This window comes from Bacillus marasmi, assembly GCF_902168435.1.
GTDB lineage: Bacteria > Bacillota > Bacilli > Bacillales > Cytobacillaceae > Bacillus_BU > Bacillus_BU marasmi.
In genome coordinates, this window is record NZ_LR656169.1 from 173,015 (window position 1) to 288,357 (window position 115,343).

Consider the following 115,343-nt stretch of genomic DNA (forward strand, 5'->3'; position numbering starts at 1 on the left):
ACTTGCATCGCCTGTGGTGCATGCGGTGCAGCTGCACCAGATATCTATGATTACGATGATGAAGGAATTGCATTCGTAACTCTTGACGATAACCAAGGTATCGTTGAAATTCCTGATGTACTAATCGATGATATGATGGATGCTTTCGAAGGCTGTCCAACAGATTCAATTAAAGTAGCTGACGAACCTTTTGACGGGAACCCTACAAAGTTCGAATAAGAAGCAATAACTCACTTACAAGAAAAACCTCTTCGCTAACAGAAGAGGTTTTTCTGTATTAAACCTCTATTTTATGCAAACAGAGCATTTCAAGAAACGCCTCTTTATCATCTCGACCTGCCTTCAATCGCTAAACAAAGTGATAACTCCAAACCTAACGTTTTATCACTTTACTGCATTAAAATTTTTTGCCGTTTTAAATTGACACCAAATCATTATTCTAGTAAAATAATCAGAAAATTGCTCATATATTAAATGGAAGGTAGTTGAAAAAAATGTACCAAATATTAGTAGCAGATTCTATTAATGAAGTAGGCCTACAACCACTATTGGAAATGACCGATGCAAACATCATCCAAAAGAAAGTAACCGAGCCTGATGTTCAACTGGATCAAATCGATGCATTATTAGTACGAAGTGCAACAAAGGTTACTGAAGATTTAATGGAAAAAATGCCAAACTTAAAAATCGTTGGTCGTGCGGGTGTTGGTGTCGACAAAATTGATATTCAAGCTGCAACAAGACGGGGGATTATGGTCATTAATGCCCCGGATGGAAATACAATTTCAACTGCTGAACATACATTTGCAATGATGGCATCTCTCATGAGAAAAATCCCACAAGCATATGAATCTGTTAAAAAAGCAGAGTGGCGCCGAAATGATTTTGTTGGTACTGAATTAAATGGAAAAACACTAGGAATTATTGGTATGGGGAGAATAGGAACAGAACTTGCAAAACGCGCTAGAGTTTTCGGTATGTCGGTTAATGTATTCGATCCATTTTTAACAAAAGAACGCGCTGGTCAGCTAGGGGTAACATCATGCACCTTGGAAGAGGTATTAGAAAGTGCAGATATCATCACTGTTCATACACCACTAACACCTGAAACAAAAGGGCTATTAAATGAAAAAACATTGGCTAAAACGAAAAAAGGCGTTTACCTACTTAATTGTGCCCGTGGTGGAATCATTGACGAGGAAGCATTGGCTATATATTTAGGTAACGGCCATGTGGCTGGCGCAGCTTTAGATGTTTTCGTAACAGAACCACCAGGTGAACATCCATTATTTAAATTCGACAATATCATTTTCACACCACATTTAGGTGCATCCACTAAGGAAGCTCAGTTAAATGTTGCTATTCAGGTTGCGAAGGAAGTCCGCCTCTTCCTTGAGGATAAACCAGTGGCTAACGCGATTAATCTTCCGTCAATGTCTAAGGATATTTTCCAAAAAATCCAACCATATCATCACTTGTGCAAACAGTTGGGTTCTACTGTTTCACAATGCGTAAAAGAAGGAGTAAATGAAATTTCTGTAACATTCGCAGGAACGGTAAATGAGCTTGAAACTTCGTACTTAACTAAAGCCATTCTTTCTGGCTTCTTTACAAATCGTGTCGACGTGGCTGTAAATGAAATTAACGCTTTATTGATTGCCAAGGAACGCGGAATTACAATTGGAGAAAAAATTGGTACAAATACATTTGGGTACGCAAATAGCATCACTGTTTCTGTAAAAGGAGACCATCAAGATTTTATCGTAAGAGGAACTTACATCGATCACTACGGTCCACGAATTGTTTTCTTAAATGGCTTTAATATTGACTTCTTACCAGAAGGCGATTTACTCATAGTCAAACATATGGACCGTCCTGGTGTTATTGGCCGCGTTGGAAAAATTCTTGGAGACCATGAGGTCAATATTGCAACTATGCAAGTCGGTCGTAAAGAAGCTGGCGGGGAAGCTATCATGGTGCTATCATCCGATAAACCTCTAACTGATGAATTGGTTAATAATCTTCTAGAAAGCGGAGACATCGTCAACGCTAGAAGAGTCATTTTATAAAAAAAACAGTCCTTATCTCTATTTTTGAGTATAAGGACTGTTTTTTGTTATCTTACTATTAGAACCTGTTTAGGTATTATTTTATCTGAGGCAAGGTGATTCCAGCTTTTTAATTCTGCGAGGGGTGTCCTAGTTCTATAGGCAATCGCAGATAATGTATCACCCTCCCTAACAACATAACGATTACTTTGGGCAGGTTTTATCGTTATTTTTTGATTAATAAATATCTTATGTTCATTCATTAAACCATTGATAGATAATAGGTTTCGCACTGATGTCCCATATCTTTGCGCGATAGTGGACAGAGTGTCGCCCTGCTTGACGATATGTACCATAGCCTGGGTTTGCGTCGGTACTGTACTTTGACTATTCTCTTGACCATTGTGTGCCTCGATTTGCGTTCTTCCTGATACCTCCACTACTCTGTTAGTATTGGCAAACACTTTAGCACCTACACCTATGTCTCCAAGTGCTAGAACAGGATTAATAGCATTATGTTTATCATAGGTCCACTCACTTTGATGAACCTCAAAATGCAAATGAACGCCTGAAGAATCTCCCGTATTGCCCATTCGTCCAATGATTTCTCCCTGTTTGACACTTTTACCTTCTGCCACTTCACGAGATTTCAAATGAGCATAGACCGTTTCAAAGTTATTATTGTGCTTAATAAACACAACATTTCCGTACGATTTTGAATAATAGGATTTACTTACAATCCCTTCGTCAACTGCATAAATAGGTGATCCAAAATCTGATGCAATATCAATACCTTTATGTACCCCTCTTCTCGTTCCGAATAAATCGGTAATGACTCCGCTTGATGGCCATATCCAATTTACGGTTTGATCCCGAATTGATGGACCCTGTGCTAATATCGATTTGGTATCGTAGCATATCAAGGCTATCAGTAGTCCTGCAATCCAAGGTATCAAAATCCACTGCTTATCATGTTGCATTTCGTGCCTCCTAACCATTTTCCCCATTGCCTAAAACCATAGTGTTTTGACTATAGTAATCTAGAACACCTTGTTATTATTTGGTGAAATTTCACTTTTTTATGCACCTATTTTTTTATAAAAAAATAGACTGGTCAATGTGACCAGTCTTGGAAATTCTTTAGTTTAGCACAAATTTATTTGGTGCAATTGGAACTTCAATGGGTTGGTTGGTCGGGAATTGCCCGATTGTAGACGTTTTATCATGCTTAAATTCTACAGTTGTATAACCGAATTCCTTTGCAGATAAGAGGATTGCTTCAACGGCAAAGTTAATTATCTCAGTTTGTGGAATCTCGGTTGGATTGCCTAGTTCAACCGTGACATGTTCTTTCATAATGGATACCTTTTCAATAACCAGTTCATTCGGAATAGAAGCCGTAAGACCCAGTTTTGGTTCGTCATCTTTCATAAGGGTTAAGGCATCATCGAACGTCGCAACGATCTCCTGTACTTGTACAAGCATTGGCTGAGATCTATTTTCCACATAGAGCAGCAAATAGGGCTTTCGAACTGCTCTTTTCTCGTTTACGTTAATTTGGTCTATGGTGTTGTTTCCTACCACGATTCCGGGCTTATTGTCGGTTGAAAATGTTATTGTATTCACATCGTCTCGTTGACGAAATGAGGTTATGATAGCATTTTGGAAAATTAACTCAGCAGTTAAGTCCTTTCCATATGAGTGATTGGGCAAAAGATTAATATGAACCTTTTTTTCGACACTATCAAAAGAGAGATTTCCATTTAAAGGATAATATTCACTTAATCCCCAGGCTTCCTCTGTTAATTTTGGCATATTGTCAACAAATTGTTCAAACCATCTATTTGAATCATCTTTATCCACAAGAATACTAATTGGAACAACATTTAATCCATGTCTATCTGGAATCCCGTATGTTAACAATTCTTTACCATTTAATTCTTCCTTATAAACAGATATTCTGGTCGGCTCTGTTTGCATCATTGTATCGAACTGTTCTTGAGAACTGTTTTCATCGACCAATTTATTATTTGCTTGTTCTTCAGTGTTCATATCTTCTCTTTTTGTCTCTTGAAATGAGTCTTGTTTCACCTGATCTTCATATTGGAAAAGATTTGGTATTAAAGAGATAAATAAAATAATTGCAGCTGCACTGGCGAGCGCTGGTATAAATTTACCCACTCGTTTCTTCTTATTTAGCTTCAGAGAAATAGCTTGATAAAGATCCTCGGGATTCTGATTATCGTTGATTTTTGGCATTTCTCGAAGCAAGTCTTCGAGCTGCTTGTCCTTCCAATCCATCTTACTCACGAACGAATCCCTCCTTTTCAGCTACATCAACCATATATTTCTTCAAGGCTTTTAGGGCTCGATGCTGGGTCGTTTTCACTTTACTTTCAGTCCACTGAAGGATCGCTGCTGTTTCAGCAATAGATAAATCTTGAAGGTAACGCATCACTAAAACCAGTCTTTGATCAATTGTGCAATGTTTTAGACACCGATACATTAGCTGAAGCTCTTCCCTATGTAAAGCTATTTCTTCAGGGAGTGGCTCATAATCCTTCACTTGGATGGCTGCACCATCAAAGGATGATAGAATCCATTGCTTCCAGCCTTTTTGTTTTCTGAAATGGTCAATTGCAACATTTTTAGCGATTGAAAACAACCATGTCTTTTCACTGCTCTTTCCTTCAAACCGATGGTAGGATCTTAATACTCTAATATAAACCTCTTGGACGAGGTCCTCTGCTTGCTCTCGATTTCTAACCATATAAAATAAAAATTGGAATACGTCGTGATGGTATTTTGAATATAAATTTTCGAAAACGGAGTCCAATCCATAATCCCCTCCCCGTTTAAATAATTAGTCGCCATAATAAGATAAAAAGTTACACCATTAACTATAGGTTGATTCAAAAAAAAAGGGAAGGTTTTTTGATACATTGTCACTTTTCAAAAACAAAGCGCAAGCGCCTTGCTCAGGGGCGACAGGCACAAGGCGAGCCCCTAGGCGCTGGAGATGGACAAATTTAACGTTGCAAGAGTTATCAACAACGCAAAATTGTATAATTACTTAAACATGAAAAAACCTATCCAAATATGAATAGGTTCTTCAAAAAGCTATAGATTGTTTCCCGTGTATCAAGAACAATCGGCATATTATCACATATTAATCGATATTTCGAGGCAGAAAAATCGAAAACATCGTTCCGTATCCATGTTTGCTTTGCACGGAAATTTGACCCTTATGAGCGCTAATAATATTCTTAGCAATCGCCAAACCTAAGCCCGTTCCAGAACGTCCTCTTGTTCTTGCTTTATCTGCTTTATAAAACCGCTCAAAAACAAATGGTAGGTCTTCGTCAGGTATTCCTGAACCAGTATCACGAACTTCAGCAAAGAAACCTCGCTCATCGCTTTTTTCGATTACCGTAACAGAGCCTCCACTAGGAGTATGTCGAATGGCATTGTCAATTAAATTGGTCAATACTTGTTCGAAACGATCTGCATCAATCTCAACTATTACATCTTCATTTTTCACTTCAACAGTAATGGCAACGTCTTTTTCTTTCGCCAGGCCTTGGAATTTCCGAATAATTCTATCAATATACGGTTTAAATTCAATCGGCTCTACATTGAGTTGTATATGACCGGCTTCCATTCGCGCTAAGTCTAACAATTCATTAACCAGACGCCCCATCCTTAAGGACTCATCATATATAACCTTTGCAAATTCCTTCTTTTCCTCGTCAGAACCCGCAATATCATCTACAATCGCTTCACTATAGCCCTGCATCATTGATATTGGCGTTCGAAGCTCATGTGATACATTGGCAATAAAGTCTTGACGAAGCTTATCGAGACGGCGCTCCTCGGTCATATCTCGAATGACTGCAACTGCACCGCGAATGAATTTATTATTATATAACGGACTGACGATAATTACCCATGATAAGTCTTGAACAGTAACCTCGCCAATTTGTTCTTTCTCCGTATTAACGGCGAGCTGGAACAACTCCATGACTTCTGAAGGTACAGCTTCGATGTTTGAATTTGATTCATTTTGATCATAATACCAATTTTGCAAAAACAGCTCTGCTGGCGGATTCGTGATAAGGATCGTTCCATCACGGTTAAATGTAATTACCCCATCAGCCATAGAGCTTAGAATGCTTGCTAACTGTTCCTTTTCCTGACTGAGGGCATTCATATTGAATTTTAATTGCCTTCCCATTTGGTTAAAGGCTGTTGCCAATTCACCAATTTCATCATGGGATAGGATTGGGATCTTTGTATCAAACTTGCCTCTAGCAACCTCAAAAGCTGCCTCCCGCATTTTTCGTAATTGTGCAGTAATACGTGTTGAAAGGAAAAAGGCAAAAATGGTTGTTAAAATGATTGCTACACCCGCAGCTAGTAGAATAAATTTAGTTGTAGTTTGGGTGGTATCCTGCATAACTTTTAACGGTTGATAAATGAATACGGCTCCATTTTCTCCAGATTGCGTTAAAAATGGTACACCTATTACGAGAATTTGCGATTCATCCTCGGTGCGATCTGGATTTTTTTGTTTTGCGGATATTTGTTTAACAACTTCTTCGTTTTGAAAAACCTTTGAGAAATCTTTATCAGTCATCAGAAAGGATACAGATAGCCGCTCATTCTTCTCCGTATTAGGAGAGAAGTAATAATGATTAGAGTCAAGAATCACCACTGCGCTTGACACCTTATCTACTAACTCCAATGCAATATCCAGTCCGACATCCTGATTAATTTCATCATGATTTTCTAAAATTCTTGCCATTTGTGTTGCGGTGTTCGTCAATCCTTTTTCAGTCTCATTTGTATGATAAAAATCAAAGTACTCAAGTAACATAACTGTTAGTATGAATAGTACAAAGGAAACAAGAAAAAGAATAGTAAACCAAAGTTTTCCTACGACACTACGCCAGAACATCATTCATTGATAACCTCGAATTTGTAGCCGACTCCCCATACTGTTACAATCATTCTTGCTGCCTGTTCAGATACTTTATTTAATTTTTCACGTAAACGCTTTACATGAGTATCAACAGTTCGTAGGTCACCGAAGAACTCATAGTGCCAAACTTCTTTAAGTAATTGTTCACGATCAAATACCTTATCAGGAGATTTTGCAAGGAAATACAGTAATTCATATTCTTTTGGAGTTAAGCTGACTTCCTTTCCATCCGCAGTTACACGATGGGCATCATTATCAATGGTTAAATGAGGAAAAACGATAACATCCTTCGTTGTTGTCTCAGTTTGTAAATAACTAGTCTGAGAAGAACGGCGCAATAACGCTTTTACACGTAATACGACTTCACGAGGGCTAAATGGTTTCACGATGTAATCATCGGTGCCAACTTCGAACCCTTGGACGCGGTTTACCTCTTCACCTTTTGCTGTCAACATAATAACTGGAGTAGATTTTTTGTCTCGTAATTCGCGACATACTTCAATTCCGTCCTTGCCAGGCATCATTAAATCAAGCAAAATGACATCATAGTCATTGGCGATTGCTTTTGCAAGGGCTTCATTTCCGTCCTCTGCTTCATCAATTATGTATTCTTCCCGCTCAAGATACATTTTTAATAAGCGGCGGATTCTTTCTTCATCATCTACTACTAAAATTTTAACGTCTTTGTCCATGTATTAAGTCCCCCTCGCAGATATTTTACAGAATAGGTGTTTAACTTTACTGTGAACTTTCTAACATTATTGTGAACACGGAAATTTCCAGAATATTTAGCATGTAGGTAACACACAATGAATAATATATTTTTTATTGTTTGTCATTCTGGTGAATATTAAACACATTGAAAAAGGTCAGAATCTGCGGACAATATCTCATGATGGACTATTCATTGTTGTCGATATTGTTTATATGCAGGATCTGACCTATAATATTATTCTTTTTTGCTTATTGTGCGTATGAATGTAAACCAGCAATAACAAGATTAACAACAACTAGATTGAACATGATAATGATAAAACCTACTACCGAAAGCCATGCAGATTTTTCACCATGCCACCCTTTTGATAATCGCAAATGTAAAAATGCTGCATAAAATAACCAAGTAATAAGCGCCCAAACCTCTTTAGGGTCCCAGCCCCAAAATCTTGTCCAGGCAATTTGCGCCCAAATCATTGCAAATATTAGCGCACCAAGTGTAAAGACTGGAAATCCGATTAGTACTGAACGGTAGCCAATTTCATCAACCAAATCTAAATTAATATTCTTTGTTAACGGCTGTAATACAGCGGAAATTCTTTTTCTTAAAATCACTCGTAGTACCCCGTATAATACCAGGCCAATTCCAAGTGACCAAATGATGGTGTTTAATTTTTTTGCATTAATAATCGCTGGCACTTCAACGATTGGTTCAAAAACGTCCTTAGTTACTAGTTCTCCTTGGTGAGGACCTATAATTGCTGGAACTCCATAGGTGATTTCAGCTGGATTATCACTTTTGTCAACATAAGTAAAGTTTGCTTCGTAATCCAGAGTAACAAAAGTTGAAGTTACAAGTACGAACGCAAGTGTACTTACCACACCAAACATTACCATTTCTAACCAAAATGTACTTTTACTACTTTTTGTCTGGTCAACTGCCTTGAGTAAATAAATAATCCCCGCGACGAAGCTTATCGCTAATATAGCTTGTCCCATAGCAGCAGTTGTAACATGGATATGAAGCCAATAGCTTTGTAATGAAGGAATTAACGGTGTAATTTCTCGATTAAACATTGCAGCATATGCAATCAATAAAACTGCTACAGGCATCGCGAATAATCCTAATACTGGCGTTTTATAAACAAAATAAATGACGATAAACGCTCCTACTAGTGACATACCAAAGAATGTCGTAAACTCGAATAAGTTACTGACAGGCGCATGTCCTGCTGCTATCCATCGTAAAATAAAATATCCTAGTTGAGCAATAAAACCGGCAATAGTAACAGCAATCCCAATTTTAGCCCAATTATTGATATTCCCTTCGTGGTTTAACCCCTTTTTTTGCTTAATTGAACCGCCAAAAAAAACAATGGCAATAATATAAAGAATAAATGCTGCAAACAGCAAATTTCCACTTGCATTTACCACTTTCGTTCCCCCTTATTCGTTGCTTCCCATCCTTATTTTGCTTGATCTTTTTCAGCCTGATCAAGCGGTTCACGAATTTCTGTATCTTTTATTACATGTTGGATATCTCGCTTTAATCCGAACCAATTTTTATTTGTATGGGCTGCAACCCAAACTTCTCCATTGTTTCGTCGGACCCAGATTCGACGATGTTGCCAATAGGCTCCTTGAGCAACACCTACCATAAAGATGATCCCACCTAAAATAATGATAGGTATAGTTAAATCCTTACGAACCGTTAATGCCGACACATTTTTAGTCTCTATCCCCAAAAATTGCATTTTATATTGATTCTCACCTAATGGTTCAATCGTTTGTCTTATTGCAACAAAACTCGTTTCTCCTTCTGGATTTTCAGGAGTTTTCATTGTAAAAACAAATGCTGGATTGTTTGGTATTCTAGATTTTGTTGATGGTTCACCATTTTCATCAAACTGAAAATCTGGGAAATAGCTAAGAATCTCAACAGAATATCCATTTCCAAGCTCATAGGCTTCCTTTGGATTGTATAAATCGATTGCAACAGTACCAAATTCCTCATTTGAGTCTTTTTTCGTTAGCTGAAAGGTCATTTTATTTAATTCATCTAACTTATAATCCACTTGATATAGAGCAAATGAATCAAACTTTAAAGGATGATTTACGCGAATCTCGTAATCTTTCACCTTTTTTAAGTTATGGCTTTCACCGGCGACACTATCGCCTTCCTTTTGGTAAAGAGTAACGTTTGATTGATAATTTTTTGCCATACCGCCGCCTGTCATATCAATCGCGTTATCAAAGACTTCCTTCTCTTTCCCCTTCTCGTATGTTTCTAATTTGAATTGATTATTTTTGATATAGTACTCACCATTCGTTTCTGGAATTACCTTTGTTTCTCCTTCACGAACCCATAGTACTTTATCAATATACATCCCAGGGACAAATCTCAGCATTCCACCTATTAAGAAAATGATTAGGCCAACATGATTTACATATGGACCCCATCTTGAAAAACGCCCCTTTTCAGCAAGGATATTTCCATTTTCCTCACGTACTTTATAGCGCTTCGCTTTTAGATTTTCCTTGACCTTATCGAGTGCTAAAGCTTCATTTTCAACGATGCTTGTACCAAAAAGACGCTGACGCTTAATAAAGCCCTCATTTCTAGTTACGCGCTGTGCCTTTAATGCACGATACAATGGCACGACACGGTCTAAGCTACAAATGACTAACGATACCCCAATTGAGGCGATTAATATTAAATACCACCACGAGCTATACAAATTATGAAAACCTAATAAATAATACCATTTACCAAGTGTGCCATATTGATCTTGATAATACTCTTCAGCAGGCATCACTGGAGGAATATACATTTCCTGTGGAAAAATAGTTCCTACACCTGAAGCAATCAAAGTGATGACAATAAGCCAAACCCCTACTTTAACTGATGAAAAAAAGTTCCAAATTTTATCAATTATCGTTTTATTATAGGTTTGTGACCGGCGCGCACTACCTTCATAGCGCATATCAACTAAACCTTGTATGTTCTCCTCTTCCACAAGTACCTTCCCACATGCTTCACATAGAACTGTACCGTGCGGATTGACGTGACCACATTCGCACTTTACATCAATCATGTTTCCATACTCCCCGCAATTTATGGCTTAATTTTTTCCATAAAGCTTTTAATCTTTGCCTCCGTTAATTCTCCCGTATACGAATCGATAACATTTCCATTCTTATCTATTAGAAATGTCACCGGCAGTGGATTAACACTATATGCTTGCATAACTTGACTATCTTTATCAATGACTATTGGAAATTCGAGCTTATGACGCTGTGCAAATTTTTGAACAGCTAAATCAGATTCACCAACATTAACAGCAATAACCTGAACACCTTGGTCCTTATATTGCATGAACTGATTATTGATAAACGGCATCTCCTTCTCACATGGCTTACACCAAGTACCCCAGAAATTCAAAAACACCCCTTGACCTTTATAATCGGAAAGTTGATGCTTTTCCCCATTTAAGTCAACAAGCGAAAAATCAGGTGCTTCTTTGCCTTTTTCCACTGTCTTATTTTCGTCTTTCGTAAAGTTTGCATATAATGTATAAGCAATCGCCGCTCCCAAGATGAGCAAGATTACTGTACGCATGACCAACCGCTGCTTTTTCATTCGTACTCCCCTCCATTGTACTAAATTAAAGCAATTTTCATTAAATTATAACACTTTCCAACATTAAGATATTGTTAACACAATGTTCAACTATGACACTTTTATGAACTTTTACTTGTCGCCATCACCCTAATTTGTTTTACTTCATGAGGTGTTAATTCCCTCATATCCCCAGCTGAAAGTCCAGCTAATGTTAAAAAGCCATAACGTTCACGTTTAAGCTTTATGACCGGGCATCCAATCGCCTCAAGCATCCTCCTGACTTGGCGATTTCTGCCTTCATGAATCGAAATTTCAATGACTGCTGTTTGTTTCCGTTTATCAAAAGAAAGCATCTTCACTTTTGCTGGTGCAGTTTTACCATCTTCTAGTTGAATTCCTCTCTGTAACGCCTTAATATTCTCACGCGTTGGAATTCCCTTGGTTTTGGCAACATAAACTTTGTCTATTTCATTACTTGGATGCATAAGCAAATTTGCAAATTCACCATCATTCGTAAGCAATAGCAGACCTGAAGTATCATAATCTAATCTTCCAACAGGGTAGACCCTTTGTTTAATGACTGGGAGAAAATCGGTAACCACCTTTCTGCCCTTTTCATCCTGGACACTCGAGATGACTCCCCGTGGTTTATAAAAAAGAAAGTAAACCGGCTCTTCGCGTTCAAGCGGTATCCCTTCAACTTCTACCCGATCTGAAGGAGATACTTTAATTCCAAGCTCTTTCACGACTTTTCCATTTACGGTCACTTTTCCATCTAGAATGATTTGTTCAGCCTTTCTTCGTGATGCAATTCCTGCATGGGCAATAACTTTTTGCAAGCGTTCCATAAAATGCCACCTCAAATTCTAAGTAAATCGAAGCATAAAAACTCCAATTCTATCCCTTGAATTATGACATAAAATCGTCAAATTTCAAAGTAACCTAGCTTTATTTGTAGAAGAAATACAAAAAAAGAATAATGCTGTCGAATTTTTAAAAGGAAACAAAAATAACCCAGCCTTCATCCAGCTGGGTCATACGATAGAATATTATTTTGTACCAAAAACAAAAGCAACAACGACAATGGAGATAATGATTCCCACTACATCTGCCAACAGTCCGACTTTTAGGGCATCTCCCATTTTCTTTATGCCGACCGCACCAAAGTAAACGGTCAATACATAAAACGTTGTGTCTGTACTTCCCTGCAGGACTGAGGCTAAGCGGCCAACAAACGAATCCGGACCATAGGTAGCTATTAAATCGCTCGTCATTCCTAGTGCTGCTGTACCTGATATCGGTCGTATGATGGATAAAGGAATGATTTCTGATGGTATTCCAAGTGCATTTACCCATGGTCCCATTAGTTTCATAAAATAATCAAGGGCACCTGATGCCCGAAAGACTGTAATAGCCACAAGCATTCCCACTAAATAAGGGATAATTGAAACAGCAATCTTAATTCCTTCCTTTCCACCCTCAACAAAGCTTTCATAGGTTGGAACTTTTTTAATTGTCCCATAAATTAGTATTGAGCCAATTAATATTGGTATTAGCCATAGCGAAATCATCGAAATCATTGCCATATTAGTCTCTTCCTTTACGACTTCTTCGAGAGTGAAAATATCGATCGATGATAATAGCGGCAATTGCCGATAATGTAGTAACAATCAACGTAGGTCCGACTATTTCAGTGGGTGAATCAGAATGGTAATTCATTCTAATCGCAATGACCGTCGTCGGAATAATCGTAATGCTGGCTGTATTAATTGCTAAAAAAGTAATCATCGAACGGCTGGCATAATCTTTATCGCCATTAAGTTTCTTCAACTGTTCCATTGCCTTTATACCTAACGGAGTTGCAGCATTTCCCAATCCAAACATATTCGCTATCATATTGGATAAAATATAGCCCATTGCCGGATGGTTTGCCGGCACTTCAGGAAACAGTCTAACGATTAACGGACGAAATAATCCTGTCAATTTTGCGAGAAGCCCTGAATCATCAGCTATTCGCATTATACCTAACCAAAATACTAGGATGCTGATTAACCCAATACATAACGTTACAGCTTCTTTTGCACCATTAAAAATAGCTTCATTCACTTCTTTTATCGTCCCGTTCACCATTGCAAAAACAAGTCCAATTATGGTCATTCCGACCCAAATATAATTAACCATCTGAGTTCACGCCTGTTATAAGCTGTAAAGCATTTTTGAAATAGTCCCAAACTGATGTTTTTTTCTTTTCAATATGCTTATAATATATCGATACTTGTTCAATTTTCTCATCACCAAAATATACAATGGCTTTCCCAACTACATTGGGGACTTTTTCTTGATCTTTCCAGTCCCGTTTAGGCTTGACCAGTTTATACTCAACCCTAAATTTGTCTTGCTCCTCACTCGTTACTGGATATACTACTCCGGATTTAATATAAATCCGCTTACGATAAAAATCATCCTTGACATCCTTAACGGAACCTGGAGTAATGACCTCAGCCAAATCATATTTATTAAACGCAGATTCATACATAAAAATGTGATCATTCCAATCATCACCGGCATTTAAAGTTACAGCAATTAAATCCAAATCACCTTTTGTAGCCGTCGTCACCAGTGTTCTTTTTGCTAATTTCGTATACCCCGTTTTCCCACCAGTGGTGTATTTATATTTTTCTGTTAGTAGTCTATTTTTGTTCTTCCAAACTCTGTCCCATTTTTCAGTCGGATTTGGCGCTCGGTGGACCTTTGTTCCAGCAATTTTTTGATATGTAGAATTCATCATTGCGTATTTTGTTAAAATCGCCATATCATAGGCTGTTGAATAATGTTCCTTTGAATCATCCAAACCATGCGGATTGGCAAAATGTGATTTTGTCATGCCAATTTCTTCTGCTTTTTGGTTCATTAAATAAACAAACCCTTCCAAGCTTCCGCCAACATGCTCAGCTATCGCCACTGCAGCGTCATTGCCTGAACGTAGCATTAGGCCGTAAACGAGATCCTCTAATTTTACTTTTTCTCCTAATTTCAAATAAATAGATGAACCTTCCGCTCGCACTGCTCGGTTACTTACAGTAACTGTTTCATCTAATTTTCCTGATTCAATGGCTAGTATCGCAGTCATAATTTTTGTAATGCTGGCAATTCTCCGCACTTCAAAGGCATTTTTTTGAAACAATATTCTACCTGAGTTCTGTTCAATTAAAACTGCATTTCTCGCGCTTATTGAACCTTTTGCATGTACAATAGGAGCAATATTTATGACAATGAAGGAAATGATGAAAATTAAGAGCAAAAGCTTAGAAATCTTTTTCATTTAATAAACCTCGTCTCCTTTTGGGGTTTGTACAAGTTTATGCGAGTAAAAAGCCATTATGACAAGAACTGGATGGATGTTACAGGTTGATTTTCGCTTGGAACGCATTAACAATAATAAAAAGAAAGAGGCTTGGACATAAGTATTCAGTTAAAAAAAATCGAACTATGATGCGAAATTCAAACTCTGAATTTCCCAATAGTTCGATTTTTTTATTTTAATTCCTTTTTACAAAAACTCTACCCTGAAATAACTGTGAATTACATTGATGTGCAAATTTTGGCATGTGGGTCTGTTAACCCGAATGTTTATTTCCTTGTGTTTGAAAATAAGCGGAAGAATTCCACTTATTTTAGGAGATGCCCATATTTCCTTAATAATAACAGGAGTTTTTCCGCTTATTTCATAAATATCACTGGATTTTGTCTTTTTGGGAGGTGTTAAGCGGAAATTATACTCTTATTTCACCACAATTAGCCCCCCTTACATACAATAACGGGATTTTCTCCGCTTATTTATTCATATACCTACATAAAAATCATTCGTTTTTAATAGCGGATAATTTAGTTCTGTCCCAGCTTCCGACCTCATGTTTAAAACGGTCGCCATTTTAGTTGACTAGCTTCGTCAAATCTTTTTTCGACATCCTTCCAATTCACTACAGACCACCAGTTTTTCACATATTCCGCGCGATCGTTCTTATACTGTGGATAATAGGCGTGTTCCCAAACATCGAGAACTAGGAGAGGAATCGTATCCCATTGAGTTAAATTATTATGTTTTTCTGTTTGTAGGATTTCAAGATGACGTGCTCGAGGAGACCAAACAAGAAGCGCCCAGCCACTTCCCTCTACTTCCTTTGCAGCCTCGCTAAAGTGCTTTTTAAACGCTTCAAAACTGCCAAAATAGGATTGTATCTTTGAGAGTAATCTCCCAGCTGGCTGTCCGCCACCTTTAGGCTTCATATTGTTCCAAAAAATCGTGTGCAAATAGTGACCTGAACCATGAAAAGAAAGTTCTCTAGACCAATGCTTCACTAAAGAATAATCATGTGATTCACGAGCCTTTTTTAACATTTTTTCAGCTTTGTTTAATCCATCTACGTAAGAGCGATGATGCTTATCATGATGAAGCTGCATGATTTCCTTAGAAATAAAAGGCTCCAATGCATCATAGGCATATGGAAGTGGAGGTAAGGTATGACCCCCAATAGCTACTTCCGGTTCCTTCATCCATACAGTTCCTATATTTTGCCTTTCCGTAAAATAACGTTCTAATTCATCATTTAATGCTTCAACCTGTGACTGGATTGTTGCTAATTGAAGCTGCGAAGGATCAGTCGATACTCCTTCTAGTACTTCACTAAAATGGTCTAGCTTTTTCCATATTTCCTCATTTTTATCAACCTGTTCAGATTCCAAAAATTGTAACAACTCCTGGTTCCATCCCATTACATCCCTCACATAGCCTTCAAAGTTTGCCATCCAAGTTCCTCCCATTTCCTTCGTATCATTTCTAGCCTATGAAAGACGGATGAAGAAATGACTAAGATTTGGAAGGATTCGCCTACCAAATTCGTTTTAAAAAAAATAAAGAGTGACCTGTTACGGCCACTCCCTTTTGTTTAATTTGATTGTATCATTTTTGTACGGTAATCTGTTTCATAGTATTGAAGCTCTTCCCTCACTCTTTGAAACTCACCCTCAAGGCCTGCAAGAAGCTTGGTGATATTCTCTGGAGCCTCTTGGCGAAGCTTGATCGAATTTTTTCCTGTATATGCAGAACGGCTATCCTCGAACCAAGCGTCATTTTTTGGCGAGAAAAATTCCTCGATACATTGGTGGTAGATTCTGTAAAGAGTTTTCTCAGCAGCCGCTTTTGGGAAAGCATCTGTATGTAAAATCACCTTACAAGAATCAAGACATTCATCACAATAAACAAGCAGCTTTCTAATATTTGCTAATAGAAGCTTATAATATTCTTGATTGCCAGGCTTTTTTTCCAAAAGATTTGACAATGTATTTTCATTTAAAAATTCCTCAAATTCAGCAATTGATTTAGCTAAAAAGTACCGAACATCTTCGATTTGGGCTTTGACTATCGTATTTCCCATTATTTTTCCCCCATTTGGTTAAGTTCTATTGAGGTTGAACAATAAATTCAGATAAAGATTGAAGTTCATACCCCTGATTACTGTTAAGTTTTTGGAAAATCTCAGGTAGTTTCGAAAAATCGATCCCTTCAAAATAAGAAGCGAACTCAGCTTGTTTATTTATGTAAATACGCTTCCGATCCCGTAAACCTGGGTTTTTGATTAAGCATACAAGAGCAACAATATCCTTAAACGTTACCTCTCCTGTACCATTCTGAAACACTATCTTATCTGTGTAAGGGGTAAATTCATTGATTTGATCATCAAAGTACCGAACATATAATACATGCAGCGTTTTTTCTTCTCCATTTTCCACATATACTACTTCACTACGATTAAAAAAATCCTCTGAAGTATTGGGCTTTTCTTTTTCTAACTCATAGCCTTTGCATAGTTTTACAAGCAAAACTATTCCCTCCTCCGGACAAATCCAAAACCGCCAATAAAAAAAATGCATAAAAAACCTTTGGTAAGTAAGTTAAAGACAATTTCATTTTACCATATCGCCCTGAAAATGTGTCAGAAAAGTTACGAATCAATCGCCTCTTGAAATTTATCAAAAAATAAATCTGCTTCCTCCTGAACAAATTCCTCATCGACTTTATCTGGTAAAGGTGGGAGCTCGTCTATACTTCGTAATCCGAAATAATCAAGAAACTCTTTTGTTGTACCGTAAAGGATTGCTCGTCCCGTTCCTTCAGCACGTCCTACCTCCTTAATTAACGCTTTCGCTGCGAGGGTATGTATCGGACGTTCTGTCTTCACTCCACGTATTTCCTCAATCTCCACCCGAGTAATAGGTTGCTTATAAGCTATGATTGCTAGTGTTTCAAGCGCTGCTTGCGAAAGATGAGTTGTTCCAGGTGCTTCGACCAGCTTTTTTAAATAATCGGCATTTGCTTTTTTTGTCGCCAATTGATATGTACCCGCTAACTGAACAACAGAAATACCTCTTGACTCATTTTGTGTATATTCTTGTTTCATTTCATTTAACAATTCTTGTGCTCTTTCTCCGGTAATTTCCAGAACCTCTGCCAATTGTTTAACAGTAAGTCCTTCATCACCAGCAGCAAACAGCAAGCTTTCTACTATACCTTTAAGTTGATTCTTTTCCAAACATGGTTCACTCCTTCACAGCGGACACAAAAATATCTGCAAAATTTTGCTCCTGTTCCACGTGAATTTCTTTTCGTTTCATTAATTCTAATATAGCCAAAAATGTTACGACAATATGCCCTCGCTCCGGATAAGGAAATAAATCAAAGAAATTTTTCCTACCAGTCACGGTTTTTAGCTCTACGAGAATTTCTTTCATCCGGGTTTGAATCGGTATTTCTTGCTTAGTAATTTTTGTTGGCAATGGCTTCTGAAGTTTCTTCCTTCTTAATAGCTTTTGAAACGCACCTAACATATCGTACAAAGTGACATTTAATTCGCTTGTATCTTGTTTAACACTTCCAGCTAAATCAGATAGATCACTTGGTGCTTTCGTATAAATCATACTCCGCTCTTCCTCTAACGATTTTAAGTCCTGTGCAGCTTCCTTGTATTTGCGATATTCAATTAGCCTTTCCACCAACTCATCACGTGGGTCCTGTTCTAATTCAATTTCAAAGCCCTCATCATCTAGTTCATCCTCATACTTAGGCAAAAGCATTTTACTCTTAATAGCTAACAATGTCGCAGCCATGACGAGAAATTCACTCGCTACATCCAATTGAAGTTCATTCATCGTATGAATGTACAATAAATATTGTTCCGTTATTTCTGAAACAGGGATATCATAAATATCAATTTCCAATGTATTAATAAGATGAAGGAGCAGATCAAGAGGGCCCTCAAAAGCGTCAATTTTTACACTATATTGCATGTCATTCACCAAAATTCTCTCATATAAGTTTTTCCATATTCATGAAAACACTATTTCTAGTATAGAGGATGCTGGAAATGAATCCAATATAATTTTAAACGTGTAGATTTTTGTTAACAAAATGATGACAAACGCCCAAACCTAAAACCAAATTCCACATATGATGCAATGTAATAAGTTACATCATGAAAGAGGAGGAATGGATATGTCAGGCGGACATAATTATGGCGGTGGCTTTGCATTAATCGTAGTCCTATTCATCTTATTAATCATTGTAGGTGCATCCTGGTTTTAAGAAAAGCGGAAGCGGCTGCCCAGGGGCGACAGGCATAAGACGAGCCGGCATGAAGGTTGTTCTTTAACCTTCTTGACGGATTGGCTTATGACCCCGAGCCCCTAGCCGCTGGAGCTGGACAATAAGAAAAGCGGAAGCGACCGGTTAGCGGCGTATGGACTGGAGCACGTCGACTGAGATAAAGGAAACACGAAGAGCGCAAGCGATTCGATGTTGACTAATCGTAGGGAGATGGGCGAAGTCCACTAGACGCTGGTCGCTGGAGCTGGACAATAAGAAAAGCGGAAGCGACCGGTTAATCAAACATCAATACTGACATAGCCTGGCTTGTGATAGCCGGGCTTTATCATTTTTAATCACCTATTGATTTGTGCTAAACTGATAGTAAAATTTCAGGGAGAACTACGATGTACCCAACAGCCTATATACAATACTTAGTTCACTTTCATGGTGATAGAGATTATTTTGAATGCCATGAAATATTAGAAGAATATTGGAAGGAACTAGAAGTCAAAGACAAACAGTCAATTTGGGTAGGCTTCATTTTGCTCGCTGTTTCAAATTACCATTTTCGCAGGCAAAATAAGAATGGTGCAGTACGAACGTTAGCAAAGGCGTTGACCATTTTTCGTGCTGGCGAAACATCACAGCACCAATTAGGGATAGATATGGCTAAATTATTATTGTTATTAGAACAACGCCTCATCGACATACAAAATGATATTCCTTACAAAAGCTTTAATCTACCTATTATCGACAAATCTCTGCTAAAGCTTTGCCTCGATGCTACGCAAGCTTCAGGCTTCATTTGGGGTCAAGATAGCAATCTCAACCAAGTTGATCTAATTGACCGTCATAAACTGCGGGATCGAAGTGATGTTAATCGAGAGCGTCAACTAGCCATTGCCAAAAGAAAGCAAAAAGAAGACAGGGATGCTGATTAGCCCCTGCCTTCTGTATTTTTACATTGATGACATTTGTCAATAAAAGGTGCAGTGACTTCATTCGGAACAAACCCCTTACCTGGGTACAAATCCCTCAGTGCTGCGACCATTTCTTTCCCAATACCATGATGGCGATGAGAAGGATTCACAGATATATGCTGAACCATTAAACAATCTGGCTCGTTCACAATCCCAATTAAACCGATGATATCTTCTTCTTTCCATAAGAAAAGTTGCCAATGTTCATCTAATTCATACTGTTTCATCGTTTGCTGTAACTTCTTCAAATCTTTTTCGGTTGGCATAAAAGACAACAAGCCCATTGCTATTTTCTCAAAAGTTTTCTTATAACGAATTAACATATCGTATCCCTCATTAATTATATAAACATGTCCAGACCACAGTATACACACTACGACAATTCATGCATTTATTTCACTACGTTGACATTATATGTAATAATTTTCATTTGTTGCAAACGAACATCATTGTTTTCATCATACATGCTTCAAAGATTTTCTTCAATGAAAATTTAATTAAAACTTATTCTACACTATTATTTACCAAAATGAAATGGTTCGAGTACATAACAGCACTTCTCTCTTATAACAACTGGGCAAAAATTAAGATTGATAGCTTGATATACTTTTTAAACTTATTATTAACTAAACAGTTGTTTTTAACTGCTTAACCGATATTATTATTTATTAACGATATGCTCCACTGAATTAATGTAAAAAGTCCACAGAGGCATAAAGCATACCCCTGTGGACATAGTTAAGCAATGTCGCACCAGTTGTCACCTTCCTCTCACGTAACGCTGACGAGGTTAGCTGTCGGATTCGGGCCATTGAGTAGCCCTACCAAGAAAAGCGAAAGCGCCTTGCTCAGGGGTGACAAGCATAAGACGAGCCGGCCTAAAGGTCGTTTTTTGACCTTTTGGACGGATTGACTTATGACCTCGAGCCCCTAGGCGCTGTGTCTAGACATATAAAAATCGTTAGCGTCTAGACACTGTAGCTAGACATCCAATTGCCTAGCGCTTTTATTGGATTCACCCCAAGTAAACTGTTAAGTTTACAAATTGGTTCCCCCGCTCCTATAAAGATTAAGCGATTTAAGAATTTGAAACTGATGATTATCATACCCCCGTACATTTGTTTTGTAAAGAGGAGTTTTCTTGAAAAAAGTAATAAAAAGGTTTATATTTTTACACTTGAGTTTAACGGTAAATCGAGTCTAACAAGATCTTGATAAGATTCCCGCTTAACAACTAAAGTTGCCTCTCCATTTTCGACAAACACAACCGGTGGACGTGGAATCCGATTATAGTTATTAGCCATGGAATACCCATATGCTCCTGTACAGAATACAGCCAATAAATCTTGGTTTGTTGTTTTAGGAAGCGGAAGATCCCAAATCAGCATATCCCCTGATTCACAACATTTACCCGCGATGCTCACAGTCTCTTCTGCTTGCTCCAACGGACGATTCGCCAAAACGGCTTCATATTTAGCCTGGTATAATGAAGGTCGAATATTGTCACTCATTCCGCCGTCAACAGCTAAATAATTTCGCACATTTGGAACTTCTTTTCGTGAACCTATTTTATATAGAGTCGTACCCGCATCACCAACTAGTGATCGGCCTGGTTCAATCCATATTTCTGGCATAGTCATTTTAAAAATATCCGCTTGAGTCTTTACTTCAGCAATGATTTTTTCCACGTATTGATGTGGTTCTAATGGTTCATCTTCATTTGTGTAGCGTATTCCGAAACCGCCGCCTAAGTTTAAAACCTGTGGGTTATACTGATGTTCATCGCGCCATTGAGCTAATTTTTCAAATATCTTTTGCGCCGCCAAAATAAAACCGGTCGTTTCAAATATTTGCGACCCGATATGACAATGGATACCAAGCACATTTAGCCATTCCGATTTCATTCCCTGCTTAAGCGCCGTTTCTGCTTGTCCATTTTGTAAATCAAAACCGAATTTAGAGTCCTCTTGGCCGGTTAAAATATAATCATGTGTGTGTGCTTCGATACCAGGTGTTACTCGGATTAATATATTTGCCTTCACTTTTTTCGCTGCACAAAGTTCTGCAAGCAAATCCAACTCATAAAAATTATCGACAACAAAACAACCAATATTCGCATCGAGCGCCATATTAATCTCCTCAACGCTTTTATTGTTGCCGTGAAAATGGATTTTTTCAGGAGGGAATTCAGCACAGAGCGCTGTGTATAACTCTCCTCCAGATACTACATCAAGGGATAATCCCTCTTCTTTTGCCAGCTGCACCATTGCAACGGTAGAAAAGGCTTTACTCGCATATGCTACTTGTGCTGGAACATTGAGTTTGTCGAATGTTTTTTTAAAACCGCGTGCCCGTTTACGGATTAACTCCACATCATAAACATATAATGGTGTCCCGAATTGTTGGGCTAAGTCAATCGTATCGATGCCGCCAATTTCCAAATGTCCTTTTTCGTTTATTTTCGTTGTTCCATGAAAGTACATCCTTTTCCCTCCAAAACAATCTATAAGCAAATAGACAGTTCTGCTAGAGATACTGTCTATTTTCCTCGAATTTAATTATACCAACTTTATCACAATTATCTGGCATCTGTAAATCTTTTTTCTAGGAGTTGGCTGGCTGCTTTTGACGATTTTTCGGATGGACAATGCTCGGTCGAATTTTGTCACCTGGCACGCTAGTTCGAATTAATATCTGCAAGGCCGCCCTTGGATTAAACGGCAAAAATGGCCATAAATATGGGGTTCTGAGTGAACGAATGCTTGTTAAAAATAGTAGATATACTGTTGTCCCAATAACAAAACCCGGTGCATGGAAAATTGCAACAGCAATTAATAAAAGAAGCCGACCTATCTTATTGGCAATACTCAATTCATAACTTGGTGTCGTAAATGTCCCAATTGTCGCAAGTGCAGCATACAGAATGACTTCTGGAACAAAAAGGCCAACATCAATTGCTATTTGACCGATTAATACCGCCGCTATTAAGCCCATTGCTGTTGAAAGTGGGGTCGGTGTATGGATCGCTGCTAGCCTTAAAAATTCTAGCCCGACATCAGCTAAGAAAAGCTGAACGACGATTGGGATATTCGTTTGTTCATTTGGACCAATAAAAGCTAGTTTATCTGGTAAAAGATGAGGTTCAAGAACAAATAGAAACCACAAAGGTAATAGAAACAAGGAAATAAATACTCCTAAAAATCGAACCCACCGAACAAATGTCCCGACAGCTGGAGATTGACGAAACTCTTCCGCATGCTGCATATGGTGAAAATATGTAGTCGGTGTAATCATCACACTTGGAGAGGTATCCACATATACAAGCACATGTCCTTCTAGTAAATGTGTAGCAGCTACGTCAGCCCGTTCTGTATATCTCACAAGCGGATAAGGGTTATATCCTTGTCTCAGTAAAAACTCCTCCACGGCTTTATCTGCCATCGTGAGTCCATCAATTTTAATGGCTTCGATTTCTTTTTTGATGATCGAGACAAGATCATCGTTTGCCACATCTTTAATATATGCGATGGCAATATCCGTTTTTGAGCGTTCGCCAACCTTAATGATTTCAAAGCGAAGTCGCTCGTCGCGGATTCTTCTTCTCGTTAATGCAGTGTTGACAACAATATTTTCAACGAATCCATCCCGTGACCCGCGGACCACTTTTTCAGTGTCAGGTTCCTGAGGAGTCCGACCTGGATAGCTTCGGACATCTACCACGAGCGCCTTTTGTTCACCTTCAACCGTAACGACCATAAGCCCGCTTAACACTTGGTCCACCAATTCATCTAAAGATTCAATCGGCTTAACCGATTGGTGCACGAGTTGATTCTCAATTGTTTCAAACAAATTGGACGACATCTTCTCGTGCTCATTAATTCGAATCAGTTGTTCCATCAACTCGATAATAAAACCTGTGTCACATAGCCCATTCACGTAGTATAAATGAACTTTCTTTCTGACAAGCTTTAACTTTCGAACACCTAGATCAAAGCTCGTTCCTAAACCAATTCTTTCTTTAAAAAAGCTTTCAAGTTCATCAAGTGATTCGGGAATTGGAATCTTTTGCTTCGATTCGGTTGCCATAAAACCCACTCCTTTCCAAAATAATCTCAACCGCTTTCTTTGTAATTGGTGAGCCTCTTTCAAAATGGTCGTGTTGCGCCATTTTCCCTATATCACCTATTCCGACAATCACAGGAACATCTAACTGATCCAAGCAATAAACGGTGTCACCATTTATTCGTCCCATTTCAAGCTCAGCAATCCCGTATTTATCAACACCATAAGGAGTTAAAACTCCTTCACGGTCAATACATACATCAACTTTAGTCCATTCTGTATCCCTCGTTTTAGCAGCAACGGCTACAACGCCTAACACTTGAATATCAGGATGTGTTGCCACATATTTTAAAGCTTCCTCTCCTGCCCCTTCACCAACGTAACCGCTATCATCGAACATAACAAAAACTGGATCATGAGGGGTTTTCTTAATCATCTTTATTATTTCTGGTCCTTTTATAGTAGACGGATTTCCATGCGACATTGAAATACATCTGCCTCCAATTTCTGCCGCCACCCCTTCTACCGACTTTCTCGCATAGTCATCCCCGTCCGTTATGATGATAACTCGTCGCCGCTGATTTTCCATATTCTAGCCCTTCCTTTTCTAGCTTCAATTAACAAAATATATCCAATGAAACAATGAACCAAAAATTTTCCCAAGAACAATCGCCATCATCAACAGCTCAATTCGATCTTCGATACCGATTCGCTTTGCTAAAATGGGAAATACGTTTAATACTTCCGTTAATCCAGCTGCAAGCATTCCTACAAAGATTCCACCGGCCAAACCAAGTGCAATGATAAACACTGGAGACAGAACAAAGACGGGATCTCTCAGACTGCCAAAAGTTCCAACAACAGCACCGATTACAATGGCCCATTCATAATAACGAATCATTTTCATGGTTTTGGAAAGCTGAGTCAAACGAGGTAAAATGCCTAGTACGGTTAAAAATGCAACGAAACCAGCTCCAACGGCTAAACCTCCAGCAAGACTTAAAAACACGACAAAGATAATTTTAATAATCATCGATATGTTTCATACTTTCCTTGTTTTCATGCATAATGACATATTGGTCTATATCCTGCTGATAATTAAACATTTCCACTTCTAGTGGACTTGGCTCCTCGTTGATTCGTTTTCTAAAGAAATGATTAAAGAATAGGATCATACCAAGCCCTAACCCAATTGAATATGGGATTTGAAACAGGAGCGGCTTGATTTCCTTTTTTCCCGTGACCATTGTGTAAAGCTTTTGTTGTACGATTTGCATGCTGACATCCTCATGGAAATTCATAATTGTTAGCGCTGCTCCAAAGAATAATAAAAACCAAATCAATAAAAAGGCTGGCAATGAAAATTTTTTCTTTTTAAAAATAACCTCAACAATGGTTTGTGATGGTCCAATCATTTGCACCTCACAGCCTGGGTAAACGTTTGTAATCCTTTTAATCACTTTCATACCATCAATAATGACAATGTTACGATCTTCATTTTTCACTTGATATATTTCAAGTGTTTTCAGCTTTTCCAATACTTCATCATCAGCGATAATTAGCGCTATATCCTTTAAATAGACTTTATCTTCCTTTCGAACCTGACTGCGGTTCCGCATGCGAATGTAGATTGTTTGGTCCATCCCATTCACTTCCCAAATTCAATGTTTTCTTAATAAGTAGTATTAGTTTGATAATTTTCTTTCATGAAGCCCAAATAATGGTGCATTTGTAAAAGCTGTGATTTCCGCTTTTTAGCACAAAAAAGACCGTACGGATTATTGATCCATACGGTCCTTCATTTGCTGCAGTATTTTTTTCTCAAGTCGCGAAACTTGGACCTGCGATATTCCAAGACGCACCGCAACTTCTGATTGCGTTTGATCCTTGTAATATCTTAGATACACAATTAATCTTTCCCGCTCATCTAAATCAAGGATGGCCTCTTTTAAGGCAATTTTATCGAACCATTTTTCCTCATTTCCATCATCGATTTGATCTAAAAGCGTAATCGGATCTCCATCATTCTCAAATACCGTTTCATGGATGGAAGTGGGTGTCCGACTAGCTTCTTGAGCCATGATGATATCCTCTGAAGATATCTCTAAAAATTCTGCCAGTTCACTTACTGTTGGAATTCTTCCTAAAATCTTCGATAATTCATCCTTGGCCTTACGAATTTTATTGCCTAACTCCTTCAATGATCTGCTGACCTTTACCGTGCCATCATCACGAATAAACCTTTGGATTTCTCCGATAATCATGGGGACAGCATATGTGGAGAATTTTACGTCATATGATAAATCAAATTTATCAACTGATTTCAATAATCCAATACACCCGATTTGAAACAGATCATCCGGTTCATAGCCGCGATTAAGGAAACGCTGGACGACAGACCATACGAGCCGCAGGTTCTTTTCAACTATTAAATCACGTGCTGCTTGATCTCCCGTTTGGCTTCGTTTTATTAATTCCTTTACTTCATGGTCCTTTAGGTAAATCTGCTTACTATTATTTTTTACCTCCACATCCATAGGCAAGACTCCTTAATTGCATAGCATTTTATTTTGGGATAAATGCTTCTTTAACTTAACAATCGTTCCATTGCCTCTGTGCGAAGAAACCTCTACTTCATCCATGAAGTTTTCCATAATGGTAAAACCCATACCGGACCTTTCAAATTCAGGTTTTGTTGTAAATAGAGGTTGCCTCGCTTCCTCCACATCAGCAATGCCGATTCCCTCATCTTTAATTTTCAATTCAACAAAACCATCGTCTAGTGTGACAGAAATATAAACAATTCCACTTGGATCATTGTTATAGCCATGAATAATCGCATTCGTTACTGCTTCAGAAACGACTGTTTTAATTTCAGTCAATTCATCCATCGTAGGGTCAAGCTGAGCTATGAAAGCTGCCACAGTGACGCGTGCGAATGATTCATTTTGACTTAACGCACTAAATTGAAGCTCCATTTTATTTTTCATATGTCAGGCTACCCCCAATCTTTGTAAAGCAAATTCTTCAGACTGCTCTAGCTTGATGATTTTAAATAAACCTGACATATCAAATAGTCTTTTTATCGCAGGAGAAATTGCGCATACTACCATTTCCCCATGGAGCTGCTTGATTTGTTTATATCTCCCTAAAATAACCCCTAGTCCTGAACTATCCATGAATGTCAGCTGTTCAAGGTTTAACACAATATGACGTATGTTCGATTCTTCAATTGCTTTGGATGCAAGTTGGCGAAGCTCTTCTGCGGTGTGGTGGTCTAACTCCCCATCTAACCGAATGCATAGTACATCATGCTTAATAACCATATCAATGTTTAGACTCACGATCCAATGCCTCCTTAATTGGTATAGTGAGTCAATTCGCTGCGGATAGAACGCTTTCCTTCTTTACGGACAAAACTAGTGAGAATTCGCTAAAACTAGAAGTCATCTATGAGGTTTCGACGTCATTCACTCATTTTTGAAAACATTCCAAAGGAACGTTTATACAATTCCCACCAGGTTGCAGTTTTAATTGTTTCATTGGCAACCAAAGGACTTTCAGTTAACACCTTTCCTTTTGAGACTAGTTGTAAAGTTCCAATTTGATCACCTTTTGCAACTGGGGCTTTGATGTCTTTATTAATAACGATTTGTTTCTTGACATCTTTGATATCTTCGCCTTTTTTAGTTAACACGGAGATTGGCTCGCTTGTCACAACCCCTAATGTCTTTTTATTCCCTTTACTTACCTTTGCCAAGGCAACAGCCATATTACGTTTGTAGATAGGATGTGTCTTATATTGGGCAAAGGCAAAATCTAGCATTTTGGAAACTTGGGCGTTACGGTCTTTTGAGGTCGGTGCTCCAAACACAACGGCTATGACGCGCATACCGTCCTTTTGTGCAGTCGCAGTGAGACAGTATTTTGCCTCCCCTGTGAATCCTGTTTTCAAGCCATCAACGCCCGGATAAAAACGAACGAGCTTATTGGTATTAACTAACCAGAATTTTTTATCGCTATCCTCACGTAAATAAGCTTCGTAAGTACCGGTGAATTTTGTGATGTCCTGATATTTCAGCAGTTCTTTTGCCATCATCGACATATCATGAGCTGTACTATAATGGTCCTCAGCTGGCAATCCAGTAGTATTTTTGAAGTGAGTATTTTTCAAGCCAAGTTCTTTCGCCTTTTCATTCATCATGTCAACAAAGCCTGATTCTGAACCAGCAATTCGTTCAGCCATCGCAACGCTAGCATCATTACCGGAACCAATTGCGATTCCTTTAAGCATTTGTTCTGTTGTCATTTCTTCGCCAGGCTCTAAGAAAATTTGCGAGCCTCCCATTGAAGCTGCATATTCACTAGTACGAATTTTCTCCTTCCAATCAAGCTTACCTTGGTCAATCGCTTCCATGATTAGCAGCATCGTCATGATTTTTGTCATGCTGGCTGGAGGCAATTTTTCGTTACCATTCTTTTCGTATAAAATTGTTCCTGTATCTCTTTCAATTAAAATGGCAGATCTTGCATTATCCACAAGTTCTGAGCTTTTCTGCTGTTGTTCTTGTGCAGAAACTGAAGGTATTACTACTGTTAAACTAAGTAATATCGCTATTACTATTGATAAGTTGCGTTTCATCATCATAAACCTCCCATTCTTGATAGATTTCATTTTTTACCAATATAGGAGTTTTTATACTAAAATTTACATTGTGTGGAAATATTTTCTTGCGGAATTTATTTGGAGATGGCTGAGTAGTATTTTTATAAAAAAAAAAAAACGCCAAGCATCTCGTTATGAAATACTTGGCGCATCTATGTATATCCATTAATCTTTTATTTGCTCATATATAAGTGCCGGGGCTTTGACTCCGTGTTCGGAAAGCTTAATGTTTTCGTAAAGCATTTCCTTTACCTTATCTACATTTTCGCTATTGCTGTATATCGTCACTAATGATTCGCCCTGCTCAACTTTGTCACCGATTTTCTTCCTCAGTACAAGTCCAACTGCTAAATCAATTACTGACTCCTTTGTTGCCCGACCAGCACCAAGAAGCATTGCTGCCGTACCAACTGCATCAGCCACGATTTCCTCTACATATCCTGATTCTTTAGCAGGCAATTCTATTTGATAAGCCGCCTGTGGGAGCTTAGTCGGATCGTCCACAACCGAACCGTCTCCACCTTGTGAATCAAGGAACTGCTTAAATTTAGCCAACGCCGAGCCATTCTGAATGACTTCGGTTAATTTTTCACGGGCCTCTTCAAGTGATCCTGCCTTTTCTGCAAGATAGACCATATAGCTACCCAGCGTTAAACAAAGCTCCGTTAAATCTTCAGGTCCCTCACCGCGAAGAGTATCAATTGCTTCCTTCACCTCAAGCGCATTGCCAATCGCAAAGCCTAATGGTTGACTCATGTCAGAAATAATTGCCATCGTTTTGCGACCAACATCATTTCCGATACCAACCATCGCATGTGCGAGCTTACGAGCATCATCAAGTGTCTTCATAAATGCCCCCGCTCCCGTTTTCACATCGAGAACAATTGCATCAGCACCTGCGGCAATTTTTTTACTCATGATTGAACTGGCGATAAGCGGGATGCTATTGACAGTTGCCGTCACATCACGAAGCGCATATAGCTTTTTATCAGCGGGGGTTAAGTTTCCGCTTTGGCCGATAACTGCCAATTGGTTTTTATTAACCAACTCAATAAATTTTTCATTGTCAATTTCGACATGGAAACCGCTAACCGCCTCCAGCTTATCAATCGTGCCACCCGTATGCCCTAAGCCTCTCCCGCTCATCTTCGCAACTGGAACTCCAACTGCCGCAACTAGCGGCCCAAGCACTAAAGTAGTCGTATCGCCCACACCGCCGGTTGAATGCTTATCAACCTTAATACCTTGTATAGCAGAAAGGTCAATTTGGTCACCGGATTGGACCATTGCCAACGTTAAATTAGCTCGCTCGGTATCTGACATGCCTTGAAAAAAAATCGCCATTGTCAATGCGCTCATTTGATAATCTGGAATCGCCCCATTCGTATATCCATCAATAATAAACTGAATTTCCTCATTTGTAAGTTCAAAGCCATCTCGTTTTTTTTCAATTAAGTCAACCATTCTCATTTATCGAACACCACGTTTCTCAATATTAACCTAGAGCTTCTCAATTAATAAGAAGCGATGATTGCTTTGATAAATTTGATAAAATTAGCCTTTACTTTTTCGGTTGTTTCGATGACTTCATCATGGGTAAGTGGCTGGTCTAAAATTCCGGCAGCCATATTAGATATGCAAGAAATGCCTAACACATTTAATCCAGCATGCCTGGCCACGATGACTTCTGGTACTGTGGACATGCCAACCGCATCTCCTCCTAAAATTCGAAGCATCCTAACTTCCGCAGGCGTTTCGTAGGAAGGGCCCGTATTGCCAACGTACACTCCTTCTTTGATTGATATATTCAACTGTTGAGCAATTTCCTTCGCTTTATCGCGCAATTGTCGACTGTACGATTCGGATAAATCAGGAAATCGCGGTCCAAGCTGTGCATCATTTTGGCCGATCAGTGGGTTAGAGCCCATATTATTTATATGATCGGAAATTAGCATTAAATCTCCAGGTTCAAAATTCTCATTAATACCACCAGCTGCATTGGTTACAATTAAACTTTCCACACCTAGGTGTTTCATCACTCGAACAGGAAAGGTAACCTTATCAAAGCTATAGCCTTCGTAATAATGAAAACGCCCCTGCATTGCCACAACCTCAACACCATTTAACTTTCCGAAGACAAGTTGGCCTGCATGCCCTTCAACTGTAGAAACTGGAAAATCAGGAATGGAATGGTATGGAATTTTAACAGCTGCTTCGATTTCATCCGCAAGTACACCTAATCCGGATCCCAATATTAAGCCAATTTTCGGCGCGTGTTGATATTTCTCTTGTAAAAATTGTGCCGCATTTTTGATTTGATCAAAATTCATCGTCGCCACCCTATCTTAAGTTAATTCATGCAAAAAGCTTTTTCCAAATTCAGGAGCTTTCACTTTAAAATTCTCCGCAACCGTTGCCCCAATATCAGCGAAAGTTTGACGAACTGGCAGCTCCTTGCCTTGTACCATTTGCTTTGAATAAACAATTAGCGGAACATATTCTCGCGTATGGTCTGTACCATGATGTACGGGATCATTTCCATGATCTGCGGTAATGATCAATAAATCGTCATCCTGCATTTTTGCAAATACCTCAGGAAGTCGAGCATCATACTCCTCTAACGCCTTCCCATAGCCAATTGGATCACGGCGATGACCGTACAATGCGTCAAAGTCCACTAAATTTACAAAACTCAAGCCAGTGAATTCCATATCAAAGGAGTGTAATAATTTATCCATTCCATCCATATTAGAGATGGTTCTTAATGAAGCCGTTACACCCTCGCCATCATAAATATCAGCGATTTTTCCGATGGCTATCACATCGAATCCGGAATCGGCTAACTCATTCATAACCGTTCGCCCGAAAGGCTTTAAGGCGTAATCATGACGATTTGTTGTTCTTTTAAAGCTGCCTGGTTGGCCAACGAAAGGACGCGCGATTACTCGCCCGACCATATATTTTTCATCTAATGTTAATTCACGAGCAATTTTACAAATACGATATTGCTCGTCGATTGGAATAATCTCCTCATGTGCTGCAATTTGTAAAACAGAATCTGCAGATGTATATACGATTAAAGCACCTGTTTTCATATGCTCTTCACCGAGCTCATCAAGAATTTCCGTTCCGCTTGCAGGCTTATTTCCAATAATCTTTCTTCCAGTTTTCGCTGTAAGTTCCTGCAGTAATTCATCTGGAAATCCATCAGGGAAAACCTTAAATGGCGTCTCGATATGAAGGCCCATAATTTCCCAATGACCTGTCATTGTATCTTTACCATTGGAAGCTTCCTGCATTTTTGTGAAATAACCAAGCGGTTTACTTGCTTTTTCAATTCCGTTAATTTCATCAATATTGCTTAGTCCAAGCTGACCCATATTAGGCATATGTAATCCATTCATTTTTTCTGCAATATGCCTTAATGTATGAGCTCCTTTATCGCCAAACTTTTCCGCATCAGGTGCTTCACCGATTCCGACTGAATCCATGACAATCAAAAAAATTCGCTTGTATGTGTTCATCTCAGCTTCATCCTCCTTCGGTTGAATCTGTACCAATTTAACAATAGATTTCCCTTTCTTTTTTCCGTAATACTTGCAATGATTCGTCAGATGTCTGACATCAATATTGTACTCTTTATATCGAAATAGAAACAAGAAAAAGCTGCGATTTTTCGACAGCTTTTACATTCCGTTCACAATATTGGCTTTGTACACAGATTGCTTAATTTTCCTATTAATCTCTTAAGCTCTCGGGTGGAATTGGCTGTAAACATCCTTTAATCTTGTTTTCGTTACATGGGTATAGATTTGCGTTGTTGAAATATCAGCATGTCCCAGCATTTCTTGAACCGCCCGCAAATCCGCACCATTTTCCAATAAATGAGTAGCAAATGAATGTCTTAATGTGTGTGGTGTTAGTTCTTTTGTAATTCCAGCTTCTTTAGTTAACTTTTTTAAAATCTTCCAAAAACCTTGACGTGTTAATCGTTTGCCAAGATGATTTAAAAACAGTGCATCATCTTTTTGTTTTTTTATAAAGTGAATTCGGCCATTGTCTAAATAATCTTGAAGTGCCAACGATGCTGTTTTTCCAATCGGGATAATTCGCTCCTTGCTACCCTTTCCGAAACAGCGCACAAAGCCCATCGTTAAATGAACATCTCCTAAGTTCAAACCGATTAACTCACTGACACGGATTCCTGTGGCATAAAGAAGCTCAATCATTGCCTTGTCACGTTTGCCAAAATGGTCGTTTGCTTTAGGCGATTCCAACAGTTTCTCGACCTCTTGGATGCTGAGTACCTTCGGCAAGGAGCGTTCCTTTTGCGGTGATTCAATATGTACTGTCGGGTCACGTTCAACTACCTTTTCTCTTAACAAGAACTGATGAAACGCCCGAATTGAGGCGATATGACGCGCAAGTGTTTTGGACGATTTTCCTTGGTCTTTTAATTGTGCTAGAAAACGTATGATTTGGAGACGTTGCACTTCGTTTAAATCTGTAAGTAATTCTACTGTCTTCAAATACTTAAGATAACTGCGAAGGTCCCGTTCATACGATACTAGTGTATTTTTGGCCAATCCCTTTTCAACCATTAAGAAATGTATAAAATCTCGAAGCTGATCTTCCATTTATCATTACTCCCCATTTAAATAAAACAAGAATAAGCGATCAAGCCATGGCAGACTTTCGCCTTCCACAGGTCCAGATACCTTTAGTGCCGATCCTTGTGGTTCATCATAGCGATGGTAATTTTGATATTCTTCATTTACCCACATGATGCCAAAATAAAAAAGGACGGTACATCCAGTAAATAACAAAAATACCTGAATTGATTTTATGAAAAGCTTAAACCATTCTTTCATTCTTTTTCCTCCAGCTCCTTCTACTAGTACAAGGTATGCCAAACATAGGCTGAAATATACCTAAAGCACCCATTTAAAGGAAGCTGGCCTACTAAAATAAAAAAGGATGACTCATTTTTCATCGTGCCTTTCGCTACGCAAGCTAGGGAACAAAAAAGAAGTCAACCTCTTTTCTTATTCAACACTTTGGTCTGTTTCTTTTTCCTGACAGCGATGACAAATTCCATGGAAGGTTAAACGATGGTCTTTAATTTTAAAATTCCACTTTTGTTCCACTTTGACCTCGACATCATCAAGGAGATCCTCTTGAATTTCATCAACTGCACCACATTCTATACATACTAAATGATGATGGAAATGTGCCGCGCCTTCTTGACGCAGATCATAGCGTGATACTCCATCACCGAAATTTATTTTATCAACAATTTTTAATTCAGTTAATAGCTCTAATGTTCGATATACAGTAGCTAGTCCGATTTCCGGAGATTTTTCTTTAACGAGGAGGTATACATCTTCTGCACTTAAATGATCCTCTTCATGTTCTAGCAGCACCCGAACCGTAGCCTCGCGCTGGGGTGTTAATTTGTAGCTCGATGAATGTAGCTGTTTTTTTATTCGTTCTATTCTTGTTTCCATTGTGACAGTCCCTCCCTCGCACTTTCCATTCTCATTATAACAGAAGGACGGGCAGTTTCAAAAACAATTATTCTAAACTAGAAAAAATATTTATTTTCAAATAATAATAATTTTAATCAGTTTATTCCCCCAATTACAGCTTTCATTAAAGCAGGCGATATATATGCTTCAATTGCCGCTGCACATGTTAAGACAATAACCGCTCCGACTAAGACAAGAAAATATCGTGAAAGCATCGGCATAAACGGACTGCTGATTTTTTTCATAAACTGTCTCTTTATCATTTGCAGAGAAAAGGTTATGGTCATCACAGACATGATAATAAATATCGGAATGATGATAAAATTTTGCGGAAGAACCGATACAAAGGAAAGTAAAAAGCCATCCCAGCCCATTTGGTTAACGAGGAAACCAACAGTAAAGCCGACGACCATTCCTTTAATAAATAACAGAATGAGAATCACTGGCAAACCAATAATTGATACTCCGAGTAGCCACATAAGACCGATGTATTTACTATTATGCAACAGACTCTGCATAAACAAATCCTTTGCAGAAGCTTCTTTTCCACCAGTAAGCTGTCCAAAAAACTGAGATAAATAATAGAACAAATCCTCTTTTTGTGAAAAGCTCAAACTATTTACGACAACGGCCCCAAAAATCACACCCATCAAAAATAGCACAATCACGAAAATGTAAACTGAGGAATATTCACGAAAATGTTCGACTGCGAAGTTCTGGTATAATCTCTTCTTCATTGGTCTTCCTCCTAAAATTGATTACTACATTCTATGCCGTTCTATTAATTCTATGACAGTGAATCTAGTAATTTTTAGGAGATACAAAATAAGGGCTACACGCTCTGTGCAACCCTTATGATGGAGGATTTTATTTGCCAAATTTGATGGTTTATTTGCCGATTCGAACGGCGTATTTGCCGAATTTCGATTTTATTTTCCAATTCGAACGGCTTATTTGCCGATGCCACAATTCCGTCACAACTAATCAGCTATCTTCCCGTATTTTCCTCCACCACCGGCAAAGAGATTTAATTCTCCATTACGCGCTTTGTATATTAATGTTGCGATTTTCTTCGGTACTACTTCCTCCAATGCTTGAAGCGGCACCTCGTGAAGAATTGCCATTTCAGTACCGAAATGGTCTAATAGTTTTCTTAACAGTTTTGGTCCCAATCCGGGAATAAAATCAAGCGGAACCTGATGTATATAAGGCGGTCGATCGTCAGGAGAACTCTCTGCAGTCTTTAATTCAAGAATTCGTTCAGCTACACCTTTTACCGTTTTTGTCGATAGACAATTTGGACAATTTGTCGCTTCCGAAGAATACGATGTTTGACAATTCGCACATACCGACTGATGATACTTTCCAAGCAAAGGGTCCAAACCATAGTTCGCGACAATCCCGCGACCGCCAACTTGATGGAGCGCTTTTTTAAATTCAGCAAATGATGGTTCCCGCATCGCGATCACTTGATATTCACGGGCAATTTTTGGCAAGGAATGGGCATCTGAATTAGTTACAAATGTATATCGATGCAATTCTCCCAAGCTATCTGCCATCGAAGTATCAGAGCTCAAGCCAAGTTCAATTCCGTCAATTTGCTCCGGGTCCAATACTTCGACTAGTGAGCGCTTTACCCCTTTACCATAAAGACTTTTAAATGGCGTAAATACATGCGCCGGAATAAACAGCCCACCATGCATCTTTACCTTACTTTGCAGTTCACGCCCGCTTGCATAAATTCGCTGCGAGCTAAGGTTTATATTTTTCAAATGACCTTTCAGCCATCCTGAAAATTCCTTCATCGCTTGAAGTGTAGGAAAATAACAAAGCAGATGGATTGGCCCTTGGCAATTCTCATCATATACCTCAAGCTCTGAGCCAGGAATGACTGTCATTCCGCGATAATTCAACCCACCATCACGATGTTCTGTTAATTCGCCTCGCTCCATTAAACCTTCAATCTCTAGAATGACTTCCGGTGAATGACAATCAATAATACCAATCATATTTAGCCCTTTTTCATGGCGGGCATGATCAATGATGTTAGAGAAGGATAATGTCTTCGCTCCAGTAATTTTGACGGCCTTACCAGTAAAGGTTCTGCCAATATGTATGTGCAAATCTACATAGTAGTGGTTCATTTACGATTTTAACGCCTCTTTCAGCTTTAAGTATTGAACAGCAAAGATTGTTTTCGCGTCATAGATTTTTTGCTGTTTAATATATTCTTCCGCTTCTTCTAGCGTTAATTCGAGTAAATTAATAAATTCATCTTCGTCTTGGGCAGCAGGATGTTCCACTTTTGCTAATCCGCGTGCTTCAAAGACATGGACAATTTCATCAGCAAAGCCTGGGGATGTATAGAAAGAATTGACCAATTCTATCATCTCGCATGAATAGCCAGTTTCCTCTTCTAACTCCCTCATGGCACACGTTTGTGGTTCTTCCCCTTGCTCTAGCTTTCCAGCCGGGATTTCTACTATTTTCCGTTCAAGCGCTTTCCGGAATTGCTCAACCATGATGATTTTATTTTCTGGAGTTACAGCAATCACCGCAACTGCACCTGGATGCTTGATAATCTCACGTTTTGCTATATTTCCATCCGGCAATTCAACATCTTCAACCTGCAGGCTGATGACTCTTCCTGTAAAAATATGTTCTGTTTTAATTGTTTTTTCTTCAAGGCGACGCATAATTTTTCTGTCACTCCTGTTCTATTCCGATATGGTAGACTCATACATTTTACCATACTTTACTTTTGGGGGAATTACGAATGAAAATCTATGTGCATGATAAAGGGTTCGTCCTTGTTGGAAAAGCATGGGAAATTAAGCGAAAAATCAAGGAATATCGTCGTAAATATGAATTGCTCCATGATTGGGTTGAAGATACATCCAGATAAATTGCTAGTATATAATTGTGCCCTTCTATTACTGCAAAAATCGTCCAATTTGGCTATCTCTACTTTCATTCGCTAAAATAATAGAGAAGCTAGTAGGATTGGAGTGAAGCAAATGGAAACACGGCAATTAGGCAAGTCTGACCTTCATGTCAGTACACTTGGTTTAGGGTGCATGTCGCTTGGAACAAACGAAAAGGCAGCTCAAGAAATCATTGAAGCCGCTTTAGATGAAGGTATTAATTATTTTGACACTGCTGATTTATACGATTTTGGAACCAATGAAAAAATAGTTGGACAAGTTCTAAAGTCTGTTCGGAGCCAGGTTGTAATAGCAACTAAGGTTGGAAACCGCTGGCGCGACAAGAAAGACGGCTGGAGCTGGGATCCCTCAAAAGCCTATATAAAAGAAGAAATAAAACAAAGCTTAAAGCGACTTGGTACGGATTACATCGATTTGTACCAGCTCCATGGCGGTACGCTTGATGACCCCATCGAGGAAACGATCGAAGCATTTGAGGAGCTTAAAGCTGATGGCTATATTAGATATTATGGAATTTCATCGATTCGGCCGAATGTTATCCGTGAATATATCGCCAAATCTAGTATTGTTTCGGTCATGATGCAATATAGCATGCTTGACCGCCGACCTGAGGAAGATGCAATGCCGCAATTATTGGAGAACAAAATAGGTGTCGTGACGCGCGGTCCCCTCGCCTCTGGTTTGTTGAGTAATCAATTGCTTGAGAAAGCGTCAAATCGGGTGCACGAAAGCGGCTATCTAGATTATTCATATGAGGAATTGTCAAAGCTACTACCTCTATTAAAAGAAAATTTAGCTACTGCTCGCTCGTTTACGGAAGTTGCCCTACAGTTTAATCTCGCTAACCCTAGTGTGACCTCGATTGTGGCTGGTGCGAGTTCCGTTAAACAGCTTCGCGAAAATGCCGCAGCAGTCCGGAGTCACCCCCTTACTTTAGATGAACTTCATCTGATTCAAAACCTAACTAAAGCCAATCGATACGAACAGCACAGATAGGTTAAAAAAAGATAACCAATTGCTAGATTTTAACAGCTAGCCTGGTTATCTTTTTGTTTTATTTAAAATCTTTCCAGCTTATCGAACTTTCATTTAGCAGCTCTTCAAAGGATTTATTTTTCTCGCGGCGTTTTCTTTCCTCTCTCAGTCGCTGTTCCTCAGCTTCTTGCTTACGCACTTCCTCAGCCTTTAACTCCTGCTGTTTATTTTTCAACTGATTGACTAAATCGCTGTTTAGCATATCTCCTAATGTAACAGGTGCGTCATCTTTTTTTGATTTTTGATTTTGATTCACTTTTGAACGTTGTTTTTTCTTCACGCCAATGACCTCCACAGCATATTTCCCCATTATTATATCATTTGTCAGCCCTTCCGGCATGCATAAGGTCACGCCCTTTCATCCATCTTATTAAGGAAAGGGGATGTTGATGATGAGTCAAAAGCGCCAAAAGGGATTTAGTCAAAAAGGAAAGCCCTCTAGCGATACGACAAGACCGATAATGGCCGCTGAGGACATGGAAAAGGCCATTCATCCAACGAAACGGCAAAACGCAAAACAGTGAATAGTTTGGATTCAGGGTGACTCCACCAGTTGGAGTCACCTCTTTTGTTTGTTTTATCATACTAATGATATGATAAAGTTATCATTTGTTCGGAGGGATTTCGCTTGAAAAAGAGGAAAGTAGCGGCTTCAATATTCGGTTCTGCCCTTTTGGCCGTAACGTCTTTTGGTGTTTATTTTTCAAATCTTCTTATGTTTAAGAAAAAGAAGGATGAAAACTTAGTGTTAACCCGAGAAACGACAGCTGGACGGTTTGACCCGGTTAAATACGAGGGCCTGCCGAAGCGGGAAATTTTGATTGATTCTCCACTTGGTTATCAGCTTAAGACAATCTTAGTAGAACCACATCAGACGAATCGTTATGTGATAATTTGTCATGGCGTAACAGAAAACAAGGTCAATTCTGTAAAATACATGAATATTTTTTTGGAACGGGGCTTTAACGGTGTGATTTATGACCACCGTCGTCATGGTGAATCTGGCGGCAAAACAACCAGCTATGGTCATTATGAGAAATTAGATTTAAAGGCTGTTATCGATTGGCTTAAACTTGATAAGGGACCGGACTTGGTGCTTGGTATTCATGGTGAATCAATGGGCGCAGCGACGATGCTGCTTTATGCCGGAATGGTTGAGGATGGTGCTGACTTTTATATTGCCGATTGTCCATTTTCCGATTTTGCGGAGCTATTAGAATATCAAATCAAAAAGGATATTAAGCTACCACCGCGGCTAGTGCTACATGTTGGCGATTTCTTTTTACGACTCCGCGATAAATACTCAGTAAAAGAAGTGTCACCAATTTCCGTCGTTGAAAACATTCACAAGCCAATCCTGTTCATCCATAGCAAGGATGATAAGTATATTTTGCCGTCGATGACTGAGGCTTTGTATGAACGGAAACAGGGGCATAAAAAGCTTTTTCTAGCGCTGAATGGCGCCCATGCGCAATCCTATAATGAGAATCGCGAGGAATATGAAACGGCTGTTGATGAATTTTTGGAAGAATGTGGTTTTTCAGAGTGAGGTTGAGGCATTTTTAATCAAAAAAAGGGCTACCTTTTCGCTAATTTTGCGGTTTGGTAGCTCTTTTCTAGTGTTATTTTGTTTTATCGACTAAGCTTAGGCGTGGATTTAAATATTCATTTGGGCTTTTCAGCTGAAAACAGTTCGCCTTTACCGAAAAATCTAGCGTCATTTTCTCTGCAAAAAACACTTGCTGGTCTTTTTCTATATAAATTGAGCGCTGATTCGCTGTTTCAACTTCCGCCTCATCCCCGACTAGTTCCTTTACTAACCACAATGCTGGTACACCATTTACTGCGCACCCGCAGCCTTCTATATCATAAACTAGCTTTAAATATCCGTCTTTTCCTGTTGTTCTTTCTGCCAGCTTTTGCTCTGCCCCTTCACTGATGTCAATCTGCATTTCTATATTCCCCTTTCTCGCTTTACGCCCTCCATTTTAGCATATTTCTATTGTTATTACCTCGGAAATAATATTCTAATAATTCAATTTATCAGACAAAAAATTCACGGTTAGCGTTCAACCGTGAATCCTAATCCGCTACACGAACATCGTAAATATCATTCAGTTTGATTTGATGAATCTCTTCGAACCGATCAACGATGTGTAGCCGCTGCCCTAGTCCATCCCAATAATGAATTTTGCCAATCACCAATTCGTACTGGTGACTATGATAATGAGTAATCGTTACCAATTGGTCAAATTCCATTGCGCTCGAGATGGTATCATTCATTTGCTCAAGCTGCTGCTCATCCAATTGCTTTCTGTATTCAAATGAATCCTCTTTAACCCAGTCTCGTAGCATTTTTACATGCTCGGGCAGCATCATCGACGTCCATTTAATTCGACCGCGATCACGAATCATCCCTAAATTAATACCTCCTAACGTTTATGGCCACCGACAAGCTTAACGCGATGTCTGGAGGTTCCCGCTTCTGTATAAGAAACCGCTCGCAATAAAGCACCTGAGCCAAACCGCTTGCGAATCCGGTCAACCGTGTAACCAAGCTCGTGCTTTTTCCAGCGATTTAATTCAAACAAGTTTAATTGCATTTGTTGATCATCCACCACATTACCTAATGAAATTGCAATTTGCCTGACTGTTTTCCCTTGATAGTTTTCATCGAAAAGCGCGAGGCAGACACGATAAAGCTCCATCGTAATATTCGTTGGTTCTGCAATTGTCCGCGAGCGGTGAAAACCTCCACCAAATTCGTCTTTGCTATAAGTAATGGTCAAGCTGACCGTCCGACCGGCTTTGCGACGATTCCGCGCTCTGCGGGCCACTTCCTCACACATTTCAAGAATGACACCCTTAATTTCGTGCTCCACTTTATAGTCGCGCATTAGGATTTGGCTTTTGCCGAAGCTAATTTGCCCCTCGATAATCGGTGCCCCCATTTCGGAAAGGTCCACGCCCCAAGCATGGTGATAAAGCTGATTACCCATAATACCAAACTTTTTCTCAAGCTTCTCCAAATCATAGCGTGCCAACTGACCAACCGTGAAAATCCCCATGCTGTTTAGCGTTTTTTCAACCTGTCGACCAATCCCCCACATTTCCCGAAGTGGCGAAACCTTCCACAGCTTCTTTTGCACATCATCGTATGTCCACTCAGCAATCCCTTTACTTTTTGCTTCCAAATCAAGACAGAGCTTTGACATGAGCATGTTCGGTCCGATTCCAATCGTACACGTCAGCTGAAATTCTCTCGCCATATCACTTCTAATTTTTTCTGCAATCGTCCAAACATCACCCCAAATATTTGTGGCCCCATCAACTTTAATAAAGCTTTCGTCAACGCTATAGACATGAATCGCTTCTTTTGGTACATAGCGATGAAACAGGCGCGTAATTTCAGTGGAAATCCGTAAATAAGTCCCCATCTTCGGTTCAACGAGATGAATTCGTGGGTCTTTTGGAATCTCGAACATACGCGATCCCGTTTTGATTCCGAATTCTTTTTTTAATCGCGGCGAAGCAGCTAGTACGACACTCCCTTGGCGATCCTGATTTCCGACTACCGCCAAATAGCATTCAAGCGGATCAAGTCCCATCATGACGGCAGAACAGCTTGCATAGAAACTCTTCATGTCGACACATAGTACGTGCTGATTAGGCATCAAGCTATAATCCACCACTGAAATCCCTTCTTCTTCTAAAAAAGTGCGAACATAGGTTCTTTTTATTATATTCTCAATCATAAGCGAATATACGTTCTGTTTCAATGGAAATTTTATGGAATGATTTTAGAAGCGGCGTGGTGGTCGATAGTGGGGACGGGCTTACTTCAGGAAGGAAGCTGAGCAAAAATGAGAAAAGCATAGCATATGTTATGGAAGTCGGGCATATCGGGGCGAGATAGCACATATCTGTTAAAAGTCGAGCATTGTTTTTTTGAGGTCGAGCATAAAATCGTGAAAGTCGAGCATATTTTTCGAAAAGCCGAGCATAAATTTGCGAAAGTCGAGCATATCTTTCCGAAAGCCATGCAAACAACAAAATAGGTAAATAAAAGAATCATTCAAAACTACATTGAAAGTGAAAAATTGAAGAAATTACAGCAAAACAGAGTCAAAATGAAGCCAAATCAGATTTAGAAAAACGCAAATCTGTAGAAATAGCTGTATTCCTAAAAAAGTTCACCACTTTGACACACATCTGTCCGAACCCACAATTCCTCTATTCCATCACATCACTCGCAAGTACAAAAAAACTACCAGCAGTTTCACACTTGAAACCACTGGCAGCACCATAAACTAATCAACTTGTTCCTCAATTTGTTTTGTTGCAAAATCATAGCGAATTGTCACCGGATTGGGATGTTCAATCGTCACTCCTGCTATCTTGGCTTGAAAATACGTATCCTTCACGATCGTTTCTTGGAAAACAACCGTGTTACTACTAAAATTGGTAGCAGCATATTCAACAACTGCTTTCACCGCTTCCTGAACTTGATCATGTTCCTTATCGGTCAATACGACAAGCTTTTTCATATCTGCTTGTGCCGGAAAGGATTCGCGAATAGGACCACTAAACCATGGTTCGACCTTCATACCAATCTCAAGGTCGGCAAAGTTCATTTTCTTGCCATTATCTGAAACGACTTCAACTTCATTGTCGGCAGAAAAAACAATATCATTTACGAGCACTGAATTCTCACTAATATGGGTGATGTAGCCAGTTTCAGCTTTTACTAAATTAGACAATCCAGCATCATTACACCCCGTTATAGCTACTAAAAAAAGAGAAACAAATATAACTCCAGTCATCAATTTAACCATTCGCACCCTCCTCGCCTCCTATTAAACAAGACGAAAAAAAGCAGACAAGGTTACAACTGTGGTTATTTCTGATTAAACGCACGCTTTCCAACGCGCTCAACAACCCTTGGAAACAAAGTATAAAGGATGCTTGCCGCATTCATCCAGCGAGGTAAATTGATTTCGCGTGTTTTGGTGAGCATCCGTTCAACGACCTGCCCGGCAACATATTCCGGCTTTAGCACCCAACGCTTGATATTTTGCAAATAAGTACCCTTTTCATCGGCAATATTAAAAAAGTTTGTGGCAATTGGTCCAGGGTTAACAGTTGTCACATACACACCAAGGTCAGCGAGTTCCATCCGTAAACTATTGGAATAACCCAGCACAGCATGCTTTGTTGCTGAATAGACGCTAGATTTAGGTGTCGCCATTTTCCCGGCTTGCGAAGCAATGTTAATAATGTGTCCAAAGCGACGCTCACGCATTTTGGGAAGAACCATGCTTGTTGCTGTTATTAAGCCGACAACGTTCACCTCAAACATGCCCTTGATTTCATCAATCGTCGATTCGTGAGCTGGACGGAATATGCCAAAGCCAGCATTATTAACAAGCACATCAACATGCCCTAACGCTTGCAAAACCTCTGAAAACACCGTTTCAATTGCATTCGTATCAGAAACATCTAGCTGATATATGAGGACTTCAACACCGTAGCGTGCTTCTATATTTTGCTTCAATTGTTCTAACTTATCTAAACTTCGGGCCATCAAAATTAATCGAGCACCGGACTCAGCGCATAAATAAGCCATTTCAGCGCCAATTCCACCCGAGGCTCCGGTAATTAATACATTTTTTCCAACAAGACGGTCATTTGCCATTTCTGACACCTCAATTTGCTTTATCCCGCCTTAACGGGCAGTAAGACCCCAACCTCAATATTCTGAGTTTACAATAAGAAAAGGTGGGGGGCAACTGCCCGTAAAGGTCCGATTGGTTCAACTGACCATCAGTGGGGAATTAAGCTCCCCCCACTGATGGAAATTTCACTTTATATCGATATCGATAAGGAAACTCCTTATTTATCATAGTAATTTCCTGTAACGATAGCAAATAGTCGATTTGGGCAGCAGTTTCTGACAAGGTTAAAATCAGCTCACGTTCATAAACATGTGGAAACAGACGCTGGCATACCTCGAATACAGTCATCTCCTCATTCTGGAGCCATTTTTTCACGAGCATAGCCCGCTCATGCTGACGATTTAGTCGCTTCTCAATTAACGGTTCTACCTCAGTAATCTCATCACCGTGCCCTGGAAAAACGGTTTGGATGTTGTAATGTGTCAATTTTTCCAAAGATGCATTTAACTCTAGCTGTGGCCTCGGACGACTAAACTCACGGGATAATGGCGGCTCTAAAATAGGATTGGGAGAAATATGCGGCAGCAACAAATCACCGCCTATAAAAGCCCCATCGCTTTCACGTAACAGACCAATATGACTAGAAGCATGTCCCGGGGTTTCAAGAACCTTCCAGCCTGACAATCCAGGTGCAGTATCACCCTCAACAAGATGACCTGTCAATACTCGATTGCAGAAATATTCTGTCGTCCGGCGAAATTCATGCTTCAACGTAAGAAATTCATGAGGGACACCAAATTCCTCAATAGTCCGTTCGAAAAACACTTCATTATCCTCAATGAAGGATTCAGTTGCCGTTAACCACGGTTGATTTAGTTGATGTCCGAACACATCAACACTTTCAGGAAAATAAGCTAGTAAACCAACGTGATCCGGATGATGGTGAGTGATGATTACTTGCTCAATATCATTTGGGGTTAAATGCAAATCATTGAGCTGCTTAACGAAAGCATTCCATGATTCATCATTATTTGTACCTGCATCAACTAGCGTCAGTCGTTCTCCTTTAACTAGAAAAACATTCACATCTCCGACAGGAAAAGGGGTCGGCAGAGTGATTTTCGCAATACCGTTCTTCCATTTTGTCATGCTACCAACTCCTTAATTATTATTTTGATAAAAGGATTTCAGTATAAATAGTCTAAACTCAAGCTGCTTTTTTATTGAAATTAACCATATTATACCGTAAAATTATCTAAATTGTTGTTATTTTCAAACAATTATTAAAAAAATTAAGTTTTTAGACTCATAGCTCTTGACAGATAAGCCATTTTTCTTGCATTGTTATTTCATTGAACAATTTACGGTATACATGACGCATTATCGGAAAAATCTTTGAACACGAAGGGGTACAAGGAAGTTATGAAAAAAATTGCATTTATCGGGGCCGGTTCGATGGCAGAAGCGATGATTTCAGGAATCGTCGAAAGCAAGCTACTCAAGGGGGAGCAAATTTGGGTAACGAATCGGAGCAATCAAGAAAAGTTGGACAATTTACACGAAAAATACGGAGTAAATGGCAGCTATAATCTTGAAGAACTATTAGATGGTGCTGATGCAGTCATTTTAGCAATGAAGCCAAAGGAAGCGGCTACTGGCATCGGCCAAATCAAAAGCTATTTAACTGAAAAAACGATGCTAGTCAGCGTTCTTGCAGGGGTATCGACTGAAAATATTGAACTGTTAGCCGAAAAAAAGCTACCAGTTGTTAGAGCGATGCCGAACACATCAGCAACAGTTGGCAAATCAGCAACAGGGCTTGCCATCAATGCACATGTGACGGACGTTCAAAAGAAAATCGTCCAAACAATATTTGAAACTGTCGGAATGACCGCTTTCGTTGATGAAAGCAAAATCGATGCGATTACCGGCCTATCAGGAAGTGGCCCTGCCTATATTTATTACTTAATTGAAGCAATGGAAAAAGGCGCTGCTGAAATTGGACTTGATCAACAAATGGCAAAGGAACTAATTGTTCAAACCTTGCTTGGCGCTGCCGACATGGTCGCAAAATCAGCTAAGCCAGCAAAGCAATTACGTGCTGAGGTGACAAGCCCAGGTGGAACGACAGAAGCCGGCTTGCGTGTATTGGCCTCCTACGATGTGCAAAACGCCTTTATTAACTGCATCAAAGAAGCAACAGCCCAATCAAAACGACTTGGAATTGCTTTAAGTGATGAGTTGTATCCTGTAAAATAAACTAGGTTTACGTCTCTTTCAATAACTTTGATAAATATATTAATTGGTGAAATTTTCAAATAAGAAAAGCCTCTGCTATACTAGTGAATGTGCTTAGATTCACGAAATATAAGGAGGCTTTTTTATTTTGACTTCGAAATTATTATCCTCTTATACGATTAAAGGACTCACGTTAAAAAATCGGATTGTAATGGCACCAATGTGCATGTATAGCTCAGAGCATGATGATGGCTTGCTTAACGATTTTCATATGATTCATTATGCTTCAAGGGCAATTGGTCAGGTAGGCTTAATTATAGTCGAAGCAACTGCCATCTCACCAGAAGGAAGGATTTCTCATCGGGATTTAGGAATATGGGATGATGCTCATGTGGAGGGATTTACAAAGTTAACTAATCTCGTCAAGGAGCACGGCTGCAAAATCGGTATTCAACTGGCACACGCAGGTAGAAAAGCAACCGTAACCGGGGATATACTAGCCCCATCGCCACTAGCGTTTGATGAAAACTCCAAAACCCCAAAGGAAATGACCAAAGATGATATCCTAGCGACGGTTGAGGCGTTTAAGCGAGGTGCAGAACGTGCAAGCCGTGCTGGCTTTGATGTCATCGAAATTCACGCTGCCCACGGATATTTAATCCATGAATTTTTATCACCAATTACCAATCAGCGCAGCGATGAATATGGTGGTTCTATCGAAAATCGTTATCGTTTGCTCCGCGACGTTATTGAAGCAATTAAAGAAGTTTGGGATGGACCGTTACTGGTAAGAGTTTCTGCGAGTGATTATCATGAGGAAGGCTTAACTCCTGATGATTTTGTGACAATGGGGAGATGGATGAAGGATAAAGGAGTTGACCTCATCGACGTAAGCTCCGGCGGCTTGATTCCGAAGGGAGTACGTAGTTATCCTGGCTACCAGGTTCCCTTTTCTGAAAAAATAAAGCATGGTGTTGACATCGCAACGGGTGCTGTTGGATTAATTACAACACCATTGCATGCTGAGGAGATTCTCCAAAATGAGCGGGCTGACCTGATTTTCCTCGGCCGCGAATTGCTACGCGACCCATATTGGCCAAGAACAGCCGCGAAAGAGCTCAGGGAGAAAATCGATGCACCAAAGCAATATGAGCGAGGTTGGTTGTAAGTTGCAAGGGCACAATCAAGATAAAAGCTTGATTTGTGCCCTTTTTTTATTTCGAAGACATTGCTATATGTATAAACTGCAAAAACGACTGCGTCTCCTCAGTTTTTACTTTGGTCACAACATAGGTGGCAGACTTCGGTGTTTTGATATTCAAACTTGGAATTTCAACAAGCTTGCCAAGCCGAATCTCCTCCTCTACCATCGTCATCGGCAAAAACGAAACCCCTAGTCCTGCCTCGATAAATTTTTTCGAGATTTCCACGCTCTTAACTGCCATCATCCGAACTGTCGGATAAGCATGTTGAATATCGATTAACAAATCATCCCAATAATCGGGATGATTGTGAGTAATAAGACGATAACGCTCAAGTGCTGTTTTCTCTGTAAGAAACTGTCCATCATACGGTCCCACAAAAATGACCGGCTCCTCGTGAATCCTTTCACTATAAATATTTTTCTGCGATGGCGCAAGCCGTGACAAACCAATATCCGCCCTTCCAGTGCTAATCTCACCACCAATATCGTAAGATTGCTGAATATTAATCATTACCTCAATATCTCTATTTTCTGCAATAAACGTTTGCAGTAGTGACGGCAATATCGACGAGGCAATCTGTGGAGCTGAAGCAATCGTTAGCTTGCGATTATAGCCCTGCTTCCAAGCTTCGAAATCCTCAAAGCTCTCGTCATATTTTGAGATAATCCCTTGTGCATATGGAAGAAACCTATGCCCTGCAGGAGTTAACACTACTGACTTTCCTTGCCGATGAAATAAATCTGTATTGAGTTCCTCCTCTAAACGCCGAATATGTTTAGTGATGGCAGGTTGTGTCAAAAACAGCTCTTCTGCTGTTTGGCGGAAATTTTCATATCGCGCCGCGACCACAAAGGTTTTCAACCAATTTATCTCCATGTCACACACCCTTATAACGATTAGTTATTAAAAAGTAGAAATTTAGTTATTTTTCATTATAAGACTTATACCATATAATTCAAATAACAAAAACAATTGTTAAAAATAGGGAGTGGGGAAAATGGCAATCATTCAAAATAAACAGGATCATTGGAATGCAAATTTATACGATGAGAAACACGCGTTTGTGTCTCAGTTCGGGCAAAGCGTCATCGAATTATTAACGCCAAAACAGGGAGAAAAGATTCTAGACCTTGGTTGTGGCACTGGTGATTTAGCCCAAATCATCAACGGTCTTGGAGCAACAGTTGTTGGCGTAGATAAATCGGAAAACATGGTTAAACAAGCCCAAGATAAGTATCCAGACATCAGATTCTTTGTTAAAGATGCTACTCAATTAGAATATCACGAAGAGTTTGATGCTGTTTTCTCCAACGCAACGCTTCATTGGGTTAAAGCTCCAAAACAAGCACTACAAAGCATATATAGCTCGTTAAAGCCAGGCGGAAGATTCGTTGCTGAATTAGGTGGAAAAGGAAATGTACAAAAAATAACTGATGAAGTAATCAGCCAATACGAAAAACATGGGCAAAAATTTGATATTGAGAAATTCCCTTGGTATTTTCCGAGTATCGGTGAATATACCGCACTAATGGAGGAGGTTGGTTTCACCGTTGCCTTTTGTGTATATTTTGATCGACCGACACCGTTAGAAGGTGAAAATGGCATCACTAATTGGATTGAGATGTTCGGTTCTAGCCTATTTGCTGGAATGGACGCAAAAATAAAACAGGAAATTATTACTAATTCTGAAAGCAACTTAAGAAATATTTTATATAAAAATGGTAAATGGGTTGCTGATTATAAAAGACTTAGAGTGATTGGCATAAAACATTGAACGCCAAATAAGTAAAAAAACTCTCCCTGTGTAATAATATCATTTCTTGCACACAATCAATAAATGAGTTATGCTCAAACCTATATATAGAAAAGAATGTGTAGGTGAGAAACATGATTGAAGTCAAGACATCAACACTCAGCGATGGGGAATTAAATCGTGGAGTATTTGCAACGAAAGACATAACTAAAGGTGAGCTCATTCACCAAGCGCCGGTGATTCCTTATCCAAATGAGGAACACGTTCATATCGAAAAAACATTGCTTGCTGATTACGCATTCGAGTATGGAAAAAATCATACAGCCTTACTTCTAGGCTATGGGATGCTGTTTAACCATTCCTATCAACCAAATGCGACTTATGAGATTAATTTTCCGAACCATACATTTGATTTCTTTGCCTATAAGGATATCAAGGCTGGCGAAGAAATTTTAATCAATTACAATGGCGACGTAGATGATAATGACCCACTTTGGTTTAATAAGGATAATGATCCAGAAAATCAAAAATAAAGAATTTAAAAGGATGACACCTCGGTGCCATCCTTTTTTACATATCTTGTTTTTGCATCGGTATTTCAAATTCTTTAAAATCCTCAGCAATATCCGTTTTTGGAAACAGCTCCTGCGCTTCAAGGAGTAGTTGTTTTGACGCTTCGCGATCGTAACGAGAACTTATATGTGTTAAACACAATTTCTTCACGCCCGCTTCGATCGCAATTTGGGCAGCTTGATGGGTAGTTGAATGGAAATAATCATGCGCTAAGGATTCTTCTTCTTTTGAAAAAGTAGCCTCGTGAACGAGTAAATCAGCTTGATGGGCTAATTTAGCAGCATTTTCACATTTTCTCGTATCACCGAGGATTGTGACAATTCTTCCTTTTTGCACAGGTCCTAAGTAATCCTTTGCGACAATGACCGTACCATCCTCAAGCACGGTATTCTCACCATTTTTTATTTTTTTATAAATGGGGCCTGGTTTAATTCCTGCTTGGGCAAGCTTATCTGCCTGCAAACTTCCTGGACGGTCCTTTTCGGTAATGCGGTAACCGAACGAAGGCACTCCATGCTCTAACGGGAGTGTTTCTACAACAAATTGTTCATCTTCAAAAATCGCTCCTGGTTCAATCTCCACGACTGATAAAGGATATTTTAAATAGGTTTGACTAACTGATAGGCTTATTTCAATAAAATCTCGTAAACCTTTAGGTCCATAAACCGTCACTTCGGTTTCCCCTCCCTGAAACGAGCGGCTCGAAAGCAGACCGGGTAAACCATAAATATGATCACCGTGAAGATGAGTAATAAAGATTTTTTCAATTCGACGTGGCTTAATTGAAGTATGTAAAATTTGATGCTGCGTTGCCTCTCCGCAATCAAACAGCCAAATACTGCCCCGCTCTTCTAACAGTTTTAACACAATCGATGTAACATTGCGAAGCTTTGCGGGAACCCCTGCTCCGGTTCCTAAAAAGAAAATCTCCACAAAAACAACTCCTTCCCGTTCCATTCCAACCTAAAATTAGCTTTCTATACACCATTATCATAAAGAAAACTATATCATAACTCATAAACAGTAGCCTAAATCATTTCATTCTCCCCTAAAAGTTTTAGGATATAGAATCATATTTAGAAGAAAACTAAACAATAATTATCACTAATATTTGCTAAATACAGGACTTAACGATACAATTTTATATTTGTAAAGAACATAAATGAATGGACTACATATTCTTTAGAATTTTAATAAAGAGAGGTACAGCATTGTGAACCAAAGTGAAAAACCAACCGCATTAATTATGATTTTTGGAGCAACTGGTGATTTGGCAAATCGAAAGCTCTTTCCCTCCCTCTATCGACTTTATCAAAAAGGGAAATTAGATCGTTTTGCAGTTGTCGGTGTAGCACGTCGTTCCATTACTAACGAACAATTTCAGCAAAACGTAAGGGATTCGATTCTTTCCGCAGATTCGAACGACACAAATATTGATGACTTCATCTCACGCTTTGTTTATCACTCTCATGATGTGACAGATTCAAATTCATACGCTACGCTTAATCAAATTTCAGACGAGCTGGACCAACGTTACCAGCTTGATGGGAATCGAATCTTCTATTTAGCGATGGCACCCGAATTTTTTGGCACGATTGCCGAGCATCTAAAAATGGACGGCTTAACGAATGTTGCCGGTTTTAAACGCTTGGTGATTGAAAAACCATTCGGACGCAGTTTAGAGTCAGCTCAAAAATTAAACGAACAAATTCGCACTGCTTTTGCCGAAAACGAGATTTATCGGATCGACCACTACTTAGGCAAAGAAATGGTCCAAAATATTGAAGTGATTCGTTTTGCGAACGCGATGTTCGAGCCGCTATGGAATAATCGCTATATTTCAAATATACAAATCACTTCAAGTGAAACGCTTGGTGTTGAAGAACGGGGTCGCTACTATGAGACAAGTGGAGCTCTCAGGGATATGGTGCAAAATCACATGCTTCAAATGGTTGCTCTACTGGCAATGGAGCCACCTATTCGCCTAACTACTGAGGAAATCCGTTCGGAAAAAGTGCGCGCTCTTCGTTCGTTGCGACAGATTAGCGGTGAAGAAATCAATCAATACTTTGTACGTGGTCAATACGGTGAAGGCAACCTTAATGGAGAGGAACTTGTGGCATACCGAAATGAAGATATGGTTGACCCGAAATCCAATACCGAAACTTTCGTCGCTGGAAAATTAATGATTGATAACTTCCGTTGGGCCGGAGTTCCATTTTACATTCGAACTGGAAAAAGAATGCTAACTAAGCAAACAAAGATTGTTGTCCAATTCAAGGACATTCCGATGAACCTGTATTATCAAACTGAACAGGAGCTGCAACCGAATTTGCTTGTTATTCATATTCAGCCTGAAGAAGGTATTACGCTTCACTTAAACGCTAAAAAGAGCGGACAGAGCCTTGCTGCAAAACCTGTGAAGCTAAGTTATGCTAATCGCGGTATCGACGGAATAAACACGCCGGAAGCCTATGAGAAGCTATTATATGACTGTATGCGTGGTGATGCTACCAACTTTACGCATTGGGATGAAGTAGCTTTATCTTGGAGTTTTGTCGATAATATTTCAAGGGTTTGGGAAAATACACCTGAAGTGAGCTTTCCAAATTATGAATCCAACACGATGGGTCCAAAAGCTGCCCACGATCTCCTAGAACGAGATGGTTTCCACTGGTGGCCAGTTACAATGCTTGATGTTGAGACTTGCAAATAAGAAAAGCTCCAACGCCTAGGCGCTGGAGCTGACCACTGCTCATGGTAAAAATTATAAAACCCGCATCTAAGTTCAATTCGAAGATGCGGGTTTTTTTAAAAAAATACGGCATGTAAGGTCTTTTCGTTGTGGGTTTTATTGAATTTTAGGAAAAAAGCGAGGTATTTTTGCTACAAATTAATGATTTCGGTAGGAAAATCCTCTATTTTTAAAAAAATTATAGGATTCTATTTAAAATAGCTAATTTTTTATATCATGCTAAAAATTATTTGCACGACTTTTCCGTGATATGCACACGAAATGGTGGATATACGATATTTGAAAAAATATATGATACAACTTTTCGGATATATGCACGACTTTTCAAATATATGCACAACTTTTAAGGATCACCGAGAAAATATGCACACAAAACTTCTATATGAACAGAATCCTCCATATATGCACATCCTTCTTCTGGTACTGTATCCTATCAAAAACTCCTTAAACCCCAACCATCCAAAAAAACAAAAAAAGACGACTCCACCAAAGGAAGTCGCCCTCTAAAACACAAATCTTATTTCTCCATCCACTCAGTATGGAAGGTACCTTCTTTGTCAATGCGTTGGTACGTATGCGCACCGAAGTAATCGCGTTGTGCTTGAAGGAGATTAGCAGGTAATGTCTCTAAGCGGTAGCTATCATAATAAGACAGTGCCGCTGAAAAACATGGTACTGGAATTCCATTTTGTACAGACGCACCGATTATTTCGCGAAGAGAATCTTGATAGCTTTCAACAATCTCTTTGAAATATGGGTCGAGCAATAAATTTTTCAAGCCTGGCTCACGGTCGTAAGCATCCTTGATTTTTTGTAAAAATTGAGCACGGATAATGCAACCACCGCGGAATATCATCGCAATATCACCGTATTGCAAATCCCAATTATACTCTTCAGACGCTGCACGCATTTGTGCAAATCCTTGTGCATAAGAACAAATTTTGCTCATGTATAAAGCTTTGCGAACCGCTTCGATAAATGCTTGTTTATCACCTGTAAACGGCTTAACAGAAGGACCCTTTAGCAGCTTGCTTGCGGCAACTCGCTCATCCTTCATCGCCGAAATAAACCGAGCGAAAACAGATTCAGTGATAATTGGCAGTGGCACACCTAAATCAAGCGCACTTTGACTCGTCCATTTTCCGGTTCCTTTTTGACCAGCTGTATCCATAATTAAATCAACTAAAGGTTTACCTGTTTCCTCATCAACCTTAGTGAAAATATCAGCTGTAATTTCAATTAAGTAGCTATCAAGTTCGCCCTTATTCCATTCGGAAAATACCTCATGAAATTCGGCTGCACTTAGGCCTAATGTATGCTTCAATAAAAAATAAGCCTCACAAATTAATTGCATATCACCATATTCAATCCCGTTGTGCACCATTTTCACGTAATGTCCGGCACCATCCGGACCAATGTATGTTGTGCAAGCCTCACCATTTACTTTTGCTGAAATGGCTTCAAAAATCGGCGCCACTAGTTCATGTGCTTCCTTTTGTCCCCCAGGCATTATCGATGGACCTCGCAGAGCACCTTCCTCGCCCCCGGAAACGCCTGTGCCAATAAAATGAATACCAAGCTCACTTAATTCCTTATTACGGCGCTGTGTATCAACAAAGAAGGTGTTACCACCATCGATGACGATGTCGCCTTTATCAAGTAATGGCTTTAACTGCTCAATTGTGGCATCCGTTGCTCCACCCGCTTTTACCATTAGGAGGATTTTGCGAGGTTTTTCTAATGAAGAAACAAATTCCTCAAGTGTATATGTACCGACAATATTTTTTCCTGTCGTTTCTTTTACCATTTCATCCGTTTTCTCACGTGAGCGGTTGTAAACAGAAACCGTATACCCCCGGCTTTCAATGTTCATTGCGAGATTTTTTCCCATGACGGCTAAACCAATTACGCCAATTTGTTGTAAACTCATGCTTTAACTTCCCTTCTTGCACTATATTCCTTCTACAAAATCACTCTTACTACTTTAGCAAGATTCACCACCAGATTCAACTTTTTACCTATACCCTATTATTTTGACAAAAGCACGAATAGAATAAACAAGTTATTCAAACTCTTTTTTAGGAAAATCCCGCAAGAAATCCTTATTAAAACTCGTATCAGTACCTATTGTTGATGTGGGTGGTTTGACAGGAGCGATATCTGCCGCTTTTTCAATAATATGTTTACCAAATTTCTGTCTCAGTGATTCCATTGTTTCGTATAAAGGCTCTTTTCGCGCATCTTTTTCAAAAGAAAAAATATCAAGCTGTTTAACAGCTTCATCTTGTTCAACAAGATCGGTTCCGGTTACTCCTAACAGTCTGACTGCCTCGCCATCCCAATTCTTTAAAAATAGCCCCTTAGCGGCGAGATTTATCTCTTCAGGGGTTTGGATAGGGTTAGTTAGCTTTCGACTGCGTGTAATCGTTTTACGGTCTTTATAACGGATTGTGACCCCAATCGTTTGCGCCATAACTTTTTTGTTTTTTAGTCGTCCGGAAACTTTAGCAACCAGTCCTTCTATGACAAGTAGAAGCTGATGCTGATTAGTTATATCCCTCGACAACGTGGTTGAATTACCAATGCTTTTAATATCATAAATAGATTCTGGATTAACCGCGCGATTATCTATGCCGTTTGCTCGATTTTTCAAACGGGGTCCGTTAATACCTAACAAGGCCTTTAATTGAATTTCATTGGCGTTTGCTAAATCTCCAATGGTTTTTATACCTAATGGTGCTAATTTTTCAGCGGTCTTTTTCCCCACGCCATGCATTTCACTTACTTCCATTGGCCAAAGTACAGTTTCAACATCCCGCTTCCGCAACACCGTTATTCCTAATGGTTTCTTCATATCAGAAGCCATTTTAGCTAGAAATTTATTCGGTGCTATGCCAATACTACATGGCAAATCGTGGATATGAAGTAGCTCAGTTTGAATTTGCTCGGCAATCTGGAGTGGCGAACCCATGAGAAAGCAATCGGTAATATCGACATACCCTTCATCAATTGAGACTGGCTCAACTAGTTCTGTGAAGCTTCGTAATAATTCGAACATTTTCATTGAAGCTGCTCGATATCGGTCAAAATTAGGCTTTCTTACAATCAATTGAGGACACAATTTCTTTGCTTCCCATAAAGGCATCGTTGTTTTAACTCCCATTTTACGAGCTTCGTAACTACAGGTGACAATAATTCCGCGCCTTTCCTCAGGATTTCCAGCAATGGCAAGTGGTTTCCCCTTCAATGATGGATCATGTGCCATTTCAACGGACGCATAGAAGCTATTCATGTCAACATGAAGTATTACTCTGCCGTTTTTCGGGTACATCTCCTTCATCAAAGTCACCTCCCATGTCCAGTTCATTACTCATAGTATAGCAAACAAAAGAGGACGAAATCTCGCCCCCTTCACAAGTGAAAAATTAATTTCCAGCTACCTCTTCGATAATCGCAACCGTCATTTCTGCTAATTTATAAAGCTCTTCAATTGGCATCCGTTCATTTGTAGTGTGGATATCCTCATAGCCTACAGCAAGATTCACAGTTGGAATCCCAAATCCAGCAATGACATTGGCATCACTTCCACCACCACTATGCTGTAATTCGCAGCTTCTGCCGATTTGTCCAGCAGCTTTCCGTGCCACCTCAACTACATGGTCTCCTGCACCAAATTTAAAGCCAGGATACATAACTTCAATTGTAACCTCTGCCGTTCCACCCATTTCCTTTGCAGCACTTTCAAAGGCTACTTTCATGCTATTGGCTTGCTTTTCCATTTTTTCAGGAATCAACGAACGTGCTTCTGCTAAAATATCGCAGCGATCAGCGACAATATTCGTTTGTTTTCCACCTTCAAAGCGACCGATGTTGGCTGTAGTTTCTTCGTCAATTCTTCCTAAGGACATTTTGGCAACAGCCTTGGCAGCAATCGTGATTGCTGAAATCCCTTTTTCAGGGGCTACACCAGCATGTGCGGTTTTCCCGTGAATTATGGCAGTAATTTTCGCTTGTGTTGGCGCAGCTACCACGATATTACCAACCTTACCATCACTATCTAAAGCGTAGCCATATTTCGCGGTGATGAGCTTTGGATCTAATGCTTTAGATCCGTGTAGTCCAGATTCTTCACCAACGGTAATCACAAATTGAATAGTGCCATGAGGAATATTTTGTTCTTTTAATACGCGAATCGTTTCTAGCATCACAGCTAGTCCCGCTTTATCATCTGCACCTAGAATCGTCGTTCCATCCGTTACGACATATCCATCTTTAATGCTCGGCTTTACACCTTTACCAGGTACCACTGTATCCATATGTGAAGTAAAGTAGATGGTGTCTACTCCTTCTTTCGTACCGTTTAGTGTACAAATTAGATTTCCAGCACCATGCCCGGTGATGGAGGTGGTATCGTCTTCAAATACGTCTAACCCCAATTGCGTAAACTTTTCTTTTAGCACTTTAGCAATTTCTGTTTCAAATTTTGTTTCCGAATCAATTTGGACGAGTTCTAAAAACTCATTTAATAAACGTTCTTGATTAATAACCATCTAGCTAACCTCCATACTGTAATAATCACTTATTAAGTATACAGTTTCATGATTAATTCTAGCAAATCAGAACAAATCTGGATGGATATCCCTACTTTTTTAAAAAATAAAAAAACGCACAACAGAGGCTGACTCTGCTGTACGTTTTTATCAATTGTTTAATAGAATTATAGAGGAATGTTACCGTGTTTTTTCTTCGGTCTTTTCTCTTCTTTATTGCGAAGCATTTCAAGCGCTTGGATAAGCTTGATTCTTGTTTCGCGTGGGTCGATAACATCATCAACCATACCGCGAGCAGCTGCAACGTAAGGGTTTGCAAATTTCACACGATATTCTTCGATTTTCGCTGCGCGAGTTGCTTCAGGATCTGGACTGTTAGCAATTTCTTTAGCAAAAATAATGTTTGCAGCACCTTGAGATCCCATTACGGCGATTTCTGCGTTCGGCCATGCAAATACTAAGTCAGCACCGATTGATTTACTGTTTAATGCAACATAAGCGCCGCCGTAAGCTTTTCTTGTAATAACTGTAAGCTTAGGAACAGTTGCTTCAGAGTATGCATAAAGGATTTTCGCACCGTGACGGATGATACCACCATGCTCCTGCTTAATGCCTGGGAAGAAGCCTGTAACGTCCTCAAATGTGATGATTGGAACGTTGAAAGAGTCACACAAGCGAATGAAACGTGCTGCTTTATCAGATGAGTCGATATCAAGACCACCAGCCATGAATTTTGGTTGGTTACATACTAAACCAACTGGCTCACCTTTAATTCTTGCAAAACCAACAACTACGTTTTTCGCGAAGTCTTTGTGTATTTCCATAAAAGAACCGGAATCCACAACCTGTTCTATAACAACATGTACGTCATAAGACTTCGTAGCTGTGATAGGAACAATCTCCGCTAATTCTGGGCGATAATCGTCTTCCTCAGTTGTTTCTAGACGAGGAGGCATTTCATTGCAGTTGTTCGGAAGGTAGCTTAATACATCACGAACAGCTTGAATGATTTCTTCCTCAGTTTCAGCACGATAATGACAGTTACCGCTAATCGTACTGTGAACTTTAGCTCCACCAAGGTTTTCAGAAGTGATTTTCTCTCCGGTAACGGTTTCAATAACCTTTGGACCAGTGATAAACATTTGGCTAGTTTTTTCAACCATGAAGACAAAGTCAGTGATAGCTGGTGAGTAAACTGCACCACCTGCACAAGGTCCAAGGATAACAGAAATTTGAGGAATTACCCCAGAATAAATAGAGTTACGGTAGAAGATTTGACCATAACCATCTAGAGAAACTACCCCCTCTTGAATACGTGCACCACCAGAGTCGTTTAATCCAATGAAAGGAGCACCATTTTTCGCAGCAAGGTCCATTACGTTAGCAATTTTCATTGCATGCATTTCACCAAGAGCTCCACCAAATACTGTAAAGTCTTGAGAGAATAAGTAGATTGGACGACCGTTTACTTTACCGTATCCAGTAACAACACCATCACCAGGTCCTTTTACATTCTCAAGACCGAAGTCACTGCTACGGTGCTCAATAAATGCGTTTAATTCAACAAATGTACCTGGGTCAACTAATAGCTCGATTCTTTCACGAGCTGTTAATTTACCTTTTTCATGTTGCTTCGCGATACGATCGTCACCGCCACCTAATTCAATTTCACGTTTTAAATCATAAAGCTCATAGATTTTTTCATACATATCAGGTTGTACAACTTCTTTATTTTTCACAGAACTCATATAATACCCCTCCAGTTGATTTTGGATGCAAGAATGCAACTTTAGTACCGTGTGCGCCTGGTCTTGGCTCGTCATCGATCATACGAATGCCTTTTTCTTTCATTTCCTCAATTCGCTCTTTTATTGAAGTTACCCCTAGAGCGACGTGATGGATTCCTTCCCCCCGCTTTTCAATAAATTTTGCAATAGGACTGTCATCAGATGTCGGTTCAAGTAGCTCTAATTTTGTTTCCCCTACATGTATAAACGCTACTTTAACTCTTTGGGTTGGTACTTCTTCAATACTTTCTAAATGCAAACCAAGAGTTTCTGTATAAAATGACAAGTGATCCTGTAAGGATTTGACAGCAATCCCAATGTGGTCGACTTTTTTCACCATTTTCCCCCACCATACCTTCTTCAGAATAATATAATAATATAAAATATTCTACTAATTTATCAAAAATCCTTCATAAAAAATTCAGTTGTTGAAATTTGTTTTTTTTTATACAATAGAGGTTGCTAACTTAGTCATTGTTTGAGGAGGATTTAAATGCGAAAAAGAAAAACAAGAAAAGTGATTGTAATGCTGATGCTAGTCTCCATGCTTGTTTCAACCCTCCTATTCGGGATTTCGACATTTATGTAAACCTAGCTCCGACCATAACGAAGCGGCTGACTTTTCATGAAGTCAGCCGCTTTTTATTTCTTTTTTTGGAAATTTTTACGCCCAATTCCAAAAAAAATTTTTTTTATTTCCTTAAACTACTAACTAATTTCGACTTCGGGAGCATGTTTTTTACGGCTGTTTTTGTTGTTTAATCCTTTAAAGCTGCTTTTAATAATTAAATATCGTTCCATTTCATTCACAAAATGCAGTAATGCTGATCGCGCCTCAAACTCTTCTCTCGTTTTCGGCATTTCCATATTTTGAAAATCTTGTTTCATTGCCATCAATTTTTCTAAGTATACATACGCGCTATTACCAGGGTTAATTCCACTAGCCAATTCATCTATAAAATCAGCAATGATATCCCTTTGCATTACCATATGCTGAATTTCAGTAATCGTCGGTAACACGCGTTCAATGATTTCAAATTGTTTCTCTCTAATTCTAAAATATTGATAGTAAATTTCCTCCATTTTTACAATTTGATTTTCGACTTGTTGAAATGCCAAAATCTTTGCTTCTTCGATTAATTTCGCCGCTTCTGTAATTTCCTTCCCATCCCAATCAAGCTCATTTGTCCGTAAATATCTAGCTATTTCTAAAAAGATGACTTTAAATTTCTCCTCGATTTGTTCCTGATATACATCCAATTTTGGTTTTATACTTGGCATGTAGAGATTCATTACCAAAGCTACACCAATTCCGATCGTAATGATGCCTAATTCATTTAAGATGACTTCAGTTGTGAATTTCCCGGCGGAAAAAATATGTAACAAAATAACCGAACTCGAAACAATTCCATCTTGTGCTTTAAAGAGAACTGCTGTGGGGATAAAAAAGAGTAAAAGAAACCCGATTACTAGAGGCTGGTAAGCAATATGCTCAAAAAAGACAAACGCAAATAGCATCGCTAAAATACAAGCTAAAAAACGATCCCAGGATGCTCGCAATGATTTTTTCCTCGTCACTTGAATGCACAAAATCGTCAGGATACCTGCCGATACATAGCTTTCAAGTCCGAGGGCTTGTGCCAGACTGATTGATAGAGCAGTGCCAACTGCCGTCTTAATTGTTCGATATCCAATTCTAAATTTTAACTTCATAAAAAACTCCTAATGCACCTATTTGGTAAAAACACACAATTCTTTTTTTAATTTTAACAAAATTCTGTTAGAAATTCATTGAAAAAGAAAAAAGATGGGAGTCCCATCTTTTAAACTTCTTCACAATGTTTTTCAAATGCATTCTGGAGCTTTTTAACAACATCCATCGGTCCAAATCCTTCAATATCATGACGCTCAATCATTTCGCAAATTTTTCCATCTTTTAAAAGCGCAAATGAAGGTGAGGATGGAGGAAAACCTGTAAAATAACCCCGCGCTTTCTCTGTTGCCTCTTTGTCCTGGCCAGCGAATACGGTTACTAAATGGTCTGGTCGCTTATCATAATGAAGTGCATGACCTGCAGCAGGCCGTGCGATACCACCAGCACACCCACAAACTGAATTAATCATCACTAAAGTGGTTCCTTTTTGTGAAAGGGCTTCATCAACCTCTTCAGCTGTCTTAAGCTCCTGGTATCCTGCACTAACAATCTCCTGTCGTGCTTGACGAACAACATCATTCATAAAAAGATTAAAATCGATACTCATATAATCGCTCCTTGAATTTTAATTAGAAAAGCGCAAGCGCCATATCACTATGATAACAATACCAACAAGTTGTTTTCAACATTTAAGGATTTATTGATTCATTGTAAAATGGGGTGATTCCTACGGAACCACCCCTCATTGCTAACCTAGATATGCTTTAAACAGACTTTCAACTGCAGATGTAACGGTACGATCTCCTGTTATTACCTCATTTTCAAGCTTTGGCAATAAAAATTTTACATCAGGATGATGGAAAAAGCTAGCTTGGAGTTGGTCGACAATCATTGAATACATCCATTCTTTCGTTTGGACTCGACGTCTTGCCTCGAAAACACCAGACTCTTTCGTTTTGGTTTCGAATTCATTAACGATTTTCCATACTCCGTCAATTCCTTCATAATACAAAGCTGAGCAGGTTGTAACTTGAGTTGGCCAGCCTTTTGTATAAGGCTGAAGGAAATGAACAATCCGTCGATACTCTTCTCGTGTTTTTTCAGCTAAAGGTTTATTTTCCCCATCCGCTTTATTCACGACAATAGCATCGGCAAGTTCCATTATTCCTTTTTTCATACCTTGCAGCTCATCACCAGCACCTGTTAATACTACAAGCATGAAAAAGTCAACCATGTTGCGGACTACTACTTCACTTTGTCCAACCCCTACCGTTTCGATAAGGATTACATCAAAGCCAGCTGCCTCACAAATAAGCATCGTCTCACGGGTTTTGCGATGGACGCCTCCTAGCTTTCCTTCAGATGGAGACGGACGGATGAACGCACGTGGATTATTAGCTAATTCCCCCATGCGCGTTTTATCGCCCAAAATACTTCCACCGCTTATACTAGAGCTTGGGTCAACAGCTAAAACGGCAACGCGATAACCTTGTTCGCACAAGTACGTCCCAAATGCCTCAATGAATGTACTTTTCCCAGCTCCAGGAACACCGGTAATACCGATGCGGATAGACTTCCCAGAATCGGGAAGGAGCTTTTGCAAAAGTTCCTGTCCCTTTTGAAAATGGTGCTCAGCATTGCTTTCAATCAGAGTAATCGCCCGCGCGAGTAATCCTCGGTCTCCGCTTTTAACACCTTTTGCCAGATCATCAACACTTAAGTCTTGGCCTTCTGACTTTTTTTTGAACCGTTTTTTCGGGACAAAAGCACTTGATTGTGCTCCGTCCAGAAGTTGCGGATCAAGCCTATCCGAACTTTTATTTTCGTCCATTATTTTACCACTTCCTCGTAGCCCAAACGTTGGTAAATCTTTTCGATTACCTTTTGAGCTGCAACTGGAATGACGGTTCCAGGACCGAAGATAGCAGCGGCACCATGCTCATATAAATACTCGTAATCCTGAGCTGGAATTACCCCACCAATAACAACTAGAATATCTTCCCGGCCAAGCTTTTTCAATTCCTCAACAAGCGCTGGAAGAAGTGTTTTATGACCAGCTGCTAAAGAACTAAATCCAACTACGTGTACGTCGTTTTCTACAGCTTGACGAGCTGTTTCTTCAGGTGTTTGGAATAAAGGACCGATATCAACATCGTAGCCTAAATCCGCGAAGGCAGTTGAAATAACCTTAGCCCCACGGTCATGGCCATCTTGTCCAAGTTTGGCAACTAGGATACGTGGTCTTCTTCCTTCATTTTCAAGGAATTCTTCACACATTTGTTTTACTGTTGCGATTTCTTCCTCGTTAGAGAAGGCAGTGCTATATACACCACTAATTGAACGGATTACTGCTTTATGACGACCTGATGCTACTTCAATTGCATCAGAGATTTCGCCAAGTGATGCACGCGCACGAGCTGCTTTAACTGCAAGGTCAAGTAGGTTACCTTCGCCAGTTTCAGCTGCAGCTGTGATGGCTGCTAGAGCTTCTTTGACTGCATTTTCATCACGAGTCGCTCTTAACTGAGCCAAACGTTCAATTTGCGATTTTCTAACTGCAGTATTGTCTACTTCTAAAATATCGATTTCTTCTTCTTGCTCTAAGCGATATTTGTTTACACCCACGATTGTTTCTTCGCCAGAATCGATTTTTGCTTGTCTGCGAGCAGCTGCTTCTTCGATTCTCATTTTTGGAAGACCAGTTTCGATTGCTTTTGCCATACCGCCAAGATTTTCAATTTCTTCAATATGTGCCCAAGCACGTTCAACTAACTGATTAGTTAGAGTTTCTACATAGTAGGAACCACCCCAAGGATCAATTACATTCGTTACACCCGCTTCTTCTTGAAGGAATAGCTGAGTATTACGTGCAATACGAGCCGAGAAATCAGTTGGAAGCGCAATTGCTTCATCCAATGCATTTGTATGAAGGGATTGCGTATGACCCATTGTTGCTGCATGAGCTTCAATAAGCGTACGAGTAACGTTATTGAATGGATCTTGCTCAGTTAAACTCCAACCAGAAGTTTGAGAGTGCGTACGTAGAGCTAAAGATTTTTCGCTTTGTGGCAAGAAGGTTTTAATCATTTTTGCCCAAATAATCCGTGCTGCGCGCATTTTAGCAACTTCCATGAAATAGTTCATACCAATTGCCCAGAAGAACGAAAGTCTCGGTGCAAACTTATCGATTGGAATACCTGCTTTTAAGCCCGTTCTAACATATTCAAGTCCATCAGCCAAAGTATAAGCTAATTCAATATCTGCTGGTGCACCTGCTTCTTGCATGTGGTAACCAGAGATACTGATGCTATTGAATTTTGGCATGTACTTGGATGTATATTCAAAAATGTCAGCAATAATTTTCATTGACATTTCTGGTGGATAAATATACGTATTACGCACCATGTATTCCTTTAAAATATCATTTTGAATTGTACCAGAAAGCTTTTCTTGGCTTACACCTTGTTCTTCAGCAGTAACGATGTAAAAAGCCATAACTGGTAAAACGGCACCATTCATTGTCATTGATACTGACATTTGATCAAGTGGAATACCATTAAACAATGTTTTCATATCTAAAATAGAATCAATTGCCACACCAGCTTTACCAACATCCCCAACTACACGAGGGTGGTCTGAATCATAACCGCGGTGGGTTGCAAGGTCAAATGCAACAGATAGCCCTTTTTGACCCATTGCAAGGTTACGACGGTAGAACGCATTACTTTCTTCCGCAGTTGAGAAACCAGCGTATTGACGAACAGTCCAAGGACGATTTACATACATTGTAGGATATGGTCCACGTGTGTATGGTGCTACCCCTGGTTTATCGTCAAGATGAGTCATGCCTTCTAAATCATCTTTCGAATAAAGCGGTTTAACTTTAATATATTCGTTTGTTTCAAACAAAAGATCATCGATTGATTTTGCAACCTCTGCTTCTGCTTTTTTTTGCCACTCTTGTTTTGTTGCTTCTTGATCTTTTAAAATATCAACATTTTTAAAATCTGGTTTTGTCATTGTTATTACACCTCCATTTCATCAAGCAGCTGTGCTAATGTTTGGTAGCAGTTGCTCTTCACAGTGATAAAATCTCTAATACCGGCAGTTTTCCACTCAGTTTCATTTTCAAGAGCACCGGCAATGTAGAATGTCGCAGCAGGATTTTGCTCCTTAAGCTTAGCAACTAGCTCTGCACCAAATTCATTGTATTGGTCATTGCTTCCGCAAATGCAATAATGACTAACTGGTGTACCACTTACAAAAGCAACAGCTGATTCGATGGAATCGACTGCATCACTTTTTACTGTCTTAATTCCTCCAGGAGCAACAAAGCCAGTAATAAAATCAGCGCGTGCTTTATGATTTTTTAATTCGCCTAAGCAAATTAAGCCAATAGTAGGTTCTGCTACTAATTTTTCAGCACGGCTACGTAATACTTCATAAGGCTGTGCTAAACGCTCTTGAGCAATGGTTTGGAAAGAACCATCTTGTTTAGCAGCGTTAGCTTCTTGTACTTGAAGTGGCTCTTCTGCAAGGTTAGCGTAAATATTTGTTCCGATAATACTTTGTTTGCGAGTGAAAATATCCTTTTGACGTTTTTCTTTAACTGCTTGAATTTGCTCTTGCAGCCAATTTGAACGTAACGCAGACACAAGTCCACCTTTTTCATCAATTTCAAGGAATAAGGCCCATGCTTTTTCTGCAAGCTCATTTGTTAATGATTCAATGTACCATGAGCCACCTGCTGGATCGACAACATTTTTCAAATGTGCTTCTTCCTTAAGAACCAATTGAATGTTACGAGCAATCCGGTCAGAGAATCCATTCACTTTTCCTTCTGGCTCATTGAATGGACTTACATGCAAGTACTGGATGCCACCAAGGATTGCTGCAAATGCCTCATTACCTGCTCTTAGTAGGTTTACATATGGGTCATATTTTGTTTTTGTATATGGAGATGTTTCTGCTGAAATCACCAATTTACGCAACTCTGGAGCCACTGCATATGCCTCCGTTAATTTGCTCCATAGGAGTCTTGCAGCACGTAGCTTAGCCATTTCCATGAAGAAATTTGAACCAATCGCAAACTTAAACACCATTTTTTCAAGAATGTGTTCGATGCTTAATCCTCGTTCAGATAGTTTCTCAATATGCTCAACACCTGTTGCTAAGCTGATAGCCAGTTCCTGAACTGCGTTTGCTCCACCATTATGATATGGAGTTGTGTCAACTAGAATTGTCTTTAGATTTGGTAATTTTTCAGCATTGTAGCTGATTGTTTTCGCCCATTGATCATAAGCTGTATCGATATCAGCACCAGTTTCTACTGCAACTGCAATCGGGTCTAAACCAATAAAACCGCAAACATCTTCAATTTTCCCTTTTTCCTCAGCTAATTGTTGAACTAGAGTTAATAGGTCAGCCTGATAATGCTTTGCATTTACGCTGAATGGATATGACGCAAAAACATCAGTTAGGATATTTGGGATTTCCAATAATACTTTTTCTGACAACTCAAATGAAATGGCAGTTTGCCCTTTCTGAAATGATGTAATTAACATCTCTTTCATTTCATCAACGTTTCCTGCTGGAATTGTCTGTGCTACCTTCCATTCATTTGTTGCATATCCAAGCGGATTAATACCGCGACGATAATCTTCAAAACCTGGAATTTCTGAAACGACTTTGTTTTCTAAGTCTTCTTTTGTATAAAGTGGTTTTAAGCGAATGTCTTCATATGTACTTCTGGATAGTGAATCGACAGACTTGCCTTTTAAGCTTTCTTCGGCTTTTTGTTTCCACTCATCTGTTGATACCGGTGGAAATACGACGCTTTTCATTTCATTCATACTCATAAGCCGGCTGTCTCTGGGACAACCATCCCCTCCCTCCAATATTTGCTGAAACTAAATTTTAATAAAATTCTAATTATTCGGGCATCCCTTATTATTTTAGTATATCCTGTCGAAACTGGCAATGTGAGAAACTCAGAAAGCAGAATTTTATTTTATTGTTTGTCAAATATTGGATAATAATGTAGACATATATTATATAGAAGAACTTCAATGACCGCTTTAATTATTGCAAAATTTTACCAGTAATACATTTGTGATTTTTACAAATTCTAAAACTGATATTCAAATTTTGAATATCTCATCCATCCTAACCACGAGGTGATAGTATGAGTTATAAAGATCATTTAGATCCACACTCTAAGCTTTTTCACCACACTTGGACACGGCCAAAACATTTAAATTCGCAGGTAAATGGTCAAACAAAGCGAACGCTAAATACGATTATTGCGAGAAGTAATGCGAAAGCCCACCATTGGTAGGATGCCCATGAATTGAATCAATTGGGGGAAAGCTGGCTTTTCCATAGGAAAAGTCAGCTTTTTTTAGTTAACGACAAAGAAAAGCTGTTGCGGACCAAATTCCGCAACAGCTTTAGTATTAATAAATGGATGTATTTTCCTTTGACATATTTTCAAGTATCCCTTTTAAATGTGCGAGGAATTTTCCACAAATCAGTCCATCAAGAACGCGATGGTCAAGCGATAAACAAAGATTCACCATGTCGCGAATGGCAATCATATGATCGTGAAAGACCACCGGACGTTTGATAATGGATTCGACTTGTAAAATCGCTGCCTGTGGGTAGTTAATGATTCCCATTGACTGTACCGATCCAAATGAACCTGTATTATTAACAGTGAAGGTTCCGCCGCTCATATCATCAGTCGTTAATTTTCCAGAGCGAGTTTTGTTGGCAAACTCCGAAATTTCTCGAGCGATTCCCTTGATTGATTTTTCATCAGCATGTTTAATCACTGGGACGAACAATGCATTATCGGTCGCTACTGCAATTGAAACATTGATTTCTTTTCTCTGGATAATTTTATCCCCTGCCCAGGTTGAATTTAGCTCAGGAAAAGCTTTGAGGGCTTGGGCAATAGCTTTAACAAAAAACGCAAAAAATGTGAGATTAAAACCTTCCTTTTGTTTGAATTCGTCCTTAAGTGAGTTACGATATGCCACTACATTCGAAACATCAGCTTCAATCATCATCCATGCATGCGGGATTTCCTGCTTGCTGCGGACCATATTAGACGCTATCGCTTTTCGGATACTAGAAACGGGTAATTCAATGTCTCCTGTTGAAAATGTAGTAGGTTTTATTTTTTGCAGACCTTGTTGCTCGCTATCATTAGGCTGAACTGCGATTACATTTTCTCGAGTTTTAGTAGCGATGTGTGCTTCGTTTGGGGTTGTTCCCGCTTCAATGAGTTTTAAAATATCTTTTCTGGTAATTCGACCTTCGGCACCTGTGCCTTTAACTTGGTTCAAATCGATTCCGTGCTCCTGGGATAGCTTTAAGACAGCCGGTGAGTAGCGGACTTTTAAATTTTGTGTAGCTGCAGAAGCATTTGCTGGAGCAACTGCTAGTCGGGCGGCGATTGTTTTTGCGGTTGTAGTGATTGAATCAGCCTTGGTATCATCGTTGCGCCTGTTGGAGGAAGAAGTTTCTGAAACTCCATCGACTTCAATCGTACAAATGATTTCCCCGACAGAAAAGGTATCACCTTCAGCAGCGATTAACTCTTTAATGACACCTGCAAAGGAGGATGGGATTTCCGCATTTACTTTATCTGTCATGACCTCTGCTAAAGGATCATACTTTTTGACATTGTCCCCCTCCTTGACCAGCCACCGACTAATCGTGCCTTCGGTGACACTTTCACCAAGCTTAGGCATTTTGATGTTTTCAATACTCAAGGATTGACTCCTCCTTTTACTAGCTCAAAATTGAGGTTTACTTGCCATTTTTTCGGATTACTTGCCAAAATGAAAGATTTACTTGCCATTTTCCTGAACTACTTGCCAAAATGAAAGATTTACTTGCCAAAATGAAAGATTTACTTGCCAAATGAGTGAATTCCATCAAAATTCCGCAAGCTCTCGCATCGCTTTTTCCACTTTTTCAGGGTTCACCATAAAGAATTTTTCCATTGTTGGAGCATATGGCATCGCGGGCACATCAGGTCCAGCAAGACGTTTGATTGGCGCATCCAAATCAAATAGGCAATGCTCGGCAATAATTGCCGCCACCTCACTCAACACACTACCTTCCTTGTTATCCTCGGTAATAAGAAGCACCTTCCCTGTTTTAGACGCCGCATCAATAATCGCTTCTTGGTCAAGCGGGTATACAGTGCGTAAATCTAAAATATGTGCTGATATTCCTTCACTGGCTAGACGTTCAGCTGCTTGGAGAGCAAAATGAACACATAGTCCATAAGTGATGACGGTAATGTCTTCACCCTCACGCTTCACATCTGCTTTACCAATTGGCAATGTATAATCATGAGTTGGGACTTCTCCCTTAATCATTCGATAGGCTCGTTTATGCTCGAAAAATAAAACCGGGTCATTGTCACGAATGGCTGCTTTTAGCAACCCTTTAACATCATATGGTGTAGACGGCATAACAATTTTTAAACCAGGTTGATTCGCAAAAACGGCTTCAACTGACTGTGAGTGGTAAAGGGCACCGTGAATCCCACCACCATAAGGTGCCCGGATTACAATCGGACAGTTCCAATCATTATTTGAGCGATAACGAATTCTTGCCGCTTCGGAGATAATTTGATTGACAGCCGGCATAATAAAATCGGCAAACTGCATTTCGGCTATTGGCCGCATCCCGTACATCGCAGCGCCGATCCCCACCCCTGCTATCGCTGATTCAGCTAAAGGGGTATCAATGACTCGAGCCTCACCAAACTGTTCATATAATCCTTGAGTGGCTTTGAATACACCACCTTTTAGACCAACATCCTCCCCAAGAACAAACACTTTAGAATCCCGCTCCATTTCCTCACGGATCGCCATTGTGACTGCATCTATATATGAAATAATCGCCATCTTCCTTCCCCCTTACTCCTTCTCATATACGTATTTCAAAGCATGCTCAGGTTCTGCATAAGGTGCGAGTTCTGCGTAATCCGTAGCCTTATCGACAACACTTATGATTTGGTCGTTGATCTCTCTTTCGAGAACATCATTGAGAACACCAACTGCTTTTAAATATGAACAGAAAGTTAAAAGTGGATCCTTTGTTTTCGCTTCGGCGACTTCGTCCTGAGCACGGTAAGCTCGGTCATCATCATCAGAGGAATGGGGAGTTAAGCGATAGGATACGGTTTCGATTAAGGTTGGTCCCTCGCCACGCCGTGCTCGATCTGCAGCGGCTTTTACGACACGATAAACTTCAAGTGGATCATTGCCATCAACAGTATAACCTGGCATCCCATAGCCAATCGCACGGTCCGACACCCTTTCACAAGCTAATTGCTTTGAGAGCGGGACAGAAATAGCGTATTTATTGTTTTCGCACATAAAAATAACCGGAAGCTTATGCACACCCGCAAAGTTTGCACCTTCGTGAAAGTCACCTTGATTAGAGGAGCCTTCACCGAAGGTCACAAAGGTAACAAGGTCTCGCTGCTCCATTTTTCCTGCGAGAGCCACCCCAACTGCATGAGGTACTTGAGTTGTAACAGGAGATGAACCCGTTATAATTCTGTTTTTCTTTTGCCCGAAATGTCCCGGCATTTGGCGACCACCTGAGTTAGGGTCCTCAAGTTTCGCAAATCCAGACAGCATGATTTCAGTTGCAGTCATACCAAAGGTTAAAACAACACCAAGATCGCGATAATATGGAAGGATATAATCTTTATTTTTATCAAGTGCAAAGGCCGCACCTACTTGCGCCGCTTCTTGACCTTGGCAGGAAATAACAAATGGGATTTTCCCTGCACGGTTTAATAGCCACATCCGTTCATCTATTCGTCGTGCCAACAGCATCGTTTTATACATCTCCAAAACTTGCGCATCAGTTAAACCAAGTTCTTGATGACGTTTTCCGACCATAATTTTACCTCCTAAAACTCATTTTTCAATTGCTTAAGAATGCAGTGATTTCCCATCAACAGCAAGGGCTGCCTCAAACAGAGCTTCCGATAATGTGGGATGAGGATGGATGGTTTTGGCTACTTCCCAAGGCGTTGCATCCAAAACAAGCGCAAGCCCTGCCTCACTAATTAAATCCGTTACATGTGGACCAATCATATGGACACCTAAAATATCATTGGTCGTTTGATCGGCAATAATTTTAACAAAGCCATCGTATTCTCCGAAGACGAGCGCTTTGCCGATTGCTCGAAACGAAAACTTGCCAGTCTTCACCTCATGGCCATTTTCTACACATTGAGCCTCGGTTAAGCCAACGCTCGCGACTTCGGGTTTGCTGTAAATACAGCGGGGTACAATTCTGTAATCCAGCGCCTCAGGTGTTAGACCTGCCATATGCTCCACGGCTATAATCCCTTCATTCGAGGCGACGTGGGCAAGTTGCAAACCTCCTATCACATCACCAATTGCATAAATATGTGATTCTTTCGTTTGAAAATGTGAATTTGTGGAGATGCAACCTTTTTCAATTTGGATTTCTGTATTTTCTAAACCAATCCCCTCGATATTCGCTTGCCTACCAACAGATACAAGTAGCTTTTCCGCCTGAAAGGACTTTGTTTCTTGATTTATTTCAGCTGATATTTCGACCCCTTCCTCTTTCTCCAATGTTTCTGGAAGAACTCTAGCGTTCGTGACTATTTTTACCCCTTTTTTCTTCATGAACCGCTGCATTTCCCTTGAGATTTCTATATCCTCCGTCGGAAGAATTCGATCGGCGTATTCAATTACAGTTACTCCAACACCAAAATCAGATAACATTGATGCCCATTCAATCCCTATTACTCCACCTCCGACAATAATCATTGATTGGGGTAAAGCCTCCAACATTAGCGCTTCATCGGAAGACAGAACATAATGGCCATCAATGATAAGCCCTGGTAAAGAGCGAGGTCGTGATCCAGTTGCAATTAATACATGCTTTGGAAGGAGCATTTCGTTTTCTCTTCCATTTTTCATTTCAACAGAAATTGTACCAGGCATCGGCGAAAAAATAGATGGACCTAAAATACGCCCGAATCCTTCATAAACATCAATTTTTCCTTTTTTCATTAAATGCTGGATTCCTTTATATAATTGCTGAATGACGGCATTTTTTCGGGATTGGACCTTAGAAAAATCCAAGCTAACGCTGCTAGTAACGACACCATATTCCTCACTACGTTTCATTGTGGAATAGACCTCCGCGCTTCGTAAAAGCGCTTTACTAGGGATGCACCCAGAATGGAGACAGGTCCCTCCAAGCTTCGCTTTTTCAACGATGGCAGTTTTTAAGCCAAGCTGCACGGCACGAATCGCGGCAACATAGCCGCCTGTACCTCCACCTAAAACAACTAAATCATATTCTTCTGCCAAAACGGTTCCTCCTTATCGCTCATGTACTGCTTTAAACGTTTCATCAGGATACTCTTTTGCTTCCTCTTCACCGCGCAATACTCGTAATGCACCTTGTGCAAGGGACTGTAGCTCATTTTCACCAGGTACAACGAATACATCTGCAATCCATTTAATTCTATTGATAATCTCAGAAACTAAGCTTTCACAGACCGTTAAACCTCCAGTCAAAATAATCCCATCTATTTTACCTGCTAAAACCGTGCTTGCAGCTCCGATTTCTTTCGCAATTTGGTAGGCCATTGCCGAAAAAATCAAGTTAGCTTGTTCATTACCATTTTTAATCAATTTTTCAACTTTTAATGCATCATTTGTCCCTAAATATCCTACCAATCCACTCTGGCTAACCATTTTTTGATAAACCTCGTCTATGGAAACCTTATCCTTCGCGCATATTGCAATGAAATCACCAACCGGAATGGTACCTGCCCGTTCTAAACTAAATGGTCCTTCACCATTGAGAGCATTATTTACATCAATCACACGTCCCTGCCTATGAACCCCTACGGAAATACCAACACCTAAATGGGCCACGATTAGATTTACATCCTTGTATTCTTTGTCCATTTGCTTAGCAACCTTTCGTGCTGAAGCTTTTTGGTTTAGGGCATGAAAAATACTTTTGCGTTCGATTAATGGGAAACCGGAAATGCGAGCGATTGGTTCAAGCTCATCAACAACAACTGGATCAACGATAAAAGCAGGAATATTTAATCTCGAAGCTATCTCATAGGCTAGAATTCCTCCCATATTAGAAGAATGCTGACCATTAAAGCCGTTGGATAAATCTTCGAGCATTCTCTTGTTCACGTTATAAGTGCCACCGTTAATCGGTTTTAACAGCCCACCCCGTCCGCAAACAGCATCGAGCTTTGATAAATTTATTTCTCCATTGTCTAGTACTTCTAAAATACAATTAGTTCTTAATGAGATTTGTTCGATGAAAGAGTGAATTGGTTCAAAATCATATGATTCGTGGATAATTTTTTGTTCAAATAAGGGAACTTCATTTTCATAAATGCCAATGTTCGAGAATGTTGGCCCCGGATTAATGACAAGAATCCGATAACAATATTCATGTTTCATCATATCCTCCTATAAAAGAGCCGCTGCTAAGTTTAACAAATATATTGCAATTTTTATGCCATCGTTAAAATTGAGCTTTTGAGGTATAAAAGGAAAAATTGCCTGCAATATTTTGCAAAGCATGAAAAATATTGCAGGCAATTTTATTCAAGGTTGTATTTTTTCAGCTTATAATATAGATTTCTTACGGAAACTTGTAAATGACTAGCAGCTAAAGTTTTGTTTCCATTACACTTTTCAATTGCATTCATAATAATGTACTTTTCATAGGCATCCAACATTTGAGTCAACGGCATTATCTCTTCTGTAGTTCTAGCTTGTCCGTTTTGAGTTTGGATTTGATTTCTATTATTCAGTTCTGGCAGGTGAAAAACATCAATGATCGTCTCATTTTTTTTCATAAAAATAATCGCACGACCGAGGATGTTTTCGAGCTCACGGACATTTCCAGGCCAATCGTATTGAAGGAGGCGCTCGATTGCTAGGTCAGATACCCCCTCAATGTTACGACCATAATCTTGATTCATTTTTTGAATAAGGAAATTACACAGTGACGGAATATCTTCTTTTCTTTTTCGTAATGGGGGAATCTGAATCGGCATTCGGTTTAAGCGATAATATAAATCCTCACGAAATCTTCCTTGAGAAATACTTTTTTCCAAATTCACATTCGTAGCGGTAATAATTCTAACATTGATTGAAATTGGCTTTGTACCACCGACTCGGACAATTTCCCGCTCTTGCAAGACACGTAAAAGCTTTGCTTGTATATTTAAAGTCAACTCTCCGATTTCATCTAAAAAAATGCTGCCATTGTTGGCCTCTTCAAAAAGTCCCTTTTTTCCCCCACGCTTTGCTCCTGAAAATGCCCCTTCCTCATATCCGAACAACTCACTTTCGAGCAATGACTCAGCAATGGCAGCACAGTTGACCCGAAGAAATTTGTTGAATTTTCGATCACTCGCGTTATGTATGGCATGTGCAAATAACTCCTTCCCTGTGCCAGATTCACCTCTTAGCAATACGGTAGCAGGGGTTTTCGCTCCTAATTTTGCCTGTTCGATCGCAATATTCATTTCATCAGATTGGGCGATAATATCCTCAAACGAATATTTTGCTTCAAGCGTACGGATTATTTGACGGGCTCTGTTGAGTTCATCGGTTAATTTGCGAATTTCCGAAACATCGTGAATGACGCCAACACTCCCTTTTAAGATGCCATTAACAATGATAGGGGCCACATTGACGATAACCTCTCGTTTATTTGGTCCGACACGCATGGAAACTCCACGAACTGGTCGACGTGTTTTGAGCACCTTTAAATGCATGCTTTCTCCTTCTGAGATATCAGCTGTAGCTGGCTTGCCAATCACCTTATCCTCCATGAGACCCGTGATTCTTGTATAGGCTGGATTGATTAGTAAACCAACTCCATGCTCATCAACAACAGAAATAGCTTCTTCACTGCATTGAATAATTGCTTCGAGCATTGTTTGAATTTCTGATTGCATGTCAGTACCATTCCCCTCTTGAAAAGTATTTCATGATTTTTTTAAAAATCGTGCAGAACGTTTCAAAATTTAGTTTTCATTATATAGAATGCGGAAGCCTTGACAAATATTCAAATTGAATTATGATTTTTGTTAAAGGCAAACTGTGAAGGGAACCGATTATGGATCGATTATTTGCACTTATTATCATGTTAATTCCCGGTTTTATCGCAGCATTAGGCATTAAATTAATGCGTGATATGGTATTTGGAATATTACAGCCACCTATTCCTTGGTTATGGCTGCAATTTATTCTAGGCGTACTGTTCTTTTTAGTAGGCTTAGGCTTTATAGCAGGTTTTATATTGCATAGGGACCGTAAGCGAAACAAGGTTCAAGGGAAATTTCAAAAAAAAGAAAGACCATAGGGGTCTTTCTTTTTTATTGGGCCATTTGCTTTATTTTCACCGCAGCCTTAGGATCATCTGTGATAATCGCGGTACAGTTCATTGCAAAAAGACGCTTTATCGCAGCCTCTTTATTCACAGTATAAGGTCGTACAGCAAACCCGTTTGCCAAGCTTTGTGCATAGATATCCTCCATACCACGATAATATTTCGGATGAATCCCCTTTGCACCGATTGCTTTTGCATAAATCCACGGCATATAAATGGACTCAGACAATAGTGGGGCTGTTTCGATATGTGGAGCTAACCGATAGAAATGGACAAGGCTGTAATGATTAAAAGAAGACACAATAATCCGTTTGGCCAATTGATATTTTTCAATTAACGCAATGACTTTTTCCTCCATCCCTTCGTATCGATAAACCCCGTTCTTTAATTCAATATTACATACGATTTGGTTTGTTTGCATCCATTTGAATACTTCTTCGAGAGTTGGTATGGGCGTCTTTTCAGGAAGATTTTTAAACTTGTAACCCGCATTGTATTGACGTAATTCTTTTAAGCTCAGGTTTTTAATTAAGCCAGTACCGTTTGTCGTTCTGTCGATTTTTTCATCATGGATAACAACTATTTCTCCGTCTATAGTCATTTGAACATCTAGTTCTAGACCATCAGCGCCAGCTTTCTCTGCTTCTTTAAATGCGAGCATAGTATTTTCAGGGTATAACGCTGAATAGCCGCGATGGGCAAATATTTGAGTCATGGAAGAAATCACTCCCTATCCCTGTTATATGAAACAAAGCTTAATCCACGGGCGACGATAAATTAAAAAATGAGCCGCTCCCGATAATCAGTCGAAAGGCACATTTACTATGTGTCTTCTAACTGATTATCGGGTATATGGCCCATTTATTTTCTTACATTATGATGCTTTATGCTCTAATCTTAGTTTATCAGCAACCATCGCAATAAATTCCGAATTTGTTGGTTTTGCTTTTGTCATGCTGACAGTGTAGCCGAATAATGATGAAATCGAGTCAATATTTCCACGGCTCCAAGCAACTTCAATCGCATGGCGGATAGCCCTCTCAACACGTGAAGCCGTTGTGTTATATTTCTTCGCAATATCTGGATATAATACCTTCGTAATTGAACCAAGTAATTCAATATCATTATAAACCATAGAAATCGCTTCTCTTAAGTACATATATCCTTTGATATGTGCTGGAACGCCAATCTCATGAATAATACTTGTAATGCTAGCGTCCAAATTCTTTGGCTTCTGTTCTTGTTGAACTGGACGATACGATGTTTGTGAACTTGACTTACGCAAAACAGAACTTCCATTTCCACTCACTTGGCGAATATGATTAGCTAAATTTTCCATATCAAATGGTTTTAGAATGAAATATGAAGCACCAAGTTCAACAGCTTTCTTAGTTACATCTTCCTGTCCAAAAGCAGTTAACATGATAACATTTGGGAAGCTTGTTCGGTTGGATTCACGAAGCTTTTCTAATACGGCAAGTCCGTCTAAATGAGGCATAATAATATCTAAAACAAGAACATCTGGTGTAGTATCCGCTAAAATATCCAGGCAATCCTGACCATTATGAGCGACCCCGACTACTTCCATATCCTCTTGCGAAGAAATATATTCCTCTAAAAGTCCAACTAATTCTCTATTGTCATCTACAACACACACTTTAATTTTTTTCACTAATTGTTTCCTCCTCAGCCCTTTGTAAGTCGATCCATCTAATTTATATTCTAATGGAGAAATTCGACAATGCAACAAAAATTCCTTTCGATTTTTTTGAAATTTTCTAAAAAATCTGCAATATCTAATTTTTTCTCGTTTTTTCTAATGGATTCGACTTGTTTCGGCAGTTGACAAATAGCAAAATCTTCGATTTGTCGAAAAATATTTAAGCGTCATTAAAAATATTCTACCATATTTATTCGATAAAAAATAGGCGAGTGATCGCCTATTTTGAAAATTACTATTCGGTGGATAATATTCAATCAACATTGACGATGTTATGATGCTTTACTTTTTCCTTTTTCATAAATATCAATGCCAGCCTCATTTAACATCCATTCGATATGAACACCATAGCCACTCGTCGGATCGTTTACAAAAACATGAGTTACAGCCCCGATTACTTTTCCGTTTTGAATAATTGGACTTCCACTCATCCCTTGTACAATTCCGCCCGTTTTCTCAAGGAGCTTTGGGTCTGTCACTTTAATGACCATTCCCTTTGTAGCAGGAAATTTCTGCGGAATAGTACTAACGATTTCAATATCGAAGAGGTCAACCTTATCATTATCCACAACTGTCAGTATCTGTGCAGGTCCTTCTTTAACCTGATGAGACAAAGCAATTGGCAGTGGTTTATCCATAACTCCATTCTGAATATCCTTATTTAATTCACCAAAAATCCCAAATGGACTGTTTCGATTAATATTTCCTATTACTTCGCGATCGGTGGAGAAGCGCGCTAACTTCTCGCCAGGATCTCCATTACTGCCTTTTTCAATCGAAGTAACAGTCGATCTGACAATTTGACCATCCTCCACAACAATTGGTTTCTTGGTGTCCATGTCGGAAATGACATGGCCTAAAGCACCATATTTATGTGTTCCAGGATGATAAAACGTCATTGTCCCTATTCCAGCTGCAGAATCGCGAATATATAAGCCAAGCTTATAGGTTTGTTCGTCCTTATCCCTCATGGGCTTAAGCTGAGTATTAATTTTTTCATTTTCACGATTAACGACAATATCTAATGGTAAACCCGATTTTCCTGAGTCTTGAACATACGGAGCGACATCCGTCATTTTCTCAATCGGCTTTCCATTAATTTGGGTAATAATATCACCAACTTTAATTCCTGCTAGTTCACCCGGAGACACTTTTCCTGTTTGTGTGTCAACCTGATGGTGCCCTACCACAAGAACACCAACAGTATTTAGTTTTACACCGATTGATTGCCCGCCAGGTATAACCCGAAAATTTTTCAATACATTGACATCAACCTTTTTTATCGGGATTCCTGCGAGATGCAGTACCATTTCATCGTTTCCTTGTTCATTGGCTTCTAATGTCAATGAATGATTTTGATGGTTTAATTCGACCGATGAATCGTTTGTGGCAATGGTTGCTGTTACAGGAGCAGATGTTGGTAGCGAATAATGCTCACCTTCAAAAAGAGTAAGTTGGTTTGGAATTGTAATATATTGTTGAAAAGGTTCATATAACCCAAGAGAAATTAATGAAACAAGGAGAATTCCACCAATTATTTTTCTAAGCTGATCAAAATCCATTTTTTCACTCTCCTCGCTTCTAGTCTACACACTTTTTAATTGGCTACACCTTTAATTTTGCCTCCAATAGAAGCATTTATAACTGCCAACAATATAAAAAAGCTACCCAGTTTGGATAGCTTTTCATGTTATGACTTTCATTTTCTCAGCAAGGTGTAGTAATTCCTCTGCATGTTGCTTCGTTAAATCAGTTAATTCAGCACCTGAAATCATTCTGCCAATTTCACTAATTTTTTCTTCTGCTGCAAGAGGTGTTAAAGTTGTAGTAGTTCTTCCATCTTTAATTTTTTTGGCAATGAATAAATGAGTATCAGCCATAGCAGCAACTTGTGGTAAATGGGAAATACATAGCACTTGTGAATTATTGGAAATTTTATGGATTTTTTCACCTATCGCTTGAGCAACTCGACCACTTACCCCAGTATCCACCTCATCAAAAATAATGGATGTAACACCTTGGTGAGCAGAAAAAATACTTTTTAGAGCAAGCATGATCCGTGACATTTCTCCGCCTGATGCAATTTTCGCAAGCGGCTTTACCGGTTCTCCCGGATTAGTTGATATGTAAAATTCAACAGCATCTTTGCCTGTTTTAGAAAACCCGTCTATGTCGGTAAAAATTATTTCAAAGACCGTTTTCTCCATATAAAGTTCCTTTAGTTCACGATGAATCAGTTTAGTTAAAAGTTTTGCGGATTTTTTCCGTAAATCACTTACCTGTTTCGCCTCTAGAGTTAGATCTTTTGTCAATGAAGATAACTCAATCTCTAATTGATGAATATGTGTTTCTTTATTTTGAATCGTTTCGATTTCTTCTTCAATTTTAGCCCCATACTCGAGGATTTCTTCAATTGTTTTTCCATATTTACGTTTTAATTGGTTGATTTCTGTCAATCTTTCCTCAATTTCATTCATTCGCCCTGGATCATATTCCATTTCATCTAGCTTATTGCGAATTGTACGAGCTGTATCTTCCAACACATAAAAACTATTCGATACTTGCTCAAGCATATCTCGATATTCGTCATCTAATTCGGCAACATCTTCGAGGTGACCCATGGCCATGCCAATCCAATCCAAGCCTGTCTGCTCGCTAGACAATGAAGAATAGCTCGATTTTAACGAAGAAAAAATTCGTTCAAAGTTAGATAGCTTTTGCTTTTCGTTTTGTAGCTCTTCATCCTCATTTAATTTTAACTCAGCGTTTTGAATTTCATCCAATTGAAACTGTAGTAAATCCAGACGATGTGCCATTTTTTGTTCATTTTCACTTAACGCCTTTAGTCGAAGCTTCGTTTCCTCGTACCTTTTAAAAACACGCTGATATTCAATATGGGCAACTACTAGCTCTTCTCCGCTAAATTGGTCCAATAAAGCCAAGTGTCTTGTTTCATTCATTAAATCCTGATGCTCATGCTGACCATGAATATCAATTAATGTGGAACCAAATTCTCGTAAAACAGCAATGGTCACTAATTTCCCGTTCACGCGGCACACACTTTTTCCGGTTCTCGTCATATCACGGCGAAGAACTACCATGCCATCCTCGTCTATTTCAATACCAAATTCCTTTGCTTTTTCGAAGACACGATGTCTAGTATCATCTACGATAAATAACCCTTCAAGCTCAGATTTTTCTTCCCCATGCCGAATAAACTCCGATGAGCCTCTACCACCTGCTAATAAATGAATTGCATCAATGATAATTGATTTACCTGCACCAGTTTCTCCCGTTAATACCGTTAAACCTTTTTCAAAAGATACCGTTAAAGCTTCGATAATTGCAAAATTACGAATAGATAATTCACTTAGCAAAAGTCCTCACCTCAAGCCTATAGCATTTCCAAGAAGCGTTTTGAAATAATCTCTGTATTTTCAGGTGAACGACAAATAATTAAAATGGTATCGTCACCACAAATGGTTCCCATAATTTCTTCCCAATCTAAATTATCAATTAATGCCCCAATCGCCATTGCGTTTCCTGGTAATGTTTTCATCACAATCAAATGACTTGCGGCATCAATCTTCACAAAAGCATCTAATAAAGTACGCTTTAATTTCTGCAATGGATTAAAGCGTTGATCAGCCGGTAAACTATATTTATATCTCCCATCCGGTAAAGGGACCTTAACTAAATGAAGCTCTTTGATATCCCTTGAAACGGTTGCCTGTGTAACGTTATAACCGTCACCTTTAAGTCGGTCAACTAATTCATCCTGTGTTTCGATATCATTATTAGCAATAATATCGCGAATTTTGATATGGCGTTGGCCTTTATTCATATTCAATAATCACCCCGAAATTTCTCAAATTACGCACTATATGTAGTATTTTATATTAATATGGTAGCCGATTTTCCTGCACATGTATACCCTTCTAACAAAAAGTGACAGAACTGTTGCATGATAATAGTGAAAAAGGAATAAGCACAAAGCTTATTCCTCTGTTTTTTTTGATTTTAAGTCAAGATGCGCTTCTGAAACGATTTGCTCCGGAGTTTTTGATAATAACATATCGCCGCTTTCGGTCTCATCATTACCACCCCAATGTAAATGGAGTAGAAATTCAATATTTCCATCTCCCCCAGTAATAGGTGAATACGATAAATCAGCGATGGTAAATCCTATTCCTTGTGCAAAGGTTATCATTTCCTCGAGAACACTAATGTGCACCTTCGCATCTCGAACAATGCCTTTTTTACCAACCTGTTCGCGCCCCGCTTCAAACTGCGGTTTCACGAGAGCGACAACGTCACTACCAGGAACCAACAAGGTTTTTAACACCGGTAATATAAGCTTTAAAGAAATAAATGAGACATCGATTGAGGCAAAGGTGGGCATTCCTTTTTCCAAATCAGCAGGTGTCATATACCGAAAATTAGTTCGCTCCATTACAACAACCCGTTCATCCTGTCTAAGCTTCCAGGCGAGCTGATTATAGCCAACATCTACGGCATAAGACATTTTAGCTCCATTTTGCAAGGCACAGTCAGTAAAGCCACCTGTGGATGAGCCAATATCAATTAGGATTTTATCTTTCACTTCAAGGTTAAATTCCCTCAATGCCTTCTCAAGCTTTAATCCGCCACGACTAACATATGGGAGCGCATTACCTTTAACCGTTATTTCAATATCTCCATTTACCTTCTCACCAGGCTTATCCAATCTCATTTCATTACTGTATACAAGTCCAGCCATAACGGCTCGTTTAGCTTTTTCTCTCGTTTCAAAAAAACCTCTTTCCACGAGCAAAACATCAATTCGTTCTTTTTTCATTTTCATGAGCAATGACCTTTACTTTTTTCTCCAACTAATAATTGGAGCTTTTGAATAACACTTTCGGTAGTGAATTCAATTTCTCTTAATAATTCGTCAACATCTCCATGTTCGATAAAGCGATCAGGTATACCGATACGGTCGATAACAGTAGAATAGTACTCATTATCATGAGCAAATTCAATTACTGCACTGCCAAATCCACCTTGAAGTATCGCCTCTTCAATCGTTAACACTGGAATATCTTCTGCGAAGATGTTTAAAAGCATTTTTTCATCAAATGGTTTAATAAATCGAGCATTAACAACCCTAATTGAAAGCCCTTCTTTTTCTAGGTAATTAGCTGCCGCTAATGCCATTGGAATCGTTGTTCCGAATGTTAAAATAACAGCATCCTTACCTTCTTTAAGTACTTCCCAAGTGCCGATTTCGATCGTTTTTAAGTCTTTATCCATCGGTACACCAAGACCATTTCCACGCGGGTAACGTAAAGCGATTGGTCCATCATCATATTGAACAGCAGTATTGACCATATGCTGGCCTTCATTTTCATCCTTTGGCATCATCAGCACCAAATTCGGTAAATGGCGGAGGAAGGCAATATCAAATACACCTTGATGGGTTTCTCCATCTGCACCAACTAAGCCCGCCCGATCAATTCCAATGAATACGTTTAAATTTTGCCGACAAATATCATGAACAACCTGATCATAGGCTCTTTGCAAAAAGGTTGAATAAATTGCAAGGAATGGCTTCATGTTTTGGGTCGCTAATCCTGCAGCAACTGTTGCGGCATGCTGTTCAGCAATCCCAACGTCAAACATGCGATCTGGAAACTCCTTAGCGAACCCTTCAAGTTTAGAGCCAACTGGCATTGCCGGAGTAATTGCCACAATACGAGAATCCTCTCTCGCTAACTTCCTTACGGTTTCACTCACTAATGAGCTCCATGCAGGCGGGGCATGATCTGGCTTAACGAAGTCGCCTGTATCAATTTTATAAGGACCGGTACCATGCCAAGTTCCTATTTTATCAGATTCAGCAGGATGATATCCTTTTCCTTTTTTAGTAATGACATGTAGAAGGACTGGTCCCTCTGTTTTTTTGGCGTAGGTGAAATTTTCAAAAAGCTCTTCAAAATTATGACCATCTACTGGACCTAAATACGTAAAGCCTAGTTCTTCAAAAAACATGCCAGATACAAATAAATATTTTAAACTATCTTTAATTCGTTCAGCTGTTGCAGCTAGTTTCCCACCAACAGCAGGTACCTTTTTTAGTAATAACTCCAACTCATCTTTTACCCAATTGTATTTGCCTGCAGTTCTTAAGCGTCCTAGGACACTATGCAAGGCACCAACATTAGGAGCAATTGACATTTCATTATCATTTAAAATCACAATAATGTTCTTCTTTTCATGACCAATATGGTTTAACGCTTCTAACGCCATTCCACCGGTTAATGCACCATCACCAATAACAGGGAGAATATGTGAATTCTCTTTTTTTAAGTCCCTAGCAATCGCCATTCCCATCGCTGCTGATAGAGAGGTCGAACTGTGACCAGTTTCCCATACATCATGCTCACTTTCGACCATCTTCGGGAAACCACTTAAACCGTGAAATTGTCGTAAGGTATGAAACTCTGAAGCACGACCAGTCAAAATTTTATGAACATAAGCTTGATGACCCACATCCCAAATGATTTTATCCTTTGGACTGTCAAAGCACTTATGAAGTGCGATGGTTAATTCGACTACGCCTAAATTAGGTCCGATATGCCCTCCAGTTTTTGATAATTTTTCAATCAAAAAATTACGGATTTCTCGGCTGAGTTTTTCCAATTCTTCATTGGATAGGTTTTTAAGAAATGAAGGGTCTTTAATCGATAATAGATCCATATACGGATCACTCACTTTCGTTTCTAAGTTCTGACGATAGATAGTGGTGTTACGAAAGGGACTAAATATAATGAATTCGAAATTTATTTTACTTTTATGCTGAAAAAAGAGCCGCTAACACATATGTGATAACGGCATCCGTATGTCCATCAACAGAACAAATAATGATTCCCAACTATCGCCTACAGTATATTACTTCGTATTAATACATGCATAAATACATACTTCGGCTAGATTATATCATAAATAGTCTGACCTCTCAAACCTCTTATAAATTGACATAATTTTAAGATTCTCTTAATACTACAAGGTCTGTTATTTCTTCGAGGATCAACGTGTCTAATCCAGTGGATTGAAGATGGTATTTAGCTGCTTCAAAGTGCTTCTGCATGGCCTCTTTTGCGCCAGCCATCGTTAACAAGACTGGATAAGTACTTTTTGAATTTTCTATGTCACTTCCAAGTGGCTTACCAATAAGTTCTTGATTTCCTTCGACATCAAGGATGTCATCGCGAATTTGAAAAGCCATGCCGAGATGCTGAGCAAATTTTTCTAATGCCTGCAGTTGTTCTCCACTTGCTTTAGCGATTATTGCCGCTGACATGACACTGCACACTAAGAGTTTGCCAGTTTTATGTAAGTGGATATACTCCAGCTCTTCTAGCGTTAACTGTTTGCCTTCTCCTTCAATGTCAGCAACCTGTCCGCCGACCATTCCCTCAGCGCCAGCAGCAGTTGCTAACAATGAAATAAGAGCAATTTTAGTTTTGGAATCGCTATGTTCTTCCGGCATGTTTGCTAACACCTGGAAACTGTATGTTAATAAACCATCTCCTGCTAAAATGGCGAGTGCCTCGCCAAACACTTTATGATTTGTCGGTTTTCCTCTCCGCAAATCATCATCATCCATGCTTGGAAGATCATCATGAATTAACGAATATGTATGAATCATTTCAATTGCGGTTGCTGGATATAAACCTTTTTTAGTATCTATTCCAAAGGCCTCCAGCGTTGCGAATAATAGCAATGGGCGAATTCGCTTGCCTCCTGCTTTTAACGAGTACAGCATCGATTCCTTTAAATGTATTGGAGCTTGCAATTCTTCTATAAAGGCTTCAAGTCGATTCTCCAATAGGAGCTTATGCTCCCCGGAAAAAGATGCTAAGGTTTGATTTGACACAATTATTCCTCCTCGTTTACGGCAAAGCTCTTAATCTGACCGTCATCAGTTAAAATTTGAGTAAGCTGTTCTTCCACTACTGTAAGCTTATCATGACACAGCTTAGATAACTCCATTCCTTCCTTATAAATGGAAATTGCCTCTTCAAGAGGAACATCCCCCTCTTCAAGTCGATCTACTAAGCTTTCTAGTTTTTCCATTGCTTCTTCAAAGGTTTGTGTTTGTTGTTCTGCCATTTATATACTCTCCTTTATGTCGACTACCTTACATTGCAGATTACCATCGGACAATCTCACCGAAATTTCCTGTTCAGGATGTACTTGGGACGTTTTACTAATTAAATTCTGCTCTTCTGAAAAAACAAGACTGTAACCGCGCTCCATTATTTTTAACGGGCTAAGTGCATCTAACTTTGAAAGCTGTTGGTGATATTCCGCTTTCTTTTTCGATAATATCACTTGCATTGCCCTGGTAAGGGATTTCTTTAAGCGCACCTGCATCGTTATTGCTTCTTGAATTTTCTTTTCAGGAGCGTTACGAATTAAACGATTATGTAAATGTTGATGCTCTAACCTTTTTAGTTCAACCATTTTATTCGTACTACGAACAAGCTGCTCTGTGCGTCGGTCTAATTGCTCTAGCTTTTGTTCATACAGTTTATGTGGGTAACGAAAAGCATAAGACCGATTTATCCTCGTTAAACGAAGCCTTTGAGCATTCATTTTTTCCTTCATTGCCCGTAACATTCTTGCTTTGCGATTTAAGATACGCTCTAGTAAATCATCAATATGAGGAACCGCCAGCTCTGCAGCTGCAGTTGGGGTAGGTGCACGTAAATCAGCAACAAAGTCTGCAATCGTAAAATCGGTTTCATGCCCAACAGCCGAAATAATCGGGATGTTTGAGGTAAAAATCGCTCTAGCAACGACCTCTTCATTAAATGCCCATAACTCCTCAATAGAGCCCCCGCCACGACCTACAATTAATACATCTATAGCACCAATTGTATTGGCCTTTTCAATTGCCTTAGCAACAGAAGGGGCTGCTTGCTCACCTTGAACTAATGCAGGTAATAACATGATATTAGCAATTGGATATCTTCGTTTTATTGTTGAAACAATATCGCGAATCGCAGCACCAGTAGGAGAAGTAATAACGCCCACTGTGTTCGGAAATTTCGGCAAAGTTTTTTTATTGCTTTGAGAAAATAAACCTTCTTTTGTGAGCTTTTCCTTTAATTGCTCGTATGCAAGATATAGTTCTCCAATTCCATCAGGTTTCATTTCTTTTATGTAAATTTGATATTGACCGCTCTGTTCATAAACTGATAAATCGCCACGAATTAATACTTGCATCCCATTTTCCGGTTGAAATTTTATGTGACGATTCTCTCTTGCAAACATTACTGCGAGGATCCGCGCTTTTTCATCCTTTAATGTTAAATACATATGTCCGCTTGAATGCTGCTTGAAATTAGAAATTTCTCCTTTAACATAACAATCTTGAAGATGGGGGTCCGCATCAAATTTTCGCTTTATGTATCGTGTTAAAGCTATAACCGTTAAGTAACGTTGCTCCATAAAGTACCCCTTTCAGTAAAATGCTTATGGTGATCATGTGAAAGCCCAACACACACTTATTAATAGATTTACAATTGCTACATATACAAAAACCCATCCCATCTATTATAAATTTAGAAGTACAATTCGTCACTTAAAGGGGACAAATTCATTTTCTAACATATAAGGATGGAACAGGCTTGTCATTTATGCGTTTTGCAATTTTGCTAGTGCTTTTTTGGCAGATTTTAAAGTATTATACATGAGCATTGTAATCGTCATCGGCCCAACTCCACCAGGAACTGGCGTAATATAGCTAGCTTTTTCTTTTACTTGATCAAAATCAACATCTCCGCAAAGCTTACCTTCACTATTACGGTTGATTCCAACGTCAATAACAACTGCACCTGGTTTGATGAAATCCTCTGTTACAAAGTATGGTCTACCTACTGCTGCTACTAAAATATCTGCTTGTTTTGTAATAGATTTAATATCCACTGTTTTCGAGTGAACGTAAGTTACAGTTGCATTTTCGTTCAAAAACAATTGTCCTTGCGGTTTGCCGACAATATTGCTTCGGCCAATCACAACGACATGCTTACCAGCAATTTCAATTCCCATTTCCTTCATCATAACCATTACCCCATATGGAGTACATGGTAAAAATGCATCTTGACCGGTCATCATTCGACCAACATTAATCGGGTGGAAGCCATCAACATCCTTTTCAGGAGAAATCGCCTCAATAATACTTGTTTCATTAATGTGTTCTGGCACGGGTAACTGCACAAGGATACCATGAATTTTTTCATCATGATTTAGTTCATCAATTTTATTAAGCAATTCTTGCTCAGTAGTCGTTTCTGGAAGCTCGATTAATACCGAATGCATGCCTAATTCCTTACAGGTTTTTTCCTTGCTTGTTACATAGGTTCTTGAAGCAGGATTATTTCCTACTAGAATTACTACTAAGCCTGGAGTTACTCCCGCTTGTTTTAGCGCTTCTACTTCAGCTGCAATTTCACTTTTCTTTTTATTTGCTATTTCTTTCCCACTAATGAGTGTAGCACTCATTGTTTTTCCCCCTTTGTTCAGAAAGCTAGTTACTGTTTAAGCAATTTGTTCTTTAACTTTTGATAAGACTCCGTTTACGAAACGGCTAGATTGGTCATCGCCATAGAGCTTGGCAATCTCGATTGCTTCGTCTAACACAACATTGGCCGGAACAGATTCCTTGCAGAATAATAATTCAAACACGGCAATTCTTAACAAATTACGATCAACGGGTGCAAGTCGTTCCAACGTCCAATTTTCTAGTTTACTTTTAATCATCTCGTCAATTTCCTGTTTATGTAAGACAACGCCTGTTACCAACTGGTTTAAGTAATCATCGTGTGGAAGGTCTTCCAAAACATGCTCAATCGCAGCATCTACCTCAGTTTGACTTAAATCAATCTGAAACAGGGCCTGTAGAGCCTTTTCTCTTGCTGTTCTTCTTTTCATAAAAATACTCCTTTAGCACTAAATATCCAATATCCAATTTCCTATATAGATAATAGCACAACTCTGAGTAAAAGAGAAAAAAACCAAAGACACAAATACTGTGCCTTTGGTTCTTTTTTTATATTTCTTGGTCGTATTCGTTTTCAGCTTTTTGCGTTTCGAATTGAATTCCGACAATATGAATATTGACTTCAACTGGTTCCAGTGCCGTCATATTCAGAAGTGCTTGGCGAATATTGTCTTGGATTTTTTGGGCAACAGTCGGAATTGAAATACCAAACTTCAGAATGCAATAAACATCAACTTTAATGCCTTCCTCCGTTAGTTCAACCTTAACCCCTTTACCATGATTTTTCTTACCTAATCGTTCTACAACGCCTGAAGCAAAATTTCCACGCATTTGTGATACGCCTTCCACTTCGCTAGCGGCAATTCCAGCAATGACTTCAATCACTTCAGGAGCAATTTCAACCTTCCCATGCCCATTGTTTTCTTGATTCATCTCCAAGATATTTTCACTCATCCAAAAAGCACCTCCGTATTAATCTTCCTTCATCACATCATGCAATTCTAAAAACTTAGTGTTGAATTGCCCTTCTACAAATGTTTCATTGTTAAGAAGCTTTAAGTGGAAAGGAATCGTTGTATGAACACCTTCAATAACGAATTCACTTAACGCACGTTTCATTTTTGCAATCGCTTCTTCACGAGTGTTTCCGTGAACAATTACTTTCGCAATCATGGAATCATAGAATGGTGGAATAGAATAACCAGGATAAGCAGCTGAATCCATACGCACACCATATCCACCTGGAGTTAAATACATATTGATTTTACCAGGTGAAGGCATAAAGTTTTTCGCAGGGTTCTCAGCATTGATCCGGCATTCAATAGACCAGCCATTAAATGTGATATCTTCTTGATCATATTGTAGATGTTCCCCGTTAGCAACTTTGATTTGCTCTTTAATTAAGTCGATTCCAGTTACCATTTCAGTAACAGGATGCTCAACTTGAATACGAGTATTCATTTCCATGAAATAGAATTTACGATTGCGATAATCATAAATAAATTCTATCGTACCTGCACCAGTATAATCAACTGCTTTTGCAGCTTTTACTGCTGCTTCACCCATTTCTTTACGAAGTTCTCCGTCAAGAGCTGGTGATGGAGACTCCTCAAGAAGTTTTTGCAAACGTCTTTGAATTGTACAATCACGCTCACCTAAGTGAAGTACTTTACCATGTTGATCTCCAAGAACTTGAATTTCAACGTGGCGGAAATCTTCAATATATTTTTCAATGTAAACGCCAGGGTTTCCGAATGCAGCCGCAGCTTCTTGTTGAGTCATATTAATACCTTTAATAAGCTCTTCTTCGTCACGTGCTACACGGATACCTTTACCACCACCACCGGCAGTAGCTTTAATAATAACTGGATAACCCATGTCATTTGCTAAAGCGATTGCTTCTTCTACATCCTTAATAATTCCTTTAGAACCAGGAACGATTGGTACTCCAGCAGCCTCCATCGTACGACGAGCCACGTCTTTTGTACCCATTTGGTTAATCGCTTCTGGAGATGGACCTACCCAGATAATGTTAACTTCGCGGCATAGTTCAGCGAAATCAGCATTTTCTGCTAAAAATCCATATCCAGGGTGAATAGCATCACAATTAGCTTTTTTAGCTACACTAATTATATTAGTTGTGTTTAGATAACTATCTTTTGATAGAGTTGGTCCAATACAATATGCTTCGTCTGCAATTTGAACATGAAGAGCATCTTTATCTGCTTCAGAGTATACTGCAACAGATTCGATTCCAAGCTCACGACATGCGCGAATTACACGAACTGCAATTTCTCCTCGGTTGGCAATAAGTAATTTTTTTATCATTTTAGAAACGCTCCTTATTCAGGCTTAACCAAGAATAAAGGTTGGCCATATTCTACAAGTTGTCCGTCTTTTACTAGGATTTCTACGATTTCACCTTTTACTTCTGCTTCAATTTCGTTGAAAAGTTTCATAGCTTCAACGATACATACGATACTTTCGTCTGAAACTTGTTGACCAACTTTTACATATGCATCAGCATCTGGTGATGGAGCTGCGTAGAAAGTTCCAACCATTGGTGATGTAATCTTATGTAGATTTTCTACATCAGCAGTAGCAACTGGTGCTGGGCTTGGCGCAGCTTGTGGTGCTGGTGCGCTAACTGCAGCTGTTTCAACAGCTTTTGGAGCAGCTGGTGCACTAGCTACAGGTGCAGGTGCAGCAGTAACTACTGGTGCTGCTTCAGCAACGATAACCTTTTCAGCATTTTTTTTCATTTTAATTTTGTAATCATCATGCTCGTAAACAAACTCATTGATGCTAGAATTGTCAACCAACTTAATTAATTCGCGAATTTCTTGTACTTTCAACATTTTTTGACACTCCTTGTCCCACTATTTATATTATTTTTATTATGACTAGCTACTACTATCATACGATATTTATCCAAAATATTTCAATATTGGAATCATCTCAGATTTTTTGTTGCTAATCAAATTACAATAATATAATAAACTTTTCTGAAAAGAAAGTGAATTTATTTTATTCCAAATTTATAAAAATTTTTTATTTTTTTTATTAAAAACCACTAAAACAGGGAAAACCAGCAGTGGTTTTCCCTGTTTTTTCATAATTATTCCAAATTTTCCCGGTGGATTAAATCACCAAAAATATTATCTATCGTTCAAGTTTGGTATCTTTTTATTTTGTCGGCTGGAAATCTACGACAACATTCTCCAATTCCCCGATTTCTGTCCGAACAAGTTGAATTATGTCATTTGCGGCTGAAGCCGAATGGTCTTTTGATTTTACAGTAATTCTGACCTTTTCGCCATCTGCACGAACTAGCGCATCATCATATCCCATTGTTTTAATTAATGTTTCTAAGACATTTTCCTTTTTAGCCAGCTCATCGAGGCTTTTCATTTGATCGTATGCCTCGCTTCTCTTTTCAGCAGAAAGGTCTGTTGATGCCATGATTTCGTTTAATTGTTCTTTCATTTCATTTCGTTGATCCTCTAATTCGAGACGTAAAGCTTCAAATACCTCATCACTGGCAACTCCGGAAATAACAGTTTTTCCATCATCAGAGGTTGTAGTATCAGCTGATTTTTTCTCTTTTGCTTTCTCCTCGACATTTGCCATATTCGTGGCTTTTTGTTCAGGTGATGTAATGTAGTACACAGATAAAACTACCACTAAACTTAACATCGTTAACAGCCAAACTGTTTGCTTTTTCAATAACATTATATTAGCCCCCTTAACTTTTTTTCGGCATAACCGCAACTCGATGACTTGGTACATCAAGTGCACGAGTTACCGCTTCAATAATCCACTTTTTCACCTGAATATTATCAGCACCTTTAGCCACTACTAGCACACCGCGTATTTCTGGCTTTTTTGTCTCTACAATGATAGGAACTTCCTTTTCTCCCTCGCGAATAATCACGAGATTTTGCTCTTGTTGCGAATCCTCAACCTTTCGCTTCCCACCTTCGCGATCAGTTTCATCAGTTGTTTGTGTTTGTGATTTGGAGTTTTTTTCCAACACTTGCTTTTCAGTTGAATCCACGTTGACAACAACTGTAACTTCTCCGACACCTTGTATTCCTTCTAACGCTTCTTTTAGCTGATTTTCATATGCCTCTTCATAGTTTTTTATAATGTCATTTTCCTTGGAACTTTTTTGACCAAAGGCTGGGACCTCTTCATTTTGCTGCTTTCCATTGTCACCATTAAACACTGGAACGTTTGAATTAGTGTTATGATCAATAAATAGATTGCTTAAGAGCATGATTGCTGCTCCAACCACCAATACTATTACTAAATATTGATATTTACCCGGTTTTTTGTTTGAGGAATCATCGTTTGAAAGGAGCCTTTTAATCCTTGCTATCGGGCCTTTATCTTTATCCATTGTGATCCGATTTCCCCCCTTCTACCATTTCTACCTCAATGGTGTGCTGTGCAATATCCCATTTTTTTGAGAGAAATGAAGCGATCTCCACCTGCTCGCTTTCGTTCTTTGTCTTCGATGGAAGAGGTTCATGAGTGCTTATTTCGACTGTTTTAACAACTTCTATTGCTTCCTCTCGTGATTTCGGCTCCTCAACCGTTACAATGACCTTTTCCAAATTTTCCGGGAAGTTTAGCATTTGCTCTTCATCTATCAATAACTTGATATTAGAAATTTTCAATCCGTGCTTTTCCATCAACTCCTCTTTCGCATCCTTTTCAAGTTGGACAGCCATTGTTTCTAAAATATATGCTTGTTGTGAGGTTTGTATTTCACTTTTCTTAGATTCTATTAAATTTTCCATCTTTTCTGTTTCATCGTTCTTCCAAAATGAAATCGTAGCAATTTGTTTTTCAAAATCGCTAGAGATTAACTTAAAAATTGGCGTTAATATAACGGCTATTAACAATAAGCCAGTGACCATTTTGGTATATTTTTGTAAATTTGTATTCGGTAAGAGCATGTCAATAACCGTTGCGAGCAAAACAAATAAAATAATATTGGTGATCCATTCTTTAAGAAATTCCAAGTATGCTCACCTACCTAACCATCATCGTCAAATTTCCAGCAGCAATGATGACGGTAATGCTTAAAAAAAACATTAATGAAACGATCGCCAATGCTGCAAAAACGTAAATTACATTCTTGGAAATGATATCCAAGCAAGATATAATGGGGCCTCCTCCTAAAGGCTGAAGGATTGCCGCGGCAAATTTGTATATAAACGCAATGATTAATATTTTCAATGCTGGAAAAGCCACAATTAGCAAAAGTATCCCTACTCCTGCTATCCCAACTGTGTTTTTTAAAATAACCGAAGCACTAATCACTGTATCGGTGGCATCTGTGAACATCCTTCCAATCACAGGGATAAAATTTCCCGTAATAAATTTAGCTGTTCGAATCGTAATACCATCTGTTACTGCTGTCGATGCTCCTTGAACAGAAATAACTCCTAGAAAAATGGTAATGAACAAGCCAAGAAGACCGATGCTCCAGTTCCTTAGAAGCTGAGCTAATTGAGTGACCTTATAATGCTCAGTCAGGATGCTGACAATGCTCAATAGCGTAGCAAGAAATAACATCGGCAGAATAACAGCTTGGATAAACAATCCGCTGACATTCATTAAAAATAAGATTACCGGGTGAAAAAATGCAGCCGATATTACTCCTCCAGAAGATGCAATTAACGCCAGCAACAATGGGATTAACGCTAGGATAAAGTCAATCATCGCACCTATAGCATCATTGGTATATTGCATGGCAATATGAAAGCTATTTAAAGCGATAATCATCAGTACCATAAAGACGATCGCGTAAGCTACTTTGCTTACAGTCCCTTTCTCAAATGCGTTTTGCAAGGATTGGAGAAACATACTAAACACTGTTAATAGAATCAATGAACCAAGCAGCTTTCCATTGGATATCAATTCGTGAAAGGCAAATTTCACCAAGCCAGAGGTCCATTCCTTTAGTGAGAAATCCTTACTTCCTTTGATAAAATCATATAAACTACCCTTTTGGCTCTCAGGTAAAAAGCCACCGTATTGATGAACAATATCATCCCAAAATTGTTTTAATTCATCGATTTCCAGTCCTTCCAATTGCGCATCGACAATCTTTTCTGTCGTAGTTTCTTCCTCATTTTCAACACTTTCGACAGCTTGTACATTGTGAGTGATACCAAAAATAAGACTGATTAATAGAATGATGATTGGAATTATCTGCAAATATTGCCTCATTTCTTGTTTCACCTCTAGCCTCGATTAATTAGGAATCAGCTTAATAATCGTTTCAATCATCACCGTTAATATGGGAATTGCCATTGCCAAAATAAGTATTTTCCCAGCAAGTTCAATCTTCGAGGCTATTGCTCCCTGCCCAGCATCTTTGGTGATTTGAGCTGCAAATTCAGCAATATAAGCAATTCCAATTATTTTTAAAATGGTCTCAACATAAATGAGGTTAACCTTGGCATTAATAGCAATTTTTTCAATCATTTGGATAATGCCGTAAATTTGATCGACCAGTATTAGAAAAATTGAACAACCAACAAATACAACTAGCAGGAAAGCAAAATTGGGCTTTTGCTCCTTTAAAATAAGGGCGAGGAAGGTGGAGACTAGGGCGATACCGATAATTTGAAGAATTTCAATCGCTCACTCCTCCTATCCTTGAAATAGAAAAACTGATTTAATTTTTTGAAAGAGATCATCTACAATCGAAGCCACCATAAACAAAATATAGATAAATCCAAACAAGGTGACCCATTGGGCGTATTCCTTTTTGCCAACCTGATCAAGAATGGTGTGCAAAAATGCGACGACGATACCAACTCCGGCAATTTTAAAAATAACATCTACTTCTAACCCCATTTATTTCTCCTCCTACGTTTCCGCTAGTCTGAAAATCATATATGATTATATGGTTGTTTCTACAGGAGCAGAATAATTAGCAATAGACCTGATAGAAAACCAAGACTTTTCACCATTTTTTCGTATTTTGCCTGTCTTTCATATGCATCTAGCTCTTCTCTTTCCAAGTGACTAAGTGCCAGCAGGATTTGTTTTTGCTGTGAAATCCGATCATGACGACCCAGTGTTTCACCAAACTGTTTCATAATTTCGAATTCTCCTTGCTTAAAAGCTGTCAATTTCCAAACTTCCTTTAAACTTTCTTCCCATGCCAGCTTTACCGTCGTGTCACCGCTCATTAGCTTTGTTGCGAAGCTTTCAAAAAACCATGACAGCGGTTTTGCCATTTGGGTTGATAGACGTTTTGAAGCTTCATGTAAAGGTGTATGACCATACATGATTTCAGCGTCTAAGGATTGAAGCGCAGATTTTAACATACGGAGTTGTCTTGGTCGTTCACTTAGGTGTCGCGATGCCTCAAAACCTGTCCATGTAGTGGCGACAATAATAAAAGCTGCCCCAATAATTTTCATCATATTAAGTCACTCTCGCTTTAAGGAGGTCATAGCCGGATTGATCTTTAATCCTCGTTATCGTCCCAGGTCCATTACTTCGACTTAGCTCAATAAAGCGCTGAAATTGTTCCGTTTCCAGTATAGGTTGAAGTGAAGGTCGTTTTTGGATTTCAGAAAGCGTACTACCATGAGTTGTCATGATTAGGTTAATCCCAGCATTGATTGCTTCTATTACCGCTTCAGCGTCCTCCTTGCGACCAATTTCATCGACAATGAGCACGTCAGGACTCATGGAGCGAATCATCATCATCATTCCTTCTGCCTTAGGACAAGCGTCTAATACATCTATTCGTGGACCAAAGCTGAGCTGTGGAATTCCGTTCATTGAGCCTGCTATTTCCGATCTTTCATCGACAATGCCAATTTTATTAGGCGGTCGACTTCTGTTTAAATCTCCGCTGGATATGATTCGAGCAATATCTCGAAGCAAGGTAGTTTTCCCAGTTTGAGGAGCACCAATGATGATTGTATTTAGCCATTTTTCTTTGTATAAATAAGGAATCAAAGGTTCGGCAATTCCGATTTTTTCTTTGGCTATTCTGATATTAAATGAGGAAATGTTTCGAATTGCCTTAACCTGTCCATTCTCTAAAATGACCTTACCTGCTAGTCCAATGCGATGGCCACCTTCAATCGTGACATATCCACGTTTTAGTTCCTCTTCCATCGCATAAATTGAAAACTGACTAATTTTATTTAATAAGGCAATGGCATCTTCAGCAGTTGCAATATAAGATAAAAAATTAGGTACTCCAGCGCATGTAACTTCAATAGGACGATTAATTCGCACCCTAATTTCCTCAATCTTGCTTTTCAGATTTGGAGGCATTGGCTGAATGTGTTCAGATATGGTTCTTGGTAAAAAGGCTAGAACGGTTTCCACATTTTTTCCCCCTTATGTGCACCTCTCATTATTTAAAATGTATGCCTGCTCGGACAATATATGACTAGAAAAGCGGAAGTGGCTTGGTCAGCCCCGACAAGCTTAAGACGAGCCGGCCGAAAGGTTGTTCTTTAACCTTTTGGACGGATTGGCTTAAGACCTCGAGGGGCTAGCCGCTGCAGCTAGACAATAAAAGCGGAAGAAGCTTGGTCAGGGGCGACAGGCACAAGACGAATCACGCAAGAGACGTTAGTCTCTGGAGGGATTTGGCTTGTGACCCCGAGCCCCTAGCCACTGCAGCTAGACAATAAAAGCGGAAGTGGCTTGGTCAGCCCCGACAAGCTTAAGACGAGCCGGTTGAAAGGTTGTTCTTTAACCTTTTGGGCGGATTGGCTTAAGATCTCGAGGGGCTAGCCACTGCAGCTAGACAATAAAAAAAACACAGCGCAAAGTGCACTGTGTCTTGAATATTATTCCTATTGATATTTAGCTGCTAAATCATATAGGTCGCCTTTAGAAATAGGTCCGGTATAATGCTCACGGATAACGCCTTCTTTATCGATAATAAAGGTTTCGGGTTGACCGACAACATTATATTCTTTAGACACCTTTCTGTTGAAATCAAATAGATAGGTGGAAGTTGTTTTATGCTCTTTAACAAACTTCTTGACCCGATCCTGTGTTTCACCAAGATCGATTATGAGCAATTTAAATTGATCTCCATACTCTTGTTCAAATGCTTCTAGCTCAGGTGCCTCATCGACACAAGGACCACACCAAGTTGCGAAATAGTTTAATATTACTACTTGTCCACTATAGTCAGATAGCTTTGTCTTTTTACCATCTATATCTTCTAATTCAAAAGCATAAGCTTTCTCACCAATACCTGTGTATTCACCTTTTGTTGCTAGAGAAATCCCAAAATAAACAAAAAGACCAATTACACCTGCTAAAATAAGAATTTTTATACCGCGTTTATTCATTCAAACTTCCCCCGGTTCTTTCATGTAGATTCCTAAATGGATGATAGGTTTGGGTACCAGGATAGGGCCTGCTATATTAACAGGCCCTACTAATCATTAATCTAATTGGTTTAAAAAATCAATTTCCTTTTGAAGCTTCTTTCGGCGTAAACTATGAAGAAGTACATAACCAATAATTGCAACACTTGATATTACATATCCTGCTACCATGTATTCCATATTACACCCTCCTTATCTAATCGATTCTCTGACCTGCTCTTTATATTGTTCAACCTTAATTTTTAGCTTCTCAAATGAAACTCCTCTAACAAGAAGGAATGAATAAAGGATAGTTGTAAATGCAATCATCGTAAGAAGCGCAACCAACATTTCAGGCTCTATTCCGCCACCTGACTGGTCTTTCCCCTCACCAAATACAACTGGATGGAATTTTGTATTCCACCATCTAATCGCCATAAATACAATTGGTACATCAGCAAAGCCAATAATGCCAAATACAGCTGCAAGTCTTGCTTTCTTTTCCCAAACTCCGTCCATTTGACGAATCATCACGTAGGCAACATAGATGAACCAAAGGATTAATGATGTAGTTAAGCGTGGTTCCCATGCCCACCATGTATTCCATGAAGATTTTGCCCAAATCATCCCAGTAAGTAGTACAAGGGTGATAAAAACAACTCCTATTTCAGCAGATACATAAGCGTAAGTATCATATATTCTTTTTCTTTTTACTAAATAAAGAATACTAAAGACAAATGTTACAAAAAAGGCACCGAAGCCGATCCAGGCGATTGGAACGTGAACGAAAAAGATTTTCTGAACAAGCCCCATCACTTTTTCAGTTGGAGCATAGAAAAATACTAAATATAAACCAACAATTAACGTTACGAGTGATGCCCACCCCAGAATCGTTTGTATTTTGGACGGTGGTTCAACTGTTGGAGGAACAGGCTTACTCGCCTTTTCCTTTTGTAGACTCATACTCATATTTATACCTCCAGAACATATTCAATTAATAAGAAACAAAGAACAAAGAAGATGACATCATAAGCAGCAATTAATTGAATCCATGCTATTGCATCTGGCAGCTTCTCAAGATTGGTAAGAATGATTCTTGTTGCTTGTACTGCACCGATTAAAATAGGAGCAGTTACCGGAAATAATAATAATGGCAGCAGCATTTCACTGCTTTTAGAATTTGCTGCAAGTGATGCTAAAAAGGTTCCGATACTTATAAAACCAAAGCTACCAATAAATAAGACAAAGATAAAATAAGGCAAACTACCAATGTATTTAAAATCAAACAAGAGGAATAAAAATGGAACAGCAACTAATTCCACAATAATCATCATTGAAAAATTCGCCAAAAACTTACCTAAATAAATACTAGTTGGATCCATTGGCGAAATAAGTAATCCTTGCATCGTGTCATTTTTTTGTTCCGAAAGGAAAGAGCGATTTAAGCCTAGTATTCCAGAAAAAACGATAATTACCCATATGACTCCCGGAATAACAGCTTTTGTAGTGTTATTTGATGGATCAAAGGCAAAGCTGAATACTAATATTGTCAACCCTGCAAAAATAATCATCGTAGCCAATACTTGCTTAGTTTTTAACTCTGAATACAAGTCCTTTTGCGCAATATAGAGGGCATTTTTTAGTAAACTCATCATTCACCCTCCGTATGTTCAAGATATTTTTCTAAAACAAATTCTATTTGGTTTTCAGAGATATTGAAGTCATCAACTATCTTTCCGTTTTTCACGATGATAATGCGATCACATATCTCTGCAGCCTGTTTGAAATCGTGGGTAACCATTAAGGTTGTAGCACCTTTTTGCTTCATAGACACAATTACATCGTTTAAGATTGAAATAGCCCCCTGATCTAAGCCAGTATGAGGCTCGTCCAACAGAAGGAGTTCTGGGTCATGAATGATGGCTCTAGCAATTGCAGTCCGCTGAATCATCCCTCTGGAAAAGTTTTTTACAGGCTCTTTTAAAAAGAAGGAAAGTCCAACATCTTTTACCAGTTTAATTGCTTTTTGTTCAACATCCTGCACACCATATAAATTACCGAAAAAAACAAGGTTTTCAAGTGGGGAATAGTGTTCATATAACAAGCTAGAATGGGGCAAATACCCCATTAGCTTTTTTATATCGTTTCCGTTTTTCTTTAAATCAAGCCCGCTGATTTTCACTTCACCACTTGTTGGCTTGATAAGTGTGGCAATTACCTTCAACAGTGTGCTTTTCCCCGCTCCGTTTGGACCTAAAATTGCAACCGTTTCACCTTTTTCAATCGATAGGTCAATGCCTCGTAAAATTAGTTTTGTATCTGCTTGCTTTATGAGTTTTTTTATTTGAATCACTTAGAGGCCCTCCCCATACCAGTTGTTACTCAACAAATTGATTTAGGCTCAACTTTACCTGGACTAGGTGTTGTTTGTAGGCCTCCAACTTGGCATGATAGTCACTTTCTGATATTTGCCCTTTTTCTAGTGTTTCTTCTAGTTCTAAAATTTTATCGAGGATGGTTTTTTGTTTTGCCATCAAAAGTTTAAAAGCTTGCTCATCTTTATCGTCAGCAGCATTTCTCGTTTTTACTCGGTGTTTCCATTGGAAGTAACTGAAATATCCAATACCAGCTATTAAAATAGCTCCCAATACAATCATCAAGATATGTGGGTCAAACCCCTTTAAAGCTGATTGCTCCCACATCCGTAAATGACCTGGGTTATGGAAATCAGGAGATGCCTTCGTTACATTTCCAGCAGCACTATTTTGAGTACTATCAGTAGCGTCTGTTTGCTGACCTTCAGGTTGTGTCCCTTCAGGTTGTGTCCCTTCAGTAGAACTCGGTTGAACATCCTTGTTATATGCAAGTGTTATAGTTTGTTTAGCTTCGATATTTTGAACAACGTATGTCCAATATTCCTTTTCGTCGATGCTTAAGAAGCCTTGACTTTGGGCATCAACATCTTTAAACTCGATGCTTCCCATGCCTTTAGGAACTAATACTTGATACATAGCCACAGGAAGATTAAAGTTCAATACAATATCCTGCCCTTTTGGCACTTGATAAGTAAATGGCAACGTAATGGAACCTTTAGGCTCGATTGGATCAGTCGAAACAAAGCCATTATCCGTTTTTTTGTAATTAATCGCTTCTTCTAACATTTTTAGGTTTTCGGCACCAGGAGGGAGAGTTACCGAAATAACCCCCTCCGATTGTCCTTCACCCTTATATTCCTCATCAGTCATGTTTTTATAACTAACCATGTCCATAATTTGTGTTGATCCATCCTGTAAAGGAGATACAACAATGTATTGCATTTGAACACTCAGCTTGTCCGCTTCTTTAGCAAATGCCGTGAAATACGGAATTAACAGTAACACTAGGAGAGGAATAATGATTTTTTTAATCATTTCTTCCCCTCCTTTTTTCCGCGCTTGCGTTTAAGTGCTGCTTCAATTTCACGCTCTACATCGGACATGACACTAGCATTCACATTCGTTTTAACATTTCTATCTTCAGATTTTAAGATTTTAGAAACTTCTGTTTCATACTGTTTCTTAAGATTTTTAAAATCAATTTCGGATAATTTACCCATCTTATATTCAAACTCTATTTCATTTAAGGTTGTTAATAATGCCTCTTTATCTGAAATTGTCTCTTGCTTACCCTCTGAAGTTGAAAGATAGGCATCCCATTTAAAAAATGGAGCTAATACTAGAAACAAGCAGCTTAGCACAAGAACGGCCGTTAAAACCATCGAGATGATCGAAATCTCCATATTGATCACATCCTACAAATACTTTTTTCTTTCCTCTTCAATGATGCTAGACAAAATCTCTTCTTCGACTTCATCACTCTCTTGGTGGTCATCCACCATTTCTGCGCGACCAGCATTTTTGTTTACCCATTTACGAATCATGAAGAATATTCCTGTTCCAGCACCGCCAATTGCTGCAAACGGCAGAACCCAAGCAGCCAAGCTAAAACCTTTTTTTTCTGGCGCTGTCAATATTTCTTCTCCAAGTGCCTTCACGTAATATTCGCGGATTTCATCTTTGTCCATGCCTTTTTCCATCATGTCAACCAGTTCTGCTTTGAACGCTTCAGTATTCTTACAGCCGGCCATATCACAGGCATAGTGGTCTTGCCCACATCCGCAAGTACACATAAATTGGGAAGCTACAGCCTTAAATTCTTTTGATTTAATGTTAATACCTTTATTATTGTCTGCACCTAGAACGGCGAAAGCTCCCTGGAAAATAAACAAAATCATGAGTAGGCCAATCGAAAGTTTTTTATTCAAGTTAAGCCACCTCTTTCATTACTCCGGTATATCTTGGTGTAATATTGCCATGCTTTCCGTTCCATACAGCAAATATTGAACCAATAACGATTAAGAATGATCCAGCCCACATCCAGTTCATCATTGGATTAACTTTTACGATGAATGTTGCACGACCATCATTTTCCCATGCGCTTAAAACAATATATAAATCTTCTAGTGCTGAGCTGTGAATTGCCACTTCAGTAGAAGGCTGTTCCCAGTTACCATAGAAAACTTTTTCAGGCTCGTAAGTGCCTAGCTTTTCACCATTTTTAAATACTGTTAAATCAGCATAAACGATATCATTAATCCCTTCACGGCGTTGATCAAGTTTTTCATAAACAAGCTTGTAATCTTTTATTTCAATTGAACCGCCGATTGGAACTGTTTTCATTGTTTCTAAATCATAGTTTTGTGAACCGATGATTCCCATTGTAATGAAGGCAATTCCAAAGTGAACCATATAGCCACCGTAGCGTCTGCGATTTTTGGTCATTAAGCGATATAAGGCAATTAGTGGATTCTCGCCTGTCATTTTTCTTCTCGCTTTTACTCCGCGATAGAACTCTAAATAGTGCGTTACGAATAGAAGAATGATAACGCCGTATCCAATTACCGCCCATGCCTTTTGAATTCCTAACACTACCATTAACACCATTCCAACAATTGCAATTGCAGCTGGAATTAAGAAGTTTTTCTTTAAATTTTTGATAGTGGACCTTTGCCATGCAAGCAATGGACAGACCGCCATCACAAACATCATTGATAAAAGAATAGGAGCTTGTACTTGGTTAAAGAATGGAATCCCAACTGTAACCTTAGTTCCACGAACAGCTTCAGAAACTAGCGGGAAAATCGTTCCCCAGAAAACAGCAAATGCTGAACCAACCAGTAACAAGTTATTGATTAAGAAACTGCTTTCCTTTGATACATAAGAAGTAAATTGTCCAGCACTCCGTTTAATTAAATTGTAGCGACTCATTAATACATACATTGCACCAATGACAGCTACACCCATAAAGATTAAGAAATAAAGTCCTAAATTCGAATCCGCAAATGCGTGAACAGATGTTAAAACTCCGCTTCGTACTAAGAATGTTCCAAATAAAGTTAATGCATATGACAGAACAATCAAGCTGATGTTCCATACTTTAAGCATGTTTTTACGTTCTTGAATCATTACTGAGTGTAGGAATGCTGTTGCTGTTAACCATGGCATAAACGATGCGTTTTCTACCGGATCCCATGCCCAGTATCCACCCCAGCCTAGCTCAACATAAGCCCATTGACCACCAAAGATATTTCCTAAGCTCAGGAACAACCATGCAATAATTGTCCATCTTCTTGTCATTTTGATCCAGAAATCATCAGTATTTTTCAAGATAAGTGCAGCCATCGCAAAAGCAAATGGTACTGCTAATCCAACGTATCCGAGGTACAGAGTTACTGGATGGATAATCATACCCGGATTTTGAAGCATAGGGTTCAGTCCTCGTCCCTCAACAGGGATTTGAGCTGTTACTTCAAATGGATTTGCCACAAATCCTAGAATAAAGAAGAAGAAAACTCCATTTGCTAGTAAAATCGACGCAATGTAAGGAACCATCGGATTCCCTTTCATCTTGCGTGAAAATGTAACCATTACTGTGTAAAGTACTAAGAAGAATGTCCATAGTAACAGTGAACCACCGTTTCCTGCCCACAACGCTGTTAATTTGTAGATAAGCGGAAGATCACTACTTGTATAATCAGCAACGTATTTATACTCGAATGCTGATGTTCCTAATAAATAAAACAGAGTAAGCATGGCTAGTGATGCTGTCACAAGAAGGGCGATAACTCCGCCCTTACCACTATTGATGAATTTTTGATTTTTCGTTGCAATCCCGTAAGTCATAATTAACAAAGCATAGATCGCTAGTGCAAACCCTAAATAAATCGTTGCGTTAGCAAATAAATACATTACGTCACCTTCTTTTCTTGGCCTATTATTCTTCGCTGGAAGGCTGATCTAATTTTTCTTTGTGTGTATCTGGGTCATAGTTTTCCATATCCTGACCTTCATATTTTGATGGACAGCGAGTTTTCACAGTTTCTGCAACAAATGTGTCCTTCTCAGTTGGCGCACCTTGTAAAATGGTGATAACCCCTTCAGAGAAGTTATCAGGTTTTACACCATTGTGAATAACATGCATCACATTGCCATCGTTGTCTTTTACATCAAATTTTAGTTCAATTTTGTCAGCGTCCCATTTGATAGAATCTTCTATTAGTAATCCCTCAACCGTTACAAAATAACCATCTTGGTATTTTTCCTGGTTCTTAAGAAGCTCGTCCATTTTAAGCTCAACTCCACTTGAACCAGGTGTTGCAGCCATAAGAAGGAAAATAATCGCACCAGCAATAATAAAGCCACCAATCATGACAATTGTATTTTTTTTCATTTTTCTTTTCCCCTTTACCCCAATTTTTCTATTTCTTTTTCGTACGTTTCTTCATCAATTTCCCCATTGATTAATTTTGCTCTTAGCTTCTTTTTATTTTCTGTTGCATCTTTTTTATTTACCTTTTGCGCAGGCTTTCCTACAGTTGGTTTTTTAATGTTGTTTTTACTTTTTGGTCCAGAAGATTTTGTGCTTCTGCTATTACCTTTTAGACCTAAAAATACAAATACACCGGCAATGATAACGGAAATACCAATAATGATTGCTCCACTTGTACCGATGATAGGCTGCTCAGATTTGTTATTATTCAATACTTGATCAGTTGCGGATTTACCGTCTACACCACTATGATTTTCATCATTAGGCGGAGTTTGTTCGCTAACCGTTTTCAAAGTTGAAGTATTGTCTTTTTTAACATACGTCGCAGCAATATTCACTGCTTCGCCTTGCTTCTTATTTTTGAATTGATAAATATGAAGCTTTTCGGCGTATTCACTATCTGATGTACTTGTCGCAGCTGGTTCAACTTTAAAGTCCTTTGACTTTAATGGGGCATAAACGATGATATCTAACACTTCTGTATCGGCCAGATTTTCATATTTAAAGTCAAACTTTTTTGTATCAGCTACTTGAATTGCACTTGTGTAGTATTCAACAACGAAGCTGTATGTTTTACCATTTTTAATTGGTTCTTGTGGCTTCCAGGTTACAACACCTTTTTCTTTGTTAATTTCAAACGGACGTTGTACTTCTGGATCTTTCTCATTTGGAAATTCTGCCACTAAATAAATTTCAAAATTTTTATCACTTACCGGTGCCGGAAATTCAATCTCCCCGTTGTAATCCGCACCTGTGTTATTTGTAAAGGTTCCATAATACCCTAGTAATAAAGACGCTTGATCCTCTGGCCATTTCTCAGGGTAATCAAACTCTGGCATAACCTGGATTTGCATTTCTTTATATGGGAATTTCTCAGTTGGAAACCCTTCCGCAGCACTTGCACTTGGGATGAAAGCCGTTAATAGTAATACAGTAATGACAAATGATGCTAATCTCTTAAGCATTTTACTCCTCCTCGTGAAAACAAATCTGTTTTTACTATAATCCCCTTAGAAAGACTATAATCTTTTCTTGATGTTTTGCGTCGATGCTCAGGTGAACATTTTGTTAAAAACATAAAACTTAAGGTTTTTGTCAAAAAAAAATCAAGAAATATTCACATTTACTATATTGATAACTTATTTTTCCATAAAACATTATCAAAAGTAAGATTTGTTCTAAGGACCACAAAAGGAATATTAATATAATAAATCACTGTAATCACGGGTGATTTTCGAATATTTTATAACAAATGATTTTAGAAAAAATAATTAATTCAAAGTGGTAAATTATCAACATCCTACTAAGCTTTATATAACAAACAAAAAAGCTAACGTAATGACGTCAGCTCTTTTTGTTTGTTATTTACTTGGAAGGGTTCTAATGTAACTAATAATATCACTTATTTCTTGTTCACTAAGCTGTCTGATTCCATCTGCACCTTCAAGCGATGCCGCCATTCTGGTGTCTTCGCGACCATATGCTGTACTTATCCACATCTGCTGATCAGTTGTATATTGTAATTTCTGCGGACTTATTAAAACAGTTCCCATCTTCTTCTTTCCAGCACCGTCAATCCCATGACAGGTTGCACAGAATAACTCGTAATGTTTCTTCCCATTTTCAGGGTCACCACTAATTTTAGCGGGAGCCTCGAGTTCAATTGATTTCTTTTGCCAATTTCTCATAAATGCAACTACATTGTTCAAATCTTCTTCACTTAGATTTGACCCATATGCTGGCATGACAGTACCTTCTCTTCCATATTTCACCTGATTGTATAGATCCTTGTCAGAATATGTATTCAGAAAGTGCTGATTGTTAATTGCAGTTCCTTCTTTTGCACCAGATCCTTTTCCGTTATCACCATGACAGGCAAAGCATTGCTGTTGATAAATCCGTTCCCCAGCCTCAATTGCCTTATGATCTTTTTTGGTTAATAAACTGCTATTGCTAATAATAATGATTATCCCAACCGTGACTAAAATATAAACGCCAATTAAGATTTTTTTCATATCATTCCCCTTACTTAGGTGTAGGAGTAGGTGTTGGTTCACCAAAATCTTCATATTTCTTAATAATATAGCTATTAATATCCTTTAAGCTTTTTCCATTCTTGTTCATCTCTACCGCCTCACGGGCGATGTCTACACAAACATCTCAAGCAATCCCCATTTGATCCCATTCAACAACTGCGCTGTTCTTATCGAGTTCATCAACAAAACAGTCTAGATTACTAACGTGACCATCAGTACCGTAACAGCCGCAATAACATGGAACAGATGCCAATACTTCCGGATAAGTTGCTGCCATGATATACGTTTCTTGAATTAACTCAGATGTATTTGTTACGTAGTTAGGTAATTCCTTGTGCTTCGAATCGAGTGTAAGCTTTTCATCCTTCCCACAGCCTACCAACACGAACATCGACACAATTCCAATTAACATTAAAAAAGTGAGTCGATTCACAGTTGTCCTCCTCAAGTAATATGATATCCGATGCAAATACAATGATATTTTAACAACACAAAACTTACTAAAATCATTTTAATTATTACTATTTAGTGAAGAAATATACCAAAGACACAAAAATTTTCTAATATAATTTAATCACAAACATAAACTTTTATTTTAAAAAAGTAATAATGAGCGGTATTACATAACACATCCTAAATTTAGATAAAAAAAACCTCCAATGGTTTTAAACCACTGAAGGATTTTAATTGAATAAATCAACTATGCGCGTGACACGTAGCTTCCATCTGTAGTATTGATAATCAAGCGATCACCTTGGTTAACAAAGAATGGAACCTGAACAATAAGACCCGTTTCAACAGTCGCAGGCTTTGTTCCACCTGAAGCTGTATCTCCTTTAATACCTGGCTCTGTTTCCGTTACTTCTAGTTCAACTGTATTCGGAAGTTCTACACCTAGAGTCTCACCATGATACATCATGATGGATACTTCCATATTTTCTTTTAAATACTTCAATTCATACTCAATTGTATTTCCTGGCAATTCGATTTGTTCGTATGACTCATTATCCATGAATACGTGTTGATCGCCGCTAGCGTAAAGATACTGCATTCTGCGGTTATCAATTTGTGCTTTTGCTACTTTTTCTCCCGCTCGAAATGTTTTTTCTTGGATAGCACCGTTTCTTAAATTCCGAAGCTTAGAACGAACAAACGCTGCTCCCTTACCAGGCTTTACGTGTTGGAAATCCATAACACGCCAAATGCTCCCATCAACCTCAATAGTTAAACCAGTACGAAAATCATTAACAGAAATCATGCGAAAAATCCTCCTAAATTCAATTAAAGAATCATTAGTTCTTTTGTAGAGTGCGTAAGCAGTTCATTATGATTATTTGTTATCACGATGTCATCTTCAATCCGTACCCCACCAAGTCCAGGAATATATATACCAGGTTCAACCGTAACCACCATACCTGGGACAAGCTTAAGGTCGGACCTAAAGGACAGTGCTGGTCCCTCATGAACCTCAAGTCCAATTCCATGTCCTGTCGAATGACCAAAATATTCACCGTAGCCCTTTTCGGTTATGTAATTCCGCGTTAAAGCATCTGCTTCTTTTCCAGTCATCCCCGGCTTGATTCCCTCAACCCCACGCATTTGAGCTTCATATACAATGTTATAAATCTCTTTTAATTTAGGATCAGGTTCACCACAAGAAATAGTTCGGGTGATATCAGATACATACCCTTTGTAATATGCACCATAATCAAGTGTAATCATATCTCCTTTTTCGATTACTTTATCGCTTGCGACACCATGTGGCAAAGCAGAACGATGTCCACTAGCGACAATCGTATCAAAAGAAGAAGAGGTTGCACCTGCTGCTCTCATAAAGAACTCTAATTCATTTGACACCTCAAGCTCTGTAAGACCTGGGCGAATGAAATCCAATATGTGTTTAAATGCTGCATCAGCAATATCGGCAGCTTCCTTTAATATCTTAATCTCTGATTCAGTCTTAATCAAGCGCAACTTTTCAATTATTCCTGAAATCGGAACCAAATCAGCCTTTATTGCTGCCTTATACTCGCTATATGTAGAAAACGAAACGTAATCTTGTTCAAATCCAAGCTTCTTTATTCCTAAACGCTCAGTTTGGCTTGCAATTTCCGCAATTAAAGATGGGCCGTGTTTAATTATCGTGAAGCCTTCGCATTGATTCGTTGCTTGTTCAATATAACGGAAATCTGTAATAAATAACGCAGCCTCCGCAGTTATCAAAACTACACCAGCAGTTCCGGTAAAATTGGACATATAACGGCGATTATAGGAACTTGTAATCAGTAGTGCATCAATCCCCAGATTTTCAAAATGCGAACGTAATTTGTTTAGTTTATCCAATGGACTTCCTCTCCCTTTCATGCAAATCTGAACGTAAATCTATTCTAACATATTCAATAAACTACGATGTGAATTTAGCTTTTCACTTCATTTTTCTGTCTTTCAACATTCCGAATTTCATTTTCCTCATAAGAAATGGAATAACCTACAAAAACTCCATATAAGATATATAAACAGACGGATGTAATGATTGTCATCCTGGACAATTCAGTAAATGGACTAATTCCTGGAAAAATAGGATTTAGCACAAGGAACACGAGCAAAAACAACAATATCCCGTAAATCAATCCCACAAACATGTTATTGAATTTTTTTAACGTCGAGTAATACAGGATTGCAGCTCCAATCGAAATAACACCATATAAAATGATCGAAATGACTGTTCCGAGCCACTGTTCCTTCCATGCCCCAATAGTCCATGGTTCAATTATCACATTCGGTCTAATCTCAGTAAAATTAAATAAGTATGCAAAGTAGGCGAGCGTGCTCCATATCAGCCCTCCGACAAAACCAATGGTCATCACCATGGCAAAAAAAGATAATGGCTTTTCACGTTGTGATTGCTCCAATTTTGCTTGATCTTCTGCCATTTTCAACACCTCCATTAACTATTATGTCCACATGGATTTAATCCATTGCAACAGAGAAAAAAATTAATAAATTAAGTTTCCAATAATTTTTAAAAAAGAATTTCTTCCACCGTAGAGGTTTTATCGGTTTTTTAGTAGAATAAAATAGAGTAGGAAATGTTTTTCCTTTTTACAGAAAAGATTTCGATTGTGATCCAATTAATGGGTGCCTTTTTTAAACCCCCAGCATAAATTAATTAATACCATTGTTTAAAATTATTCAATTTAATCCAGCATCATTTCTTTGGATGCATGACTGTCTGTTTATTCGTTTCAATTTTCTGACACTTACACGTGCAGATAAAGGCTGTTAGAGAGAGAATGCAACTTAAAAACACGAATGTTTCCGAAGAAATAAAATAAAGTATATGTCAACTTGGTTTAAAATTGGTAAATTATGCTTATTATGCTCTTAGGGAGGTGGCTTTCTTGAAAAATCAAACTTCATTTATTATTGTGTTAGGACTCGTCATTTTGGCAGCAATCGGTGTAGCAAGTAGTTACATTTCCAATCCAACCGGATTTATTAAAGGTATAGCTGTCATCCTAGTCGTGGGTGTTGTAGTTTATTTTATCGTTAAAAGGTTTTACCATTCTAACCCTGAGAAGCGGGAGCAGCGGGCGTTTGTTAAAGCTGCAAAGCAATCTAAAAAGAGATTAAACCATAAGGATGTAGGGATGAGTCCGCGCCGTACTTCATCTGCCATTACTACCATCAAAAAAAATATTCGACCAAAAAAACATTCGAATGCACATTTAACAGTAATCGATGGAAAAAAAGGGAAAAATAAAAAAAATCGAGCCTCTTTTTGACCTCGATTTTTTTTTTGCCTATTTATTAATAGCTCCACTTTTTTAAAAAGGTTGCTGCACTTTCTCGACCAAGCTCCATCAGTTTCTCCTTTTCTTTTTTCGAAAGTTCAAATTTTATTCCGGATATACCCTCAGTTGGTATAAATATAATATCTTTGACTATTTTTCTAGAAATATATCTTGCATCATGAGCCGTCATCATGGTTTCAAATAAGGCTTCAAGCAAATTTATTGGATTATTAACATTATTTTTTTGCAACTCACTAATGTTACTGGTTAATTTAATTCCGAGAACTGGTCTTCGCTTTGATACGTGTTCTTGGTCAAACAACCACATAGGAAAATTACTCAAAACTCCACCATCGACAATGACATTAACCCCATTGCTAGTCTTGAGTTTTACCGGCTCAAAAAAGTAAGGAATACCACAACTCATCCTAATTGCTCTAGCAATAGGAAAAGTATCTGGATTCACTCCATATTTCGGCAAATCATCAGGCAAAATAAGCATTTGACCATTTGTTAAATCTGAGGCAATGACCCGCAGAGTTTTGGGGGGCAAATCCGCGAAGGTTCTCAAGCCCTTTTGAGCAAGTACTTCAGTAAGCCACTTCTCTAATTGATTGCCTTTATATAATCCCATTCTCCAAAAGAAAAGGAACCACTTTAACAAACCGAAAGGAATCAGACTTTTTCCAGTATCCATAAACATTTTTAAATCCAATTCTTCAAAAAGTTTGTAAATCTGTTGACTAGAATACCCTGCAGCCACTAATGCAGCAATGATCGAACCAGCACTCGTTCCGGCTACTCGTTTGAAAACTAACCCCTGCTTCTCTACCTCTTCGAGTGCACCTACCAACGCAAATCCTTTGATTCCACCACCAGAAAAAACACCGTCTATGAACATAAAAGTCCCCCTATCGATGTACTTCCTTGTTACATCTTTAAGCGGCTTTTAATAAAAATAGTACGGTGTACATGTTAATTAAGTAAAATATTCAATTTTTGCATTAGGAAAAAATTTTAAGATATAACCACGGATACTTTGCTCTAAGTCCTGTGCCTCGTCCGTTGGATATACATATTTTCCAATTCCATATCTCCCCCATTTATATTTTCGCTTCTCTTCATCCATTTCAAGCTTCGTTTTTGGATATCTCTTTTCAATCACTTTTTTTGCTGGTTTTGTAAAGCGATGCTGTATGAGTTCAAAGGTTAAGTCCGGTATGTCGACACCTTCTAGGGCATGGTTAAGTCGTTCAAACAATTCAAAATAGCCCTCCTGCCACCCGTCATGCATGTAAATAGGCGCAACAATAAAACCGAGTGGATAGCCGGCATTTGCCACCTTTTTGGCTCCCTCGAGCCTTTCGTCAAAGGTAGAGGTTGCAGGTTCAAAATTATTAATGACATATCGTGAATTAACACTAAAGCGAAAACGGGTTTTGCCATTGTGTTTCGCATCCAATAGGTGGTCGACATGATGGAATTTTGTCACAAATCGCAATCGACCAAGCTCGGTTCCACCGATAAATTCAATCGTTTTTTTGAGCGAATGGGTTAAATGATCAAGTCCCACAATATCTGATGTACAAGCAGCCTCAAACCGGGTAATTTCCGGTTTCCTTTCATCAATATATTTTTGGGCTTGGGCAAAGATTTCATCCAAATTGACGTACGTACGGATGTATGGCTTACTACCTAAGGTTGTTTGCAAATAACAGTAATGGCAGTGACCCATGCAGCCTGTTGCTAATGGAATCGCGTATTCAGCTGAGGGCTTTGATGTATCAAATTTTAGTGTTCTTCTTATGCCAACGACAAGGGTAGATTTAGCGTTTCGGTATTGCTGAAGTTCATTGTCCCCAGGAATGCCCCTAACCTGGTTGTGGGATGTCGTTTCTCTGATTTCAATCCCCATGTCGGTGAACTTTTGTTTCAATTCTCTGCCGAGCGGGTATTCTAGTGCTTGGGGTTCGATAAATACGAGTTGTGGGATGAATGGTTCCATTGATGTATGCCCTCTTTTCGTTTGAGTTGCATTTTTTATGTTTGTAGTATGGGCAAAAGATGTGAAATTAGCTGTGGGGAAATTTTACCTTTTTGAAGTGATTCACGTAGGATGGAAGGTTATGGATATTTAGTTAGAGATAAATCTGAAATGATGAATTATTGAGTTATTCACACCACCTAGGCCGTTTTTTCGGCAGCTAGGTGGTGCGATTAGTGCTTATTCGATACATCTAGCCTGAATAATTCCACGCTAGATGGTGCGATTAGCTTCTAATCGTTACCCTAAATGGTTTTATTATTAACTAGATGGTACGATTATCTCGATTGAACCAGTAAACATAAACAAGACATTATAAAGAGGAGGAAACATTGTTCCCTCCCCTAGTTTAATCAAATTATAGACCGCATTTCAATTGAGCGCCACAGTTCGTACATGTGTTGCAACCGCCCATTTCTTCAACTGTTCCTTTACGACAAACCGGGCAAGTGTTGCCAACTTCCGAGCCAATTGTCACGTTTGTTTTACGGAGTTCAATTACCGTATCAACAAGGACAACATGTTGGTGTTTAGCTTTTGTTTTTAACATTTCTTTTGATTCTTCGAAACTGTTTTCTTCAGCTTTTAAAGTTAATACTTGGCTATCACGTGAACCATCTACATAAACGGTACCACCTTTAGCGCCACCTTTGTAAAGACGCTCATACACCTTTTCAACTTGCTCAACGCTATATCCTTTTGGTGCATTAACCGTTTTACTGATAGATGAGTCAATCCAGCGTTGAATGATACATTGCACATCAGCATGGGCTTCAGGTGCAAGTTCCATTGCTGTTACAAACCAATTTGGTAAGTTATCTGGGTCCGCTTCTGGATGTTTATCTAAATATTCTTGGACAATATCTGCTTTAACCTCAATAAATTTACCTAATCGACCGCTGCGGTAATAAGAAAAAGAAAAATATGGTTCCAATCCTGTTGATACCCCAACCATTGTCCCAGTGGATCCTGTAGGAGCAACAGTCAGTAAGTGTGAATTTCGAATTCCATGCTCTAAAATCGATTCACGAACATCTTCAGGCATTTTTTTCATGAATCCTGTGTTTATGAAGGCTTCACGAAGACGATTGGTGTCTTCATCTGTATTACCGACTAAATATGGGAAGCTTCCTTTCTCTTTTGCTAATTCTACAGAAGTTCGGTAAGCAGTTGTGGCGATTGTTTCGAACACTTTGTCAACAAGCTTGTTTCCGTCTTCTGAACCATATTCAGTTTCACAATAGATTAATAAGTCATGTAAGCCCATAACACCAAGGCCAACACGGCGTTCGCTTAAAGCTTGCGTCTTATTCTCATCAAGGAAGTATGGCGTCGCTTCAATAACGTTATCTTGCATACGAACACCAACTTCTACCGTGCGTTTTAATTTTTCGTAGTTAACAGTTTTTGTTTCTTTATCAGCCATCTCAGCAAGGTTAACTGCTGCAAGGTTGCAGACTGAATAAGGAGCAAGGGGTTGCTCACCACACGGATTTGTTGCAACAACCTTTTGACCGTATGCTTGAGCGTTGGTCATGTCGTTTGCATTATCAATAAAGAAAATTCCAGGCTCTGCTGAGTATGTTGCACAAATATTGATCAAATTCCAAAGTTCTTTGGCTTTAATCTTTTTGTAAGTGCGAACCTTGTAACCAAGTTTCTCCCACTCACGAACATCCCCAACTTTGTGCCACTCTTCGTTGTAGATTTTCATTCCTTCAGCATCATAACTTTCAACATCTGGGAAACGAAGCTCATAATCTCCGTCTTTTTCAACGGCTTCCATGAATTCTTTTGTTAAAGTAACAGAAATATTTGCTCCAGTTAAGAATTCAGAATTATGAACGCTGTACGTTCCACCTTCACTTAGCTTTTCCTCAGCATCAGCAATAATTTCTAAACTAAAGCCACCAAAGCCAGGGATGTTTTTATAATTGATGATGCTTTGGTACATTGCTTTTTCTTGCTCGGTTAATGGAGTGAATTTTAGCTTATCTTTTGCTATTTTTTTTATTGCTTCTTCATTTGTATTTTCAATCAAGAAACGCAAAATTCTTGGGTTTTGCATTTTCGAAATGATGAATTCAATGATATCAGGATGCCAGTCCGCTTGCATAATCATCTGTGCGCCACGTCTTGATCCACCCTGCTCAACAAGATGAGTCAATTTTGCAATGTCATCCAACCAGGACACTGATCCAGATGATTTGCCGTTTACGCCTTTTGCAAGTGTGTTGCGTGGGCGTAATGTAGAACCATTCGTTCCAACACCACCACCGCGGCTCATGATTTCCATGACCTGTTTGCGGTGTTCAGAGATTCCTTCACGAGAATCCGGTACAAACGGCATTACGTAGCAATTAAAGAAGGTTACTTCAGTTCCTGCACCTGCACCGTACAATACGCGACCAGCTGGAATGAAGTTTAGGTTTACGAGCTCTTGGTAAAACTTATCGAACCATTCTTGACGCTTTTCTTCCGTTGTTTCAACAGATGCAAGTCCAGTCGCATTACGCTTCGCAATTTGCTCATAGTAAATCTCAAGCGGCTTTTCGATTACATCAAGTGGACGTCTAATCACACCAGTAGAAGCTTCCTCCGGGTCATCGAGTACGCCACGGAATTCTTCATCTACTAAAACTTGAGCTGTTTTCTTTTCCCAATCAATATCTAGAATGAAACCAAGTCCGCGTGCCGGGAATTTTGGATCTTCCTTAATGGTGAGAACGACGAAGTCTCCTGCTGTGAGGGTAATTTTTTCTGTATCTTTAAACGTGTACCGATCAAGCATTACTAGCCTTGATACTCCCTTATGCGTTAAGTGCATATCCGGGGTAATAGGGTGAACTGCCGGAAATAATCGGATATCCTCGTTCAGTCTCTCAATGTTCATATTCATTTTTTTTGGTAGCACAACAGACATGATCACATCTCCTTCAAAAAATAGTTCTACTTAGTCTGCTATTAAAAAATATCTTAGATTTGTCTGGAAATCTAGCTGTTTTTTAATTCAAACTAAAGTTATCACAACTAACAAACGAATTCAATATATAGTGTTATTTTTATTTTCGACACCACTACATATTGTGTTTAATTCAAAAAACCATTATTTTGTCAAACCTAAAAAATTCTAGTTTTACGAGAATAAAAGAGATATGCACCGATTATCTGCAAAAAACATAAAATTTCAACAAAATTTCGGTGTTGCACAAATTGTTGTCAGAAAATTAACGTGCAAACAAAAAAAGCAGTATCCGCTTTTCTCTTACATCACCTCATATAATTCCATTCTTTGCTTTCATACCTTGTTTCCGCTAGTTTATGTACGTTTTCAAGCTGCTCCGGCGTTAATTCATATGGCTTAAGACTGATATTTAATCCTTCTGAAAAGCCTTTCTTAAATGCTGCCTTTGCCTCATCTAATGTAATCGGTCGTCGACTAATGTCGTTTATCGCCACAGCTTTATTTTTAAAAGCAAGCTGCATCCGCTCTTTAACTCTATCATTGGGATACTGGAAAAGAGAGAATAATTTGTCTTCATCGAGGTCTAATAAAATCGAACCATGTTGAAGGATAACATCCTTTTGCCGGGTTTGAGCACTTCCAGCTACCTTCCGCCCTCCAACAACTAATTCATACCAGCTCGGAGCATCAAAACAAACAGCTGAACGAGGATTTTTTAATGCTTCCTTTTCTAACTCACTGCGTGGAACAGCAAAATCAGCCTCTAAGCCTAGTAAATGAAATCCTCTTAATATGCCTTCTGAAATAAAGCGGTATGCTTCTGTTACGCTTTTTGGAATATTTGGATAGTCCTCCTTAACAATCACGCTATAAGTGAGCTCATGTTCATGAAGAACCCCCCGTCCACCGGTTGGGCGACGAACAAAACCAAGACCATATTGATTAACAGCTTCCATATTTATTTCACGTTCAACCTTTTGAAAATAGCCAATTGACAGACTAGCTGGATTCCAGCCGTAAAATCGGATGATGGGCGGAATTATTCCTTCACTATGCCAGGTTAGTAGCGCTTCATCCATTGCCATATTAAATGCTGGAGAACAATCTCCTGAATCAATGAA

General features: G+C 38.9%; 120 protein-coding genes, 1 pseudogene and 1 riboswitch (2 of these 122 running past the window's edge). Of the genes and pseudogenes, 17 read left to right on the forward strand and 104 right to left on the reverse strand.

What is annotated here, in order from left to right; translation table 11 throughout:
* Together FXW34_RS09900 and serA are read left to right on the forward strand one after the other, a co-directional pair.
* Positions 1–219 carry the 3' portion of a ferredoxin gene (locus FXW34_RS09900; RefSeq protein ID WP_147533824.1) on the forward strand. It extends 30 nt beyond the left edge of the window, so only the last 219 of its 249 coding nucleotides appear in the window; the start codon falls outside the window, past its left edge; the stop codon is at positions 217–219.
* A gap of 275 nt (positions 220–494) precedes the next feature.
* Positions 495–2,069 (forward strand): phosphoglycerate dehydrogenase, encoded by a 1,575-nt coding sequence (gene serA, locus FXW34_RS09905; RefSeq protein ID WP_147533825.1) that lies wholly within the window; start codon positions 495–497, stop codon positions 2,067–2,069.
* A gap of 47 nt (positions 2,070–2,116) precedes the next feature.
* Here serA and FXW34_RS09910 read toward each other — a convergent pair whose 3' ends face one another.
* The 17 genes from FXW34_RS09910 to FXW34_RS09990 all read right to left on the reverse strand — a co-directional run bounded on the left by FXW34_RS09910 (position 2,117) and on the right by FXW34_RS09990 (position 18,709).
* Entirely contained in the window at positions 2,117–3,028 is a 912-nt protein-coding gene (locus FXW34_RS09910; protein WP_147533826.1) for a M23 family metallopeptidase, read from the reverse strand.
* Positions 3,029–3,188: 160 nt separating this feature from the next.
* Positions 3,189–4,358, reverse strand: a complete 1,170-nt coding sequence (locus FXW34_RS09915) for a hypothetical protein (protein WP_147533827.1) — start codon at positions 4,356–4,358, stop codon at positions 3,189–3,191.
* Positions 4,351–4,884 carry an RNA polymerase sigma factor SigX gene (sigX, locus tag FXW34_RS09920; RefSeq protein WP_147533828.1) on the reverse strand — a complete coding sequence of 178 codons (534 nt, stop codon included), beginning with the start codon at positions 4,882–4,884 and terminating at the stop codon, positions 4,351–4,353. The genes FXW34_RS09915 and sigX overlap by 8 nt, the downstream gene beginning before the upstream one ends.
* Positions 4,885–5,217: 333 nt before the next feature.
* Positions 5,218–7,008, reverse strand: a complete 1,791-nt coding sequence (locus tag FXW34_RS09925) for an ATP-binding protein (protein ID WP_147533829.1) — start codon at positions 7,006–7,008, stop codon at positions 5,218–5,220.
* On the reverse strand, positions 7,005–7,721 hold the full coding sequence (locus FXW34_RS09930; RefSeq protein WP_147533830.1) for a response regulator: 717 nt from the start codon (positions 7,719–7,721) through the stop codon (positions 7,005–7,007). Before FXW34_RS09930 ends, FXW34_RS09925 begins: the two co-directional genes overlap by 4 nt.
* A 271-nt stretch (positions 7,722–7,992) precedes the next feature.
* Positions 7,993–9,177 carry a c-type cytochrome biogenesis protein CcsB gene (gene ccsB / locus FXW34_RS09935; RefSeq protein WP_147533831.1) on the reverse strand — a complete coding sequence of 395 codons (1,185 nt, stop codon included), beginning with the start codon at positions 9,175–9,177 and terminating at the stop codon, positions 7,993–7,995.
* A 32-nt stretch (positions 9,178–9,209) separates the two neighbouring features.
* The gene (locus FXW34_RS09940) at positions 9,210–10,838 is read right to left on the reverse strand and encodes a cytochrome c biogenesis ResB family protein (protein ID WP_147533832.1); all 1,629 of its coding nucleotides are present in this window, start codon (positions 10,836–10,838) and stop codon (positions 9,210–9,212) included.
* Positions 10,839–10,858: 20 nt separating this feature from the next.
* Positions 10,859–11,383 (reverse strand): thiol-disulfide oxidoreductase ResA, encoded by a 525-nt coding sequence (resA, locus tag FXW34_RS09945; protein WP_147533833.1) that lies wholly within the window; start codon positions 11,381–11,383, stop codon positions 10,859–10,861.
* Positions 11,384–11,484: 101 nt separating this feature from the next.
* Entirely contained in the window at positions 11,485–12,213 is a 729-nt protein-coding gene (locus tag FXW34_RS09950; RefSeq protein ID WP_147533834.1) for a pseudouridine synthase, read from the reverse strand.
* 201 nt (positions 12,214–12,414) lie between these two features.
* On the reverse strand, positions 12,415–12,951 hold the full coding sequence (locus FXW34_RS09955; protein ID WP_147533835.1) for a spore maturation protein: 537 nt from the start codon (positions 12,949–12,951) through the stop codon (positions 12,415–12,417).
* A 1-nt stretch (position 12,952) separates the two neighbouring features.
* The gene (locus tag FXW34_RS09960) at positions 12,953–13,546 is read right to left on the reverse strand and encodes a nucleoside recognition domain-containing protein (RefSeq protein ID WP_147533836.1); all 594 of its coding nucleotides are present in this window, start codon (positions 13,544–13,546) and stop codon (positions 12,953–12,955) included.
* The gene (locus FXW34_RS09965; RefSeq protein WP_147533837.1) at positions 13,539–14,687 is read right to left on the reverse strand and encodes a D-alanyl-D-alanine carboxypeptidase family protein; all 1,149 of its coding nucleotides are present in this window, start codon (positions 14,685–14,687) and stop codon (positions 13,539–13,541) included. The genes FXW34_RS09960 and FXW34_RS09965 overlap by 8 nt, the downstream gene beginning before the upstream one ends.
* Positions 14,688–15,280: 593 nt before the next feature.
* The gene (locus FXW34_RS09970) at positions 15,281–16,171 is read right to left on the reverse strand and encodes a superoxide dismutase (protein ID WP_147533838.1); all 891 of its coding nucleotides are present in this window, start codon (positions 16,169–16,171) and stop codon (positions 15,281–15,283) included.
* Positions 16,172–16,311: 140 nt separating this feature from the next.
* A complete protein-coding gene (locus FXW34_RS09975) occupies positions 16,312–16,800 on the reverse strand; it encodes a YpuI family protein (protein WP_147533839.1) in 489 nt (162 codons plus the stop codon).
* A 25-nt stretch (positions 16,801–16,825) separates the two neighbouring features.
* Entirely contained in the window at positions 16,826–17,245 is a 420-nt protein-coding gene (locus tag FXW34_RS09980; protein WP_147533840.1) for a hypothetical protein, read from the reverse strand.
* Between the two features lie 122 nt (positions 17,246–17,367).
* On the reverse strand, positions 17,368–17,955 hold the full coding sequence (gene scpB / locus FXW34_RS09985; RefSeq protein ID WP_147533841.1) for an SMC-Scp complex subunit ScpB: 588 nt from the start codon (positions 17,953–17,955) through the stop codon (positions 17,368–17,370).
* A 7-nt stretch (positions 17,956–17,962) separates the two neighbouring features.
* On the reverse strand, positions 17,963–18,709 hold the full coding sequence (locus tag FXW34_RS09990; RefSeq protein WP_147533959.1) for a segregation/condensation protein A: 747 nt from the start codon (positions 18,707–18,709) through the stop codon (positions 17,963–17,965).
* A gap of 205 nt (positions 18,710–18,914) precedes the next feature.
* Here FXW34_RS09990 and FXW34_RS09995 point away from each other — a divergent pair, with 205 nt between their 5' ends.
* Positions 18,915–19,004: a YjcZ family sporulation protein gene (locus FXW34_RS09995; RefSeq protein WP_147533842.1), complete on the forward strand. Its 90-nt coding sequence runs from the start codon at positions 18,915–18,917 to the stop codon at positions 19,002–19,004.
* 407 nt (positions 19,005–19,411) lie between these two features.
* On the forward strand, positions 19,412–19,948 hold the full coding sequence (locus FXW34_RS10000) for a DUF309 domain-containing protein (RefSeq protein ID WP_147533843.1): 537 nt from the start codon (positions 19,412–19,414) through the stop codon (positions 19,946–19,948).
* Here the strand turns inward: FXW34_RS10000 and FXW34_RS10005 are convergent.
* From FXW34_RS10005 to FXW34_RS10095, 19 genes are all read right to left on the reverse strand, one after another.
* The gene (locus FXW34_RS10005) at positions 19,945–20,310 is read right to left on the reverse strand and encodes a GNAT family N-acetyltransferase (protein ID WP_147533844.1); all 366 of its coding nucleotides are present in this window, start codon (positions 20,308–20,310) and stop codon (positions 19,945–19,947) included. The two genes, FXW34_RS10000 and FXW34_RS10005, sit on opposite strands and share 4 nt — an antisense overlap.
* 440 nt (positions 20,311–20,750) lie before the next feature.
* Positions 20,751–21,073, reverse strand: a riboswitch (cyclic di-AMP (ydaO/yuaA leader).
* Between the two features lie 77 nt (positions 21,074–21,150).
* Positions 21,151–22,470: a diaminopimelate decarboxylase gene (gene lysA / locus FXW34_RS10010; RefSeq protein WP_147533845.1), complete on the reverse strand. Its 1,320-nt coding sequence runs from the start codon at positions 22,468–22,470 to the stop codon at positions 21,151–21,153.
* Positions 22,471–22,591: 121 nt separating this feature from the next.
* Positions 22,592–24,073 carry a spore germination protein gene (locus tag FXW34_RS10015; protein WP_147533846.1) on the reverse strand — a complete coding sequence of 494 codons (1,482 nt, stop codon included), beginning with the start codon at positions 24,071–24,073 and terminating at the stop codon, positions 22,592–22,594.
* A complete protein-coding gene (gene spoVAEA, locus FXW34_RS10020; protein ID WP_147533847.1) occupies positions 24,027–24,638 on the reverse strand; it encodes a stage V sporulation protein SpoVABEA in 612 nt (203 codons plus the stop codon). Before spoVAEA ends, FXW34_RS10015 begins: the two co-directional genes overlap by 47 nt.
* A gap of 24 nt (positions 24,639–24,662) precedes the next feature.
* Positions 24,663–25,082, reverse strand: a complete 420-nt coding sequence (locus FXW34_RS10025; protein ID WP_147533848.1) for a stage V sporulation protein AB — start codon at positions 25,080–25,082, stop codon at positions 24,663–24,665.
* On the reverse strand, positions 25,072–25,692 hold the full coding sequence (locus FXW34_RS10030; protein WP_147533849.1) for a stage V sporulation protein AA: 621 nt from the start codon (positions 25,690–25,692) through the stop codon (positions 25,072–25,074). The genes FXW34_RS10025 and FXW34_RS10030 overlap by 11 nt, the downstream gene beginning before the upstream one ends.
* Before the next feature lie 135 nt (positions 25,693–25,827).
* Complete coding sequence (gene sigF, locus FXW34_RS10035; RefSeq protein WP_147533850.1) at positions 25,828–26,586, reverse strand: RNA polymerase sporulation sigma factor SigF; 759 nt, start codon at positions 26,584–26,586, stop codon at positions 25,828–25,830.
* A gap of 12 nt (positions 26,587–26,598) precedes the next feature.
* Complete coding sequence (gene spoIIAB, locus FXW34_RS10040; protein ID WP_147533851.1) at positions 26,599–27,039, reverse strand: anti-sigma F factor; 441 nt, start codon at positions 27,037–27,039, stop codon at positions 26,599–26,601.
* Between the two features lie 3 nt (positions 27,040–27,042).
* Complete coding sequence (gene spoIIAA, locus FXW34_RS10045) at positions 27,043–27,393, reverse strand: anti-sigma F factor antagonist (protein WP_147533852.1); 351 nt, start codon at positions 27,391–27,393, stop codon at positions 27,043–27,045.
* Positions 27,394–27,515: 122 nt separating this feature from the next.
* Positions 27,516–28,691 (reverse strand): D-alanyl-D-alanine carboxypeptidase family protein, encoded by a 1,176-nt coding sequence (locus tag FXW34_RS10050; protein WP_147533853.1) that lies wholly within the window; start codon positions 28,689–28,691, stop codon positions 27,516–27,518.
* Between the two features lie 189 nt (positions 28,692–28,880).
* The gene (locus FXW34_RS10055; protein ID WP_147533854.1) at positions 28,881–30,185 is read right to left on the reverse strand and encodes a pyrimidine-nucleoside phosphorylase; all 1,305 of its coding nucleotides are present in this window, start codon (positions 30,183–30,185) and stop codon (positions 28,881–28,883) included.
* 44 nt (positions 30,186–30,229) lie between these two features.
* Positions 30,230–31,045 carry a purine-nucleoside phosphorylase gene (locus FXW34_RS10060; protein WP_147533855.1) on the reverse strand — a complete coding sequence of 272 codons (816 nt, stop codon included), beginning with the start codon at positions 31,043–31,045 and terminating at the stop codon, positions 30,230–30,232.
* A gap of 15 nt (positions 31,046–31,060) precedes the next feature.
* Positions 31,061–32,239, reverse strand: a complete 1,179-nt coding sequence (gene deoB, locus FXW34_RS10065) for a phosphopentomutase (protein ID WP_147533856.1) — start codon at positions 32,237–32,239, stop codon at positions 31,061–31,063.
* A gap of 222 nt (positions 32,240–32,461) precedes the next feature.
* Positions 32,462–33,352 (reverse strand): site-specific tyrosine recombinase XerD, encoded by an 891-nt coding sequence (gene xerD / locus FXW34_RS10070; RefSeq protein ID WP_147533857.1) that lies wholly within the window; start codon positions 33,350–33,352, stop codon positions 32,462–32,464.
* A 6-nt stretch (positions 33,353–33,358) separates the two neighbouring features.
* The gene (locus FXW34_RS10075; RefSeq protein WP_147533858.1) at positions 33,359–33,586 is read right to left on the reverse strand and encodes a YqzK family protein; all 228 of its coding nucleotides are present in this window, start codon (positions 33,584–33,586) and stop codon (positions 33,359–33,361) included.
* Between the two features lie 174 nt (positions 33,587–33,760).
* Complete coding sequence (gene fur, locus FXW34_RS10080; protein ID WP_147533859.1) at positions 33,761–34,222, reverse strand: ferric iron uptake transcriptional regulator; 462 nt, start codon at positions 34,220–34,222, stop codon at positions 33,761–33,763.
* A 116-nt stretch (positions 34,223–34,338) separates the two neighbouring features.
* The gene (gene spoIIM, locus FXW34_RS10085; RefSeq protein WP_147533860.1) at positions 34,339–34,980 is read right to left on the reverse strand and encodes a stage II sporulation protein M; all 642 of its coding nucleotides are present in this window, start codon (positions 34,978–34,980) and stop codon (positions 34,339–34,341) included.
* Between the two features lie 243 nt (positions 34,981–35,223).
* Entirely contained in the window at positions 35,224–36,387 is a 1,164-nt protein-coding gene (locus tag FXW34_RS10090; protein ID WP_147533861.1) for an endonuclease Q family protein, read from the reverse strand.
* Positions 36,388–36,939, reverse strand: a complete 552-nt coding sequence (locus FXW34_RS10095) for an NUDIX hydrolase (RefSeq protein ID WP_147533862.1) — start codon at positions 36,937–36,939, stop codon at positions 36,388–36,390.
* An 80-nt stretch (positions 36,940–37,019) separates the two neighbouring features.
* Between FXW34_RS10095 and mciZ the strand changes: the two genes are divergently transcribed.
* Together mciZ and FXW34_RS10105 are read left to right on the forward strand one after the other, a co-directional pair.
* Positions 37,020–37,148, forward strand: coding sequence for a Z-ring formation inhibitor MciZ (gene mciZ, locus FXW34_RS10100; RefSeq protein ID WP_147533863.1), 129 nt, complete (start codon positions 37,020–37,022; stop codon positions 37,146–37,148).
* Between the two features lie 112 nt (positions 37,149–37,260).
* Positions 37,261–38,184, forward strand: coding sequence for an aldo/keto reductase (locus FXW34_RS10105; RefSeq protein WP_147533864.1), 924 nt, complete (start codon positions 37,261–37,263; stop codon positions 38,182–38,184).
* Positions 38,185–38,242: 58 nt separating this feature from the next.
* On the opposite strand, the gene FXW34_RS10110 is transcribed toward FXW34_RS10105, so the two are convergent.
* Entirely contained in the window at positions 38,243–38,503 is a 261-nt protein-coding gene (locus FXW34_RS10110) for a YqkE family protein (RefSeq protein ID WP_246140961.1), read from the reverse strand.
* 112 nt (positions 38,504–38,615) lie between these two features.
* On the opposite strand from FXW34_RS10110, the gene FXW34_RS23555 reads away from it, so the two are divergent.
* Together FXW34_RS23555 and FXW34_RS10115 are read left to right on the forward strand one after the other, a co-directional pair.
* Complete coding sequence (locus tag FXW34_RS23555; RefSeq protein WP_281292928.1) at positions 38,616–38,747, forward strand: hypothetical protein; 132 nt, start codon at positions 38,616–38,618, stop codon at positions 38,745–38,747.
* Positions 38,748–38,851: 104 nt separating this feature from the next.
* Entirely contained in the window at positions 38,852–39,772 is a 921-nt protein-coding gene (locus FXW34_RS10115) for an alpha/beta hydrolase (protein WP_246140963.1), read from the forward strand.
* A 73-nt stretch (positions 39,773–39,845) separates the two neighbouring features.
* Here the strand turns inward: FXW34_RS10115 and FXW34_RS10120 are convergent, their stop codons facing one another.
* The 6 genes from FXW34_RS10120 to FXW34_RS10150 form a co-directional block, all read right to left on the reverse strand.
* Positions 39,846–40,175, reverse strand: coding sequence for an iron-sulfur cluster biosynthesis family protein (locus FXW34_RS10120; RefSeq protein ID WP_147533865.1), 330 nt, complete (start codon positions 40,173–40,175; stop codon positions 39,846–39,848).
* Between the two features lie 130 nt (positions 40,176–40,305).
* A complete protein-coding gene (locus FXW34_RS10125; RefSeq protein ID WP_147533866.1) occupies positions 40,306–40,638 on the reverse strand; it encodes a YolD-like family protein in 333 nt (110 codons plus the stop codon).
* A 17-nt stretch (positions 40,639–40,655) separates the two neighbouring features.
* Entirely contained in the window at positions 40,656–41,915 is a 1,260-nt protein-coding gene (locus tag FXW34_RS10130; RefSeq protein ID WP_147533962.1) for a Y-family DNA polymerase, read from the reverse strand.
* Positions 41,916–42,533: 618 nt separating this feature from the next.
* Positions 42,534–43,058 (reverse strand): DUF3221 domain-containing protein, encoded by a 525-nt coding sequence (locus tag FXW34_RS10135; RefSeq protein ID WP_147533867.1) that lies wholly within the window; start codon positions 43,056–43,058, stop codon positions 42,534–42,536.
* Between the two features lie 62 nt (positions 43,059–43,120).
* Positions 43,121–43,918 carry an SDR family NAD(P)-dependent oxidoreductase gene (locus tag FXW34_RS10140; RefSeq protein WP_147533868.1) on the reverse strand — a complete coding sequence of 266 codons (798 nt, stop codon included), beginning with the start codon at positions 43,916–43,918 and terminating at the stop codon, positions 43,121–43,123.
* Positions 43,919–44,057: 139 nt separating this feature from the next.
* Positions 44,058–45,047, reverse strand: coding sequence for an MBL fold metallo-hydrolase (locus FXW34_RS10150; RefSeq protein ID WP_147533869.1), 990 nt, complete (start codon positions 45,045–45,047; stop codon positions 44,058–44,060).
* Positions 45,048–45,320: 273 nt separating this feature from the next.
* On the opposite strand from FXW34_RS10150, the gene proC reads away from it, so the two are divergent.
* Together proC and namA are read left to right on the forward strand one after the other, a co-directional pair.
* Positions 45,321–46,157: a pyrroline-5-carboxylate reductase gene (gene proC, locus FXW34_RS10155; RefSeq protein ID WP_147533870.1), complete on the forward strand. Its 837-nt coding sequence runs from the start codon at positions 45,321–45,323 to the stop codon at positions 46,155–46,157.
* Positions 46,158–46,284: 127 nt separating this feature from the next.
* Positions 46,285–47,304 carry an NADPH dehydrogenase NamA gene (gene namA / locus FXW34_RS10160; RefSeq protein WP_147533871.1) on the forward strand — a complete coding sequence of 340 codons (1,020 nt, stop codon included), beginning with the start codon at positions 46,285–46,287 and terminating at the stop codon, positions 47,302–47,304.
* A gap of 46 nt (positions 47,305–47,350) precedes the next feature.
* Here the strand turns inward: namA and FXW34_RS10165 are convergent, their stop codons facing one another.
* On the reverse strand, positions 47,351–48,217 hold the full coding sequence (locus FXW34_RS10165) for a LysR family transcriptional regulator (protein WP_147533872.1): 867 nt from the start codon (positions 48,215–48,217) through the stop codon (positions 47,351–47,353).
* A gap of 121 nt (positions 48,218–48,338) precedes the next feature.
* Between FXW34_RS10165 and FXW34_RS10170 the strand changes: the two genes are divergently transcribed.
* Together FXW34_RS10170 and FXW34_RS10175 are read left to right on the forward strand one after the other, a co-directional pair.
* A complete protein-coding gene (locus tag FXW34_RS10170) occupies positions 48,339–49,115 on the forward strand; it encodes a class I SAM-dependent methyltransferase (RefSeq protein WP_147533873.1) in 777 nt (258 codons plus the stop codon).
* 113 nt (positions 49,116–49,228) lie between these two features.
* Complete coding sequence (locus FXW34_RS10175; RefSeq protein ID WP_147533874.1) at positions 49,229–49,627, forward strand: SET domain-containing protein; 399 nt, start codon at positions 49,229–49,231, stop codon at positions 49,625–49,627.
* Positions 49,628–49,664: 37 nt separating this feature from the next.
* Here FXW34_RS10175 and rnz read toward each other — a convergent pair whose 3' ends face one another.
* Positions 49,665–50,600 carry a ribonuclease Z gene (gene rnz, locus FXW34_RS10180; RefSeq protein ID WP_147533875.1) on the reverse strand — a complete coding sequence of 312 codons (936 nt, stop codon included), beginning with the start codon at positions 50,598–50,600 and terminating at the stop codon, positions 49,665–49,667.
* Between the two features lie 280 nt (positions 50,601–50,880).
* Between rnz and zwf the strand changes: the two genes are divergently transcribed.
* A complete protein-coding gene (zwf, locus tag FXW34_RS10185) occupies positions 50,881–52,383 on the forward strand; it encodes a glucose-6-phosphate dehydrogenase (protein WP_147533876.1) in 1,503 nt (500 codons plus the stop codon).
* Between the two features lie 556 nt (positions 52,384–52,939).
* Here zwf and gndA read toward each other — a convergent pair.
* The 5 genes from gndA to mce form a co-directional block, all read right to left on the reverse strand.
* Positions 52,940–54,352 carry an NADP-dependent phosphogluconate dehydrogenase gene (gndA, locus tag FXW34_RS10190; protein ID WP_147533877.1) on the reverse strand — a complete coding sequence of 471 codons (1,413 nt, stop codon included), beginning with the start codon at positions 54,350–54,352 and terminating at the stop codon, positions 52,940–52,942.
* Between the two features lie 132 nt (positions 54,353–54,484).
* Positions 54,485–55,762 (reverse strand): DNA polymerase IV, encoded by a 1,278-nt coding sequence (locus tag FXW34_RS10195; RefSeq protein WP_147533878.1) that lies wholly within the window; start codon positions 55,760–55,762, stop codon positions 54,485–54,487.
* An 85-nt stretch (positions 55,763–55,847) separates the two neighbouring features.
* Entirely contained in the window at positions 55,848–56,972 is a 1,125-nt protein-coding gene (locus FXW34_RS10200) for a tripeptidase T (RefSeq protein ID WP_147533879.1), read from the reverse strand.
* A 167-nt stretch (positions 56,973–57,139) separates the two neighbouring features.
* Positions 57,140–58,720 carry an acyl-CoA carboxylase subunit beta gene (locus FXW34_RS10205; protein ID WP_147533880.1) on the reverse strand — a complete coding sequence of 527 codons (1,581 nt, stop codon included), beginning with the start codon at positions 58,718–58,720 and terminating at the stop codon, positions 57,140–57,142.
* Positions 58,701–59,099, reverse strand: a complete 399-nt coding sequence (gene mce / locus FXW34_RS10210; protein WP_147533881.1) for a methylmalonyl-CoA epimerase — start codon at positions 59,097–59,099, stop codon at positions 58,701–58,703. The genes FXW34_RS10205 and mce overlap by 20 nt, the downstream gene beginning before the upstream one ends.
* Before the next feature lie 153 nt (positions 59,100–59,252).
* Between mce and prli42 the strand changes: the two genes are divergently transcribed.
* Complete coding sequence (gene prli42, locus FXW34_RS22895; RefSeq protein WP_187118904.1) at positions 59,253–59,348, forward strand: stressosome-associated protein Prli42; 96 nt, start codon at positions 59,253–59,255, stop codon at positions 59,346–59,348.
* 119 nt (positions 59,349–59,467) lie between these two features.
* On the opposite strand, the gene FXW34_RS10215 is transcribed toward prli42, so the two are convergent.
* From FXW34_RS10215 to FXW34_RS10235, 5 genes are all read right to left on the reverse strand, one after another.
* The gene (locus FXW34_RS10215; protein ID WP_147533882.1) at positions 59,468–60,472 is read right to left on the reverse strand and encodes an aromatic acid exporter family protein; all 1,005 of its coding nucleotides are present in this window, start codon (positions 60,470–60,472) and stop codon (positions 59,468–59,470) included.
* Positions 60,473–60,582: 110 nt separating this feature from the next.
* The gene (locus FXW34_RS10220) at positions 60,583–61,020 is read right to left on the reverse strand and encodes a BrxA/BrxB family bacilliredoxin (protein WP_147533883.1); all 438 of its coding nucleotides are present in this window, start codon (positions 61,018–61,020) and stop codon (positions 60,583–60,585) included.
* A 141-nt stretch (positions 61,021–61,161) separates the two neighbouring features.
* A complete protein-coding gene (gene meaB / locus FXW34_RS10225) occupies positions 61,162–62,244 on the reverse strand; it encodes a methylmalonyl Co-A mutase-associated GTPase MeaB (protein ID WP_147533884.1) in 1,083 nt (360 codons plus the stop codon).
* On the reverse strand, positions 62,244–64,433 hold the full coding sequence (gene scpA / locus FXW34_RS10230) for a methylmalonyl-CoA mutase (protein ID WP_147533885.1): 2,190 nt from the start codon (positions 64,431–64,433) through the stop codon (positions 62,244–62,246). The genes meaB and scpA overlap by 1 nt, the downstream gene beginning before the upstream one ends.
* Before the next feature lie 5 nt (positions 64,434–64,438).
* A complete protein-coding gene (locus FXW34_RS10235) occupies positions 64,439–66,256 on the reverse strand; it encodes a methylmalonyl-CoA mutase family protein (protein ID WP_246140965.1) in 1,818 nt (605 codons plus the stop codon).
* Positions 66,257–66,597: 341 nt separating this feature from the next.
* On the opposite strand from FXW34_RS10235, the gene FXW34_RS10240 reads away from it, so the two are divergent.
* Positions 66,598–66,750, forward strand: coding sequence for a YpzG family protein (locus FXW34_RS10240; RefSeq protein WP_147533887.1), 153 nt, complete (start codon positions 66,598–66,600; stop codon positions 66,748–66,750).
* Positions 66,751–66,868: 118 nt separating this feature from the next.
* On the opposite strand, the gene FXW34_RS10245 is transcribed toward FXW34_RS10240, so the two are convergent.
* The 6 genes and pseudogenes from FXW34_RS10245 to FXW34_RS10270 all read right to left on the reverse strand — a co-directional run.
* Entirely contained in the window at positions 66,869–68,191 is a 1,323-nt protein-coding gene (locus FXW34_RS10245) for a dihydrolipoamide acetyltransferase family protein (RefSeq protein ID WP_147533888.1), read from the reverse strand.
* A 165-nt stretch (positions 68,192–68,356) separates the two neighbouring features.
* Positions 68,357–69,340 carry an alpha-ketoacid dehydrogenase subunit beta gene (locus tag FXW34_RS10250; RefSeq protein ID WP_147533889.1) on the reverse strand — a complete coding sequence of 328 codons (984 nt, stop codon included), beginning with the start codon at positions 69,338–69,340 and terminating at the stop codon, positions 68,357–68,359.
* Between the two features lie 12 nt (positions 69,341–69,352).
* Positions 69,353–70,348, reverse strand: coding sequence for a thiamine pyrophosphate-dependent dehydrogenase E1 component subunit alpha (locus FXW34_RS10255; protein ID WP_147533890.1), 996 nt, complete (start codon positions 70,346–70,348; stop codon positions 69,353–69,355).
* Positions 70,349–70,381: 33 nt separating this feature from the next.
* A complete protein-coding gene (lpdA, locus tag FXW34_RS10260; RefSeq protein ID WP_147533891.1) occupies positions 70,382–71,803 on the reverse strand; it encodes a dihydrolipoyl dehydrogenase in 1,422 nt (473 codons plus the stop codon).
* 12 nt (positions 71,804–71,815) lie between these two features.
* Positions 71,816–72,928: a butyrate kinase gene (buk, locus tag FXW34_RS10265; RefSeq protein WP_425457422.1), complete on the reverse strand. Its 1,113-nt coding sequence runs from the start codon at positions 72,926–72,928 to the stop codon at positions 71,816–71,818.
* Positions 72,929–73,071: 143 nt separating this feature from the next.
* Positions 73,072–74,430: pseudogene (locus tag FXW34_RS10270) on the reverse strand (sigma-54 interaction domain-containing protein); the annotation flags it as partial.
* Positions 74,431–74,600: 170 nt separating this feature from the next.
* Between FXW34_RS10270 and FXW34_RS10275 the strand changes: the two are divergent.
* Positions 74,601–74,846 carry a DUF2627 domain-containing protein gene (locus FXW34_RS10275; protein WP_147533894.1) on the forward strand — a complete coding sequence of 82 codons (246 nt, stop codon included), beginning with the start codon at positions 74,601–74,603 and terminating at the stop codon, positions 74,844–74,846.
* Between the two features lie 13 nt (positions 74,847–74,859).
* Here the strand turns inward: FXW34_RS10275 and FXW34_RS10280 are convergent, their stop codons facing one another.
* From FXW34_RS10280 to FXW34_RS10475, 39 genes are all read right to left on the reverse strand, one after another.
* On the reverse strand, positions 74,860–75,588 hold the full coding sequence (locus FXW34_RS10280; RefSeq protein ID WP_147533895.1) for a glycerophosphodiester phosphodiesterase: 729 nt from the start codon (positions 75,586–75,588) through the stop codon (positions 74,860–74,862).
* A gap of 159 nt (positions 75,589–75,747) precedes the next feature.
* On the reverse strand, positions 75,748–76,545 hold the full coding sequence (gene spo0A, locus FXW34_RS10285) for a sporulation transcription factor Spo0A (protein WP_147533896.1): 798 nt from the start codon (positions 76,543–76,545) through the stop codon (positions 75,748–75,750).
* Positions 76,546–76,865: 320 nt separating this feature from the next.
* The gene (gene spoIVB / locus FXW34_RS10290; protein ID WP_147533897.1) at positions 76,866–78,155 is read right to left on the reverse strand and encodes a SpoIVB peptidase; all 1,290 of its coding nucleotides are present in this window, start codon (positions 78,153–78,155) and stop codon (positions 76,866–76,868) included.
* Positions 78,156–78,278: 123 nt separating this feature from the next.
* Entirely contained in the window at positions 78,279–79,970 is a 1,692-nt protein-coding gene (gene recN / locus FXW34_RS10295) for a DNA repair protein RecN (RefSeq protein ID WP_147533898.1), read from the reverse strand.
* Between the two features lie 17 nt (positions 79,971–79,987).
* Positions 79,988–80,437, reverse strand: a complete 450-nt coding sequence (gene ahrC / locus FXW34_RS10300; protein WP_147533899.1) for a transcriptional regulator AhrC/ArgR — start codon at positions 80,435–80,437, stop codon at positions 79,988–79,990.
* Positions 80,438–80,590: 153 nt separating this feature from the next.
* Positions 80,591–81,436, reverse strand: coding sequence for a TlyA family RNA methyltransferase (locus tag FXW34_RS10305; protein WP_147533900.1), 846 nt, complete (start codon positions 81,434–81,436; stop codon positions 80,591–80,593).
* A complete protein-coding gene (dxs, locus tag FXW34_RS10310) occupies positions 81,433–83,331 on the reverse strand; it encodes a 1-deoxy-D-xylulose-5-phosphate synthase (protein WP_147533901.1) in 1,899 nt (632 codons plus the stop codon). Before dxs ends, FXW34_RS10305 begins: the two co-directional genes overlap by 4 nt.
* 286 nt (positions 83,332–83,617) lie before the next feature.
* Positions 83,618–84,511 carry a polyprenyl synthetase family protein gene (locus FXW34_RS10315; protein WP_147533902.1) on the reverse strand — a complete coding sequence of 298 codons (894 nt, stop codon included), beginning with the start codon at positions 84,509–84,511 and terminating at the stop codon, positions 83,618–83,620.
* 2 nt (positions 84,512–84,513) lie between these two features.
* A complete protein-coding gene (gene xseB / locus FXW34_RS10320) occupies positions 84,514–84,747 on the reverse strand; it encodes an exodeoxyribonuclease VII small subunit (RefSeq protein WP_147533903.1) in 234 nt (77 codons plus the stop codon).
* Positions 84,748–86,091: an exodeoxyribonuclease VII large subunit gene (gene xseA, locus FXW34_RS10325; RefSeq protein ID WP_147533904.1), complete on the reverse strand. Its 1,344-nt coding sequence runs from the start codon at positions 86,089–86,091 to the stop codon at positions 84,748–84,750.
* Positions 86,092–86,277: 186 nt separating this feature from the next.
* Positions 86,278–87,144: a bifunctional methylenetetrahydrofolate dehydrogenase/methenyltetrahydrofolate cyclohydrolase FolD gene (folD, locus tag FXW34_RS10330; RefSeq protein WP_147533905.1), complete on the reverse strand. Its 867-nt coding sequence runs from the start codon at positions 87,142–87,144 to the stop codon at positions 86,278–86,280.
* Between the two features lie 36 nt (positions 87,145–87,180).
* Positions 87,181–87,573 (reverse strand): transcription antitermination factor NusB, encoded by a 393-nt coding sequence (gene nusB, locus FXW34_RS10335; protein ID WP_147533906.1) that lies wholly within the window; start codon positions 87,571–87,573, stop codon positions 87,181–87,183.
* 118 nt (positions 87,574–87,691) lie between these two features.
* Positions 87,692–88,096, reverse strand: a complete 405-nt coding sequence (locus FXW34_RS10340; RefSeq protein ID WP_147533907.1) for an Asp23/Gls24 family envelope stress response protein — start codon at positions 88,094–88,096, stop codon at positions 87,692–87,694.
* A gap of 18 nt (positions 88,097–88,114) precedes the next feature.
* Entirely contained in the window at positions 88,115–89,470 is a 1,356-nt protein-coding gene (gene accC, locus FXW34_RS10345; protein WP_147533908.1) for an acetyl-CoA carboxylase biotin carboxylase subunit, read from the reverse strand.
* Between the two features lie 14 nt (positions 89,471–89,484).
* Positions 89,485–90,000, reverse strand: a complete 516-nt coding sequence (accB, locus tag FXW34_RS10350) for an acetyl-CoA carboxylase biotin carboxyl carrier protein (RefSeq protein WP_147533909.1) — start codon at positions 89,998–90,000, stop codon at positions 89,485–89,487.
* Positions 90,001–90,328: 328 nt separating this feature from the next.
* Complete coding sequence (locus tag FXW34_RS10355; protein ID WP_147533910.1) at positions 90,329–90,874, reverse strand: SpoIIIAH-like family protein; 546 nt, start codon at positions 90,872–90,874, stop codon at positions 90,329–90,331.
* A gap of 13 nt (positions 90,875–90,887) precedes the next feature.
* On the reverse strand, positions 90,888–91,544 hold the full coding sequence (spoIIIAG, locus tag FXW34_RS10360) for a stage III sporulation protein AG (RefSeq protein ID WP_147533911.1): 657 nt from the start codon (positions 91,542–91,544) through the stop codon (positions 90,888–90,890).
* Complete coding sequence (gene spoIIIAF, locus FXW34_RS10365; RefSeq protein WP_147533912.1) at positions 91,537–92,172, reverse strand: stage III sporulation protein AF; 636 nt, start codon at positions 92,170–92,172, stop codon at positions 91,537–91,539. Before spoIIIAF ends, spoIIIAG begins: the two co-directional genes overlap by 8 nt.
* A 10-nt stretch (positions 92,173–92,182) precedes the next feature.
* Positions 92,183–93,385: a stage III sporulation protein AE gene (spoIIIAE, locus tag FXW34_RS10370; protein WP_147533913.1), complete on the reverse strand. Its 1,203-nt coding sequence runs from the start codon at positions 93,383–93,385 to the stop codon at positions 92,183–92,185.
* Positions 93,386–93,409: 24 nt separating this feature from the next.
* The gene (spoIIIAD, locus tag FXW34_RS10375; RefSeq protein ID WP_187118909.1) at positions 93,410–93,799 is read right to left on the reverse strand and encodes a stage III sporulation protein AD; all 390 of its coding nucleotides are present in this window, start codon (positions 93,797–93,799) and stop codon (positions 93,410–93,412) included.
* Positions 93,800–93,811: 12 nt separating this feature from the next.
* Positions 93,812–94,018, reverse strand: coding sequence for a stage III sporulation protein AC (gene spoIIIAC, locus FXW34_RS10380; RefSeq protein ID WP_004435581.1), 207 nt, complete (start codon positions 94,016–94,018; stop codon positions 93,812–93,814).
* A 59-nt stretch (positions 94,019–94,077) separates the two neighbouring features.
* Positions 94,078–94,593, reverse strand: a complete 516-nt coding sequence (spoIIIAB, locus tag FXW34_RS10385) for a stage III sporulation protein SpoIIIAB (protein WP_147533915.1) — start codon at positions 94,591–94,593, stop codon at positions 94,078–94,080.
* 1 nt (position 94,594) lies between these two features.
* The gene (gene spoIIIAA / locus FXW34_RS10390) at positions 94,595–95,515 is read right to left on the reverse strand and encodes a stage III sporulation protein AA (RefSeq protein WP_147533916.1); all 921 of its coding nucleotides are present in this window, start codon (positions 95,513–95,515) and stop codon (positions 94,595–94,597) included.
* A 476-nt stretch (positions 95,516–95,991) separates the two neighbouring features.
* Positions 95,992–96,498, reverse strand: a complete 507-nt coding sequence (locus tag FXW34_RS10395) for a TlpA family protein disulfide reductase (protein ID WP_147533917.1) — start codon at positions 96,496–96,498, stop codon at positions 95,992–95,994.
* Positions 96,499–96,594: 96 nt separating this feature from the next.
* Positions 96,595–96,717 carry a CcmD family protein gene (locus tag FXW34_RS10400; protein WP_147533918.1) on the reverse strand — a complete coding sequence of 41 codons (123 nt, stop codon included), beginning with the start codon at positions 96,715–96,717 and terminating at the stop codon, positions 96,595–96,597.
* 12 nt (positions 96,718–96,729) lie between these two features.
* Positions 96,730–97,485, reverse strand: a complete 756-nt coding sequence (locus FXW34_RS10405) for a cytochrome c biogenesis protein (RefSeq protein ID WP_147533919.1) — start codon at positions 97,483–97,485, stop codon at positions 96,730–96,732.
* Between the two features lie 2 nt (positions 97,486–97,487).
* Complete coding sequence (locus FXW34_RS10410; RefSeq protein ID WP_147533920.1) at positions 97,488–98,168, reverse strand: heme exporter protein CcmB; 681 nt, start codon at positions 98,166–98,168, stop codon at positions 97,488–97,490.
* Positions 98,168–98,869 carry an ABC transporter ATP-binding protein gene (locus FXW34_RS10415; protein WP_147533921.1) on the reverse strand — a complete coding sequence of 234 codons (702 nt, stop codon included), beginning with the start codon at positions 98,867–98,869 and terminating at the stop codon, positions 98,168–98,170. Before FXW34_RS10415 ends, FXW34_RS10410 begins: the two co-directional genes overlap by 1 nt.
* 25 nt (positions 98,870–98,894) lie before the next feature.
* Positions 98,895–99,926: a hypothetical protein gene (locus FXW34_RS10420; RefSeq protein WP_147533922.1), complete on the reverse strand. Its 1,032-nt coding sequence runs from the start codon at positions 99,924–99,926 to the stop codon at positions 98,895–98,897.
* Positions 99,923–100,294, reverse strand: coding sequence for a hypothetical protein (locus tag FXW34_RS10425; RefSeq protein WP_246140966.1), 372 nt, complete (start codon positions 100,292–100,294; stop codon positions 99,923–99,925). Before FXW34_RS10425 ends, FXW34_RS10420 begins: the two co-directional genes overlap by 4 nt.
* Positions 100,295–100,306: 12 nt before the next feature.
* Positions 100,307–100,819: a cytochrome c-type biogenesis protein gene (locus FXW34_RS10430; protein ID WP_147533923.1), complete on the reverse strand. Its 513-nt coding sequence runs from the start codon at positions 100,817–100,819 to the stop codon at positions 100,307–100,309.
* A 1-nt stretch (position 100,820) separates the two neighbouring features.
* Positions 100,821–102,803 (reverse strand): heme lyase CcmF/NrfE family subunit, encoded by a 1,983-nt coding sequence (locus FXW34_RS10435; RefSeq protein ID WP_147533924.1) that lies wholly within the window; start codon positions 102,801–102,803, stop codon positions 100,821–100,823.
* A 25-nt stretch (positions 102,804–102,828) separates the two neighbouring features.
* Positions 102,829–103,284 (reverse strand): cytochrome c maturation protein CcmE, encoded by a 456-nt coding sequence (locus FXW34_RS10440; RefSeq protein ID WP_147533925.1) that lies wholly within the window; start codon positions 103,282–103,284, stop codon positions 102,829–102,831.
* A 14-nt stretch (positions 103,285–103,298) separates the two neighbouring features.
* Positions 103,299–104,348 (reverse strand): hypothetical protein, encoded by a 1,050-nt coding sequence (locus FXW34_RS10445; RefSeq protein WP_147533926.1) that lies wholly within the window; start codon positions 104,346–104,348, stop codon positions 103,299–103,301.
* Positions 104,349–104,744: 396 nt separating this feature from the next.
* Positions 104,745–105,398 (reverse strand): c-type cytochrome, encoded by a 654-nt coding sequence (locus FXW34_RS10450; protein ID WP_187118905.1) that lies wholly within the window; start codon positions 105,396–105,398, stop codon positions 104,745–104,747.
* 10 nt (positions 105,399–105,408) lie between these two features.
* Positions 105,409–105,852, reverse strand: a complete 444-nt coding sequence (locus tag FXW34_RS23340; RefSeq protein WP_425457423.1) for a PCYCGC motif-containing (lipo)protein — start codon at positions 105,850–105,852, stop codon at positions 105,409–105,411.
* A gap of 267 nt (positions 105,853–106,119) precedes the next feature.
* Positions 106,120–106,677 (reverse strand): elongation factor P, encoded by a 558-nt coding sequence (efp, locus tag FXW34_RS10465; RefSeq protein ID WP_147533929.1) that lies wholly within the window; start codon positions 106,675–106,677, stop codon positions 106,120–106,122.
* 23 nt (positions 106,678–106,700) lie between these two features.
* Positions 106,701–107,762: a M24 family metallopeptidase gene (locus tag FXW34_RS10470; protein ID WP_147533930.1), complete on the reverse strand. Its 1,062-nt coding sequence runs from the start codon at positions 107,760–107,762 to the stop codon at positions 106,701–106,703.
* 74 nt (positions 107,763–107,836) lie between these two features.
* On the reverse strand, positions 107,837–108,352 hold the full coding sequence (locus FXW34_RS10475; protein WP_147533931.1) for a YqhR family membrane protein: 516 nt from the start codon (positions 108,350–108,352) through the stop codon (positions 107,837–107,839).
* Positions 108,353–108,811: 459 nt separating this feature from the next.
* Here FXW34_RS10475 and FXW34_RS10480 point away from each other — a divergent pair, with 459 nt between their 5' ends.
* On the forward strand, positions 108,812–109,204 hold the full coding sequence (locus FXW34_RS10480; protein WP_246140968.1) for an SA1362 family protein: 393 nt from the start codon (positions 108,812–108,814) through the stop codon (positions 109,202–109,204).
* Between the two features lie 25 nt (positions 109,205–109,229).
* On the opposite strand, the gene FXW34_RS10485 is transcribed toward FXW34_RS10480, so the two are convergent.
* The 4 genes from FXW34_RS10485 to FXW34_RS10500 all read right to left on the reverse strand — a co-directional run.
* Positions 109,230–110,114: a patatin-like phospholipase family protein gene (locus FXW34_RS10485; protein ID WP_147533933.1), complete on the reverse strand. Its 885-nt coding sequence runs from the start codon at positions 110,112–110,114 to the stop codon at positions 109,230–109,232.
* A gap of 78 nt (positions 110,115–110,192) precedes the next feature.
* Positions 110,193–111,218, reverse strand: a complete 1,026-nt coding sequence (gene splB, locus FXW34_RS10490; RefSeq protein WP_147533934.1) for a spore photoproduct lyase — start codon at positions 111,216–111,218, stop codon at positions 110,193–110,195.
* Positions 111,219–111,615: 397 nt separating this feature from the next.
* The gene (locus tag FXW34_RS10495) at positions 111,616–114,180 is read right to left on the reverse strand and encodes a vitamin B12-dependent ribonucleotide reductase (protein WP_147533935.1); all 2,565 of its coding nucleotides are present in this window, start codon (positions 114,178–114,180) and stop codon (positions 111,616–111,618) included.
* Between the two features lie 347 nt (positions 114,181–114,527).
* Positions 114,528–115,343: the 3' portion of a lipoate--protein ligase family protein gene (locus tag FXW34_RS10500; RefSeq protein WP_147533936.1), read on the reverse strand. Its footprint extends 21 nt past the window's final position; 816 of the gene's 837 nt are visible here — the last part of the coding sequence; its start codon lies off the right edge, out of view; it ends in the stop codon at positions 114,528–114,530.

Bases quoted from the DNA above. Each gene is read 5' to 3' on its own strand.
- serA (WP_147533825.1), top strand. From the start codon at position 495: ATGTACCAAATATTAGTAGCAGATTCTATTAATGAAGTAGGCCTACAA.
- FXW34_RS09910 (WP_147533826.1), bottom strand. From the start codon at position 3,028: ATGCAACATGATAAGCAGTGGATTTTGATACCTTGGATTGCAGGACTA.
- FXW34_RS09925 (WP_147533829.1), bottom strand. From the start codon at position 7,008: ATGATGTTCTGGCGTAGTGTCGTAGGAAAACTTTGGTTTACTATTCTT.
- FXW34_RS09930 (WP_147533830.1), bottom strand. From the start codon at position 7,721: ATGGACAAAGACGTTAAAATTTTAGTAGTAGATGATGAAGAAAGAATC.
- FXW34_RS09940 (WP_147533832.1), bottom strand. From the start codon at position 10,838: ATGATTGATGTAAAGTGCGAATGTGGTCACGTCAATCCGCACGGTACA.
- resA (WP_147533833.1), bottom strand. From the start codon at position 11,383: ATGAAAAAGCAGCGGTTGGTCATGCGTACAGTAATCTTGCTCATCTTG.
- FXW34_RS09950 (WP_147533834.1), bottom strand. From the start codon at position 12,213: ATGGAACGCTTGCAAAAAGTTATTGCCCATGCAGGAATTGCATCACGA.
- FXW34_RS09955 (WP_147533835.1), bottom strand. From the start codon at position 12,951: ATGGCAATGATTTCGATGATTTCGCTATGGCTAATACCAATATTAATT.
- FXW34_RS09960 (WP_147533836.1), bottom strand. From the start codon at position 13,546: ATGGTTAATTATATTTGGGTCGGAATGACCATAATTGGACTTGTTTTT.
- FXW34_RS09965 (WP_147533837.1), bottom strand. From the start codon at position 14,687: ATGAAAAAGATTTCTAAGCTTTTGCTCTTAATTTTCATCATTTCCTTC.
- FXW34_RS09970 (WP_147533838.1), bottom strand. From the start codon at position 16,171: ATGGCAAACTTTGAAGGCTATGTGAGGGATGTAATGGGATGGAACCAG.
- FXW34_RS09975 (WP_147533839.1), bottom strand. From the start codon at position 16,800: ATGGGAAATACGATAGTCAAAGCCCAAATCGAAGATGTTCGGTACTTT.
- FXW34_RS09990 (WP_147533959.1), bottom strand. From the start codon at position 18,709: ATGCAATATAGTGTAAAAATTGACGCTTTTGAGGGCCCTCTTGATCTG.
- FXW34_RS09995 (WP_147533842.1), top strand. From the start codon at position 18,915: ATGTCAGGCGGACATAATTATGGCGGTGGCTTTGCATTAATCGTAGTC.
- FXW34_RS10000 (WP_147533843.1), top strand. From the start codon at position 19,412: ATGTACCCAACAGCCTATATACAATACTTAGTTCACTTTCATGGTGAT.
- FXW34_RS10005 (WP_147533844.1), bottom strand. From the start codon at position 20,310: ATGTTAATTCGTTATAAGAAAACTTTTGAGAAAATAGCAATGGGCTTG.
- lysA (WP_147533845.1), bottom strand. From the start codon at position 22,470: ATGTACTTTCATGGAACAACGAAAATAAACGAAAAAGGACATTTGGAA.
- FXW34_RS10015 (WP_147533846.1), bottom strand. From the start codon at position 24,073: ATGGCAACCGAATCGAAGCAAAAGATTCCAATTCCCGAATCACTTGAT.
- spoVAEA (WP_147533847.1), bottom strand. From the start codon at position 24,638: ATGGAAAATCAGCGGCGACGAGTTATCATCATAACGGACGGGGATGAC.
- FXW34_RS10025 (WP_147533848.1), bottom strand. From the start codon at position 25,082: ATGATTATTAAAATTATCTTTGTCGTGTTTTTAAGTCTTGCTGGAGGT.
- FXW34_RS10030 (WP_147533849.1), bottom strand. From the start codon at position 25,692: ATGGACCAAACAATCTACATTCGCATGCGGAACCGCAGTCAGGTTCGA.
- sigF (WP_147533850.1), bottom strand. From the start codon at position 26,586: ATGGATGTGGAGGTAAAAAATAATAGTAAGCAGATTTACCTAAAGGAC.
- spoIIAB (WP_147533851.1), bottom strand. From the start codon at position 27,039: ATGAAAAATAAAATGGAGCTTCAATTTAGTGCGTTAAGTCAAAATGAA.
- FXW34_RS10050 (WP_147533853.1), bottom strand. From the start codon at position 28,691: ATGAAACGCAACTTATCAATAGTAATAGCGATATTACTTAGTTTAACA.
- FXW34_RS10055 (WP_147533854.1), bottom strand. From the start codon at position 30,185: ATGAGAATGGTTGACTTAATTGAAAAAAAACGAGATGGCTTTGAACTT.
- FXW34_RS10060 (WP_147533855.1), bottom strand. From the start codon at position 31,045: ATGAATTTTGATCAAATCAAAAATGCGGCACAATTTTTACAAGAGAAA.
- deoB (WP_147533856.1), bottom strand. From the start codon at position 32,239: ATGAACACATACAAGCGAATTTTTTTGATTGTCATGGATTCAGTCGGA.
- xerD (WP_147533857.1), bottom strand. From the start codon at position 33,352: ATGGAAGATCAGCTTCGAGATTTTATACATTTCTTAATGGTTGAAAAG.
- FXW34_RS10075 (WP_147533858.1), bottom strand. From the start codon at position 33,586: ATGAAAGAATGGTTTAAGCTTTTCATAAAATCAATTCAGGTATTTTTG.
- fur (WP_147533859.1), bottom strand. From the start codon at position 34,222: ATGGAAACAAGAATAGAACGAATAAAAAAACAGCTACATTCATCGAGC.
- spoIIM (WP_147533860.1), bottom strand. From the start codon at position 34,980: ATGAAGAAGAGATTATACCAGAACTTCGCAGTCGAACATTTTCGTGAA.
- FXW34_RS10090 (WP_147533861.1), bottom strand. From the start codon at position 36,387: ATGAACCACTACTATGTAGATTTGCACATACATATTGGCAGAACCTTT.
- FXW34_RS10095 (WP_147533862.1), bottom strand. From the start codon at position 36,939: ATGCGTCGCCTTGAAGAAAAAACAATTAAAACAGAACATATTTTTACA.
- mciZ (WP_147533863.1), top strand. From the start codon at position 37,020: ATGAAAATCTATGTGCATGATAAAGGGTTCGTCCTTGTTGGAAAAGCA.
- FXW34_RS10105 (WP_147533864.1), top strand. From the start codon at position 37,261: ATGGAAACACGGCAATTAGGCAAGTCTGACCTTCATGTCAGTACACTT.
- FXW34_RS23555 (WP_281292928.1), top strand. From the start codon at position 38,616: ATGAGTCAAAAGCGCCAAAAGGGATTTAGTCAAAAAGGAAAGCCCTCT.
- FXW34_RS10120 (WP_147533865.1), bottom strand. From the start codon at position 40,175: ATGCAGATTGACATCAGTGAAGGGGCAGAGCAAAAGCTGGCAGAAAGA.
- FXW34_RS10125 (WP_147533866.1), bottom strand. From the start codon at position 40,638: ATGATTCGTGATCGCGGTCGAATTAAATGGACGTCGATGATGCTGCCC.
- FXW34_RS10135 (WP_147533867.1), bottom strand. From the start codon at position 43,058: ATGGTTAAATTGATGACTGGAGTTATATTTGTTTCTCTTTTTTTAGTA.
- FXW34_RS10140 (WP_147533868.1), bottom strand. From the start codon at position 43,918: ATGGCAAATGACCGTCTTGTTGGAAAAAATGTATTAATTACCGGAGCC.
- FXW34_RS10150 (WP_147533869.1), bottom strand. From the start codon at position 45,047: ATGACAAAATGGAAGAACGGTATTGCGAAAATCACTCTGCCGACCCCT.
- proC (WP_147533870.1), top strand. From the start codon at position 45,321: ATGAAAAAAATTGCATTTATCGGGGCCGGTTCGATGGCAGAAGCGATG.
- FXW34_RS10165 (WP_147533872.1), bottom strand. From the start codon at position 48,217: ATGGAGATAAATTGGTTGAAAACCTTTGTGGTCGCGGCGCGATATGAA.
- FXW34_RS10170 (WP_147533873.1), top strand. From the start codon at position 48,339: ATGGCAATCATTCAAAATAAACAGGATCATTGGAATGCAAATTTATAC.
- FXW34_RS10175 (WP_147533874.1), top strand. From the start codon at position 49,229: ATGATTGAAGTCAAGACATCAACACTCAGCGATGGGGAATTAAATCGT.
- gndA (WP_147533877.1), bottom strand. From the start codon at position 54,352: ATGAGTTTACAACAAATTGGCGTAATTGGTTTAGCCGTCATGGGAAAA.
- FXW34_RS10195 (WP_147533878.1), bottom strand. From the start codon at position 55,762: ATGAAGGAGATGTACCCGAAAAACGGCAGAGTAATACTTCATGTTGAC.
- FXW34_RS10200 (WP_147533879.1), bottom strand. From the start codon at position 56,972: ATGGTTATTAATCAAGAACGTTTATTAAATGAGTTTTTAGAACTCGTC.
- FXW34_RS10205 (WP_147533880.1), bottom strand. From the start codon at position 58,720: ATGAGTTCTGTGAAAAATAAAGAAGTTGTACAACCTGATATGTATGAA.
- mce (WP_147533881.1), bottom strand. From the start codon at position 59,099: ATGGTGAAAAAAGTCGACCACATTGGGATTGCTGTCAAATCCTTACAG.
- prli42 (WP_187118904.1), top strand. From the start codon at position 59,253: ATGCGAAAAAGAAAAACAAGAAAAGTGATTGTAATGCTGATGCTAGTC.
- FXW34_RS10215 (WP_147533882.1), bottom strand. From the start codon at position 60,472: ATGAAGTTAAAATTTAGAATTGGATATCGAACAATTAAGACGGCAGTT.
- FXW34_RS10220 (WP_147533883.1), bottom strand. From the start codon at position 61,020: ATGAGTATCGATTTTAATCTTTTTATGAATGATGTTGTTCGTCAAGCA.
- meaB (WP_147533884.1), bottom strand. From the start codon at position 62,244: ATGGACGAAAATAAAAGTTCGGATAGGCTTGATCCGCAACTTCTGGAC.
- scpA (WP_147533885.1), bottom strand. From the start codon at position 64,433: ATGACAAAACCAGATTTTAAAAATGTTGATATTTTAAAAGATCAAGAA.
- FXW34_RS10235 (WP_246140965.1), bottom strand. From the start codon at position 66,256: ATGAAAAGCGTCGTATTTCCACCGGTATCAACAGATGAGTGGAAACAA.
- FXW34_RS10240 (WP_147533887.1), top strand. From the start codon at position 66,598: ATGAGTTATAAAGATCATTTAGATCCACACTCTAAGCTTTTTCACCAC.
- FXW34_RS10250 (WP_147533889.1), bottom strand. From the start codon at position 69,340: ATGGCGATTATTTCATATATAGATGCAGTCACAATGGCGATCCGTGAG.
- FXW34_RS10255 (WP_147533890.1), bottom strand. From the start codon at position 70,348: ATGGTCGGAAAACGTCATCAAGAACTTGGTTTAACTGATGCGCAAGTT.
- buk (WP_425457422.1), bottom strand. From the start codon at position 72,928: ATGAAACATGAATATTGTTATCGGATTCTTGTCATTAATCCGGGGCCA.
- FXW34_RS10275 (WP_147533894.1), top strand. From the start codon at position 74,601: ATGGATCGATTATTTGCACTTATTATCATGTTAATTCCCGGTTTTATC.
- FXW34_RS10280 (WP_147533895.1), bottom strand. From the start codon at position 75,588: ATGACTCAAATATTTGCCCATCGCGGCTATTCAGCGTTATACCCTGAA.
- spoIVB (WP_147533897.1), bottom strand. From the start codon at position 78,155: ATGGATTTTGATCAGCTTAGAAAAATAATTGGTGGAATTCTCCTTGTT.
- ahrC (WP_147533899.1), bottom strand. From the start codon at position 80,437: ATGAATAAAGGCCAACGCCATATCAAAATTCGCGATATTATTGCTAAT.
- FXW34_RS10305 (WP_147533900.1), bottom strand. From the start codon at position 81,436: ATGAAAATGAAAAAAGAACGAATTGATGTTTTGCTCGTGGAAAGAGGT.
- dxs (WP_147533901.1), bottom strand. From the start codon at position 83,331: ATGGATCTATTATCGATTAAAGACCCTTCATTTCTTAAAAACCTATCC.
- xseB (WP_147533903.1), bottom strand. From the start codon at position 84,747: ATGGCAGAACAACAAACACAAACCTTTGAAGAAGCAATGGAAAAACTA.
- xseA (WP_147533904.1), bottom strand. From the start codon at position 86,091: ATGGAGCAACGTTACTTAACGGTTATAGCTTTAACACGATACATAAAG.
- folD (WP_147533905.1), bottom strand. From the start codon at position 87,144: ATGAGTGCTACACTCATTAGTGGGAAAGAAATAGCAAATAAAAAGAAA.
- nusB (WP_147533906.1), bottom strand. From the start codon at position 87,573: ATGAAAAGAAGAACAGCAAGAGAAAAGGCTCTACAGGCCCTGTTTCAG.
- FXW34_RS10340 (WP_147533907.1), bottom strand. From the start codon at position 88,096: ATGAGTGAAAATATCTTGGAGATGAATCAAGAAAACAATGGGCATGGG.
- accC (WP_147533908.1), bottom strand. From the start codon at position 89,470: ATGATAAAAAAATTACTTATTGCCAACCGAGGAGAAATTGCAGTTCGT.
- accB (WP_147533909.1), bottom strand. From the start codon at position 90,000: ATGTTGAAAGTACAAGAAATTCGCGAATTAATTAAGTTGGTTGACAAT.
- FXW34_RS10355 (WP_147533910.1), bottom strand. From the start codon at position 90,874: ATGTTATTGAAAAAGCAAACAGTTTGGCTGTTAACGATGTTAAGTTTA.
- spoIIIAG (WP_147533911.1), bottom strand. From the start codon at position 91,544: ATGGATAAAGATAAAGGCCCGATAGCAAGGATTAAAAGGCTCCTTTCA.
- spoIIIAE (WP_147533913.1), bottom strand. From the start codon at position 93,385: ATGAGGCAATATTTGCAGATAATTCCAATCATCATTCTATTAATCAGT.
- spoIIIAC (WP_004435581.1), bottom strand. From the start codon at position 94,018: ATGGGGTTAGAAGTAGATGTTATTTTTAAAATTGCCGGAGTTGGTATC.
- spoIIIAB (WP_147533915.1), bottom strand. From the start codon at position 94,593: ATGATGAAAATTATTGGGGCAGCTTTTATTATTGTCGCCACTACATGG.
- FXW34_RS10395 (WP_147533917.1), bottom strand. From the start codon at position 96,498: ATGAATAAACGCGGTATAAAAATTCTTATTTTAGCAGGTGTAATTGGT.
- FXW34_RS10400 (WP_147533918.1), bottom strand. From the start codon at position 96,717: ATGGAATACATGGTAGCAGGATATGTAATATCAAGTGTTGCAATTATT.
- FXW34_RS10405 (WP_147533919.1), bottom strand. From the start codon at position 97,485: ATGAGTATGAGTCTACAAAAGGAAAAGGCGAGTAAGCCTGTTCCTCCA.
- FXW34_RS10410 (WP_147533920.1), bottom strand. From the start codon at position 98,168: ATGAGTTTACTAAAAAATGCCCTCTATATTGCGCAAAAGGACTTGTAT.
- FXW34_RS10420 (WP_147533922.1), bottom strand. From the start codon at position 99,926: ATGATTAAAAAAATCATTATTCCTCTCCTAGTGTTACTGTTAATTCCG.
- FXW34_RS10425 (WP_246140966.1), bottom strand. From the start codon at position 100,294: ATGGAGATTTCGATCATCTCGATGGTTTTAACGGCCGTTCTTGTGCTA.
- FXW34_RS10435 (WP_147533924.1), bottom strand. From the start codon at position 102,803: ATGTATTTATTTGCTAACGCAACGATTTATTTAGGGTTTGCACTAGCG.
- FXW34_RS10440 (WP_147533925.1), bottom strand. From the start codon at position 103,284: ATGAAAAAAAATACAATTGTCATGATTGGTGGCTTTATTATTGCTGGT.
- FXW34_RS10445 (WP_147533926.1), bottom strand. From the start codon at position 104,348: ATGCTTAAGAGATTAGCATCATTTGTCATTACTGTATTACTATTAACG.
- FXW34_RS10450 (WP_187118905.1), bottom strand. From the start codon at position 105,398: ATGAAAAAAATCTTAATTGGCGTTTATATTTTAGTCACGGTTGGGATA.
- efp (WP_147533929.1), bottom strand. From the start codon at position 106,677: ATGATTTCTGTTAATGATTTTCGTACTGGTTTAACTATTGAGGTTGAT.
- FXW34_RS10475 (WP_147533931.1), bottom strand. From the start codon at position 108,352: ATGGCAGAAGATCAAGCAAAATTGGAGCAATCACAACGTGAAAAGCCA.
- FXW34_RS10485 (WP_147533933.1), bottom strand. From the start codon at position 110,114: ATGTTCATAGACGGTGTTTTTTCTGGTGGTGGAATCAAAGGATTTGCG.
- splB (WP_147533934.1), bottom strand. From the start codon at position 111,218: ATGGAACCATTCATCCCACAACTCGTATTTATCGAACCCCAAGCACTA.
- FXW34_RS10495 (WP_147533935.1), bottom strand. From the start codon at position 114,180: ATGTCTGTTGTGCTACCAAAAAAAATGAATATGAACATTGAGAGACTG.